Annotated in this window: 89 protein-coding genes and 2 tRNA genes (2 of these 91 cut by a window edge); 50 read left to right on the top strand and 41 right to left on the bottom strand. The window is 48.6% G+C overall.

Features of this window, described 5'->3' with window-relative positions; translation table 11 throughout:
• A protein-coding gene (locus B5M13_RS31530; RefSeq protein ID WP_080059442.1) for a citrate synthase crosses the window boundary here: on the top strand, positions 1 to 991 show its 3' portion. It extends 293 nt beyond the left edge of the window; only the last 991 of its 1,284 coding nucleotides appear in the window; the start codon falls outside the window, past its left edge; it ends in the stop codon at positions 989 to 991.
• Between the two features lie 177 nt (positions 992 to 1,168).
• Positions 1,169 to 1,747 (top strand): hypothetical protein, encoded by a 579-nt coding sequence (locus B5M13_RS31525; RefSeq protein ID WP_080059441.1) that lies wholly within the window; start codon positions 1,169 to 1,171, stop codon positions 1,745 to 1,747.
• A gap of 48 nt (positions 1,748 to 1,795) precedes the next feature.
• Here the strand turns inward: B5M13_RS31525 and recA are convergent, their stop codons facing one another.
• Together recA and B5M13_RS31515 are read right to left on the bottom strand one after the other, a co-directional pair.
• The gene (recA, locus tag B5M13_RS31520; RefSeq protein ID WP_080059440.1) at positions 1,796 to 2,890 is read right to left on the bottom strand and encodes a recombinase RecA; all 1,095 of its coding nucleotides are present in this window, start codon (positions 2,888 to 2,890) and stop codon (positions 1,796 to 1,798) included.
• Between the two features lie 174 nt (positions 2,891 to 3,064).
• Positions 3,065 to 3,562, bottom strand: a complete 498-nt coding sequence (locus B5M13_RS31515) for a hypothetical protein (RefSeq protein ID WP_080059439.1) — start codon at positions 3,560 to 3,562, stop codon at positions 3,065 to 3,067.
• A gap of 274 nt (positions 3,563 to 3,836) precedes the next feature.
• On the opposite strand from B5M13_RS31515, the gene eno reads away from it, so the two are divergent.
• From eno to B5M13_RS31470, 9 genes are all read left to right on the top strand, one after another.
• Positions 3,837 to 5,117, top strand: a complete 1,281-nt coding sequence (gene eno, locus B5M13_RS31510) for a phosphopyruvate hydratase (protein WP_080059438.1) — start codon at positions 3,837 to 3,839, stop codon at positions 5,115 to 5,117.
• 98 nt (positions 5,118 to 5,215) lie between these two features.
• Positions 5,216 to 5,527 (top strand): FtsB family cell division protein, encoded by a 312-nt coding sequence (locus tag B5M13_RS31505; protein ID WP_080059437.1) that lies wholly within the window; start codon positions 5,216 to 5,218, stop codon positions 5,525 to 5,527.
• Between the two features lie 78 nt (positions 5,528 to 5,605).
• Positions 5,606 to 6,100, top strand: a complete 495-nt coding sequence (locus B5M13_RS31500; protein WP_080059436.1) for a low molecular weight protein-tyrosine-phosphatase — start codon at positions 5,606 to 5,608, stop codon at positions 6,098 to 6,100.
• Between the two features lie 82 nt (positions 6,101 to 6,182).
• A complete protein-coding gene (gpmI, locus tag B5M13_RS31495; protein WP_080059435.1) occupies positions 6,183 to 7,760 on the top strand; it encodes a 2,3-bisphosphoglycerate-independent phosphoglycerate mutase in 1,578 nt (525 codons plus the stop codon).
• Positions 7,761 to 7,939: 179 nt separating this feature from the next.
• A complete protein-coding gene (locus B5M13_RS31490; RefSeq protein WP_080059434.1) occupies positions 7,940 to 9,319 on the top strand; it encodes a glycoside hydrolase family 88 protein in 1,380 nt (459 codons plus the stop codon).
• An 11-nt stretch (positions 9,320 to 9,330) separates the two neighbouring features.
• On the top strand, positions 9,331 to 10,776 hold the full coding sequence (locus tag B5M13_RS31485) for an oxidoreductase (RefSeq protein WP_080059433.1): 1,446 nt from the start codon (positions 9,331 to 9,333) through the stop codon (positions 10,774 to 10,776).
• Positions 10,777 to 10,781: 5 nt separating this feature from the next.
• A complete protein-coding gene (locus B5M13_RS31480; RefSeq protein ID WP_080059432.1) occupies positions 10,782 to 11,558 on the top strand; it encodes a 3-ketoacyl-ACP reductase in 777 nt (258 codons plus the stop codon).
• A gap of 185 nt (positions 11,559 to 11,743) precedes the next feature.
• A complete protein-coding gene (locus tag B5M13_RS31475; RefSeq protein ID WP_080059431.1) occupies positions 11,744 to 13,048 on the top strand; it encodes a Gfo/Idh/MocA family protein in 1,305 nt (434 codons plus the stop codon).
• Positions 13,049 to 13,153: 105 nt separating this feature from the next.
• Complete coding sequence (locus B5M13_RS31470; RefSeq protein WP_155297363.1) at positions 13,154 to 14,413, top strand: MFS transporter; 1,260 nt, start codon at positions 13,154 to 13,156, stop codon at positions 14,411 to 14,413.
• A gap of 3 nt (positions 14,414 to 14,416) precedes the next feature.
• Here B5M13_RS31470 and B5M13_RS31465 read toward each other — a convergent pair whose 3' ends face one another.
• The 5 genes from B5M13_RS31465 to B5M13_RS31445 form a co-directional block, all read right to left on the bottom strand.
• Positions 14,417 to 14,803, bottom strand: coding sequence for a Uma2 family endonuclease (locus B5M13_RS31465; protein WP_245860114.1), 387 nt, complete (start codon positions 14,801 to 14,803; stop codon positions 14,417 to 14,419).
• A 627-nt stretch (positions 14,804 to 15,430) separates the two neighbouring features.
• Positions 15,431 to 15,516 (bottom strand) — tRNA-Leu (locus tag B5M13_RS31460).
• 59 nt (positions 15,517 to 15,575) lie between these two features.
• Positions 15,576 to 15,651 (bottom strand) — tRNA-Gly (locus tag B5M13_RS31455).
• Between the two features lie 140 nt (positions 15,652 to 15,791).
• A complete protein-coding gene (locus tag B5M13_RS31450) occupies positions 15,792 to 17,420 on the bottom strand; it encodes a hypothetical protein (RefSeq protein ID WP_245860112.1) in 1,629 nt (542 codons plus the stop codon).
• A 96-nt stretch (positions 17,421 to 17,516) separates the two neighbouring features.
• Complete coding sequence (locus B5M13_RS31445) at positions 17,517 to 18,752, bottom strand: hypothetical protein (RefSeq protein ID WP_080059428.1); 1,236 nt, start codon at positions 18,750 to 18,752, stop codon at positions 17,517 to 17,519.
• A gap of 170 nt (positions 18,753 to 18,922) precedes the next feature.
• Here B5M13_RS31445 and B5M13_RS31440 point away from each other — a divergent pair, with 170 nt between their 5' ends.
• The 5 genes from B5M13_RS31440 to nfi all read left to right on the top strand — a co-directional run bounded on the left by B5M13_RS31440 (position 18,923) and on the right by nfi (position 24,566).
• Entirely contained in the window at positions 18,923 to 19,543 is a 621-nt protein-coding gene (locus B5M13_RS31440) for a hypothetical protein (RefSeq protein WP_080060157.1), read from the top strand.
• Between the two features lie 5 nt (positions 19,544 to 19,548).
• A complete protein-coding gene (locus tag B5M13_RS31435; RefSeq protein WP_080059427.1) occupies positions 19,549 to 20,706 on the top strand; it encodes a helix-turn-helix domain-containing protein in 1,158 nt (385 codons plus the stop codon).
• A gap of 49 nt (positions 20,707 to 20,755) precedes the next feature.
• A complete protein-coding gene (locus tag B5M13_RS31430) occupies positions 20,756 to 22,129 on the top strand; it encodes a serine hydrolase (RefSeq protein ID WP_080059426.1) in 1,374 nt (457 codons plus the stop codon).
• Between the two features lie 101 nt (positions 22,130 to 22,230).
• Complete coding sequence (locus B5M13_RS31425) at positions 22,231 to 23,751, top strand: S41 family peptidase (protein ID WP_245859599.1); 1,521 nt, start codon at positions 22,231 to 22,233, stop codon at positions 23,749 to 23,751.
• A 125-nt stretch (positions 23,752 to 23,876) separates the two neighbouring features.
• Complete coding sequence (gene nfi, locus B5M13_RS31420; RefSeq protein WP_080059424.1) at positions 23,877 to 24,566, top strand: deoxyribonuclease V; 690 nt, start codon at positions 23,877 to 23,879, stop codon at positions 24,564 to 24,566.
• A 1-nt stretch (position 24,567) separates the two neighbouring features.
• Here nfi and cydB read toward each other — a convergent pair whose 3' ends face one another.
• Positions 24,568 to 25,602, bottom strand: coding sequence for a cytochrome d ubiquinol oxidase subunit II (gene cydB, locus B5M13_RS31415; RefSeq protein ID WP_080059423.1), 1,035 nt, complete (start codon positions 25,600 to 25,602; stop codon positions 24,568 to 24,570).
• A gap of 76 nt (positions 25,603 to 25,678) precedes the next feature.
• On the bottom strand, positions 25,679 to 27,058 hold the full coding sequence (locus B5M13_RS31410; protein WP_080059422.1) for a cytochrome ubiquinol oxidase subunit I: 1,380 nt from the start codon (positions 27,056 to 27,058) through the stop codon (positions 25,679 to 25,681).
• A 170-nt stretch (positions 27,059 to 27,228) separates the two neighbouring features.
• On the opposite strand from B5M13_RS31410, the gene B5M13_RS31405 reads away from it, so the two are divergent.
• Complete coding sequence (locus tag B5M13_RS31405) at positions 27,229 to 29,274, top strand: hypothetical protein (protein WP_080059421.1); 2,046 nt, start codon at positions 27,229 to 27,231, stop codon at positions 29,272 to 29,274.
• 17 nt (positions 29,275 to 29,291) lie between these two features.
• Here B5M13_RS31405 and B5M13_RS31400 read toward each other — a convergent pair whose 3' ends face one another.
• Together B5M13_RS31400 and B5M13_RS31395 are read right to left on the bottom strand one after the other, a co-directional pair.
• Positions 29,292 to 29,522 (bottom strand): helix-turn-helix domain-containing protein, encoded by a 231-nt coding sequence (locus B5M13_RS31400; protein ID WP_080059420.1) that lies wholly within the window; start codon positions 29,520 to 29,522, stop codon positions 29,292 to 29,294.
• A 3-nt stretch (positions 29,523 to 29,525) separates the two neighbouring features.
• Positions 29,526 to 30,005: a DUF2975 domain-containing protein gene (locus B5M13_RS31395; RefSeq protein ID WP_080059419.1), complete on the bottom strand. Its 480-nt coding sequence runs from the start codon at positions 30,003 to 30,005 to the stop codon at positions 29,526 to 29,528.
• A gap of 251 nt (positions 30,006 to 30,256) precedes the next feature.
• Between B5M13_RS31395 and B5M13_RS31390 the strand changes: the two genes are divergently transcribed.
• Positions 30,257 to 30,604 (top strand): winged helix-turn-helix domain-containing protein, encoded by a 348-nt coding sequence (locus tag B5M13_RS31390; RefSeq protein WP_080059418.1) that lies wholly within the window; start codon positions 30,257 to 30,259, stop codon positions 30,602 to 30,604.
• Between the two features lie 21 nt (positions 30,605 to 30,625).
• On the opposite strand, the gene B5M13_RS31385 is transcribed toward B5M13_RS31390, so the two are convergent.
• Together B5M13_RS31385 and B5M13_RS31380 are read right to left on the bottom strand one after the other, a co-directional pair.
• Positions 30,626 to 31,825, bottom strand: coding sequence for a rhomboid family intramembrane serine protease (locus B5M13_RS31385; protein ID WP_080059417.1), 1,200 nt, complete (start codon positions 31,823 to 31,825; stop codon positions 30,626 to 30,628).
• A gap of 118 nt (positions 31,826 to 31,943) precedes the next feature.
• Positions 31,944 to 33,308 carry a PQQ-dependent sugar dehydrogenase gene (locus B5M13_RS31380; protein ID WP_080059416.1) on the bottom strand — a complete coding sequence of 455 codons (1,365 nt, stop codon included), beginning with the start codon at positions 33,306 to 33,308 and terminating at the stop codon, positions 31,944 to 31,946.
• 300 nt (positions 33,309 to 33,608) lie between these two features.
• Here B5M13_RS31380 and B5M13_RS31375 point away from each other — a divergent pair, with 300 nt between their 5' ends.
• Complete coding sequence (locus tag B5M13_RS31375) at positions 33,609 to 34,361, top strand: DUF3575 domain-containing protein (RefSeq protein ID WP_080059415.1); 753 nt, start codon at positions 33,609 to 33,611, stop codon at positions 34,359 to 34,361.
• Positions 34,362 to 34,383: 22 nt separating this feature from the next.
• Here B5M13_RS31375 and B5M13_RS31370 read toward each other — a convergent pair whose 3' ends face one another.
• Entirely contained in the window at positions 34,384 to 36,648 is a 2,265-nt protein-coding gene (locus B5M13_RS31370) for a sensor histidine kinase (RefSeq protein ID WP_080059414.1), read from the bottom strand.
• A gap of 160 nt (positions 36,649 to 36,808) precedes the next feature.
• Between B5M13_RS31370 and B5M13_RS31365 the strand changes: the two genes are divergently transcribed.
• The 11 genes from B5M13_RS31365 to B5M13_RS31315 all read left to right on the top strand — a co-directional run bounded on the left by B5M13_RS31365 (position 36,809) and on the right by B5M13_RS31315 (position 49,370).
• The gene (locus tag B5M13_RS31365; RefSeq protein WP_080059413.1) at positions 36,809 to 38,515 is read left to right on the top strand and encodes a PA14 domain-containing protein; all 1,707 of its coding nucleotides are present in this window, start codon (positions 36,809 to 36,811) and stop codon (positions 38,513 to 38,515) included.
• A 106-nt stretch (positions 38,516 to 38,621) separates the two neighbouring features.
• Positions 38,622 to 38,963: a tRNA-binding protein gene (locus B5M13_RS31360; RefSeq protein WP_080059412.1), complete on the top strand. Its 342-nt coding sequence runs from the start codon at positions 38,622 to 38,624 to the stop codon at positions 38,961 to 38,963.
• Between the two features lie 34 nt (positions 38,964 to 38,997).
• Positions 38,998 to 41,031, top strand: coding sequence for a plastocyanin/azurin family copper-binding protein (locus B5M13_RS31355; protein WP_080059411.1), 2,034 nt, complete (start codon positions 38,998 to 39,000; stop codon positions 41,029 to 41,031).
• A 128-nt stretch (positions 41,032 to 41,159) separates the two neighbouring features.
• Positions 41,160 to 42,167: a glycosyl hydrolase gene (locus tag B5M13_RS31350; RefSeq protein WP_080059410.1), complete on the top strand. Its 1,008-nt coding sequence runs from the start codon at positions 41,160 to 41,162 to the stop codon at positions 42,165 to 42,167.
• Positions 42,168 to 42,353: 186 nt separating this feature from the next.
• Complete coding sequence (locus tag B5M13_RS31345; protein ID WP_080059409.1) at positions 42,354 to 42,887, top strand: hypothetical protein; 534 nt, start codon at positions 42,354 to 42,356, stop codon at positions 42,885 to 42,887.
• 73 nt (positions 42,888 to 42,960) lie between these two features.
• Complete coding sequence (locus B5M13_RS31340; protein ID WP_080059408.1) at positions 42,961 to 44,349, top strand: M28 family metallopeptidase; 1,389 nt, start codon at positions 42,961 to 42,963, stop codon at positions 44,347 to 44,349.
• Between the two features lie 86 nt (positions 44,350 to 44,435).
• Positions 44,436 to 45,716, top strand: a complete 1,281-nt coding sequence (locus B5M13_RS31335) for an aminotransferase class V-fold PLP-dependent enzyme (RefSeq protein ID WP_080059407.1) — start codon at positions 44,436 to 44,438, stop codon at positions 45,714 to 45,716.
• A 36-nt stretch (positions 45,717 to 45,752) separates the two neighbouring features.
• A complete protein-coding gene (locus tag B5M13_RS31330) occupies positions 45,753 to 47,747 on the top strand; it encodes a S9 family peptidase (protein WP_080059406.1) in 1,995 nt (664 codons plus the stop codon).
• A 139-nt stretch (positions 47,748 to 47,886) separates the two neighbouring features.
• Entirely contained in the window at positions 47,887 to 48,339 is a 453-nt protein-coding gene (locus tag B5M13_RS31325; RefSeq protein ID WP_080059405.1) for a hypothetical protein, read from the top strand.
• A gap of 160 nt (positions 48,340 to 48,499) precedes the next feature.
• Positions 48,500 to 48,763 (top strand): hypothetical protein, encoded by a 264-nt coding sequence (locus B5M13_RS31320; RefSeq protein WP_080059404.1) that lies wholly within the window; start codon positions 48,500 to 48,502, stop codon positions 48,761 to 48,763.
• Between the two features lie 124 nt (positions 48,764 to 48,887).
• Complete coding sequence (locus B5M13_RS31315; RefSeq protein WP_080059403.1) at positions 48,888 to 49,370, top strand: response regulator; 483 nt, start codon at positions 48,888 to 48,890, stop codon at positions 49,368 to 49,370.
• A 13-nt stretch (positions 49,371 to 49,383) separates the two neighbouring features.
• Here B5M13_RS31315 and B5M13_RS31310 read toward each other — a convergent pair whose 3' ends face one another.
• Positions 49,384 to 50,205 (bottom strand): response regulator transcription factor, encoded by an 822-nt coding sequence (locus B5M13_RS31310; protein ID WP_080059402.1) that lies wholly within the window; start codon positions 50,203 to 50,205, stop codon positions 49,384 to 49,386.
• Between the two features lie 258 nt (positions 50,206 to 50,463).
• Between B5M13_RS31310 and B5M13_RS31305 the strand changes: the two genes are divergently transcribed.
• The 5 genes from B5M13_RS31305 (at position 50,464) to B5M13_RS31285 (ending at position 55,272) form a co-directional block, all read left to right on the top strand.
• Entirely contained in the window at positions 50,464 to 51,519 is a 1,056-nt protein-coding gene (locus tag B5M13_RS31305) for an alpha/beta hydrolase family protein (protein ID WP_080059401.1), read from the top strand.
• Between the two features lie 120 nt (positions 51,520 to 51,639).
• Entirely contained in the window at positions 51,640 to 52,020 is a 381-nt protein-coding gene (locus B5M13_RS31300) for a response regulator (protein WP_080059400.1), read from the top strand.
• Positions 52,017 to 53,063: an adenylate/guanylate cyclase domain-containing protein gene (locus B5M13_RS31295; RefSeq protein WP_080059399.1), complete on the top strand. Its 1,047-nt coding sequence runs from the start codon at positions 52,017 to 52,019 to the stop codon at positions 53,061 to 53,063. The genes B5M13_RS31300 and B5M13_RS31295 overlap by 4 nt, the downstream gene beginning before the upstream one ends.
• A gap of 608 nt (positions 53,064 to 53,671) precedes the next feature.
• Positions 53,672 to 54,643, top strand: a complete 972-nt coding sequence (locus B5M13_RS31290) for an Ig-like domain-containing protein (RefSeq protein ID WP_080059398.1) — start codon at positions 53,672 to 53,674, stop codon at positions 54,641 to 54,643.
• A gap of 53 nt (positions 54,644 to 54,696) precedes the next feature.
• Positions 54,697 to 55,272 (top strand): ribonuclease HII, encoded by a 576-nt coding sequence (locus B5M13_RS31285; protein WP_080059397.1) that lies wholly within the window; start codon positions 54,697 to 54,699, stop codon positions 55,270 to 55,272.
• Positions 55,273 to 55,329: 57 nt separating this feature from the next.
• On the opposite strand, the gene B5M13_RS31280 is transcribed toward B5M13_RS31285, so the two are convergent.
• Positions 55,330 to 55,818, bottom strand: coding sequence for a nuclear transport factor 2 family protein (locus B5M13_RS31280; RefSeq protein WP_245859597.1), 489 nt, complete (start codon positions 55,816 to 55,818; stop codon positions 55,330 to 55,332).
• 118 nt (positions 55,819 to 55,936) lie between these two features.
• Between B5M13_RS31280 and B5M13_RS31275 the strand changes: the two genes are divergently transcribed.
• Positions 55,937 to 56,956 (top strand): AraC family transcriptional regulator, encoded by a 1,020-nt coding sequence (locus B5M13_RS31275; protein WP_080059396.1) that lies wholly within the window; start codon positions 55,937 to 55,939, stop codon positions 56,954 to 56,956.
• A gap of 31 nt (positions 56,957 to 56,987) precedes the next feature.
• Here the strand turns inward: B5M13_RS31275 and B5M13_RS31270 are convergent, their stop codons facing one another.
• The 5 genes from B5M13_RS31270 to B5M13_RS31250 form a co-directional block, all read right to left on the bottom strand.
• Entirely contained in the window at positions 56,988 to 59,156 is a 2,169-nt protein-coding gene (locus B5M13_RS31270) for a 3-hydroxyacyl-CoA dehydrogenase NAD-binding domain-containing protein (protein ID WP_080059395.1), read from the bottom strand.
• 78 nt (positions 59,157 to 59,234) lie between these two features.
• The gene (locus B5M13_RS31265) at positions 59,235 to 60,443 is read right to left on the bottom strand and encodes an acetyl-CoA C-acetyltransferase (RefSeq protein WP_080059394.1); all 1,209 of its coding nucleotides are present in this window, start codon (positions 60,441 to 60,443) and stop codon (positions 59,235 to 59,237) included.
• A gap of 217 nt (positions 60,444 to 60,660) precedes the next feature.
• Positions 60,661 to 61,662: a Hint domain-containing protein gene (locus B5M13_RS31260; RefSeq protein ID WP_080059393.1), complete on the bottom strand. Its 1,002-nt coding sequence runs from the start codon at positions 61,660 to 61,662 to the stop codon at positions 60,661 to 60,663.
• 59 nt (positions 61,663 to 61,721) lie between these two features.
• Positions 61,722 to 63,296, bottom strand: a complete 1,575-nt coding sequence (locus B5M13_RS31255) for a flavin monoamine oxidase family protein (RefSeq protein ID WP_080059392.1) — start codon at positions 63,294 to 63,296, stop codon at positions 61,722 to 61,724.
• Between the two features lie 107 nt (positions 63,297 to 63,403).
• Positions 63,404 to 64,576 carry a pyridoxal phosphate-dependent aminotransferase gene (locus B5M13_RS31250; protein ID WP_080059391.1) on the bottom strand — a complete coding sequence of 391 codons (1,173 nt, stop codon included), beginning with the start codon at positions 64,574 to 64,576 and terminating at the stop codon, positions 63,404 to 63,406.
• A 441-nt stretch (positions 64,577 to 65,017) separates the two neighbouring features.
• On the opposite strand from B5M13_RS31250, the gene B5M13_RS31245 reads away from it, so the two are divergent.
• From B5M13_RS31245 to B5M13_RS31220, 6 genes are all read left to right on the top strand, one after another.
• Positions 65,018 to 65,950, top strand: coding sequence for a metallophosphoesterase family protein (locus B5M13_RS31245; protein WP_170061221.1), 933 nt, complete (start codon positions 65,018 to 65,020; stop codon positions 65,948 to 65,950).
• A 176-nt stretch (positions 65,951 to 66,126) separates the two neighbouring features.
• Positions 66,127 to 67,437: an esterase-like activity of phytase family protein gene (locus tag B5M13_RS31240; protein ID WP_080059389.1), complete on the top strand. Its 1,311-nt coding sequence runs from the start codon at positions 66,127 to 66,129 to the stop codon at positions 67,435 to 67,437.
• 138 nt (positions 67,438 to 67,575) lie between these two features.
• On the top strand, positions 67,576 to 69,261 hold the full coding sequence (locus B5M13_RS31235; protein ID WP_245859596.1) for a tetratricopeptide repeat protein: 1,686 nt from the start codon (positions 67,576 to 67,578) through the stop codon (positions 69,259 to 69,261).
• Positions 69,262 to 69,538: 277 nt separating this feature from the next.
• Entirely contained in the window at positions 69,539 to 72,343 is a 2,805-nt protein-coding gene (locus tag B5M13_RS31230) for a TonB-dependent receptor (protein ID WP_080059388.1), read from the top strand.
• 59 nt (positions 72,344 to 72,402) lie between these two features.
• A complete protein-coding gene (locus B5M13_RS31225) occupies positions 72,403 to 73,668 on the top strand; it encodes a hypothetical protein (RefSeq protein WP_080059387.1) in 1,266 nt (421 codons plus the stop codon).
• 112 nt (positions 73,669 to 73,780) lie between these two features.
• A complete protein-coding gene (locus B5M13_RS31220; protein ID WP_080059386.1) occupies positions 73,781 to 74,818 on the top strand; it encodes a phytase in 1,038 nt (345 codons plus the stop codon).
• A 158-nt stretch (positions 74,819 to 74,976) separates the two neighbouring features.
• Here B5M13_RS31220 and B5M13_RS31215 read toward each other — a convergent pair whose 3' ends face one another.
• Positions 74,977 to 75,210, bottom strand: a complete 234-nt coding sequence (locus B5M13_RS31215; protein ID WP_080059385.1) for a hypothetical protein — start codon at positions 75,208 to 75,210, stop codon at positions 74,977 to 74,979.
• 313 nt (positions 75,211 to 75,523) lie between these two features.
• On the opposite strand from B5M13_RS31215, the gene B5M13_RS31210 reads away from it, so the two are divergent.
• Positions 75,524 to 76,681, top strand: a complete 1,158-nt coding sequence (locus tag B5M13_RS31210) for a zinc-dependent alcohol dehydrogenase (protein WP_080059384.1) — start codon at positions 75,524 to 75,526, stop codon at positions 76,679 to 76,681.
• 74 nt (positions 76,682 to 76,755) lie between these two features.
• Here B5M13_RS31210 and B5M13_RS31205 read toward each other — a convergent pair whose 3' ends face one another.
• Complete coding sequence (locus B5M13_RS31205; RefSeq protein ID WP_080059383.1) at positions 76,756 to 78,126, bottom strand: sensor histidine kinase; 1,371 nt, start codon at positions 78,124 to 78,126, stop codon at positions 76,756 to 76,758.
• 100 nt (positions 78,127 to 78,226) lie between these two features.
• Positions 78,227 to 81,382, bottom strand: a complete 3,156-nt coding sequence (locus B5M13_RS31200; protein ID WP_080059382.1) for a cyclic nucleotide-binding domain-containing protein — start codon at positions 81,380 to 81,382, stop codon at positions 78,227 to 78,229.
• Positions 81,383 to 81,940: 558 nt separating this feature from the next.
• On the opposite strand from B5M13_RS31200, the gene B5M13_RS31195 reads away from it, so the two are divergent.
• From B5M13_RS31195 to B5M13_RS31165, 6 genes are all read left to right on the top strand, one after another.
• Positions 81,941 to 84,721: a 2-oxoglutarate dehydrogenase E1 component gene (locus B5M13_RS31195; protein WP_080059381.1), complete on the top strand. Its 2,781-nt coding sequence runs from the start codon at positions 81,941 to 81,943 to the stop codon at positions 84,719 to 84,721.
• 97 nt (positions 84,722 to 84,818) lie between these two features.
• The gene (odhB, locus tag B5M13_RS31190) at positions 84,819 to 86,438 is read left to right on the top strand and encodes a 2-oxoglutarate dehydrogenase complex dihydrolipoyllysine-residue succinyltransferase (protein ID WP_080059380.1); all 1,620 of its coding nucleotides are present in this window, start codon (positions 84,819 to 84,821) and stop codon (positions 86,436 to 86,438) included.
• A 430-nt stretch (positions 86,439 to 86,868) separates the two neighbouring features.
• Positions 86,869 to 88,113 carry a sensor histidine kinase gene (locus B5M13_RS31185; RefSeq protein WP_080059379.1) on the top strand — a complete coding sequence of 415 codons (1,245 nt, stop codon included), beginning with the start codon at positions 86,869 to 86,871 and terminating at the stop codon, positions 88,111 to 88,113.
• Between the two features lie 293 nt (positions 88,114 to 88,406).
• Complete coding sequence (locus B5M13_RS31180; protein WP_080059378.1) at positions 88,407 to 89,201, top strand: helix-turn-helix transcriptional regulator; 795 nt, start codon at positions 88,407 to 88,409, stop codon at positions 89,199 to 89,201.
• A gap of 117 nt (positions 89,202 to 89,318) precedes the next feature.
• Positions 89,319 to 90,806: a serine hydrolase domain-containing protein gene (locus B5M13_RS31175; protein WP_080059377.1), complete on the top strand. Its 1,488-nt coding sequence runs from the start codon at positions 89,319 to 89,321 to the stop codon at positions 90,804 to 90,806.
• A gap of 531 nt (positions 90,807 to 91,337) precedes the next feature.
• Positions 91,338 to 93,077 carry a serine hydrolase domain-containing protein gene (locus B5M13_RS31165; RefSeq protein ID WP_080059375.1) on the top strand — a complete coding sequence of 580 codons (1,740 nt, stop codon included), beginning with the start codon at positions 91,338 to 91,340 and terminating at the stop codon, positions 93,075 to 93,077.
• An 871-nt stretch (positions 93,078 to 93,948) separates the two neighbouring features.
• Here the strand turns inward: B5M13_RS31165 and B5M13_RS31160 are convergent.
• Positions 93,949 to 94,497: an RNA polymerase sigma factor gene (locus B5M13_RS31160; protein ID WP_080059374.1), complete on the bottom strand. Its 549-nt coding sequence runs from the start codon at positions 94,495 to 94,497 to the stop codon at positions 93,949 to 93,951.
• 328 nt (positions 94,498 to 94,825) lie between these two features.
• Here B5M13_RS31160 and B5M13_RS31155 point away from each other — a divergent pair, with 328 nt between their 5' ends.
• The gene (locus B5M13_RS31155; protein ID WP_179950470.1) at positions 94,826 to 95,383 is read left to right on the top strand and encodes a DoxX family membrane protein; all 558 of its coding nucleotides are present in this window, start codon (positions 94,826 to 94,828) and stop codon (positions 95,381 to 95,383) included.
• A gap of 347 nt (positions 95,384 to 95,730) precedes the next feature.
• Here B5M13_RS31155 and B5M13_RS31150 read toward each other — a convergent pair whose 3' ends face one another.
• The 16 genes from B5M13_RS31150 to B5M13_RS31080 form a co-directional block, all read right to left on the bottom strand.
• On the bottom strand, positions 95,731 to 96,228 hold the full coding sequence (locus B5M13_RS31150) for a hypothetical protein (protein WP_080059373.1): 498 nt from the start codon (positions 96,226 to 96,228) through the stop codon (positions 95,731 to 95,733).
• 160 nt (positions 96,229 to 96,388) lie between these two features.
• On the bottom strand, positions 96,389 to 96,856 hold the full coding sequence (locus B5M13_RS31145; protein ID WP_080059372.1) for a hypothetical protein: 468 nt from the start codon (positions 96,854 to 96,856) through the stop codon (positions 96,389 to 96,391).
• A gap of 266 nt (positions 96,857 to 97,122) precedes the next feature.
• Positions 97,123 to 97,965, bottom strand: coding sequence for an alpha/beta hydrolase (locus B5M13_RS31140; RefSeq protein ID WP_080059371.1), 843 nt, complete (start codon positions 97,963 to 97,965; stop codon positions 97,123 to 97,125).
• Positions 97,966 to 98,131: 166 nt separating this feature from the next.
• Entirely contained in the window at positions 98,132 to 98,824 is a 693-nt protein-coding gene (locus tag B5M13_RS31135; protein ID WP_245859595.1) for an alpha/beta fold hydrolase, read from the bottom strand.
• Positions 98,825 to 98,997: 173 nt separating this feature from the next.
• A complete protein-coding gene (locus tag B5M13_RS31130) occupies positions 98,998 to 99,318 on the bottom strand; it encodes a putative quinol monooxygenase (RefSeq protein ID WP_080059368.1) in 321 nt (106 codons plus the stop codon).
• A gap of 86 nt (positions 99,319 to 99,404) precedes the next feature.
• Positions 99,405 to 100,100 carry a type 1 glutamine amidotransferase domain-containing protein gene (locus B5M13_RS31125; protein ID WP_080059367.1) on the bottom strand — a complete coding sequence of 232 codons (696 nt, stop codon included), beginning with the start codon at positions 100,098 to 100,100 and terminating at the stop codon, positions 99,405 to 99,407.
• A 346-nt stretch (positions 100,101 to 100,446) separates the two neighbouring features.
• The gene (locus B5M13_RS31120; protein WP_080059366.1) at positions 100,447 to 101,286 is read right to left on the bottom strand and encodes an alpha/beta hydrolase; all 840 of its coding nucleotides are present in this window, start codon (positions 101,284 to 101,286) and stop codon (positions 100,447 to 100,449) included.
• A gap of 255 nt (positions 101,287 to 101,541) precedes the next feature.
• Positions 101,542 to 103,512: a sigma 54-interacting response regulator gene (locus B5M13_RS31115; RefSeq protein ID WP_080059364.1), complete on the bottom strand. Its 1,971-nt coding sequence runs from the start codon at positions 103,510 to 103,512 to the stop codon at positions 101,542 to 101,544.
• 9 nt (positions 103,513 to 103,521) lie between these two features.
• Positions 103,522 to 106,023, bottom strand: a complete 2,502-nt coding sequence (locus tag B5M13_RS31110; RefSeq protein ID WP_080059362.1) for a histidine kinase dimerization/phosphoacceptor domain -containing protein — start codon at positions 106,021 to 106,023, stop codon at positions 103,522 to 103,524.
• Positions 106,024 to 106,758: 735 nt separating this feature from the next.
• Positions 106,759 to 109,881 carry an RICIN domain-containing protein gene (locus tag B5M13_RS31105; RefSeq protein ID WP_170061220.1) on the bottom strand — a complete coding sequence of 1,041 codons (3,123 nt, stop codon included), beginning with the start codon at positions 109,879 to 109,881 and terminating at the stop codon, positions 106,759 to 106,761.
• Positions 109,882 to 109,997: 116 nt separating this feature from the next.
• Complete coding sequence (locus tag B5M13_RS34700) at positions 109,998 to 110,138, bottom strand: hypothetical protein (RefSeq protein WP_155297362.1); 141 nt, start codon at positions 110,136 to 110,138, stop codon at positions 109,998 to 110,000.
• Complete coding sequence (locus tag B5M13_RS34695) at positions 110,122 to 110,277, bottom strand: IPT/TIG domain-containing protein (protein ID WP_218919470.1); 156 nt, start codon at positions 110,275 to 110,277, stop codon at positions 110,122 to 110,124. Before B5M13_RS34695 ends, B5M13_RS34700 begins: the two co-directional genes overlap by 17 nt.
• Before the next feature lie 696 nt (positions 110,278 to 110,973).
• Complete coding sequence (locus B5M13_RS31095) at positions 110,974 to 111,399, bottom strand: sensor histidine kinase (protein WP_080059359.1); 426 nt, start codon at positions 111,397 to 111,399, stop codon at positions 110,974 to 110,976.
• Between the two features lie 323 nt (positions 111,400 to 111,722).
• Complete coding sequence (locus B5M13_RS31090) at positions 111,723 to 112,745, bottom strand: NAD-dependent epimerase/dehydratase family protein (protein ID WP_080059357.1); 1,023 nt, start codon at positions 112,743 to 112,745, stop codon at positions 111,723 to 111,725.
• A 50-nt stretch (positions 112,746 to 112,795) separates the two neighbouring features.
• The gene (locus tag B5M13_RS31085; protein ID WP_080059356.1) at positions 112,796 to 114,979 is read right to left on the bottom strand and encodes a xanthine dehydrogenase family protein molybdopterin-binding subunit; all 2,184 of its coding nucleotides are present in this window, start codon (positions 114,977 to 114,979) and stop codon (positions 112,796 to 112,798) included.
• A gap of 11 nt (positions 114,980 to 114,990) precedes the next feature.
• Positions 114,991 to 115,343, bottom strand: the 3' portion of a protein-coding gene (locus B5M13_RS31080) for a (2Fe-2S)-binding protein (protein WP_080059355.1). 166 nt of this gene lie beyond the right edge of the window; the window shows 353 of its 519 coding nt (coding positions 167-519); the start codon falls outside the window, past its right edge; it ends in the stop codon at positions 114,991 to 114,993.

Below are 115,343 nucleotides of genomic sequence, written 5' to 3'. Positions count from 1 at the left end.
CCAGTACTCCCAGTTCGAAAACTCCATTCGTCGGCATACGCTGGTTAATGAAGACATGCGGAAAATTTTTGATGGTTTTCCCGTGAAGGCTCACCCAATGGGTGTACTGGCGTCGCTGGTGAGTGCCATGAGCGCGTTTTATTCTGATCTGGAAGGGTCGGGCGACGATAAAACAGACCTGCACATTATCCGGTTACTGGCCAAACTGCCAACTATTGCTACCTGGTCGTACAAGCGTTCGCAGGGGCATCCGATCAACTACCCCAAAAATAGCCTCGACTATATTCCGAACTTCCTGAACATGATGTTCTCGTTGCCGGTTGAGGACTATAAAATTGATCCGGTCGTGGTTGAAGCCCTGAACGTATTGCTGATCCTCCATGCCGATCATGAGCAAAACTGTTCTACCTCAACGGTTCGGCTGGTAGGTTCGTCGCAGGCGAATATCTATTCGTCCATTTCGGCAGGCATTAGTGCTTTGTGGGGACCGCTACACGGTGGTGCCAACCAGGAAGTGATCGAGATGCTCGAAGATATTAAAGCCGATGGGGGCGATGTTGCCAAATATGTCGACATGGCGAAAAATGCGAAAACGACGGGCTTCCGCCTATTCGGCTTTGGGCACCGGGTTTACAAAAACTTCGACCCCCGCGCTAAAATCATCAAAAAAGCGGCCGATGACGTTTTATCCAAATTGGGTATTAACGATCCGGTACTCGAAATTGCGAAAGGACTGGAAGAGGCTGCTCTGCACGATGACTATTTTGTATCGCGTAAGCTATATCCGAATGTAGACTTCTATTCGGGCATTATTTACCGCGCTTTGGGTATTCCGACCAATATGTTTACGGTTATGTTTGCCATAGGCCGTCTGCCCGGCTGGATTGCCCAATGGAAAGAAATGCGGGAGCAAAAAGAGCCTATCGGTCGGCCCCGGCAGATTTATACAGGGCCTACGCTGCGCGAGTTTGTTTCACTGGAAAATCGATAAGTAGTATTCTGTTTATACTTTTTTGAAAGCTACCCCTTTGTGGTAGCTTTTTTTGTACGGATTAAGTTTTTTTGAGAAATCTTAAAGATACTATACAATAGAAAATGTATAGTATGTGGCTCGCTTTTTGATAAGAAATCATTAACGACACGTATGATATTGCTGTGAACGAGTCAGATGGGTATTGTGCCAAAAGTTATTTTATTCGTAGCCTTAGTCCCGCTAAGTTGTGCTACTGAATTGCCCTCTGTTCCTATTCCCAACCTTTATTCAACAAATTATTGGGGAGTGGTTACGGGAGCTCGACAGGGAAACGAGTTAAGCAATGCACGAATTGCTGCGGCATCGAGAGTGCCTTGTACTGCCTATGCGTTCGATATTACCATTACGGAATTCGCTGATAATGGCGAAAAACTAGCGACACTGACGCTATTTAATATTCCGAAAAAGCCGGGTTCGCTAACAAAATTTAAAGTAGACTACCGAACCTTGTATTGCGGAACCGACAGTATTGGCTGTACATTCACAACCTTAAGCAATAAACTTCCCTGGGGTACCTATAAGCCTGTGATTGGTTCCGGAACCCAATTAATGATTCAGTCCTTCGATGAGGTTTCCGGTGAAATCAAAGGTACTGCTAATATTAGAATGATACCCGATCAGGTGCAGGATGCAGCAGCGCCGAATCCGCTCTCATTTAAAAATATTAAGTTTCTGACGAAGTTGAAATATAGTAACGGTACCTATGTAAAATAAAAAAGGGCTGGAAACAAATCCTGCCCTTTTTTGTAAAGCATATATGCCTTAATCGTCAAGCAAACCTTCATCGTCGGCATCGGTGCCTTCAAGAACGGGGTCAAGCAAAGCATCCTGGTCTTCAGCGATTTTTGCCCGGATTTTACCTTCCAGTTCAGCCATCAGTTCAGGATTATCGAGCAACAGTTCTTTGACAGCATCACGGCCTTGTGCCAGACGGTTGGCACCGTATGAGAACCAGGAACCTGATTTCTTCACGATTTCCATTTCAACCGCCAGGTCGAGTACTTCACCAACTTTTGAAATACCCTGGCCATACATAATGTCGAACTCCACCACTTTGAACGGTGCAGCCAGTTTGTTCTTGACCACCTTCACTTTGGTGCGGTTCCCTACTACATTATCGGCGCCTTCTTTGATCTGACCAATCCGACGGATGTCCAGACGAACCGACGAATAGAATTTCAGGGCGTTACCACCCGTGGTTGTTTCGGGGTTACCGAACATTACGCCAATTTTTTCGCGCAACTGGTTAATGAATATGCAGCAGCAGCCGGTCTTATTAATAGTACCCGTCAGTTTCCGCAACGCCTGCGACATCAGACGAGCCTGGAGACCCATTTTGCTTTCGCCCATTTCGCCTTCGATTTCGGCTTTAGGAACCAGCGCAGCAACAGAGTCAATCACGCAGATATCAATAGCGCCTGAGCTAATCAGGTGTTCGGCAATTTCGAGGGCCTGTTCGCCATTATCGGGTTGTGAGATCAGCAGATTCTTTGTATCAATACCCAGTTTTTCCGCATATACACGGTCGAATGCGTGTTCAGCGTCGATGAAAGCAGCGAGGCCGCCGGTTTTTTGGGCTTCGGCGATGCAGTGCATCGTCAGCGTGGTTTTACCAGAAGATTCTGGCCCATAAATTTCAACGATACGGCCACGTGGCATACCCCCGATACCGAGAGCTAGATCGAGACCTAAGGAGCCGGTTGAAATAACTGGAACATCAACCACTTTGCTTTCGCTCAGGCGCATTACGGTACCTTTGCCGAAGGCTTTGTCCAGTTTTTCAATGGTGGTTTGAAGGGCTTTTAGTTTACTGTCATTAGCAGATGCTGTGGCTTGCGCCATGTCTGATTTTGCCATGTTAAGCTGGTTGTTTAAACAGATAAAATTACCCAAAAATGGCCGGATTACCAAACGGTTTTCGAAAATAGTTGGGGCTTTTTATCCGAGGGTTTTTAAGGGAATAGTAATAATGTAACAGCCAGCTAATTGCAACATAATTAAGCAATTAACTGGCTGTTGTTAGGAGTTGCACTAGCGAATAGAGTCTGATGTGACCGGGGCCTGCGAGGCAGCTGGCTGCTGAGCTTGCGGTTGGCCTGATTGCGGTTGCGTCTGACCCGGCTGATAACCCGGATACGCAGACGCATCGCCGTAAGGACGCAGGGGCGGCCCTACTATTTCTACCCCTGTAATGTAATATTTGGTTTCGCCATTCCAGGGGAATTTCAGGATCTTTTCTTCGTAATGTAGCGTCACGCGCTGACCTGTTTTTACAGCGTCGGTAATCTGCTTGGCTACGTCTTCGTCTTTCACCGAAAAATCGAAATATTGCGGTGTCAATGAGCCGGTTTCGCCGGAAAAACCGCCTACGTTCAGAACACCTTCATAGGTTTTAAAGATGAAGCCTCGCCGACTGAATTTCGAGACGGTTCCGGCCCGTTCGCCGTCGCTATAACTCCATCCGGTCAGGGCGTAGAGCACGCCAAACACAACTAATAAAAACAGGAGAAAATACAATAACCCGCGCATAGGATCTGGTTCGTTTGGTGGTATTTGTGAGGGCACAAATAGACAAAAATTTCTGATAACTTCTGTTTCAGGACTATAAAGACCATCAATTATTCATTAAGTAACAAACCAATCCGATTCTGGTTCTGAAGTTTTGCCCTGTATTTCGTTACTTTGTGCTCGATTTGTGCATAAGCCTAAGCGCCTGTGCGTCAAATCAGATAAACCGGCCTGCCGGATCACCGAATCGCCGGACCGATAGCTATTTTGTTGTTAACCCCTTTTATTCTCTCCAATGAGTACCATCCAAAGCATTCATGCCCGACAAATTCTGGATTCACGCGGTAACCCAACTGTTGAAGTTGACGTTCGTACCGAAAACGGTTTTCTGGGTCGGGCCGCTGTACCCTCGGGCGCATCGACAGGTACCCACGAAGCGGTCGAACTCCGCGACGACGACAAAAAGGTATATATGGGCAAAGGTGTCCTGAAAGCCGTCTCGAATGTTAATGAACTGATTTTTCCTGAACTGGTTGGCATATCGATCTTTGAACAAAGCATGATCGACCGAATCATGCTCGAACTGGATGGTACGCCCAACAAAGGCCGTTTAGGAGCCAATGCCATCCTTGGCGTGTCGCTGGCAGCGGCCAAAGCAGCCGCTCAGGAAGCGGGTTTGCCGCTGTACCGCTATATCGGTGGTGTAAACGCCAACACGCTGCCTGTGCCGATGATGAATATCCTGAATGGTGGTTCGCATGCTGACAATTCTATTGATTTCCAGGAGTTTATGGTTATGCCTGCCAACGCACCAAGCTTCTCGGAAGCACTGCGGATGGGTACAGAAATTTTCCATACCCTGAAAGGCGTTCTGAAAAAGATGGGCCTGGCAACCAACGTCGGTGATGAAGGTGGTTTTGCGCCCAATATCAAATCGAACGAAGAAGCCATTCAGACGATCATTCAGGCTATTGAAAAAGCAGGCTACCGTCCCGGCGAAGACGTTTGGATTGCTATGGACGCTGCTTCGTCGGAATTCTACGATGCCGAAGCGGGTGTTTATCACTTCAAAAAATCGACGGGCGATAAGCTGACTTCGTCGGAAATGGCTGGGTTCTGGAAAGATTGGGTGAGCAAATACCCGATTCTGTCGATTGAAGACGGTATGGCCGAAGACGATTGGGATGGCTGGAAAGCACAAACCGATCTGTTGAAAGATAATAAAACCCAGCTTGTTGGTGACGACCTGTTCGTAACCAACGTGACCCGCTTACAAGAGGGTATCGATAAAGGTATTGCCAATGCTATTCTGGTAAAAGTAAACCAGATTGGTTCGTTGACCGAAACCATCGATACGGTGAATCTGGCGAAGCGGAATTCGTACAAAAACATCATGTCGCACCGTTCGGGCGAAACCGAAGACGCTACCATCGCTGATCTGGCTGTTGCCCTGAATACGGGTCAAATCAAAACAGGTTCGGCTTCGCGCTCAGACCGGATGGCAAAATACAACCAGTTGCTCCGAATCGAAGAGGAACTGGGCGAAACCGCTTATTTCCCAGGACTTAAGTTTTAAGTAAGGAGCGAGGAGCAGGGTGCATGGAGTTGGGCGCAGAGTGACTGTAGCTGCTATTTCTCCGTGCCCCCTGCACCACGCTCCACGCATTTTGTCTCATGCTACAAAAACTCCTTCGCTCTCTTCGGAATTTCTACGTTGCCACAGGCGTAGGGCTTTTGGCATGGATGGTATTTTTCGACGCCAACGATTTGCCTACGCAAATTCGAAACTGGTGGGAACTCCATGTGCTGGAAGAGGATGTCCGGTTTTATCAGGAGAAAATCGAAACGGTTCGAACCGAACGGCGGGAATTGCTGGGGAATGATCAGCTTCGGGAAAAATTTGCCCGGGAGAAATACCTGATGAAGAAACCTGGCGAGGATGTGTTCGTCATTGTGGACGAGAACAATGAACCCCTTGAAAAGTAGCGAGGAGCATGGCGCGTGGAGCAAGGTGAACTAACTATCACCTTGCTCCACGCGCCATGCTCCTCGCTTCCTGTAGCTATGATCTCCGTTCTGTTTGTTTGTTTAGGCAACATCTGCCGGTCGCCGGTGGCGGAGGGTATTTTTAGGCAGCTCCTCTCCGAAGAAGGGCTTGAAAAATACATCAGTTGCGATTCGGCCGGTACGTCATCTTATCATATTGGCCAGTTGCCCGACCTGCGAACACGTGAGAATGCTCTCGAACATGGGCTTACGCTTACGCACCGCGCCCGACGTCTGACAGGCGACGACCTGGCGCAGTTCAACTACTTTGTAGCGATGGATGAGAAAAACCTCGAAACCATCGAAAAGCTGAATTACCGGAGCACCGGCCTATATACAACTGACACGATCTTTCTGCTGCGCGAATTCGATCCGGATGTCAGCGACGATCCTGATGTACCAGACCCCTATTACGAAGGCCCTGAGGTTTTCGAAGAGGTGTATCAGATTTGTCTGCGCTGCTGCCGACAATTGCTTACGTATTTAATTCAACAGCATAATCTTAATGGGTGAAAGAGCGAAAGAGTGAAAATAGCCTATACCTGCATTTCACGCTTTCACGCTTTCACTCTTTCGCTCTTTCAATCATTAAAAAATGGAAAAAAAAGTCATTCTCATCATTCTCGATGGATGGGGTATTCCGCTGAAGCGCGAAGTGTCGGCTATCGAAGCCGCCCATACACCGTTTATCAACTCACTATATCCTAAATATCCGCATAGCACCCTCGAAGCCTCGGGGCTGGCAGTTGGATTGCCTGCCGGTCAGATGGGTAATTCGGAGGTGGGTCACATGAACCTCGGTGCAGGTCGGGTAGTATATCAGGATCTGGTAAAAGTCAATAAAGCGGTTGATGAACATACGCTTGATACTGAGCCGGTTCTGGTCGATGCGCTGACGTATGCCAAAGCCAACAATAAGCAGGTTCATTTCATCGGGCTTGTTTCGGATGGGGGCGTTCACGCGCACGTCGATCACCTCAAAGGTTTATTATCTATCGCCCACGCCCACGATCTAACGAAAGTGTTTGTTCATGCCTTTACCGACGGACGCGATACCGACCCGAAAGGTGGGATTGGGTATATCTCCGATGTACAGGCTCATATGGCGGCAACGACGGGCCAGATTGCCAGTGTTGTCGGGCGGTATTACGCGATGGACCGCGATAACCGCTGGGAGCGGGTCAAAGTGGCTTACGATGCGATGGTACACGGCGTTGGAACCAAAGTGGCCGCTTCGGACGTAACCAAAGCCTTGCAGGAGTCGTATGATGCCGACGTCACTGATGAGTTTATCAAACCGATTATTGTATCTCAACCAGATGGTTCGCCGATAGCCGTTATCGAAGAGGGAGATGTGGTCCTTTGTTTCAATTTCCGTACCGATCGTGGCCGGGAAATTACGCAGGCGCTCACACAGAAAGACTTCCCGGAGCAGGGGATGCAGAAATTGCCGCTGTACTACATCACCATGACCAATTACGACAGTGAGTTTATGGGTGTCAAGGTAATTTTTGATAAAGATAACCTGTCAAAAACGCTGGGTGAAGTAGTTGCTGATGCGGGTCGGAAGCAGATTCGTATTGCCGAAACCGAGAAGTATCCGCACGTAACGTTCTTCTTCTCGGGTGGCCGCGAAGAGCCTTTTGCGGGCGAGAAACGGCTCCTGTGCCCGTCGCCTAAGGAAATGACGGTTCTGGACGATCGGGGTGTACAGATTACCATTCCGGTAAAAACCTACGATCAGATCCCGGAAATGGCCGCTTACGACATTCGGAATGCCATCATTCCAGAACTGGAGAAAGAAGAAGCGGATTTTATCTGCCTCAACTTTGCCAATACCGACATGGTTGGGCATACGGGTGTATTCTCCGCCGTTGTGAAGGCTGCCGAAACGGCCGATGCCTGTGCCCAGGCAGTTACGGAAGCGGCTCTTGCCCATGGCTATACTACGATCATCATTGCCGACCACGGGAATGCCGAGTACATGGTCAACGACGACGGTACGCCTAATACTGCGCATACAACGAACCTGGTTCCCTGCATTCTGGTCGATAAGGATTATCATCCTGAGCTGAAAGATGGTAAACTGGCCGACATTGCCCCCACCATTCTTCAGTTGATGGGCATTCCCCAGCCTACCGAAATGGGTGGCGTGAGTTTGATCAAAGAGTAAAAGTCGGCGGGCTTTTAGTCTGCCAAGTATAGACAGACCCCGGATTTTTATGATGCCGGGCCGACACTTCGGTTAGACATCATAAAAATCCGGGGTCTATGGCTAATTATAAAGTAGTAGTCTTATCAACTGCTCTTTAAGTAAGGAGAAACCGGAAATCACGTCGTTTCCCTTACTATATGCAGATTAATTATTCCTTACAACCCACCGACCTCACAGCAAAACTTGACCGATTCTGGGAACTGTCTGGCCAGAAAATCCGCCTGATCGAAGCGGAATACGACGTTTCAAAAGGCTCTCCGGTGTTTACCTGGGCGGGTAAATATACAACACGCGGCTGGACCGAGTGGACTCAGGGCTTTCAGTTTGGTTCGGCCATTCTACAGTTCGACGCGACCAGTGACACTGATTTCCTGGAAATAGGCCGTCAGAAAACGCTTAGCGTGATGGCTCCGCACATTAGCCATATTGGTGTGCACGACCATGGGTTCAATAACGTCAGTACCTACGGTAACTTACTGCGACTCATGCAGGAAGGCCGGACTCCACACCACGAGTGGGAAAAGAATTTTTACGAACTCGCCCTAAAAATCTCCGGTGCTGTTCAGGCCAGTCGATGGACTACCGTTAAGAACGGCGGTTTTATCAGTTCGTTCAACGGGCCCCATTCGCTATTTGTCGATACCATTCGTTCTTGCCGGGCGCTGGTCCTGAGTCATGCGCTTGGTCATGTGTTTCAGGGGGAGGGCGATGTGAAAATCAACTTGCTGGAACGGGCCTTGCAGCACATCAAAGCCACCGCCGATTATTCGGTATTTTACGGTGAAGGGCGCGACTCATACGATGTATGGGGGCGCACGGCTCACGAAAGCGTGTTCAATGTAAAGGATGGAAATTTCCGCTGCCCCAACTCCCAGCAGGGATATTCGGGCTTTACGACCTGGACGCGTGGATTGGCCTGGGCTATGTGTGGCTTTGCCGAAGAACTGGAATGGCTCGCCACTCGCAACGACGCTGAATTAGAGCCTTTTGGTGGCCGAGCGACGATCGAAGCCTATATGCTGAAAGCGGCAGCGGCTACCTGCGATTTTTATATTGAAAACACGTCTACCGATGGCATTCCTTATTGGGATACGGGAGCACCTAACCTGCATCGGCTGGGCGATTACCTGAACCACCCGGCAGATCCTTACAATGACTACGAGCCGGTCGATAGCACGGCAGCCGCCATTGGAGCCCAGGGCTTACTGCGCTTAGGAAGATATCTGGCACAAAAAGGCAACGAAGAGGCCGGTAAACGCTACTATCAGGCTGGCTTGACAACGCTCAATACACTACTTGACGAGCCGTATTTAAGCACCCATCCATCCCATCAGGGCTTGTTGCGTCATTCGATCTATCACCAGCCCAATGGATGGGACTATGTGCCGCCCGGCAGTAAAATTGCCAATGGCGAATCGAGCATGTGGGGCGATTATCACATCCGAGAAGTCGCCCTATATGTACAACGTATTATCCGTAACGAACCGTACTATACCTTCTTTAACTGCATCGCCTGATTGCTCTGCCCATGAGTGAGAAATATAAACCTGCCTATCCGCGGATGGCTCAGCTAAAAACGGCTGCTGACCTGCATAACTACCTGGATAAGAATCATATTGCGTTACCATTCGACGATACGCTTTTACCGTCTGCCGAAAGCCCATTCAATCGGCCGATTCACTTAAAGTCGGGTCAAACGATTGGCAATAGCCTTTGTATTTTGCCAATGGAAGGCTGGGATGGAACTACGGACGGGCGACCTACCGATTTTACCCGAAATCGCTGGAAGAAATTTGCCATCAGTGGAGCCAAACTGCTGTTTGGTTGTGAAGCCGTAGCGGTCTGTCATGCCGGAAAAGCCAATCCGAATCAACTGGTGCTGAACACCGAAACGTTTTCGGATTTTTTCGATTTGCGTCAACAGCTTCTTAAGGACCATACTGAAGCCTTTGGCACGACCGATGATCTGCTGATCGGCTTGCAACTGACGCATTCCGGGCGATTTTGTAAACCGAAAAGCCACAAAGCCTTTGAGTCGCAGATTCTGTACAGCCATCCATTTTTGAACAGTAAGTTCGGGATGGCAGCCGATTATCCAGTACTAACCGACGAAGCTATTGACCAGATCATCGAACAATACATTGCAGCGGCTGTACTGGCCCAAAAAGCGGGATTCGACTTTGTCGATATTAAGCACTGTCATGGCTATCTGGGGCATGAATTCCTGAGTGCGGTCAGTCGCGAGGGGCGGTATGGTGGTTCTTTTGACAATCGAACGCGCTATTTGCGAAACATCGTGGCAGGTATTCGGCAGGCGGCACCGGGTCTGGAAATCGGTATCCGATTGAGTGCTTTCGATATGCTGCCGTTCAAAAAAGGGCCAACGGGTACAGGTATTCCCGAATCGGCCGAACCGTATCCGTTTGCGTTTGGTAGTACAGCCGATGGCTTGGGCCCTGACCTGACCGAAACCAAGGCTTTTCTGGCGCTTGCCGAATTGCTCGGTGTGCAACTGGTGTGCATTACCGGAGGAAGCCCCTATTACAATCCGCATCTGATGCGCCCTGCTTTGTTCCCGCCTTCTGATGGTTATTTGCCGCCCGAAGACCCTCTACTGGGTGTAAAACGACAAATTGACGTAACCCATGAACTGAAACAGGCTTTCCCAGAATTAGTAATTATCGGCTCCGGTTATTCCTATTTGCAGGAATGGTTGCCCAACGTGGCGCAGTACGTATTGCGGCATACCATGGCCGATAGTATTGGATTCGGGCGAATGGTGTTGTCTTATCCGACCATGCCAGCCGACATGTTGGCGGGTCGGGCGTTGGTCCGAAATCATATTTGCCGCACGTTCTCCGACTGTACCACAGCCCCGCGTAACGGCCTGATTTCGGGCTGCTATCCGCTGGATACGCTCTACAAAAAAAGCCCTGAAGCCGACCAGCTTAAAGCCATTAAAGACAGCCTGTGACGACCATGAAGCGTAAGCCGACAGCCTTCATTACAGGTGGGAGCCGGGGCATTGGGTATGGTATTGCCGAACACCTGGCAAGGACAGGCTTCGACCTGGCAATCAACGGGGTTCGGCCCGAAATGCTGGTAACCGATGTGCTGGATAACCTGCGGGCGCTGGGCGCCGACGTGATGTATTGCCCTGGCGATATTGCATCGCGCGACGATCGACTGTCCATGCTGGAGAAGATAAAGGCGCATTTCGGTCGCTTGAACGTGCTGGTGAACAATGCCGGTGTTGCGCCCAAAGAGCGTCGGGATATTTTGGAAGCCACGGAAGAAAGTTTTGAGTACGTGGTATCGACCAACTTACAAGGGGCGTATTTCCTGATCCAGGCGGCTGCCAACTGGATGATCGAGCAAAAAAGAGATAATCCTGACTTTGTGGCCCGAATCATTACCATTTCGTCCGTTTCGGCTACCGTCGCTTCGGTCAATAGGGGAGAGTATTGTGTTGCGAAAGCCGGATTGAGCATGGCGACTCAACTCTTTGCCGCCCGGCTTGGTGAGTTCGATATTCCGGTCTATGAGGTTCGGCCGGGGATTATTCAAACCGATATGACGGCGGGCGTTACGGCCAAATATGATAAATTGATTGCCGATGGGTTGTGCGTGCAGAAGCGATGGGGCCTTCCCGACGACGTTGGGCGTGCCGTTGCTTCGCTGGCCCGTGGCGACTTTCCGTATTCGACTGGTCAGGTCATTATGGTGGATGGTGGTATGACGTTACCACGTTTGTAAGATTTTGATAATCAGTTGCTGGTTTTTCGATTAGTTTACCATGCCGTGTCTCTTTATATCCTGAAAACTCATCGCAGATTCGCCGGATCGCTATAGTCGTATTTAGCCCCGTTCACGTATTACGATAGACAAAAGGAATTGAACGGTATGCAAACGTTCGGAACGTCTAAATCCTAAAATTATACATGGAGAGTCAAAACGAATCTCGTAGAAAATTTATTAAATCGGCTGCCGTAGGTTCCATAGCTGCCTTCGGCTTACCTACTTACATTCCGGCCCACGCGTTTGGGGCTAACGACCGGGTTCGGGTAGCCGTTATCGGGGTCAATGGTCGTGGGAAGGATCACATTCAGGGGTTTTCGCGGCTGAAAGATGTTGAAGTGGTCACCCTTTGTGATGTAGACAGCAATGTTCTCCGGGAGCGGGCTGCGGATTTTGAAAAGAAATACAACCGGAAAGTGCAGACCATCGGTGATTTGCGGCAGGTTTACGACGATAAAAATATCGATGCCGTAAGCATTGCTACTCCTAATCACTGGCATGCACTGGCTGCTATCTGGGCGTGTCAGGCTGGCAAGGATGTGTACGTCGAAAAGCCCGGAGCCCATAACATTCATGAAGGTCGTAAACTGGTCGAAGCAGCTACCCGTTATAACCGAATCGTGCAGCATGGCGTCCAACTGCGAAGCTCGGAAGCTATTCAGGAAGCCATCAAGCACCTGCGGGATGGGCTGATCGGTAAGGTCTATATGGCCAGAGGATTAGTGTTTAAATGGCGGCCCGATATTGGTAATCAGGGTAAATCGCCGGTTCCAGCCGAACTGAACTGGAATCTGTGGCAAGGGCCTGCTCAGGAAAAAGAGTTCAGCAAAAACTATGTTCACTACAATTGGCACTGGTTCTGGGATTACGGTAACGGCGACATCGGCAACCAGGGCATTCACGAAACGGATCTTTGCATGTGGGGTCTGGATGTAGGATTCCCTGAAGAGATTACGTCGGCCGGAGGGAAATTCCTCTGGAACGACTGCAAGGAAACGCCCGAAACCCTTACCTCCGTCTATAAATATCCGTCACAGGGCAAAGTGATTCAGTTTGAAGTACGTCCCTGGATGACCAACAAAGAAGACGGCGTGGAAATTGGTAACCTGTTCTACGGCGACAAAGGGTACATGGTCATTAATGGCTACGACGATTACAAAACCTTCTTAGGCAAGGAACGCACGCCCGGCCCCGCCCGAAAAGCAGGTGGCGATCACTACGCCAATTTTATTGACTGTGTACGCTCGCGGGATAAGTCGAAGCAGAATGGCCCGGTCGAAACGGCACACCTCGCTTCGGGTATCGCACATCTTGGTAACATCTCTTACCGCTTAGGCCGAACCCTGCATTTTGACCCGAAAAATGAAGTATTCGTTGGCGATAAAGAAGCCAATCAGATGCTTACCCGTAAGTACCGCGCTCCGTTTGTGGTGCCCGAAAAAGTGTAATTCTCTTCTGTCTTCCCAGCGAAGGAAGTGTCTTAAATCGTCCTAATTCATAGGTAAGGACAGTTTAAGACACTTCCTTCGCTGGGAAGACAAAACTCTTTCCGTATGAAGCCTCTCATTATGCCTGAACCCGTTAAAACCAGTCGCTCGGTACTACGTCAACTTTTGCAAATTCCGGTACTGGTGGCTGCGCTAGGTTATCTGGTGGATATGTATGACCTGTTCCTGTTCAGTGTTGTACGGGTTCCCAGCCTGAAAGCACTTGGTGTCGATGGCGACCGGCTATTAGGGGATGGGTTGTTACTTTTAAACACACAGACGGCAGGCTTGCTGGTTGGAGGAATCTTTTGGGGCATTCTGGGTGACCGGAGAGGTCGGCTTTCGGTGCTGTTTGGCTCCATCCTTCTGTATTCACTTGCCAATATTGCCAATGGATTTGTAACCTCACTAGACCAGTATGTGCTGCTTCGGTTTATTGCCGGTATCGGCCTGGCCGGGGAGTTAGGGGCTGGTATAACGCTGGTGACGGAGATTTTACCGAAAGAAATTCGGGGGTACGGCACTACGCTTGTGGCGACGATGGGCGTTCTGGGGGCTATTCTAGCCTATTTCATGGCCGATCTGTTCGACTGGCGCATTTCCTATTTCATCGGTGGAGGATTGGGGCTTCTACTGCTTGTGTTGCGGTTCAACGTGCTGGAGTCTGGTTTATTCGTAAAAACCAGCCAGCGGGCCATCGCCCGAGGGAGTGTGCAAACCTTGTTTGGCGATAAGGTCCGCCGGAATAAGTACCTTCAATGCATTCTGGTTGGGTTACCCATCTGGTTTGTAGTTGGTATCCTGATTACATTCTCCCCTGAGTTAGGCAAAGCAATCGGACTCACCGAACCCGTTATTGCTGGTAAGGCTGTGATGCTGAGTTTTTCGGGGCAGGTGTTGGGCGATCTGGTCAGTGGTTTTCTGAGCCAGTCGTTGCGGAGCCGCAAAAAAGTGATTAGGCTGTTTATGCTGGTTTCCTTCGTCTTTATCCTGGTGTATCTGCTGGCCCCCATCAGCCGTCTGACGCTATTTTATGCGGTCTGTGTTTGCCTGGGCTTTGCGAATGGTTACTGGACCTTATTCGTGACGATTGCGGCCGAACTATTCGGAACCAATCTTCGGGCTACGGTAGCCACTACGATTCCGAATTTTGTACGGGCGGCTACCATTCCGTTGAGTGCTATTTTTGTTCAGTTGAAGCCGACGTTAGGAACTGTCTACAGTGCTTTAACCGTCGGTGTTTTAACCATTATTATTGCCTTGATCGCTCTCTCGTTCCTTGATGAGACGTTCACGAAAGATATGGACTATGTGGAGGAAGGGTAGCGATTAGCGCAACAATTGTAGGTTGAATGAAAAGCCGGGCAATACCTCCTCGCCGGACAGCTTAGTATCAAAACCGCGTGCAACGATGACCGACTCGTCGGCTCGATAAATACGCACTTCCTCTGTTTTAGGGTCAATCATCCAGGCTAATCGGCATCCATTGTCCCTGTATTCCCGCATCTTGTCGGCGGTTCCTTTGAGAGTATCCGACTCGTTTAGCAATTTAACGACAAAGTCGGGGCAAAGCGGTGGAAATTTCTTTCGCTCATCGGTCGAAATTCGGTTCCATTGATCATAGCTCTTCCAGGCAACATCAGGACTACGCGTAACCCCATTGAACCCGGTCGATGAATCGGAGACAAGTCCAAGGTGAGCTGATCGATTCCAGATCGTTAAATCGGTTAGTATACTAATTTGAATCTACTATGGCTTATATTGGTAGTGACTTAACTGCGTTGATTAGAGGATAGTTGTGAATGGTCTTAGAAGCTGTCTCTTGCAAGCATTGTGGGCAAGCCAAATATGGCAAACGCGCTGGTACTACCCGCGTTGGCACTCAGCGCCAATGATGCTAGGACTGCGTCTTAGGCGTTAATCGGAATATCGTCAGCGCTCAGTTCAAAAAAGTAGGGCCGCCTGTGCGGTAATGAAATTGTTCCTGTGAACTCTTGTACGTTGATGGAGTCTTAAACGGAGTCTTAAAGTCGACGTGATGTGGGCATACGTAGGGAACAAGAAACAACTGAAGCGACTGGCCCGCTGAAGCATCTGCTTTTCCCAGCCGATTGCGGTTCACGATACTACGATCAGCCTATTTATCAATCAGTTTTCTTGGCGGATAAACGCAGTTAGGCTACTACCCAAGCTTAGATTATTATTTGACGGTAACTGTTGATTTTTTTTGTTGATATGCTGTAGAGTTAAAGTATTTCAAACAATTGGTACTGTAATATTACACCAACAATGGCAAAAGGCCTCATAAAGAACTGATTTCGAGTTCTTTATGAGGCCTTTTAGTACCAGGAGCGGGAATCGAACCCGCACGGGCCGTAAGGCCCACAGGATTTTAAGTCCGGCGCGTCTACCTGTTCCGCCATCCCGGCATTCTTTTCCACTAAAAGTGGCACTTTACAAAAAAAGCACCGGGTCCGGTGCCTCTTTGTGGAGCGAAAGACGGGGTTCGAACCCGCGACCTCGACCTTGGCAAGGTCGCGCTCTACCAGCTGAGCTACTTTCGCATAATTGCCTTTCGGCGAATTGTGGATGCAAATTTAGGTGATTTTCTCCGTTTGTCAAGCCTTGATCCCAAAAAAATTTCAGAAAAAGATCGCTGAAGCGGATCGAAATCTGATTTTGAACAGGTTACAGTACCTATTTTTTACAACAATGGTTCATTCACCTGCGTATCAAATACGCCAGTTAAGACCTGGTCGTTTCGTTTTACCTGTACCCAAATACGATAATGACCAGCCCGAGGAAACGAATAAGGGAACTCGACCATGTTCGATGTTTTCATGACATGTCCCATAGCAGGCATACCAGCCGCTAATAGTTTATTTTTTTCGGCTTCAGGCATCGTTTTCAGCCGGGCTACATACGTATCGATACTATCGCGGAATTGGACAGCATCTGGATAATGAAATGTACGGGACGTATCGGCAATGCGGGTTACCATCGAATTTTCGGCGGCCATCGAATACGTACCAACCGGATGCAAATGAATATAAACAGTGCCGTCGGACCGTAAGATTACAGCATGGCCACCCATACCAAGATAGGGCTCCAGAGCAGCCGCTTTTCCCTGGGCATCCGCCACCGCAAATTTCAGAGTATACAGTTTTCCGGCTTCCAGTATCTTATCGGGTTTATCCATCCATAGCATCGAGGAGCCATCCGACAACTTACAGGTAGCACTGGGCTTACCACATACAACCATATCGTTGTCTAGATGAGGTAAGTTTACGGCATTGGCTTTCACACCCATCGGCTCTGTGACCACCCAACTATCATCCGGATCGGTTAGCTTAGCAGCTGCGGCTGCTTCAGCACTGATTTTCAACGAGGGTACGTCAATCGTATCGGTCAGTGTTTCCGTAAAACCGCTTCGAAAAACAACATCCGAATAAAGTAAGTACTTACCACCTGGCAATGGTGGCAGAGCCGTCTCATAACGCAGGGTATCCTGACGAGCGGGATGCAAATGGGCGAAAGCATCCAGACCAGGGATTCGAACCAGAAAGGTATGCATTAGTTTACCATGATCGGGTAGCATGTAACTGAATAGCCGACGTACGCGACGATTCGAACCATCACTCACTGTATCGAACTGAATGGTTAACTGCGGTTGCGCATTCGCTACCCGAACGCTGGTTTTAATAGGCATTGGCCGATACAACTGCACATCGCGGTAGTTTTCAGCCGTACTTGTCCACCAGGCTCTCCATCCAGTTAATATCAACCCCATCACTACTAAACCCGCTATCATGCCAATCCAGCGCCGACGGCCTAACTGAGTAGGTGCGGGCTGGCCGGGTACCACAATACCATCTGCATTACTGGCACCTACTATGGTAATCAGCATGACCACCAGTAGCAGCCCCATGAGCGCTAATCCGTAACCTGTTCCCGGAGGCATGTCACGCAAAGCGGTTGCAATGGCCATTACGGGCACAATGACCTGTTGCTTGCCATCGGGGCCATCAATACTTAACTCAATACTCGATGACCCAGAATCCATCAGCCATAAATCGCCTTCGTATCGGTTTTGACCAACCTGTTTTAATACGTCATGTGTAGGGGCCCCTTTATCGCCCGACCGAAAGTAGATGGGACGGGCACCAATCGTACTGATGCGCCCCTGCTCGACATAGACTGTAACAATGGCGGTACCGGGTACGACATCGGGCGGGTTAATCTGAATCAGTAACTGGTATTTGCCGACCTGCTTTTGCACAATTACTCCCGAACTCCCTACATGAGCCGAGGCCGACAGTGATAGCAAAGAAATCAGAAAGAGTACCCAAGTTGTTATTAGCCTTTTCACCTTATATCTATTTTGCCCATTATGAACTATGTCAACTCATTCGCCCCGCCAATCTTTACCCTATCGAGCTACCCGCTTCATCCAGTTCCCCCACACTAAGCCAATCCGGGCCGACAGAAATGCGTAGATCAACGCTTTCCCAAAACCTATAGCAAAATCAGTTAGCGTCTGTCTATTCCAGGGGGCATAATCGTACCGATACTCCCAATCGGGTGGGCTATCATACGTCCAGGAATACGACAGAAAAAAGCCATTCCGTGCCCAGGCGGACTTGGTCAGAAACTCGCCAAACGGCCACTGAACAATCAGCAGGACGACCATGAAGGCCACCGCATAGATGGCTGCTAGTAGCCAGTCGTTCATCTTTCGACGATCACTTTTAGGGCCATCAAACCGATGCATTAACCAGTCCAGAACAAAGCCCGGCACAAGTAGCAACATGGGAAAATGAAACGGCTGATAACGCGTAATCGGATTCAGAACCGGGCCAAGTCGGGGAGTCGCCGGAAAAAACTGAATTACCCAGCTAGGCAGCACCAACGCAAGCATATAGATACCCGTAACGGCTGTAATTGGCCAGCGCAATAGCGAGGCTCGACCCATAGCCAGCAAAAAAAATGGGAAAACGATAGCCGCTGTGGCATAATACCCGGATTGATGCGTTTCGCGCATACCCATCGACTCCGACGCAAGGGTAAAGATCATGCAGAGGAGTAAGGCAGCCGCCCCGGCAAACAACCACTGCAACCGAGTGCTCTGCCGACTGGCCTTATTTCCTTCCTGAAGCGTATGTATTGATTTTCGGTATTGATTTTGTAGTGCCAATACACCGATCATAGCCCCTAGCTGCATGGTCATAATGCCAATGGCCAGGATCGTATGTGGAGGGGTTAATATCTGTACATCAAGACCATACGTATTATGCCACCAATCATCGAAAGGGGCCGATGTCAACATGGCCAAAGCGCCCCATACGCAAAACATAGCCCCCAGAGGCCCGTAGAAAACACCCCAAAAAGGTACGGCCTCCGATCGTCCGGGGTGGTTGCGGGTCAGGGTAAGATTCAGGATTTTGTAGGCGGAAAACAAGCCTCCTACTACGGCGCCCAGATAGATTACCAGGTGCGGAGGGGCAAATAGGCCGTCGCGGCCAATACTCATGTGCCACATGATGTCCCAGAGAAGACCCATGATGACACAAAATGATGAGAACACAACGGCATAAATGTAGGTTGGTATGCCTAAGCGCCAGCTACCCGATTGTAGGTGTGAACGGGAAGGATAATCCGGTTGCATAAAGGTGTAATGAATTCAAAACTAAAGAGTCTTCCAAAGTCGAAAGGTTGCTTCTAACCTGTTGATAGAAAAAGATATGCACTCGTATATCTACTTGACTGTACGGCATACGCTTGCCAACAATTATAGCGTTATTTGCACAATAGGTCAATATGGTTAATCCAGCTAGTATGTTTTCTTTTGATTCATCGGTAACGTTTTCCGCAAAGGCTGCCAGGCTTCTACTGCCTTTGCTTAGCTTGTTAATGAGCGCCTGCGTTCCCGATTTCCTGTTGTCGGACCCGGACTGGGTCGTGATCGAAGCAGGTGAACACGAACCCAATCCAAAACGGAAAGTTGGTTTACTGATTAGTCCTGGTGAAGTATCGGCAACGGTTACCTTCGACAGCTCGTGTATTTACGACATTGGCAATGCGGATGCCGACGACTGGAACAAAGTGATTGGTCTGGGTTTTGTTGGCTCAAAAGATCAATCGCTGGACGGCGTTCCACCGCATCAGGTCGATGGCGCCCGCGTAGGCTGGCGCTGGAATAAGCAACGAAACTGTATTGATCTGGGGGCTTACATTTACGTGGAAGGGCAACGAATTGATTTTAAAGTAGCAGAAGCCAAGATTAACACACCTACTCGAATGGTCATTAAAATCGACTACGACCGCAAAGTCTATCAGGTACTCGGTGGAAAAACCGTTCCGTTTACACATAACAAGTCGTTTGCTTACAACACAGGGCTCTATTTTGGTGGTAACCAGCCCGCTCCCCATCGCATACGTGTGAAAATTGAGGATTAGACGCTATGACGATCTCTCCCTTCGACCTCATCTTACTGCTGGGCAGTGTTCAGGGAGCCATTTTAGCTACGTTATTATGGATTAATTCGAAAGGCAATCGATTATCGAATCGGCTGCTAGCTGCATTGATTGGGTCATTGACCCTCATGAGTTTTGCCGTAGGCGTCCCAATTACCAGTCAGTGGGTAAGCTTAGCGATTGATCTGCTGCCGTTTTTCCTGGCCATGTCCATTGGCCCGCTTATCTACTTCTATACCCGATCAGTGCTTGATTCTGGTTTTCGGCTCGGCAAGGAAGAAAAACGTCATTTTTACACGACGATCCTGGATATAGGCGCCCCACTCATCGGATGGACATTTGTCATCGGGTCGTTGCTCGGCTTCATTCCCAAAAATGAAGGACCACGCTGGGGCCATATAATGGACGAATACAATACCTATGTTGATATTCCACGCTGGCTTTCGGCTACCATCTATCTGGTTATAACCAAACGGTTTTTGAATCACTATCAGGCTTCTCACCAAAACCAACAGCAGCAGCAGAATGTACGCTGGCTTGGGCAGTTTGTCAGCGTATTTCTGATTTTTCAGGCCATTTGGTTCATTCATCTGGTTCCATACATTGTTCCGGCATGGCGAGGGCCACTGCTGGATCGTTTCGGCTGGTATCCGATTTACATTCCGATTGCTGTTCTCATTTACTGGCTGGGTTTCAAAGGCTACCTGCATACGCGATCAGAATCAATCCCCTCAGCTAATCTTCCTTCCAAAACAACGGGTTCAGACTTACCAGTTGAAACCGTCGAGCAGGTTGTGACCGCATTGGATAAAGCTATGGGGCAGGAAAAGCTGTATATGGACCCCGATTTAAGCGTCGATAAATTAGGGCAGCACCTGCAACTTCCGCCCAAACTGATTTCGGCGGTTCTGAACCAGCATATCCGCAAAAACTTCAACGGGTTTATTAACGAATATCGTGTAGAGGAAGTCAAACGTCGAGTGCTCGATCCGACTAATGAACACCTGACCTTAACCGGCATTGCCTTTGAGTCGGGATTTAACTCGCAGGCCACCTTTCAACGTACATTCAAACAACTAACGGGCAGTTCACCAGGTGAATACATGGCCCAGCAAAAGAAAAAGGCTTCTCAAATCGGGATTTGAGAAGATTTAGCTCCGCGTTTCGCGCTGTTTTGGGCGAAAACTACGTGCCATGCGCTTACTTCTGCTACTCGTTTCGCTAATAGCCCTCTTTGGATGTATCTCACCCAGCAAGGCTCAATCGGGCAGGACAACAACCGAAAAGCTGGATGAATACATAACCGCAGCAGCTCGTCATCATCGGTTCAACGGGACAGTGCTGCTGGCGAAACAAGGGCAGATTTTGCTTCAAAAAGGGTACGGCTGGCGGAATGAAGCCACACAAACGCCCAACGATTCCAACAGTATTTATCAACTGGGCTCCATTACGAAAACCTTTACGGCAGCAGCTATTCTGCAACTCCAGGAGGAGAAGAAGTTGTCGGTGAAGGATAAACTGAGTCAGTATCTGCCCGATTATCCCAACGCTGATCAGATTACCATTGAACAGCTTTTTGCGCATACATCCGGCATTTACGATTACAAAGGCGTTCTGTACTCGAACGATAGCCTTGAATTTACCCGGCCTGTTTCAAAAGAACGGGTGCTTTCAACATTTAAAGACAAGCCCTTACGCCATAAACCGGGAAAGGAAGTTGCGTATACGAATTCCGGTTATTTTTTGTTGGGACTGATTATCGAAAAGGTTACCCAGCAGCCGTTTGAATCCGTTATCAGAAAACGGTTTATCGAACCGCTTCAGCTTACCCGAACCGGCTTCGATTTTATCAACCTGAAACGCTCTGAAAAAACTACAGGGTATACCTACTGGAAAGATTCTGTTCTGGTGGCCGTTCGACCGCTGGATTCTACCGCAGCCTACTCCGCCGGAGGGATGTATAGCTCAGTAGGCGATTTATACCGCTGGGCGCAGGCTATGCTCACGAATCAATTGCTAAAACCCGCTTCCCAGAAATTGGCTTTTACGGCCATTAAACCGGGTAACTGGAGCTACGGCTGGGGAATTAACCTGTTTCAAAAAGGACAAAAACTGGTATTCCAGAATGGAAATCTACCCGGTTTTGCGACCTTCTTTGTCCTCCTGCCAGAAGACAACACGGTGCTGATCATGCTTGCTAACGTAGATGATACTTCCGACGCAACCACGCTCGAACCGTTGCTGAAAGACCTGCTTTTTATTACCTACGGAATGCCTTATCAGATGCCGGTTAGCTTCAGGACGGTTTCAGTAAATGATTCCATTTTGGAGACCTACGTTGGTAGCTATCAATTAGCCCCTAATCGGATTCTGTCCATCACCTTCGATAATCGAAAGCTTTTTCTGCAAGTCACTGGTCAGCAGCGGTTTGAATTATTTCCTTCCAGCGAAACCGATTTTTTTCTGAAAGCGGTAAATGCCCAACTAACCTTCCAGAAAGATGCAGCCGGTCGGGTTACACAGGTAGTGGTTCATCAAAACGGTGACCTTGTCGCTAAGCGGCTATAACCTTTTTTTAACCGCAAGGGCGCGAAGGCGCAACGAATAAATTATTGATACTAAATCTCTTGAGACTCCAAAGCGTTTCATCCCCCCTAAAATCTGACGCTGTGCGATCTCTTTACAGCTTTCTCTTCCTGTTGCTAACCTGTCCGCTTATGGCTCAATCCGTAACGGATACTCTCCAGAGCAAGATTCTTCAGCCTGCCGATATGCAGGCCGACTTCCGGTATTTCCGCCGTTTGCTCGAAGAAACACATCCGGGCTTGTATCGCTATACCCCCAAACCAATTATGCAGTCGAAGCTCGACAGTCTGGCCGGAACCTTAACCCAACCGATGCCTTTCTACAATTTCTTTCGAATGATTGAATCGCTCGTTGCCGATATCCGATGTGCTCATACCCACGCACTTCCAACGAAAGACTGGCAACGTCTGTTTAACAGCTCATGGAAAACAATGCCTTTCTTCATGCTACCAGTTCAGGGACGTTCCTACGTGTTATTCAACGGAACAGCCGACCAAACCATCAAACCTGGCTTTGAACTGATTCGAATCAATGGCCAATCGATAGAACGAATTCGAGAGCAGGTTTACCGCTATCATTGGACCGATGGCTATATTCAAACTGCGAAACAAGCCGCTTTTCAAGGGCAGCTGTTTTCTCTATTCTATTACTGGTTCATTGACCGTCCGGATACCTACCATCTGACCTTCCGCAACCTGACAGGCGATACGGTTCAGGTAGATGCGCCCGCTCAACCGTTTCGGGAAACCTTAAAAGGCTATAAAAAGAATCCGGTCAATAAGCAGATGCTGGCGTGGTATGACAAAAAGCGCCCTAAACATCCCTGGCGATTGTCGTTCCCGAAAGACTTACCCCAAACAGCCCTGTTACGCATCGATAGTTTTGGGGGCGAAGGGGCTAAAACCAGTGATGAAGCCATAGCAAAATTCAGGCAGTTCATGGACCAGTATATGGCGACAATGGAACAGAAGAAAACCCGGCATCTGATCGTTGATGTTCGGGCCAATCCTAGTGGCTGGGATAGTCAGGGTATTGAATTAGTTACTTACCTGATGAAATCCGATTCGGCCGTCGCGTATTATGACCGACAACATAGCGTGACTGACAGTTCGGAGTTCCTTCAATTTTCGGACCTATCGGAAGCTGATCGGAAAAATGTTAAAAACGAACTTATTCCGGAGTCTGACGGAACGTTCACCCTGAAACAAGGCGATGCAGGTCGTGGCCCAAGGCGATATACACCAAAGCCGAATAGGTTCCGGGGCAATGTCTATATCTTACTCGATGGCCGAAGTGCATCGACCACGTCCGAATTTCTGGCCGTTGCTCATGCCAACAAGATTGGTGTATTTGTTGGGGAAGAAGCTGGTGGTGCTTATGAAGGTGGCAATGGCGGCAGTTTTATCCATCTTGAATTACCCCATTCGAAAATTCAGGTTGGTACTCCTTTGTTGTATTACAATAATGCCGTCGGGAACGTCCACAACAAAGGGCGTGGCACCATACCCGACTACCCCGCTCCAATTACCCTTGCCGATGTATTAAACCATACCGATAGCCAGCTAGACTTCGTCAAAAAGCGAATTCAGGACCAAATTAACTAGCTTTTTTCTGACAGGATTTGCACGGTTAAAACATAAGGGCAGTTTTTTAAATCGCGTAAATCCGGCCAGAAAACATAACCCTTTGGCGTGTTTCAGCGTTATCTAGTTACACAAACTTACCCAGCATGGCTACCTACCAACCCCTTCATGACTGGAGTGTAACGCCTACCGAAGCCGTCGCCCTACAACAGCAACTGCGTTCGCAGATACGGATTGAACCGCTGTCTAGGCCACCCAAAACCATTGCCGGATGCGACATTTCGTTCAATAAGTTCGAAGAAACTGTTTATGCTGGCATCGTTGTGCTGCGGCTCGACACACTGGAAACCATCGACGAAGCGGGTGTTGTGGGGACGGCTCCCTTTCCCTACATTCCCGGTCTGCTCTCGTTCCGGGAAATACCTGCCCTCCTGAAAGCCTGGCAAACCTTACAAACCGAACCCGATGTGGTCATGTTCGACGGTCATGGAACGGCTCATCCCCGCCGAATTGGTATTGCCTCCCACGCTGGTCTTTTCCTGAATCGACCAACCTTTGGCTGTGGAAAATCGGTGCTGGTAGGCAAGTACGACGAGCCAGCCCTCGAACGTGGTGCCTGGTCTCCTATGAAACACTACAGCGAAGTGATCGGAGCCGCTCTGCGAACAAAAAACAAAGTTAACCCGGTCTATGTATCACCCGGCCATCTGATCGACCTCCCAACAGCCATTTCGCTAACCCTTCAGTGCGATGGTGGCTACCGCATCCCAGAACCCACCCGCCGGGCGCACAACCTGGTGAATGCCCTACGACGAGGGGAGCGGGCGGTGAGTTAGATCAATAACTATGTTCTTCCAGTTTCACTTTCCCCCGGAAAGTCCAGAACATAAATACGGTATAAGTAGCTACCAGCGGCATGCCAATGGCAGCAAACAACAGCATCGTTCGTAACGAGCTATCAGACGATGCTGCTTCGTAAATACTGATATTACCTTTCGGATCAATATTCGATAAGACCAGGTTCGGATATAATCCCATCGCAAACAGAATGAGCAGCAGGGCTGTCGTAATTGAAGAGGAAATAAACCCACGACGATATTGCCGTTTTTCGATGCTCCGACGAATGTTGAGCACAATCAGCACGGCAGCCATTGGCAACACAAATAGTTCAGGATGTGATTTGAAAATACTGGTCATATGCGGCACATAGATCAACGTCGCATTGGAGGTAGCGATGAAGCACAAAATGAAAAATTTGCTGGTGTTGTTGGCGATGATCGTCAGTCGGGCGTAGAGCCGATCTTCCGTTTTCATCAGCAGGTACATGGCCCCGTGCATCATAAACAGCGATACTACGGTAATGGCGATCAGTCCGGCGTAGGGGTTGAAAAAGTCGCGCAACCGTCCAACAAACTCATGCCTGGCATTTAACGGCAATCCCTGAATCAGGTTCCCCAGTACAAGCCCAAGCAGGAGCGAAATCATAATACTCGATATACAGTAGCTAACATCCCAGAGCTGATGCCACCATCTCATTGGCTCCTTACTTCGAAACTCGATGGAGATAGCCCGAAAAATCAGGGCTACCAAAAACAGAATAAACGGGAGATAAAACACCGATAGGATGGTGCCGTAGACCAGCGGAAAGGCGGCAAATAAGGCACCGGCTCCAATAACCAGCCAAACTTCATTGCCATCCCAGACTGGCCCAATCGCATTGAGCGCAATCCGCCGACTCTGCTCTTTCCGAAAAAACAGATGCAGGGCACCTGCGCCCAGGTCAAAGCCATCCAAAATTCCATACCCACTGATCAGGGCGCCAATCAGCAGAAACCACCAGGTAGGCAGGTCGATTCCAAGAACGGTATCCATAGGTTTAATTTTGAATGATTGACTTGTTGAATGATTGAATAGCTGCCGCACACTATTCAATCATTCAACAAGTCAATCATTCTATCATTGGTAAAAATGACGGATTCATACGCGACGAGGTTTCACCATTATTCGCTACGTCGAGACCGTGTTGTATTTTCTTATTGAGAAGGTACAGAAAAAGGCCTAACAGCAAGACGTAAACCAACGTAAACAAAATGAGTGACGCCAGTACATGTTCAGCTTTTACGGCCTGCGACAGAGCATCTGATGTTCGAAGCAGACCGTATACTACCCAGGGCTGCCTACCGACTTCAGCCGTATACCAACCTACTTGATTGGCTATTTGAGGGAGCAATACTGCCCATACAAAAAGCTGCATGAGCCAGCGCGTTTCAAACAGTTTCTTTCGATACAGCATATACAGGCCAAACCAGGTTAATCCAATCAACGTCATACCGATAGCGACCATCAGGTGATAGGTCTGAAAGACGAAATTGATCGCAGTCGGACGGTCTTCGGGTTTGAAGCTATTTAAGCCGTGAATAGGAGCTTTGAAATCCTGGTGTACCAGAAACGAAAGGCCACCCGGTATTTTTAGCCCGGTTGTTTTCTGTTCGTTGGCATTCACCCAACCGACCAAATACATATCGGCCGGAGCCGATTTTTCGAAGTGGCCCTCCATCGTAGCCAGTTTAGCCGGCTGGTATTTCGTGACTACCTCCGCTGATTTGTGCCCAGTAAATAATTGCCCTAAAGCCGCTATACCAGCTACCCATAGGGCAATGCGAAAAGCCGCCTGAGCGTGTGCCGTATAGTTCTTTTTGAGAATGTACCAGGCACTGACACTCAGCACCAGAAACGAACCAGACAGCAGCGCTCCGATCAGAACATGCGAATACCGCTCAAGCGACGACGGATTCAAGACCATATCCCAGAAGTTGGTCACGATAGCGCGGGCCTGCATACCTTCGCCCTCAATGCGATAACCCGACGGGGTCTGCTGCCAGGAGTTGGCCACCACAATCCAGAGCGCCGAAAAAATGGAGCCGAGCGCCACCAGCACTGTAGCCATAAAATGTACACGTGGACTTACCCGGTTCCAGCCAAACAGCAGAACGCCCAGAAAGGCCGATTCCAGGGCAAAGGCAAAAATGCCTTCGGCGGCCAGCGCCGAACCGAAAATGTCACCTACGTAGCGGGAATAGACGGCCCAGTTGGTGCCAAACTCAAATTCCATAACTATGCCGGTAGCCACACCAATACCAAAAATCAGCGCAAAAATGCGCACCCAGAATCGGGTTAGCTCTTCGTAAACTTTGTCTTTAGTTTTCAGGTAAAGCCCTTCCATTACTACCAGGCAAACGCCTAACCCAATGCTCAGGGGCGGGTAGATATAATGAAACGCAATGGTAAAGGCAAACTGAATTCGGGAGAGTAATTCCACATTGTCCATAGCCGTTACGATAGCGGGAACGGTCGCCGAGGTCGCAGACAGGCAGTGCGATATAAGGCGAACAGGGCGAGTGAACTATCGTCCGAAAGGTACGACCAGCTACGCAAAACAACCAGATATACAGGAGATTTTTCGCTAACTAGTTTTTACCTATACAGTATTAACCAGCCATGAAACCCCAACCGTACCAACGATCGCTCTGGCACCACGCCCGGAACTATATAGTGGCTTTCTATCAGACACAACGGAATGCGTTTGTGGTTCTGCTTACACTATTGCTGGCATTGTATATTCTGACAGGTCCCGACCAGGCCACCGATATGATCAATGCGGTAATTTATACCGGAATAGTGAGCCAACTTTTTCAATTCATTCTGTTTAGTGCATTTATCTGGAGTTGGGTGGTGTATGCCAGTACCCGATTAATTTTATACATTTCGCCGGTTGGTTTACAACTCACAGACGAATGCAGCTGGCTCCTCCGCTGGCTTCCCAAAATAGGCGGCATGATACCCACACTCATACTGGCCTATGCCTTTTATCAGTCTGACCAGGGCCACCCGTATCTACTTCTTCTGGAGAGCATTGTGCTGTTGTTCCTGTTTCTGACAGCCGAACGGACTATTCCGGTTTTTGCCTTACCCGATCATTGGGAAACGTCCGACGCCTATACATCACTAAAGCACGACATTCAGGTACTCTGGCAGCATCGCTTTAGCCGCTTTGTCCTGATCGCCAACGTTGGCCTGACGAGTTGCCTGCTTATTCTGTTTAGTTTACCCGTCGAACTCGGCATTGCCCGGCAACTTCGGCCTACAGCGGTCATTATTTTCGGTATTACCATCATCACGTTTTGGGGAAGTCTGCTGGTTTACCTGAACGATTACCGATATCGCCCGCTGGTTCTCCTGGCTGTCGCTTATTTAGTGGTGGCCAGTGTGTTCAACGACAATACGGCGGTTCGCCGGATGGGAGGTCGTTCGGTACTAGACACAACCCGACGACCAACGGTTGAGGCCCATTTTCGGCAATGGGTCGATGCGCGTAAACAGGAGGACCGGGATACAATTCCGTTGGTGCTGGTGGCTGCCGAAGGGGGTGGTATCCGAGCCCTGAACTGGACAGCCGAAACGCTGATCCGGCTAGACTCGATTATTCCAGGCTTTAGCCGCCATGTCTATGCGCTGAGTGGAGTCTCGGGCGGGGGCGTGGGAACGGTCTTCTATACAGCGTTTCTCCGCGACGTCATCGAAACCCAGCGCGTTGGCCGGTTTGAGCAATTTCGGAAGGTTATCCGTGATGATTATCTGTCGCCCCTGTCGGCGGCTCTTCTGTTTCCTGATGCGGTTCAACGGGTAATTCCATTTCCCATTTCGTCGCTGGAACGGGCCAAGTGGCTCGAAGATTCGTGGGCCTTTTCGTACCGAAATAATCTGGCAGTCAATACGCTGGATTCTTCCCTAACGGCACTCTACCAAGCCCAAACCGGATACCACTATAACCTACCGTCGTTACTGCTCAATGGAACGATGGCCGAATCGGGGCAGAAAATTATCACCTCAAATTTAAAACTCGATCCACACTACTTTACCGATGTGGTATCGACGCTGGATGTGCTGGGGGCGGATGTTCCATTAAAAACAGCGGCATCACTTTGTAGTCGTTTCCCGCTGGTCACCAATGGGGCTCTTATTCGGCGGGATTCAGTCGATAAGAACGGCCAGCGTCAACCCTATGGAGGTCATGTGGTCGATGGGGGCTATTTCGACAATTCGGGGGTTGAAACCTGCATCCAACTACTCAATAATCTGGTGCCGTCGATTCGAAAGCTGGATACGGTCGATCATGTTATTGTGATACCCTATATTCTGTTCATCAAAAACAGCAGTACAGATAGCCAGCTACCTCATAAGAAGTCCGTATTGCAGGAAGTACAGGTGCCTCTATTAGCCTTTTTCAACGCCTGGGATAACGGCTCCAACACCCGTGATCGGATGTTTGGCTCGTTTATGGACCGATTTGCTAACCCCAAAACCAGCTACTTAACTCTGCGTCTGGCCTACAACGATAAGTATCCGCTAGGCTGGTTCCTGTCCGACAGCATGGCCCGCAGCCTGAGCCGACAGGCCAAAGATTCCATTAGTCTGAAAAACAAAGAATTGGTTCGGTTAAAAAGTACCTTCCGGCGGCTGGGTGTGGTGCGTATGGCAAAATAAAAACGGTTTGCGGCTTGTCAGTCATTTTTTATACGATTAGCCGTGTCATTTACAAATTCCAGAATATCGCCCGGCTGACAGTCTAATGCTTTGCAAATGGCGTCTAAGGTGCTAAAACGAATGGCTTTCGCCTTGCCTGTCTTTAAGACAGACAGGTTAGATAATGTCAAATCAACTCGTTCAGACAGTTCATTCAGCGAAATTTTCCGCTTTGCCATCATCACGTCGAGGTTTACAATGATTGGCATAGCTTAAATGGTTAAGTCATTTTCAGATTTCATATCTACAGCATTCTGCAGAATTTTTTCAAATATGGCTGCAGCTGTTGCCATTACGATAGCGCCAAACGTAGCCACGATACACATGGCAAGAAAACCCGCCGGATCGTCGTCCTTATGATGATTTATCTTTACATATACGCCTGCCAGCACAATTAAACTACCCAATACGATGGCACAATGCTTTATGCTCTTTAAGGCGGCAACCGAATTTGACGAGAACACTTTATTCTGCCCGATGTAGCCAAGTAATTTGAACGCTTTATACAACGCAACAAAAAAAGCGATTGAGGCTGCGTAACCATACAGGATTAATGGGTCAGTGTAAATGCTGAACAGGTCTAAGTTCGTGGCTCGCCCCTCAGTTAAGGGAAACCGAATCAAAATGGCAATTGCCACAAGGCCAATCAGCACGATGACGGCCTGGAGAAATAGGGTTGACGCTCTTTTCATACTGGTTTTAGGATTTCAGCTTATAGCACAAACGTAATAAATATTTATTGATAATCAATAAATATTTATTATTAATTATGATAGGACACGAGTTTGAATGCCTCTGTAAAACCGATTTACAGATTCAGAACCAGAACGGCCAGCCTATTTGATTAGTTGGTTCGTCAGCTACAATGGCCGCTAATAGTCATAGATGCACTGACCGATTCAACTCTCACGTATTTTTGTGCATTCATTCGCCCCTGACGACTATGAACCTTCACATAAATGGCCGCATCTGGCTCGAAACAACATCGGCTGACTCGGTCGAGCGCTTTATGGGTATTGGTCGGTTCGAATTACTGGAGCACATCCAGCAAACCGGCTCCATCAATCAGGCAGCCAAAGCCATGAAAATGTCGTACAAACGCGCCTGGGACCTAGTTCACTCCATGAACACACAGGCCGAAACTCCTCTGGTTTCGACCCAAACGGGGGGCGAAAAAGGCGGGGGAGCCATCGTAACAGAGGCAGGTCAGAAATACCTTGCCTACTACCGGGGCCTGCACGAGCGGTTCCAGCAATTCATGGCGATTGAGCTGACTGAACTACCTGCCTAAGTGCAGAATGATTGGCGGGGCTTAGGGCTTCTTTTTCAATTCATTGAGAACCGTTTGTAGCCGTCGGTCGTAGTCTTCAATCTGCTTATCGTAGCGATGCGTTGTGTCGGTAAGCGAGCGCCCGAGAAGGGTAAAACTATTGATTCGTAGTGTGCTGTATTGACGCAGCAGTGCATTGCGCTGGTGATACTCGTCGGGTAGTTCGAGCTTATCAGCTTCATTGAGTACCGTTATTGCCTGTTTCCAGGCCGTAATTCCCCGCTCATTTATCGCTTTGGCTACACCCGATGCCGGTGTATTTCGGGGTAATTGAAAAACAGACATGGCTTCTTTTTCCAAGGCGCCGAATCGGTTCATGAGTCGTTCATAAGCGCCAAATGGATTCGCTGTGGTTTTGTAGACAACACCCGTTACAACAAGAATTATAGCTGTAGGAACAAGCAAAGGCCACCAGATCGGGCTACCTCGCCGACTTGGATGCAAGGCAGCAAAATAGTAAGCGTATCCAAACAATACCCCTGCCACCAGGCCTCCTATATGCGCTGCATTATCAATCCCAGACTGTAGGCCAAACAGGAGGTTATAGCCCATGAAAACCAGTACACTTCGCAACAGCGAACGACGGGTTTCAGCCTCAAGCCAATCAGTAGTCAACAGCGCAAAGAAGACCCCGTAAAGCCCAAAAATAGCCCCCGAAGCCCCGGCCCCCAAGACAACATCATGCCACCAGAGGCTCACGGCGCTACCCAGTAAGCCAGCCATCAAATACACGATGATGAACTTGCGACTACCCAGTATGCCTTCAATAACGAATCCAATCTGTGTCAGGGCATACATATTGAACAACAGGTGAATGATCCCAATATGCAGAAAGCAACTGCTCAATAATCGCCAGGGCTGGTCGTCGAGGGTTAAAGGCGTATAGTTAGCTCCCCACCGAATAAGAGCATCTCCGGCGGGTCGGAGTATGTTAACGCCCGTTACCGCCATTAGCAGAAAGATGCCCACATTCAGCCAGATCAGTATGGGCGTAACGGTATAACCCGGAGCTGGTTTGAGCAAATCCAATGGATTGGTCTTTTCATCGGCAGGAGGTTCCGACCCGAAAGTTTGCTCATGTGCATGCACAGGCTCAGGCAGATTGTTCTGGCTGGGCGATGGCGTTGTTGCTTTAGGCTTTAACTCTTCCGGCTTAGGCAATTCAGGAGATTCGTCACTCATATCGGCTGGTGGGATTAATGAAAACAATTAGGCTACCAATAGACTAACGCCAAACGACCCGACCAACGCACAATTTCGTTTAATTGTCGCTAATCAGGTCGTTTGGCGTATCACTTCGTTACTTCTTCGCCGAGTACATGACCCGCCAGACTTTTCCTTTCACCGAATCAGTAATGTAGAGTGAACCATCGGGCCCCTGCGCTAAGCCAACCGGACGAGCTACGGCATCGCCGGGGCTAGCCAGGTCAAGTTTACCAGCATTGACGTTGGTACCGGGTGTGCCCTGTTCAGCTACGCCCGCAAAATTCTCCGCGAATACTTCGTATTTACCCGAAGGGCGGCCATCGCTTCCGAACGGAATAAAGGCCACGAAATAACCACCCTGTTTCAACGGAGCACGGTTCCAGGAACCGTGGAAACAAACGAACGCACCGTTTTTGTAGCGGGCCGGAAACTGTGAGCCGGTATAAAATAGCAGATCGTTCGGAGCCCAGTGACCAGGGAACGCCATGATGGGTTTGTCTTTACCGGCGCAGCGATCCTGTTTCGTGCCATCGCCACCGTATTCGGGTGCCAGGAATTTTTTATTCTTATAATGATCGTAATAGCAGTAGGGCCAGCCAAAATCCGAGCCTTCTTTCACCATCAGAAACTCTTCGGAAGGTAGTTCGGCACTTATTTCGTCGGTAAATACACCACCCCAGTTGTTGAGGTTGTCGCGGCCATGCTGTAGGGCATAGAGGGTATTGGTCGCCTTATTCCAGTCGAGCGCAACAGCATTGCGAATTCCGGTGGCGTATCGCTTACCATCAGCCTTGTGCTGATTGAGTTTGTTGGCGTCGAACTGCCAGATACCACCATACTCTTCCAGAATAGGGCAGGGGTCCATGCCCATCGAGCCTTTCTGCCGGTCTTTCTCCTGACAGGCGTTCGAAGGAGCGCCGAAATTGACAAACAGCTTGCCATCGGGCGAAATGGTCAGGGATTTGCTGGCATGCTGGCGTTGCAAAGTTAGGCCTGTCACAATGGGTTCGGCCGGTGTGGTTTCCATAACCTTACCGTTTGTCAGTTTATAGCGGTACACCGACGTATCGGACGAGGCATACAGGTAGCCATTGTAGATGTCCATCCCAGTACCCGTATTTGTCCCGAACATAGCCGTCAGATCGGCTACGCCATCCCCATTTGAATCGTTAAGCTGAACAATACCCTTGCCGTTGTTCAGCTTTTCCAGCTTAACGAACACGGTTCCGGTATTGCTCACGATTACGTGACGCGCTTTACCCAGATTATCAGCAAAAAGCGTTGCCCGAAAGCCCCCACCCAGTTTAATACCGCCATTCTCTGGTGGCGTGACTGATCGCGTCGAAACGCTCTTCTTAACAGCATTCGGCTTGGTCGTTACAGGGTGGCCCGGTAGGGCAATCGCTGATCCGGCAAAGGTGACGACTATACTGGAGACCAGCACTAAGGTCGATTTCATGATGGTAGTTTTTGTTGACAGGATGTATTGATGGTTTCCACAGCTAAACGGCCTGCTAACACAGAAAGTTTAAGCCGTTTCTGGAAAAGAAAGGCCTTACAGAAGGCAGGCTACTCATCAGAATTTGGGTAAAAATAAAGAGGCTCTTTTCTCTATACAGCTTCCAAAGCCATTCATCTCATACAGTAATTTAGTTAGCCCTAACTATTTCCGAGGGCAATAAACTTCCTGAATTTTAACCACTGTATCCAGAACGGGATTCGGGCGCAACGCCCGCGTATTTTCTTTTACTCGAACGCCATGAAACATCCACAAATTTTCACCAGTCTGGTTAGTTTGCTGCTCATCAGCCGTATCGCTCAGGCGCAACTGGTCACGCCCACGGTTGTGAAGGTCAATCTATCGGGTGCTGTTTTTAAGAATTATCAGATTCAGTATGAGCGCGTTCTAACGCCCCGTAGTACCATTACCGTCACCGCTGGGGCGTCAATTGATGCACCACTACCGTTCAAACAGGCACTTATGGACCAGTACGGTGAAAATGACGATGCCGTACGGGCCATAAACCGAACATTGTTTAACAAATACACGGGTACCCTCGAATACCGATTCTACTTCAGCGGTCAGGCTCCCAGAGGCTGGTATATTGCTCCGTTTGCCCGTTACATCAATATGGACATCAGCCAGGACTATACCTACACGCCCAGCGATGGCATTCTTCACCATGCGCATATGAACGCTAAATTCAATGCATTTGGCGCGGGTATTCTGTTAGGGCATCAGTGGCTGATTGGCAATCGGGTCACGCTGGATTTATGGCTGTTGGGCCCCTTCTACGGTACCAACGTAACAGCCGATTTCGTCGGTGAAGACCCGCTCTGGAAAAATCTGAAACCGGCTGACATTACCAAGCTCCACAGCGACATTGAAAACACAACCCTTCCTGGGTATACTACTACTGCGACGATTGCGGTCCCGCTCATCGAAGCGAAACTGGTCGGGCCATATTATGGCGTAAGAGCTTTTGGAGTAGGACTGGGGTATCGGTTTTGAGAGACTAATCTAGTAGGCGACTCTAGTGAGGGGCTGTAGCAAGCTGGTTGAAGGGAATTTCGATTACGATCAGGGTACCGCTGTCCTGCTTTTGTTTGATTTCCATCTGGCCATTCAGGTAGGCGATTTTGGTTTTCATATCGGTCAATCCTTTTCCTTTACTAGCTTCGTTATCGACAAAACCAATGCCATCATCTTCGGCGATGATCGACACGGTTTTCTCATGGTCGATTACTTCGATGGTAGCCTGGGTGGCCTGTGCGTGTTTCAGAATGTTATGCAATAACTCCTGAACAATCCGGTACAGTTCATTCAAAAACGATAGCGGGTAATCGGTTGGCTCGTCAAAACCGACAACGATCATATCGAGCTTCAGCTTTTCGGAGGTATTCACAGTTTCGCCAAGGTCGGTAATGGCTTTGGCGAAACCGTATTTTTCAATAGCCAGTGGTGTTAGTCGATGGCTTAGCTCCCGAATGGTGGTCGAAACCGACAGCAGCACTTCCTGAGTTTTATGGAGTTTCTTCTCGGATCGCTCGTCAGGGACTCCTTTTTCGAGCGTCGACGAAACGTTTAGTGTAGCCAGTGCTAGCATGGCACTCACTTCATCGTGCAATTGATCAGCGATTTTGCGTCGTTCGGTTTCTTCTGCGTCCATAATACCACGCATCAGTTCAATATGACGCTCTTTTTCGAGCTGTTCCATCCGACTTTGCTGTAAGGCTTCCTTCTGCCGACTACGGATTTGCCGATTGCGCAGATAAAGGATCAGGAACAGAATCGCCAGCCCCGCCAGGCTAATTAGTATGGTATAAAAAATCCGCTCCCGCCGAATCTCGCGGTCGCGGGCTTCACTGGCTTCGTTCAGGCGAATGATCTGTTGTTCCTTATCCCGGATACGAACCTTTGCCAGAATCTCCTGAACCGATCGGTATTGGTTCAGATTAGTCAGCGAATCTTTAATAGCATAAAACGTCTCCTGCGCCTGTGCATAAGCGGGATAATTGCCTTTCGCTTTCAGTAGGTCGGCGTAGTATTGGTAAAAATAAAGCCCAGAAGCCGTGTATTCCCGATTTTTCAGTTTGGGCCGGTATTGATTGAATACCTGGTCGGCCTGTCCAAACCGACCATTCAGGGTCAATACATGCGCGTAGGAGATAGAGAATGGAATGACACTTAGTCCCTCGCCCTCGCCTTCTTTCTCCTGTACCAGTTCATAATAATTCAGGGCTTTGGCATATTGCCCAGTATGTTCGGCCAATAACCCTGCCGCCAGAAAATAGCCACTGTAGGGTATCTCGGCTTCGGGCACGCCGAAAATAGCCTTGCTTTTTGCCAGGTACTTGCGGGCAGCCGCAAAATCGCGCTGGTAGATTTTGACAACAGCAACTTCGGCATTAAAATAACCCGCCTGAATACTGAGCGGATTCGGCTTGACTGTGGCATCATAAAATAGTTCGGCAAACTTCCAGGCATTGTCGTAATCGGCCAGTAGCAGGTTGATCTGCATAAGCTGGTAGTACACACTCGGCCCGGCATTGCGGAAGGTAAAAGCGGTGCGCTCGTATAATTTTCGGGGGTAACGATTCAGGCTCGAATCTTTTGCCAGTTCCAGCAACGATTCAAATTCAGTCACCTGCTTTTGCGGATTATACGGATAGTACCGAACGGCGTAATTGTACCGGGCGGTAAACAGCGCGTTTTTATCCCGCAGTCCAGAAGCTAGCCGAATAGCCTTCTCAAAGTAATCGCGCATAGCGGTCGTACCACCCGGAAAGGAATTGGCCCGAAAGGTATAAATAAAGGAAAGATTCTCTCTGTCATTGGCGCGTCGGCACTCCTGCTCGCCCAAATCAAGATACCGCTTAAACTCCGCTTCTTTGCCCCATTCTCCATACATAACAGCCGTGGCCACCAGTGCTTCCCGCATAAATCGGGTATGTGGGCCTGCATTTTCCCGAGCCTGCCGGTAGAGATCCTCTGCCTCCTTCGAAAAGATCATGGACGATTTGGCCCGCGCCCAACCCATGAGTAAGCTATGCACCCATGCCCGGTTGCCCGTTTTTTTTACCATGGGCACATACTCGGCCAGCATTTCGTAGCTACGATTAATATTGGTGCGGCCCGTTTTCTGCATCAGATCGCAGGCGGCCCGGAAGGTTTGTTCGGTGATGGGCTGGCGTTTCAGTCGATTCCATTCGGCCTGCCCTTCCTGATCGCTCGCAGGTTGCGCCTTCACGACCATGCCAACCAGTAGGCAGGCAATTAGTCCTAGAATCCGTAGCATGGCATTTAAAGAGGATATGGGTTGACTGTCAGGCAACTAATCAAATGTAACGAGAATTTTGACTCAAAAACAGTCGCATTCAGGTAACGTCATCAATAAACGGTCGACTTTGCGTAATTTTGATGGGTACAATCGATGCCTTACTGTCTTTTGCCCAAGTATGCATAAACTCTTTTTATTCGTCGTCCGTCAAACAGCTTTAGCATTTATCGGCTGTTTGCTGTCGAAAAATCTTCAGGCCCAGAGCGATCTGCCGCCCTTGTCGCTTGCTCAACTCGCCCGACCCAATAGCTGGCAACTCGTTGGGTCTGTATCGCCAACAGCCGATGCCTCGTCGATACGCACCCAATCCGGGAGCAATGTACTGGTAGGCTCAAACGAGCCGCTCACGCTACTGACACCCACCGATGATTTTCGGTTACGCTTCGAAGTCCTGCTCTCTGCTGGTGCGGATGCTGTTTTGACACTACCAACTGGTCAGCAAATCAGCTTTGCCGATTCACGCGAATACTCGCGACTCCTAAAAGCGCCCGGCCTGTGGCAAACGGTCGATGTATGGTACAAAACAAAGGGGCCGAAAGGCTTTTCATCGCTGGAGAAACTAGCCTTGAACGGCGTAACCCTCCGCGAAAGCCAAACGCTGGCCAATGGGAAATTAGGTCCGTTGACAGTGATGACCCGGAAAGGGACACTGGCGCTTCGCAAGGTGGGTTATCGGGTAATGTCGCCCCGCATAGTTGCCCAGTGGAGCGGTCCGCTGAGCTATACCATTGTCGAAGGCGGTTATATTCAGGACCCACAGGATGCCATGCGTCGGAAAGTGCTCAAACAGGACACCACCAGCCAACTGACGTATGAAGTGTCGTATGGTCAGTCGCGCCAGTACAGTATCTTTTTTACCGGTAAACTGAATGCGTTACAAACGGGCGATTATCAGTTCGATCTCAATCAGGGCGGTTTGGCCGCTCTCTGGATCGACGGCAAGGAAGTTATCCCCATCAATCACCTTGAACTAGGTATGCCTAATCCGGGTAAGGTTTCGCTGACGGCCGGACCACATGATGTTAAGATCTATTTCTCTCGTTCCTGGTTCCGGCCGGGTTTAGGATTGTACGTGTCGCAGGCGGGTACGCGGCCGCAACCCCTTCATGCGCAGTCGTCTCTACCTGAGCCCGATGCGATAGCTGTTATCAGCGTAAACCCCGATTATAGCGATCCAATGAATCAGGTGCAGCGAATTCGGTCGTTTGTCCAGATGCCGGGAGAGAAAACCAAACGCACGCACAGCATGTCGGTCGGTTCACCAACGGGTATCCATTACACCGTCGATCTGAACCAGATGGCGCTGTTGCAGGTCTGGAAGGGTGATTTTGCCAACACTACCGAAATGTGGTACGAACGGGGCGAACCTCAACTGCTGAGTCCGCTGGGAGCCGTTGTTCTTCTGCCGGGTCAAACACCCGTAATGGTATTAGACAACGAATCGGCTGCCTGGCCCGATAGCGTCAGCGAAAATACCTTACAGTATAAAGGGCTTACCATCGACAAGCAGGGCAAACCTACCCTCCAGTATAGGCTGGCCGGAGCCACCGTTACCGATGCGATTCGTTCGGAAGGTGATGCTCTGGTTCGGACGTTAACCCTGACGGGTTCACCAACCGGAACGCCTTATTGCCGGATTGCGGCTGCGTCATCGGTCGAAGAAGTTGGTAAAGGCCTGTACGCCGTCAACGACCGGAGCTATTACATTCGTATCGATCCAAAAGCCAAAGTCAAAACACGTCAGAGCAACGGAAAGCAAGAGCTGCTACTGCCTGTAGACATGAAAAACGGCGGAGGTTCAGTGCAGTATTCTATTGTATTCTAAAAATCTCTATCCATCTCCATGTTAACACTGTGTTTCTCTGTGGAATGACAAATTATAGCCTAGAGAAACACGAAGTTAAACGGAGATGCACGGAGATCATTAAACGATGAGTACTAAGGATTTAACCTGGCAGGACTTCGAGAAAGTGGAAATCCGGACGGCTACCGTCGTGGCTGTTGAAGCTTTCCCACAGGCCCGCAAACCTGCTTATAAATTAACGCTCGACTTTGGGGACTTCGGTGTAAAACGAACCTCAGCTCAATTAACGAAGCTCTATCAGGCCGACGAATTGATTGGAAAACAGGTAGTCGCGGTCGTCAATTTTCCACCCAAACAGATTGCCACGTTTATGAGCGAATGTCTGGTCTTAGGGGCCGTGGCCGAGGATGGCACCGTAACCCTGCTCCAGACCGAACGCCCAACCCAGAACGGATTACGAATTGCTTAAAAATTAATGTAAAATGAATAATGTACCATGTAGAATGAGGAAGTTGGCGAGCTTAGTTACGCTCTTATGCACTCTTTCACTCTTTCACTCTTTCACTTTTGCTCAACGTCCGGCGAGCGAAGAGGATTATTACCGGATTATCACTTTACCTATTCCTGAAGACATTAAGCTTGAAATCGGTGGACTGGCTCCGCTACCCGATGGGCGGCTGGCAGCCTGTACGCGTCGGGGCGATGTCTGGATCATCAGCAATCCCTATATGCAGGGTAGCCGTGTTCCAACCTACAAGAAGTTCGCGTCGGGACTGCACGAGCCACTGGGCCTGATGTGGCATCCTAAAGGGTATTTCCTCTGTACCCAACGGGGCGAAGTAACCAAGCTGGTCGACAAAGACGGCGACGACGTGGCGGATGAGTATAGCTCATTTTATAAATGGCCCCTTTCGGGCAACTACCACGAGTACAGCTACGGCCCGGTTCTACTGCCCGATGGCGACATGATCATCACCCTCAACCTCGACTGGATCGGCTACGGTGCCAGTCTGGCGAAATGGCGCGGCTGGATGCTGAAATTGCGCGAAACACCCTCCGGTCAGGTTGAAATGACTCCCTGGGCCACCGGTCTCCGTTCACCAGCCGGATTTGGTGTGTTGACTGATGGCAGCATTTTCTACACCGAAAACCAGGGCGACTGGGTTGGATCGGGCCGGATGACGCATCTGGAAAAAGGTTCATTTGCCGGTAACCCTGCCGGACTTCGGTGGAGCAGCGAACCGGGTTCTCCCCTGGCCTTAAAACCCGACGATGTACCCAGCACGGGTAAGCCTATGTTTGAAGTAGCAAAAACCGTTAAAAACCTGAAAGTACCGTCGGTCTGGTTTCCACATACGCTGATGGGCATTTCAACCTCCGATTTCCGGCAGGACACTACCAAAGGCGCGTTTGGTCCCTTCGAAGGTCAGTTGTTTGTGGGCGATCAGGGGCACAGTAAAATCATGCGGGTGGCGATGGAAAAAGTGGGGGACGAGTGGCAGGGAGCCTGTTTTCCGTTCCGGGAGGGCTTTTCGTCGGGCATTCTTCGCACAACCTGGGGGCAGGATGGTTCCCTGTTTGTGGGTATGACCAGCCGGGGATGGGCCGCTACCGGAAAAGAGCCTTATGGCGTTCAGCGTCTGGTCTGGACGGGTAAAGTTCCGTTTGAGATCAAAACCATTACGTCGAAACCCGATGGCTTCGAAGTAGCCTTCACATTACCTGTCGACCGTAAAACGGCTGAGAATCCCGAAAGTTATAGCCTCAATAGCTTCACCTACCGCTACCACCGCACTTATGGCAGTCCGATTGAGGATGCCCGACCTGTTCCTATTCGTGGCGTTGTCGTGGCTCCCGACGGACTCAGTGCCCGTATTGTAGCCGATACTGTGTTGCGCGAAGGGTATATCCACGAAGTGAAGGCCGAAGGTGTTCGTTCGGCATCGACCAATGCGCCCCTGCTGCATTCGGTTGGCTATTACACACTCAATGCTATTGCACCGGGCGAAAAGCTGAACTTGCCTGCTCGTGCGGTTGCTATGGCCAAACACGAACATGCCGAGATGATGGCAACGGAGAAAAAAGCCGCTACCACAGCTGCTAAAAACGTAAAAGCAGTAAACGCCAAACGTACCGTAGCCATGCCCGCCGACTGGACAAATGGCCCCGACCAGACCCTGACCATCGGCACCAAACCGGGCCTGAAATTCGATGTTGATAAGCTGGAAGTGAAAGCTGGTAGCCGCATCAAACTCGTGTTCAACAACAACGACGACATGCTGCACAACTGCGTGATTACCAAACCCGGTGCGGCCAACGCCGTAGGCGAAGCGGCCCTTCGACTCAACCTGAACGGCCCGAAAATGAACTACGTGCCGAACTCGCCCAACGTACTGTATCACACCAACATCCTCCAGCCCGAAACCTCCGAAACCATCTACTTCCTGGCTCCCTCCGAAGCGGGCGACTACCAGTTCGTTTGTTCGTTCCCTGGCCACTACTCCGTGATGCAGGGAACGCTGAAAGTAGTGAAGTAAAACACTGCCCTCATGAATTCGTTAATCTTTCTATAGAACCAATATTTTTCTTTAAAACGGTTCTATAGAAAGATTTTCTATGTCTAATCCTGCTCTGAATTAACTATAAACCAATACTATTTACGTACATGCTTAAGCTACTATTAGGAACAGGTCTAGTTTTAATTCATTTAGTTACTTCAGCGCAAGCGACCAGAGGAACTTTTAAATATGGGGTATGTGGACATCCATTAACTCAGGAAGCTTACTCAAATAATATAGATTTACAGTTAAAAATTTTAAAAAGTATAAACAGTAAATTTTACAGAATAGATCTTCCGGTCGACTCGTTGGGATATGTAGTGAATTCAGATCTCTTGAAAGAAATCATACAAAAAGCGAAAAAGGCTACTATAAAACTGTTACCCATATTAGTCTTCAATAAATCTGTATACAAAACTAATTCTTCAGACGCTGCCTATAAAAATGGCCTAGAATACGGTAAGAATTTTTCAAAGACTTATAAATTATATTTCGATTATTATGAAATCGGTAATGAGGAAGACAATAACTTAATTATACCCCAAAGGCATGGCATCACTGTTGCGGACTTCGACACAACCAAGGCTATTTATGTAATGGCCTACTTTAAAGGCGTTTGTGATGGAATAAAGCAGGAAGATAAATTCGCAAAATTAATCATTAACCATGCGTGGATTCACTGGGGTTTCCTTGATTTATTAAAAAAATACAAAGTCAATTATGATATAATCGGTTGCCATTGGTATTCAGACATGGCCGATCTTCAAAATGCTGGCGGATCTTTTGGGGATGTTACCAATCATTTATATCAGCGTTTTGCAAAACGGATATGGATTACAGAATTTAATATCAGGAACGGTTCAACTTACTCATTAAAATCAACGGATAATGCTTGGTTTCTTAGAAATCTCCGATTTATCCGTCGGAATAAATATGTTGATGCATTATTCATTTACGAACTCTTTGATGAGCCTGCTTTTGCTAATAAACAATCGGCTTACTATAATCCCGGAGAAGCTGTTTATGGATTAGGGGCCTGGAAAGAAAAATATTCGCTGGTTAATCAGAAACCTATTTTGGGCGTTTATAAAAAATTTATTCAACAGAATCCCTAGTTAGCACTAGCAAATCCTCCTTTCAACAGAATCCCTTGCTATAATTCAAATCGGTTTTAAATAAGAGTTAATCATGGATACTATCAACTAGGAATACACTTTACTATTCCATGACGCTCCTTATCAGGGCGTCATTGTTTTTTAGGCTTTTAACCCCTAAATCGTGTTGTTTTTCGTTCTATCCGTATGCGAAACGTTTTTTGGCTCATCTTGCTCAGTATTCTTTCCTTTTCGGCTCAAGCCCAAAGTCGACGCGACGACGATACCTCTCATTATCGTACAGTTCCCATTCCTGCCCACCTGCTCCCCATCGAACGAGCTTATGGCTCTTCCTCGCTGGGAAGTGTTTATTTTTATGGAGGTAAAAAGCTGTCGTCGCCTTATTCGCTGGAAATACCCTTCTACGAACTGAACGACCCGGAGGTGAGTCATCGGTTTAAGGCGTTTCGAACGTTAACGACATTGGGGCGTTTGACGGCATTGGTCCCGCTGGCGTATATCATTTTGAGCAGCAACAAAAGTAATGGTACGTACTGGACCGTTTATGGCGGCTCTATCGTTGCAACGCTCACCTTCACGATTGTGGGTAACGGGCAAATCAATAAAGCGGTGACCCGTTATAATGCGCTTCTTCGTCAGCCCCGGCTTGGCTTTTCGGCCACTCCGGTACCGCTGACAGGTATGCACGCTATGGGTGCAGGGGTGGCCTGGTCATTTTAAGCAGTAATCCCCTTTTATTTCCGAGGATGGCGCTTTTTTGTTAGTTTAGCTAGTCCAATCATCAAACAAACTCATGCGCACGACTACCTTAGCGTCCTTCCTCCTTCTCACGTTTTTTTTCTCCCCATTTGTCAATGCTCAAACTGCCATCATTAACCGTGATCAGCAAATCGCTGATCTGGTAGCCCAAATTTCGGCCGACAGTTTACGGGCACATATCAACGGTCTGGTCAGCTTTGGTACCCGTCATACACTCAGTGTACCGACCGATGCTTCCGCTCAGGTTAGCAAAAAAGGACTCGGTGCTGCCCGGCAATGGATTCTGGGCAAATTCAACCAATACGCCAAACAGTCGAACGGGCGCCTGACCGCCACCCTCGATACGTGGACGCTCCAGCCCGACGGTCGCCGGGTCGACAAACCCGCCAATATGGGGAATGTGATGGCAACCCTCAAAGGTACCGACCCCAACGACAACCGGATTTTTATTGTTCAGGGGCACATGGACAGCCGTGTTACCAACGTCATGAACCGTGAATCGGACGCACCGGGCGCCAATGACGATGGGTCTGGAACGGCTGCCGTTATTGAATTGTGCCGGGTTATGAGCAAATCATCCTTTCCGGCTACGGTCATCTTCGTCACCCTGACCGGCGAAGAACAGGGCTTGCTGGGCGCTGAACACCTCTCCGAACGTGCAGTTAAAGAAAACTGGAATGTAGAAGCTGTGCTAAACAACGATATTATGGGTAGCAATAACAGCAGCGATACCCGCATCATCGACAATACCCGATTGCGTGTGTTTAGCGAAGGGTTACCATCGAGTCTGCTGAAAGATACAACAGGCCGCATCGGACAAATTCAGCGGTTTGGCAACGAAAACGACGGAAAGGCGCGTACCCTGGCCCGTTACCTGAAAGAAATTGGCGAACGCTACGTCGAAAATCTGGAAGTGGTCATGGTTTACCGGAATGATCGGTACCTGCGTGGTGGCGACCATACGCCCTATGTTCAACGCGGTTTTGCGGCTGTTCGAATTACCGAAATGAACGAGAACTACGAGCATCAGCATCAGGATTTGCGCACCGAAAATGGGGTTGAATACGGTGATTATCAGAAATTTATGGATTTTGAGTACCTGCGTAAAAACACAGCGGTTAACCTGGCAACGCTGGCGAATCTGGCCAAAGCACCCGCTGTCCCCCAAAAGGTAACGGTTGATGTTCGCAACCTGACTAATGCTACCGTACTCTATTGGCAGGCTCCGCAAGCGGGCAAAGTAAAAGGGTATTATGTGCTGATGCGGGAAACGTACTGGCCGTTCTGGCAGAAGAAATTCTTCACCACCAAACTCGGCATGACGCTCCCCTTCTCGAAGGATAACTATTATTTCGCGGTGCAGGCCGTGAGCGAAGATGGTAACGAAAGTCTGCCTGTAATACCGGTCCCGAATCTGCGGTAAAAAGGTTAGACTACCTCTTTTAGTATGTCCCTGTTGGGGTCATACCGAATTACCGAAGTACTCCTTAATAAACCCGCCCTACCGTCATGCCTACTCTCTCCAAGCGTCAGTTTCTAAAATCCCTTGCCGGGGCTACAACCATACTAGCTGGCGAATGGGCAGCACTAGGCGAAACCTTGGCAAGCTCAGCTCACGTAGCTCCGGAAACACTGGCAATAGATGACAGTTTCTGGGCAACGATTCGAGCGGCTTATCCCGTTACGAAGGAGTTCATTCAGCTCGAAAACGGATACTATTCGCTGGCGGCTCAGCCCGTTCTCGACAGTTATCTAAAACATATTCAGCAGATTAATTCGGTTTCATCATATTATATGCGGACGCGCCAGTTCGACGATAAACGGGCGTCGCAAACGCAACTGGCCAATTTGTTAGGCTGCTCCCCTGACGAGTTGATTATTACGCGCAATACAACCGAATCGCTGGATACGGTGATTGCCGGATTGACCTGGAAAGCGGGTGACGAAGTGGTCATGGCCCAGCAGGATTATGGCGCAATGCTCGATATGTTCAAGCTTCAGGCACGTCGGCATGGCATCGTTAACCGGATGATCTTGGTTCCGGCCCACCCAAAATCGGATGACGAGATCGTCAGCGCCTACGAAAAAGCCATCACGCCCAAAACCCGGTTGTTGATGGTTTGCCATATGGTGAACATTACCGGACATATTCTGCCCATTCGAAAAATTACGGAAATGGCCCATCGACATGGTGTAGAGGTGATGGTCGATGGAGCCCATGCGTTCGCGCAATTGAGCTTTAAAATCGGCGATCTGGGCGGTTGCGACTATTATGCCAGTAGCCTGCATAAATGGCTGGGCACTCCACTCGGCGCCGGGATGCTGTACGTCCGTAAAGAAAAAATCAAAGGCATCTGGCCGCTCTTTGCCGATAGCAATTTTGCCGACGACGACATTCGAAAACTGAATCATACCGGAACCCACCCAGTAGCTACCGATCTAGCCATTCAGGACGCCATTCAGTTTCACCAAAGCATTGGTATTGAGCGGAAAGAAGCCCGGTTACGTTACCTGCAACGCTACTGGACCGATCAGATTCGCCATCATCCGGGAATTGTTTTGAACACCCCCGAAGACCCAGCCCGCTCCTGTGCCATTGCCAACGTCGGCCTGGAAAAAATTGCTCCTGCTGATCTGGCTAAAACCCTGTTCAGTAAATACAAAATTTTCACGGTTGCCATCGATAGTCCGGCAGCCAGCGTGCGCGGCATTCGGGTGACTCCCCATGTTTATACCACCACTGCCGAGTTGGATACCTTTGTAAAAGCTCTGAAAGAACTGGCGGCCTAACTTCCTTCTTCTTATTAACCGATTATCGTTTCGACTATGACAACCTATTCGCTTCTTATTGGCTCACTCTGTCTGCTAAGTTTGGCAGGCTCAGCGCAAACTCCGGGCAAAAAACGTCCGATTTCGCCCAAAGATATGTACCGACTACAAACCGTCAGCGATCCACAGGTGTCGCCCGATGGCAAGTGGATCAGCTATGGGCTATCTACCGTCGACACAACGAAAGACAAGCGCAACTCGGACTTGTGGATGGTTAGTTGGGATAGTAAAGAAACGGTTCAGCTTACCAACAGTCCCGACGGGGAATCAAGGGCCCGGTTCAGCCCCGACGGAAAATACCTTTCGTTTGTATCGGCCCGGCAGGGTGCTACCAAAGCGCAGATCTGGCTGATGGATCGGCGCGGTGGCGAAGCGAAAAAATTAACCGATCTGAAAACCGATCTGGAAGATTACGAGTGGTCGCCGGATGGTAAAAAGATCGCCTTTGTACTGCGCGACCCCGATTATGCTGACTCGGCCAAAACCAAAGTTCGGAAGCCTTATGTACTGGATCGTTACCACTTCAAGGCCGACATCAAAGGGTATCTGGAACGCAGCCCGGTTCATTTGTACGTATTCGATCTGGCCACCAAAAAGCTGGATACGCTGACTAAGGGCGCCTATGATGAAACCTCACCCGTATGGTCGCCGGATGGGCAATACTTGGCGTTCGTCAGCAATCGAACCGAAGACCCCGATCGGAACGAGAATACCGACATTTACGTCATAGCGGCTCAGAAAGGTGCCCAGATGAAACAACTGACGACCTGGACAGGCTCGGATAATAATCCCGCCTGGAGCCCCGATGGCAAACGCATCGCCTATTTGCGCTCTACTTCGTCGAGCAATTTCATCATGTACGATCAGCCGATTCTGTGCGTTATCGGCCGCGATGGTGGTGAACCTACCTTATTGTCCAAATCGCTGGACCGTCCGGTACGAACGCCCGTCTGGGCCAAGGATGGCCAAAGTATTGGTGTCATCGTGCAGGACGACCGCCAGGCCTATATTGGTCAGTACACACTCGATGGTAAATTCAGTAAAGTAACCAGTGGCAACCGCGTATTCAGCAACCTCAGTGCCAGCATCGCCGGAAACTGGGTAGCACTCGTCAACGAACCGCAAGTACCCGGTGAAGTATACGCCATCGAATCGGGCAATACCCGTCGGCTTACTCATGTACATGATGCTTTTCTGGAGCCGCTCGAACTGGCAACGGTAGAAGGGTTTACCTCGAAAAGCAAAGACGGTATGCAGGTATCGAACGTACTGTATCGACCCGCTAACACGCCTGCCGGAAAAAAGCTACCAACCATCTTCTACATTCACGGAGGCCCCGTATCGCAGGATGAATTTTCATTTGACCTGACCCGTCAGCTTCTGGCTGCCGGTGGCTATGCCGTGGTTGCCGTTAATTATCGGGGAAGTAACGGCCGTGGAATCGACTTCACCAAAGCCATCTATGCCGACTGGGGCAATAAAGAAGTGCAGGATATTCTGGGCGCGGCAGATTACCTGGTTGAAAAAGGCATTGCCGATCCCGACCGGTTAGGTATTGGCGGCTGGAGTTACGGTGGTATTCTAACCAACTATACAATTGCTACCGACACCCGGTTCAAAGCAGCCGCCAGCGGTGCCGGAAGTTCGCTGCAACTGAGCATGTACGGGATCGACCAATACACCAATCAATACGAAAACGAACTGGGCGCTCCCTGGAAAAACCCCGAAAAATGGCTGAAGCTGTCGTATCCATTCCTAAAAGCTGATCGGATCAAAACCCCAACGCTGTTTATGGCCGGAGAGAAGGATTTTAACGTACCCGCAGCTGGTAGTGAGCAAATGTTTCAGGCACTCCGCTCGCTGGGCATTCCAACGCAGCTCATTATTTATCCCGGCCAGTTTCACGGCATCACAGTTCCCAGTTATCAGAAAGATCGGGTTGATCGGTATTTACAGTGGTTCGATAAGTATTTAAAACCCAAAAACCTTTAATTTCCGTTAACCTATACAGAGAACCGTGCATCAAAAAGTCGGTAACTTGCGTACCATTTAGTGTTGCATTATTCGTTTTTTTTGTAGTTTACAGTTCCTTGTTCTGTTTTAACTCAGAATCCCTAAAAATCAACTGATTATGAAGCGTTACGTTTATCACCTGTATGTACTCCTCCTGGTGGTGTCCTTTGCGGGCCTTGTTTCCTGTAGTAAAAGCGACCCCGCACCTGCCTCACCTGTTGTAGGGCGCTGGGAATTAAACAGAGGGGTATTAAGTGGTTTTCCAACATCAGCAACATCAAATGTAAATGGAGCCGCTATCGATCTCTATTACTTTGAATCGTACGGGTCAACCATCGATATTTTTTCTGACAATACGTTCAATGAAAACTATCGTTCGGCAGTAGTTGATGATGCTACCGGAACCTGGGCTTTGGACAATAATACGCTTACGCTGACCTACGACGCAGGTGGACAGGATACGTACACCTATTCGAAGACTAAGAATATTGAAGAACTGACTGCTACCGCGCCTGTCAACTATACCCTCGGAACTGCTGTTGGCAAGGTACAGGTAATCTATCGGAAATAATCATTGCGTATTGAGTAACTAAAAAAGCCGGTGAATTTTCACCGGCTTTTTTAGTTACGCCCCATTTCCTCACTATTTCAGGAAATTCAGTTAGCCTTTCGGTTTGATACGTGTTGGGTTAGGGAGAACTATGTCTAATTTTCAATAAATCCAACTTCGTATGAAAAAGGCAGTAGTTATTGCATCCTTGCTGGTTGGATTAGCCAGTCTGGATAGTCAGGCGCAAACAACGCCCCAAAGTCAGAATAGTCGCCAAAACCGAGACTCAACGACGAGCGGCTCGATGAACAATACGAATAACCGTCGTCAGCCATCAACGATGCAATCTGATTCGGGTACGTCGTTACCAGGAAGCAGTGGCACGAATCGACGAAACCGCACAGCACCCAATCGGACGGGTACACCACGACGCGATACTACCTAGTTGCCCCAGTCGATAGTCATAAACCCGTTAGATTCAGTAGCCTGATTCCACTTTTCAGGTTCCTGAATCGTATTCTGAATTATACCAGACCCTCTCCTCTTTTATTTTGTATTGCTCAACGTCTATGTTGCCTACAACGTTTTACGAACAAATTCGCTCAAATTTTAAGGAGCCTAAGTTATTGATCATTGAAAACAGTGCTGATCAGGGTGGTGTGATTGCCAGAGCCATGCAGCAATGCCTACCCGAAGTTACGCTGGTTTATGTGAACCAGTCTGAGCAGGCGCTCCACTTGCTTCGGGAGTGGAGTACACAGGAATGGGAATTGCCTAAATTGATCTTACAGGATTTGTTTTTACCTACTCGCGAAGATGGCTGGAATTTACTCCGGCAGATAAAAACCTTACCGGCTGCCTGTAATCGTATACCTGTAGTGATTCTTAGTTCATCCAGTCAGCGTACAGACGTTGAAGAAGCATACCAGCGCGGCATAGCTTCCTACCTCGTCAAACCAGCCGATTCGCGGGGCTGGCTTCGGTACTTTATGGCTCTACGCTCATACTGGTGGGAAACCGTTACGCTACCGCCTGTTCAGTTTTCAGTCTGACAGGCGGCAGGCATTAATTGATCGCCATACTCGGCAGTGTAACAATACGTAGCCAATATTGCAATACTCGTTCAAAAATAGCGTCGATGAAACCCGTACCGGGTGGTATGGCCACCACTGAGTTTGCCTTATACTGGTAGCCGTTCACAATAGCCTGATCGGTTGCCGAGGTTAACAGTATCACCGGAATTCGCCCAAGCAATTTATTATTCTTCAACCGTTGAAGGGTATTCAACCGCTCCAGGGTAATGGTTCGGGCATCGAGCAGTAATAAGGCAGGATGCTCATTTACGGGCAGCTGGCCCAAGATATCGGGCAGTATAACACTGTTGGCACTGGTTTGGCATAAGTAACCGGGCCACTTCTTCTGAACAACGTGCTCTACCGACGTCACCATTTCCTTGTCCTGCGAAATCAGCAGAATAGATTGCACCCGCTGTGCTGGTGCCGAAGCAATCGTAGGCGACTCGGTCGTTGCCAGTGTAGGCTGCTGGATAAGTTCGGTAGTAGCCAACGCGGTTGTGCGGCTCTGTAACGCATCAACAACCTGTTGCCACCGACGACGGCTAACCGGAAATACATCGCCACTATTCAACTGTACTTTGCCCGACATTTTCCGGTGCGGAGGCTCCTGCAAACTCTGGACAAAAGCAGGGTTTATTAACGCTGTTTTGTGTACCCGTATAAAATTGGGCAGTTTATCTTCCAGGTAACTGATTGGTTTGGCAAGCAGCTTTTTCTCTCCATCCTGAAAACAAATCCAGCTATAATTATTAGCGCCAGCAAGGTAAATAATGCGCTCAGGATACAATAGGGCAGGTTTGATTACACTCATAATAAATCGTTACTGGCAAAGCCAAATAGTCAAATAGAAAGGAAGTCAAAAACATAACCTCGCTTACCAATGAAAGTTGTTTCGGCCTAACATGAAGAATCGTTTATATTCAAATAGTGAGGCAATGGTCCGACGACCAGTGATCTGGTCTGAAAAAGATCGAAAATTTAGCCTGATCCGGCTTCATGGACCAGTTGTTTTGTGAATGGTAATCAATAACTTACTAGCAAAATCAGCAGTCACTTGATCAACTTATTTATGTACAACCTCTTTACCGTAATCGTTTTATTTCTCATCCATTTTGCCGCGCTGGCACAGACATCCCCAACTAGTCTGACCAACTCATCCGCCACCGATTTGTCTGAGCGCGTTCGTATGCTCGAAGAAAATACCCGTTTTTCCGACCAGAGCCTCACGAAAAGCATTGACGATTTGCTCTGGTATCAGAAGCTCGGCGATATGGCAATCATTGATAAGATTCGATATACCAGCAAACCTCCCCATGTGGTACGTAATCCAACAGGTCAGGGAGCCAATAACCCGGTCATTATTCCGGCCTACACCTTTGCGCCCAAGAAGTTTGCTTCTGCCAAGAAACTACCGTTAGTGGTCTTTGTACATGACGGGGTTCATGGTGATTTTAGTACGCTTTATGTGCACATCGTACGCGAATTGCTCGATCAGGGCTATCTGATTATTGCACCCGAATATAGGGGTAGCATCGGGTATGGCGGTGCATTCTACAACCAGATTGATTACGGCGATTACGAAAATGACGATGTACTGGCGGGTAAACGCTGGGCTACCGAAAATATGCCCCAGGTAGATCCCGACCGTATCGGTATTATAGGCTGGAGTCACGGTGGCATGATCACCCTGATGAATATTTTTGACCATCCCGACGATTATAAAGTTGCCTATGCCGGGGTGCCTGTCACCGACATTATTGCGCGTTTGGGGTATAAGCCTGCCAACTACCGGGCTATTTTTTCGGCCGCGACCCATATCGGTAAAGACCCATCCGACAATGTAGCCGAGTACCGTCGTCGGTCGCCTGTCTGGAATGCACAAAAGCTAAAGACGCCCTTACTGATTCATACCAATACCAACGACGAAGACGTAAACGTACTGGAAGTAGAATCGTTGATTAATGCGCTAAAAGCGCATGAGAAAAAATTCGACTATAAAATTTATCAGGATGCACCCGGTGGTCACAGCTTCAATCGGCTCGACACGAAACTAGCCCGCGAATCGCGTGAGGAAATTTACCGTTTTCTGGCCCGTCACTTAACCCCACCAAGCCCTTCGAAATAAGGTGTTGGTCACAGATTGTGGATAAGTGTGTGGATATTGCCGAATAACCCGCCTTGCTGAAACTTAGTTTAAGTGGAGCCGTAAGCGGCAAAATGCGTATCTTTGGCTAACCCCTAGATAATGATGAAAATTTTAGTTGTTGATGACGAGGTTGATGTAAAAGATCTTTTTGAACAGCGATTCCGGCGCGAAATCCGTAATCACGAATTCGAACTGGATTTTGCAAACTCTGGCGAAGAAGCGTTAAGCTATCTGAATGGACACTCGTCGGAAGTTATACTGATCTTATCCGACATCAATATGCCGGGCATGAGTGGTTTCGAACTCTTACGGCATATTCGGCAAGATTTCAATACTCCTCCTCCCCCCGTTGTGATGATGATCACAGCCTATGGCGACCCCAATTCGCAAGAGGAAGCCCTTTCGCTGGGGGCCAATGACTTTCTCACAAAACCTCTTGATTTCGCACTTCTGAAACAAAAACTTCGTGAGTTGGCATGAAGGCTAAAATATTAGTAGTTGACGACGAAACTGATCTTGAGTTACTCATAAAACAGAAATTTCGACGGCAGATCCGGGAAAAACAATATGAGTTTATATTCGCCCACGACGGTGTAGAAGCCCTGCAAACGCTGGCTCAGGAACCCGATACAGATATGGTTCTGACCGACATCAACATGCCGGGTATGGATGGGCTCACACTACTCGTCAAGCTCCACGAAACCAATCCCATGCTGAAGGCCGTCATCGTGTCGGCTTATGGCGATATGGATAACATTCGAACGGCTATGAACCGGGGTGCCTTCGATTTTGTGACCAAGCCCGTCAATTTTGAAGACCTGGAAGTGACCATGCAGAAAACCATGGAGTATGTAGCCCAGATCCGGCAAACACTCCAGGCTATCAAGGAAAACAATATCCTACGAATGTATGTCGACGAATCGGTGCTGACGTTTATGAACCGCCCCGAATTCGAGACGGCGCTGTCGGCCAGTGAGACCGTGGTGGCGACCGTTTTATTTATCGATATCTGTGGTTTTACAGCTATTTCGGAACGCGAATCGCCCGACACCGTTGTGAAAATGGTGAATCGCTATTTCGACGTGATGGTCAAGGAAATTATCGCGCAGGGCGGTCTTGTCGATAAATTTATGGGCGATGCAATAATGGCTGTTTTCCGGGGCGAGTACCATCTCGACCGGGCTATTGAAGCGGCCCTGGCCGTACGGACCCAAATCGCCAAGATTGAAGAAAATTTATTAAGTCATCCGGGCTACCATCCTGAAGTATCGATCGGGATCAACAGTGGCGAAATGGTATCCGGTAACATTGGTTCGACCACTCTCCGCCGGTTAGATTATACAGTGATCGGTGATGCTGTCAACACGGCTCAGCGGCTCCAGTCAGTTGCCCGACCGGGGCAAATCGTCATTGTCGAGTCGGCCCAGCAGCAGATCGCTGAATCGTTTTCCTGCGAGCGAATTGGTGAAGTAAGTTTGAAAAATAAGGCAGAGCCAGTAGTTATTTACAATGTTTTGGGCTAATGTTACTATATCGCCCATAGAACTTCAATATACTAAACTAGACTATCAATACAGGAAACAAAAAGTATGCTAAATGTATAAAATCCTTCAAACGATCGGATTTAGCAAGTATATTTTTTAGTCCATGTAAATTGCTGACATGCAGATAATTATGTAGGATAAATCGTTATTTTAATACTTTTTTAGCCTTGCTAAATAATTTAAAAACCAGATGGCATAATAGTTGTAAATAAAGCTATTGACCAGCAAATAGGAGCCTTCAAAAGCGTTTCTTTAGCCACTGAGTCTCTACTGGTTTGTAGTCGATTTCATAGCTTTAGCCAACTCAGTTCCATATAGGTTATGTGCGCATGCTAGCCCAGCTTGCCTGGGTAAAAATTCGCGATAAAGACATATTCCATAAATGTAACTGGAGTTTTTTAAACTCACATCTGATTCGCAACGAGCCGTTGATTTCAGGCAGATATGAGCTTGGCGTCAACGGCTTTTGTGTCTATATACCTACTACAGTATCCCAGAACCTTTCGATTAGGTACAGGTTCTCTATATCCGCTCCATTAGCCCTATTCTGTCTGCTCACTAACTTGTAAAATGTATATCCATGCGGTATGGAACGGAATAAATTATTCTTTTTGCCTACTTACTCAGGTATGTTCAGTAAGGCTATTGCCTCAGCACTACTCTGTATATTAACCATGTGGATAGTTGGTCATGCTAAAGCATCCACAACACGGTTTCTTCAAGTACCAGCTTCTTCAACCGACAGCCTGGGTTTTACGCTTACTTCGTGTGTACAGAATTTCAGCGTATTATCGTCTTTCTCAGCGGTTGGCTCAGGGCAGATTGACCCAACGACGCTTGCAATTGTCAACCAGCCTACTACCGGAAAAGCGAGTATCAATGTCGATGGAACTCTTCGTTTTCAGCGAACAACCGCAGCTTCGGGGACGGCTACGTTTACGATCTCGGCGGCATCAACCCTTACCGATACAACGACACAGCGATTTTTAACGACTGCCGGGCTCACCGTCAGTAATAATCTGGCTTGTGAACCCATGCCGCTGGCTACCTTTTGCCCGATTGTAAACCGTAACAATATTACCTCAACCAACCTGTTCGATTTCGCTCACCTCGAGCAGACCGTACTTTTAGGCGAAACAACCCTGAAAGCCAACCTCAGCGGAATGGGAAAACCGGGCGATCTGGCCGGATTTATGATCAGCAACCCAACGCTAACATCGACCACCGCTTTCCCAACCTACACCATCAATACGTATTTGAGTACCGACCCTGCGCCTACCATTCGGGATACAAAAACATTTACGAACCTGTCGGATATCCAGCTCTTATCCAATGGGTTGCAGGAATTGAGCTTCCCGGTAACTCAGACGTTCGACCAGCTCGAACTGGTCATTACCTCTACCGATAGCCTGCTACTCGCCAACGACATTTACTATGGGTTCAGCAAGCCAGCCACAACAACGCTTCAAAAAGTCGTAACCATTCACTTCAATGCCGACTGTAGTTGTGCCGGATCAGGTTGCCTTCCGCTTCAGGTCATTGTTATTCGCTATCGATAAGCCGTATTCAGGGAATCGATTATTTTTACGATTGGTTATATTAACTGATACGCTTGTTACGCTCTTACTATAACGCCAATGCCCTTGAAGCAGGGTTAGATGAGGTGGGCCGAGGCTGTCTGGCCGGGCCGGTTGTGGCGGCTGCGGTTATTCTGCCCAAAGAATACACGCATCCCATCCTGAACGATTCGAAACAACTGTCTCGCTCCCAACGCGAAGCCCTGCGTTTGGATATTGAGCGGGATGCACTGGCCTGGGCCATTGCGGAAGTCTCGCCCCAAGATATTGACCAGATCAACATCCTGAAAGCGAGCTTTTTAGCCATGCACCGCGCTATTGATGCCCTGAAAATCCGTCCGGAACATCTCTTGGTCGACGGCAATCGATTTGTACCATATCCCCTGATCCCGCACACGTGCCTGATCAAAGGAGATGCCCATTTTCTGTCGATTGCGGCTGCTTCGGTTCTGGCAAAAACCTACCGGGACGATTTGATGGAAAAACTGGGTATCGAATTTCCTGCCTACGGATGGGCTAAAAATGTAGGCTATCCTACCCCTATGCACCGCGAAGCCATCCGGCAATTCGGCCCCACCAAACACCACCGAATGAGTTTTCGGCTAATATAATCACCAAGAGAAGCGTACCACAACGGTAATAATGACACGCTTCTCTTGGTGATTATATTACTTGAGCCAGAAATTATCTTCCTGGGCAATGTCGGCTGAGTACACGGTAGCCTGAACGATTTTTCCGTTTTCAACGGTGTACACGTCGATATTATCTACATCCAGAACACCGCCATTGGGCTGAACGGCTTTCCAGTGAATCAGACAGGCCACACTATTACCATTTGCAGTCAACGTTTTTATATCCGTTAGTGCCAGGCTATTATCCGTTGCCTGAAACATACCTCCGACCATCTGAAAGACTTCAGCACTTGATTTTTTTGTACCCGAAAAGCGGTTAGTACCTGGCTGGTTCCACTGAATATTGGGGTGAATAATAGCCGCTAGTTTCGCCTGGTTACCTTGTTGGACGGCCGTAAGAAATTCCTGAACAACCTGAATTGATTGCGTTTCCATAGTGTTTGCGTTAGGGTGTTTTGTGCTGACTGCCTGTTGGGTTTTGAACTGGCTCATGATGAGCATAAGGGTAATGACAAGTGCTTTCATGGCGTTTTTTGACAAAGGTACCGGGTGCCTAAACCTCAGGGTTTACCTTCATCCGCCAACCCATTACCACTTCGCGCCATTGAAAAATTGGCACTGAATCGTTCGCTACTTTTACAGCATGCAAGACTATCAGAAACAGCTCGTACTCAATTTGCTGGCCTACGCCGTTCAGAAAAACGTATCGCCCGAAGAACTCTGTGCCCGTTCTGGTTTAGAACTGGATCAGTTGACGCGAACCGAAAGCGACTCACTTCATCCAGAACAAGTAGCTTCACTTTGGCGCAACGCCACTCGCTTAAGCAACGATGCGCTGTTTGGGCTCCATTTTGGCGAATCCCTACAGATTGCAGCCTTAGGTGTTGTGGGTGAACTCATCCGACATAGCCAAACAGTGGGTGAAGGTCTTACCTATGCCATTGCATTTATCCATCTGATTACGGATGTTGTTGACATGGCCATAATCCATACAGATCGAACATTCGACATCCGACTGACGCCCAATGCGACCTACCTGGCCAATATGCCAGACGTGATTCACCAGATGATGGATTTTTTCATGGCGTTTACGCTCCATGAAGTGGATGGCCTAGTGCTTAAGAAAGTTCAACCGGTTTCGGTAAAGAGCAAGTTTACCGAAACCAATCAGGCCGAGTACGAACGTGTTTTCCGATGTCGGCATCTGGTCAATAGCGCTGACTATGCCTTATCATTCGAGCGTGGGTATTGGGATGAGCCAATCCTGACCGCCGACTATGAATTACAGACTGTATTTTTACGGAAAGCGACTACGCTGAATGATGCCTTTCAGCAGGCACGCGGCTTATCCGAACGGATTACCAACTTCCTGCTGGCGAATGCTTATTTGGGTATACCTACGCTCGAGGCCATTGCCGCGAACCTGAACGTCAGCAGCCGAAGTTTACAGCGTCGATTGCAGCAGGAAGGGGTAACGTATCAGCAGCTCACCGATTCCATCCGCAAGTCATTGGCCATCCACTATCTGACTTCTGGGCAGTACCCTACTAAAGAAATATCGTATATACTGGGCTACAATGAGTTGAGTGCATTTAATCGGGCCTTCCGTCGCTGGACCGGAACAACACCCGTAAACTATCAGAAAAGGAGTGTGAATGGATAATGTGCGTCCCAGCCATTCACACTCCTCGCACCTAACCCTTTCTTAAAGCTACCTGCTCACGCAATTGGGCCGTTGGTCGGAAGCGTTCTCCATACGTATCGGCCAGTCGGTCGAGGGTGTTGGCAAATGTTTCAAGCCCGATAAAATCGACAAACGACAGCGCTCCCCCTGTATAGGCCGGGAAACCCCAACCCAGAATAGAACCGAGATCGGCATCGAGTTTGGTTCGCACAACCCCTTCCTCAAAACAACGTACAGCTTCGATGGCCTGTCGATATAGCAGCCGGGTCTTTACTTCATCGAGCGATGGTTGCAAGTCGGCCAGTGGGAATAAGTCCTGTAAACCCGGCCATAGTTTCTTAGTCCGGTCGTCGGCATACTCGTAAAAACCGGCTTTGGCTTTCTTACCTAAGCGACCAAGGTTAACGAACTGTTTGGCGATCTGGTAACTCGTATCAGCTTCGGGAACAGCCCCATCCTGAATCCCCTGCCCCGAAATTTTGTACACCAACTCCAGCGATACTTCATCGGTTACGGCCAGTGGCCCTACCGGCATACCCGCATCTTTACCGCCATTTTCAATGAGTATAGGATTTACGCCTTCTTTGAGCAATTCCATCCCTTCGGCGGTGTAGGTACTGAAACACCGCGAGGTATAAAAACCTCTTGAGTCGTTAACGACGATGGGCGTTTTCCGAATTTTACGAACATAATCCATAGCTACGGCCAGCGCATAATCTGATGTCTGCCGACCCACAATGATTTCGACCAGCGCCATCTTATCGACGGGCGAAAAGAAGTGAATCCCAATAAAATTTGCTGGGTTCGCGGCTGCCTGCGCTAAGCCACTGATAGGTAACGTCGATGTATTGGACGCAAACACATTCAGCCCCTGATCGGCCAGCATCGGTTCGGCTTCCCGAGTTACCTGCGCCTTCAACTCCCGATTTTCGAAAACGGCTTCGATGATCAGATCACAGCCGCGCAGGTCTTCCGTTTTCGCCGTCGGTTTGATCAATTTAAGAACACGTTCGGCGGTTGCGGCATCAATTTTGCCGCGCTCCATACCTTTCTGAAGCAGCGTCTGCGAATAGGTTTTCCCTTTCTCAGCCGCTTCAATGGATACGTCTTTCAGAACGACTTCGATACCGGCCTGTGCCGATACATAGGCTATCCCGGCACCCATCATTCCCGCTCCCAGAATACCCAGTTTTTTTACGTCCGTTTTCGGAATATCCTTCGGGCGACTAATGCCTTTGTTCGCTTCGTTCAGTCCCAGAAACATCGTCTGGATCAGGCTTTTGGCCACGTTTGAGGTCGCTACTTCGGCAAAATAGCGGGATTCGATCACTAGCGCCCGGTCGATGTTCACCTGCAACCCTTCATACACGCATGACATGATGGCCAGCGGAGCAGGATAATTTCCCTTTGTTTTATCCATGAGCATTGCCGTTCCGGCACTAAACGTCTGAGCCCCCACGACACTCTGAACCGCGCCACCTGGTACTTTGGCGTTATCTTTTCCGACAATCTTGCCGGTTTTGCGATCAATCTCATCCCAGTGTTTTATGGGTTTGGGCCGGCCGGGCGTTCCGTTCGCTTCGATCCAGGTACGCGCCTGTGCCAGCATGTCGTCAGGCGTATCGGCAATGGCATCGACCATACCGAGACTCTTCGCTTCCTGAACACTTACTTTTTTGCCTTCCAAAAGCAGGGGTAAAGCCGCCTGCATGCCAAGCATACGGGGTAGTCGCTGCGTACCACCCGCCCCCGGCAATAGGCCAATCGTTACTTCAACCAGACCAATCAGGGTTTTAGGATTATTTAGTGCCACCCGGTGGTGACAGGCCAGGCAGATTTCGTAACCACCACCCAGAGCCGTTCCATTGATGGCGGCTACGGTCGGTTTGCCCGATGTTTCGATGCGACGAAAAACCCGGTTCAACTCCAGCGAAACCTTCTGCATTTCAGCGGGGTCTTTGTCGTTGTTGCGTAGGATCATCTTGAGGTCGGCACCAGCCACAAACTCAGGCTTATTCGAACTGATAATGACGCCCTTAACCGAATCGTCGGTATAGGCCCGTTGCAGAGCCGCTTCAAATTCAGGAATCGATTCATCATTAAGCACGTTCATCGGGCTGGTTGTCATTTCCCAGGTGATGAACGCTATGGTATCATTGACGGAATAGTGAATTGCCATTTTTTATAGTAGGGTATTATCGGTCATAGATGGAGCGCAGATTTTTACGATGGATGAAGATCTGCGTTCTATTGGTTTTCAGCTTACGCGCTCAAAAATGGTGGCGATTCCCATACCTCCGCCTATGCAGAGTGTAGTAAGGCCAACCTGTTTATCCACGCGTTCCAACTCGTCGATCAGTGTGGCCGACAAAATAGCACCCGTAGCTCCCAACGGGTGGCCCAAGGCGATTGCCCCTCCGTTGACATTCAGTTGATTATGCGACACACCAAGCTCATCCATAAATAATAACGGTACAGCGGCAAAGGCTTCGTTGACCTCAAACAGATCGATGTCGCTGATTTGCATACCAGTTCGTTTGAGCACTTTGCGCGTAGCCGGAATGGGGCCAGTCAGCATAATGGTAGGTTCAGAACCGACTACCGCAAACGATTTGATACGCGCCCGTGGTTTCAGGCCCGTTTTTTCGCCAAATTCCTTGCTGCCAATTAGTAGCCCAGCGGCCCCGTCTACAATCTGCGAGGAGTTACCGGCATGGTGAACGTGATTTATTTTGTCGTATTGAGCGTATTTGAGCAGTGCCAGCGCATCCAGTCCCATCTGGCCGATGCCTTCGAAAGCGGGTTTGAGTTTGCTTAAACTGTCGACCGTTGTGCCGGGTCTAACCCCTTCGTCGCGGTCGAGTAAGGTATTTCCGACAATATCGGTGATGGGGACCAGCGTTTTCTGAAACCGATGGGCCGCCTGTGCCTCAACAGCCCTCCGGTACGACTCGGCCGCGAAGGTATCTACATCCAGCCGGGAATACCCGTATTTCGTCGCAATCAAATCGGCCGAAATGCCCTGGGGAACAATGTTATGCCGGGCCACAATCTGCGGATTCATGAACAAAGCCCCACCATCGGAACCCATCGGCACCCGCGACATCGACTCTACGCCACCCGCCACAATGGCATCTACCTGCCCCGACATCACATAAGCTGCAGCCATGTTTATTGCTTCCAGGCCCGATGAACAAAACCGATTGAGTTGTACGCCCGCCACCGATTCGGCATAATCGGCCTCAATGGCGGCTGTTCGGGCAATATCGGCACCCTGTTCGCCAATAGGCGTTACACAGCCCATAATTACATCATCGACTAAGGAGGTATCGAGTTGGTTGCGATCCCGAAGTTCCCGCAGGACGGTTGTAAGAAGTTGAATGGGCTGCACGTCATGCAGCGAACCGTCGCTTTTACCACGCCCGCGCGGTGTGCGAACCGCATCATAAATGAAAGCTTCTGCCATGATTTTGTTGCCTGAATTAGTATGCTCGCATACGGTTTTATCAGACAAATGTACAGGCAAAAGCAGAATAGGGCAATGGAAATAGAGGAGTATTTAGAAAGTCGGCGTTATGTAAGGAAGCTCCTGATTCCCATTTTCATAATTATACCAGAACGGGTATAAATCTGGCTTTTCCTACCAAATTTATACCCGTTCTGGTATAAGTCAAAAGCTTATTTTATTTATCGAGCACTACTGTTTCACCAACCAGGTAAGCTCCTGATCCGGTAACCAGGTTATAAACTTTGCCAACGGAACGAACAGAAGCAGCGAGACGAAGCACTTTGTAGGCTACCACGCCCTGAGTTGTGGCATCATAGCGGTAAACGACTTCACCTGCTTTTATATCACCCAGCGCCTTTCGGCCCGTAGCTGTCAGCACAGGATGGTTGGCCGTCGCTTCGAGCAGTGTGGGTGCAGTTAGCGTTGTACGGGTATCGGCCGTTATTTCCTGAACGGGTGCTACCCATACACCAGCCAACGCGAATGAACCAGTATGCACGTCGATTCGGGTAACGTGTGTGGGGGCAAGCGTTTTGGTTTTAGCCTCATAGCCCATCACCACATCGTTTACAGCAATGTCCTGAATAGCTTTGGATGAACCGTCGGCCAGGGTTACCAGGGCATCGGCTGCAAAACAGAAATTGTACTCTTCTTTTTTCTTGCCGCTTCCTTCATCCGCTTTTCCGGCACCGCCCGACAGCAGGCCAGCCATTTCGCGGGAAAGTACAAAGGTTAACGTCGACATCAGGCCGGGCTCTTTTTCACCAACGTATTTCAGGTCGTCGATATACGCATCCCAGGCTTTTCGGTCGGCCGAGGCTCCGGGAATTACAAATGGCTTTACCGCTCCCGTTTTCTCGTTTTTATAAATAGCCAGCAGGCCCAGTTCTTTGGTATCTTCAGCGGAGAAGACTTTGTAGAGGTAAATTTTCCGGGTGATGCCATCGCTGTAGGCAAACACATAAGCCGGACGTTCTTCATAGCGATCCAGGATAAAACCGCCTGATTTGAAATAGGTATCTTTATCGAGATTCGCGATTTTAATGGCTTTGATCGCATTTAACTGCTCAACAGTCATGCTGGCAGAAGCCGTTTGCGCCCACACACGCTGACTAATCAATTGAGTAGCCATGGCGCAACAAATAAAAAGTAAAAGAGAGAGCAGGTTGTTTTTCATAGTTTATTCGTTCAAATCCCAACGATTTTAAGACCGCTTAGGCTCAGGTTAATGACAATTTACTTCTTGGTGTACTCACCCACACGAGCGTGAATGGCTTCGACCGTACGGCGGGCCGATGTGAATGCTCCGGCCATCCAGGCCGTCAGATACGTGGTATGCTCACCCGCAAAATAGATGTTTCCATCGGGTTCGAGCAGAGCAGGGTAGTACTTTTTGCGGGTAGCGTCGTCGTAAGTGGCCCAGCCGCCGTTGCTATATGGAATGCGGTGCCAGGCCAGCGAAAACGAATTTTCGAACTCAGCCGGATATTGAGGATGAATTTTCCCACCCTGCTCCAGGGCTAGTTTCTGGCGATCAGCTACCGATAGTGCGCCCACAGCTTCGGCGCGGCTATAGAAATTATAATAACCGATCAGCACTCCTTTTTTCTCCTGCAAACCAAACGACGGATACCAGATCTGGTTGATATCCATGTTAGTCCGTGAAATACCTCCATAAATACCATCGTCTTCTTCCCAGAATCGGCGCTTGAATTGCAGGCCAATCTTACCCGTTTTCATGTAAGGGATAAAGTCAGCCGCTCGCTGCACAGTACCCGACAAATCCGATTCCAGATTTTTGAGCATCGGCAATGGCAGCGTACAAACGCAGAATTCGCCCGTGAGTTCAACAGGTTTGCCATCTTTCTGATAAATAACCCGAACGCCGTTTTCCGTTTTGCGAAGTTCCTTAACGGGCGCGTTGAACAGGATTTTACCCGCCAGTTTCTTCTCAAACGACCTCGGAATCATATCCATGCCGCCAACAGGCTGCAACAAAGTAGCCTGTTGTTCATAGGCGTAATCGCCCACGTTGTAGAAAACCGGCTGCATAAATCCCGACCGAAGCAAATCGGTAAGTCCGTAAGGGTCGCTCAATGTGCCTGGGGTATTGCCAGCGCCCGGATCGCTCTTGTCTTTGTACCCCCGTCGATTGGTGCCCTTATAGAGATGAGCCGTGTTCAGATCGCCTTCATTTTTCAGAAAGTCGATGAGTTTTTCAACGTCTTCTTTGGTCAATTGCTGATCCAGCGACGACTGATCAAGGGCTTTGGCCAGCAGTTCAGACGTGTAGCCGCGCATATCGTGGTGATAGTCGCTGATGCGCATCCGTCGGTTGGCAAAATTGCCCGTTCCGCCATCATTGTAGAGGTAAGCCGACTCGTTCGAGCCATTAAAAATCTGCAGCGGAACCCCTAACTCCCGGCAATAGTGAAGTGTGATCTGGTGATGGTGCGGAATACGAGCCGCTCCACCATTAAAATATAAGCCATCTTCAAACGAGCAGGCTTGTGGCGTTCCACCACCCAGTTCGGTTTCTTTGGTGCCGCCCCGGATCGTCCAGACCCGCCCGCCTGAACGCGATCGGGCTTCCAGCACAGTACAATCGTAGCCGAGTTTACCGAGTTCATAAGCAGCCGTTAAGCCAGCCAGACCTGCTCCTAAAATGATTACTTTTCGTCCTTTGCCATCCTGCTTCTGTCCATTGGCGGGTAGATCGAATGCCGACGCTGGTGCCGGATGAATCATTCCCCAAGCCAACAAACTGGCATAGCTGGCGCTGGTTGCATTAATAAAATCGCGTCTTGTCATAGTTTACCAGGAGAGAGGAGCGAGGATCGAGTAGTGAGAATGCTGGCGCATACTTTTTATGTTGCGTCAGCATTCTCACTACTCGATCCTAACTCGCAATACTGCCTTTATCCAACCACTTTTTTAAACCCATCCATAAAAATGGCCATTTCGTCCATCGTACCGACGCTTACCCGGCAATACGGTTGTCCGTTAAAGTCGCGGGTTTGAATACCGATTCCCTGCGCAAACATCTGGTTGCTGAACGGCCCGGTTTTCATACGAATCGGGAATAGGATAAAGTTGGTCGACGATGGTATAACTTCATATCCCATGTCCATCAGCGCTTTAGTGGTATAGGCCCGTGCTTTCGCGTTTTCGGCCCGGCAATGGTTTTGCCAATCTTTGTCCTGATAGCTGGCAATACCAGCCATCAACGTAGTAATGCTAACGGCAAAATCGGCATTGGTATAATCACGCAGGGTTCGCAACATGGCAGGCTGGGCCATCGCATACCCTAAACGTAACCCCGCAAAGCCGTGAATTTTCGAAAACGTACGCGCCAGAATCACGTTTAGCCCTTCCGACACCAGTTTGCCTAGTTTCGGGCGGTCGGCAGGTTCGAAGAAATCAATATAGGCTTCGTCGATAAATACCGGAACTTTGGGCGCTACTTCCCGACAGAAGGCTTCCAGTTCAGCCGTTGGCACAATCGTCCCCGTTGGGTTGTTCGGATTAACGATGTAAACCATTTTCACATCGGGCGTAATGGCGGCCTTGATAGCGGGCAGGTCATACTTATAATCCTTTGTCATTGGAAGCGCTTTGATTTTTGCGCCCAGCTTTTCGGCCCGCTGAAGCAGGTCATCGTAGGTCATCACACTGGTCAGGATGGTACCGCCCCCTTTCGCGAAATTATCGGCAGCCGCCATCAGAATATCCGACGAGCCCGGCGACATTATAATGTGCTCGGACTTTACACCTTCATCGGCGGCAATCAATTTTTTCAACTGACCAAACTCCATAAAAGCGTACCGATTCCCGATTTCAGCCGCTTTTACCAGTGCTTCTTTCGCATTGGGCGATATACCCAGCGGGTTTTCATTGGCCAGGAGCCGCGCCCGAAGCTTCCCCATTTTTTCGAACGGATCGTCGGCAAACGCGAATTCATTTGTAAACGTCGATACAAGCGGAGCGGCAGGGTAAGCAGCTTCGGCGGGAGTAAATCTACTTAAGCTTATGCTGGCCGTCAGAAAGCCACTGGCCCGAAGCCAATCCCGGCGAGTTAGTTGTGATGACATGAGTTTTTGTATTTATCCCGGATAAAATTAGAGTAAAGTCAAATATAACTCCTTAGTAGATAGGGTGTTGTGAAAGTACGAATTAATACTTAGAAAAAAAGTATCTAAACCATGAAACTCCTGCAAAATAATTCTGTAGTGATACGAAATCCCCAAACTATTATAAAGTAACATTACTATTATCAAAATATAGTTTTTATAATTTTTCGAATGTAAGCAGGCCGCTAGTATTTAGGAATCGGTTTCCAGACGTATCGGACGGACAACCAAGTTTACATCAGTACGAATCGTTCGCTTATTAACAGATGCTCCTGATCTGAACAATACCCGGAAATTACGGAATCGTTAGTAATCAGTCTATTATCTAATACAAGCATAACTCAGCTTTAATCAAGGGTTCATAGTTGGGTTCTTACTTTGCATAAACCAACACGTGCTTGCATGAATCGTCGACAGCTAGTTAGACGAATGGGTATGGGCCTGGCGGCTCTTTCGGTCAATGAACTGGCTACGGCTCAGGTAGCTCCGATCCCCAAACAACGGGTCTTACGCATTGCCCATGTTACGGACGTACATATGCAACCGCTCGTCGGGGCAGCGAGGGGGTTTGAAAAATGCCTGCATCATATACAAAGCCTGCCCGACAAACCGGATTTGATAATCAATGGGGGCGATGCCATTATGGAAGCACATGGCCGTGGTCAGGATAGCGTTCGGCGGCAATGGAAGCTCTACCAGGACGTAATCGGAAGCGAAAATGCCCTGCCGATTCTGAGCTGCGTTGGCAATCACGACATCTGGTGCCGACAGGAAACCCAGGCATCGTTCTACGATGGCAAGAAATGGGCTATGGACGAGTTACAGCTGGCCAACCGCTACTACAGCCTGACCCGAAACGGCTGGCACATTATTGTCCTCGATAGTGTGCAACCCAAAGTCGACGGAAGCTGGTACACGGCCCATCTTGACGAGGAACAATTTGCCTGGCTCGAATCGGACCTGAAAGCAACACCCGCCGACGTACCTATCCTACTTATTTCACACGTACCTATTCTGGCTGCCTGCGTCTTTTTCGACGGGCCTCGTTTCGCTGGTGAAAACTGGACCATACCGGCCCGCTGGATGCACAGTGACACCGTCCGGCTCACTAACTTATTCACTCGGTATCCAAACGTAAAGGCAGCTCTTAGTGGGCATATTCACCTGGTTGATCGGGTCGACTATAGTAATGTAAGCTATTTCTGTAATGGAGCCGTGAGTGGCGCCTGGTGGTTTGGCAAGTACCATCATACGCCAGCGGGTTACGCCCTTGTCGATCTGTACAATGATAGCTCGGTCGTCAATACCTATGTAGCCTATGGCCAGTCGGTTTGAGTACTAATGGATGCGTGATAATTCTGGGGTTAAGTAACCCTTTTCTCAAAATCACAAATGCCTGCTTACCAGGTTGTTAAAAATTAAAACTGGCTTAATATATCTACCCCTTATATCACATTTGGATAATATGGGATGCTATAGTTTTGTGCATTTATCAAACACTATATGTCTCTATGCAAACACGTTCTATATCCTCTTTAGTAGCCACCGTTGTTGTTGGTAGCTTACTCGTAGCGGGTTGCGACGACCACCGCATTCCCTCCCTTGTCGCCTATCCAACCTTCTCCGAGGCTTCCAATCCTAAAACACTGGCTGTTTCGCCCAATGGGACAACCATTTATAATGGCGGTTTCGGCTCAGCCCTGGCTCCCGACCCAAAAGACCCAAACGTATTTTACTTATTGACCGACCGTGGCCCTAATGCAGCCGGCCAGGCCGCCAACTCCATCATCTTCGGCAAGTCAGATTTTACTCCACAAATTGGTCAGTTCCATGTAGTTGGAAATCAACTGGTTTTGGATAGGATCATTTTGCTGAAAAATGCCTCCGGCCAATTACTAACCGGCTTACCTAATCCATCGGGTCAGGGTAGTACGGGAGAAACGGCTCTCGACTTAAACGGCCAGCCAATCGCTCCAAATGCTGACGGACTTGATTCCGAAGGTATGGTCCTGGCTTCGGACGGTAGCTTCTGGGTGAGTGACGAGTACGGTCCCCACATTGTACACTTCGATGCCAGCGGCAAAACCATTGAACGGATCAACCCATTCGGGACGGGTGCGGGTGGCCGTACATTGCCCAAAGTGCTGGCTACTCGCCGACCTAACCGGGGCATGGAAGGTCTGACGATTACGCCCGATGGCAAGACATTGGTTGGTCTAATGCAGTCGCCGCTCTACAATCCCAGTTCAGGAGCCGTGTCGGGTTCGGTGGTCCTTCGCGTTATAACATTCGATATTGCTAGCGGTGCTACAAAGCAATATGCTTATTTGATGGAAAATGCCAGCCTGACGGGCTGTAGTGAAATTGCGGCCATCACCAACACGACCTTCCTGACGCTGGAGCGCGACGGCGATTACGGCGGCAACCCAACCAAACCCGCTACGTTCAAGCGAGTCTTTAAAATTGATCTGGCTGGAGCAACCGATATCTCGGACCCAGCCAATGGCACAAACGGCAAACTATTCGGCGGCCTGACGGTGGAGCAGTTGAAAGACAAAACGGGTTTACAGAATGCGGGAATCACCCCTGTTACTAAAACCCTCGTATTTGATATTCTGGCTGGATTCAACCCTGTTTATCCGCACGACAAAGCCGAAGGTATGGCCCTGATTGGCAATAATATACTGGCCATTTCGAACGACGACGATTTTGGCGTAGTTGATAACGGGCAGAATGGCTTCACTGCAAAAATTTTACCGGCAACAGGTAAGGTCGATGTCAACCGAATCTATTTTGTAACCTTACCGACGCCACTCCGATAACGACTTCTGTTAGTAGATTAAAAGCCGCTTCCGATTGGGAGTGGCTTTTTTGGCTGCGCTGAACTGGTCAGAAAAAGTTTATAGTAATTGGTCGATAAGCCTCTATTTTTATAGAGTTATTGCCTAGCCTAGTTGAGGATGTGTCTACGTATACGTTTCTGGTCGAAGCCTACGCTCCTGAAGCCTGATTGGCTAGTCCTGCTGGTTCTGTTAACCTATGCAGCAGCCAACTGCCTTGCCCAGAATCTTAGCACCACCGAACAATTGTCCCGGCAATACCCCGATTCAGTTTACCGGGCCATCAAAGCCCGGTTAGATCAGGCAATCAATCGACAGGATAAACGATCCGAAGGCGAATCACTTCAACAAATTGGTCTGCTTTTCTACCATCAAGGCAACTATGCGCAGGCCATCGATTTTCTGTTGCAGGCGCAAAAAATCTTTTTAGCCGAGAACGATGCCAACCGGCTGGCCCGAAATCGGAATGAGCTAGGCACGGTGTATTACTACAATGAGCAGGTCGATCAGGCTTTAGCCCAGTTTAATGAAGCGTTGTCCTTCTATCAGCAGCAACGTAACTCCGTTGGCTTGGCTCAAACCTACGCCAATATTGGCCACATCTACGAAAAACGACAGTCGCCTAACCTGGCCTATCGGTATCAGAGACTGGCTTTCACGCATAGTCTTGCTGCAGGGGATACAAGTAGTCTCACCAAGATTTACGAAAACCTGGGGAGTATTTTTGAGGATGAAGCCCGGTACGACTCAGCGCATTATTATTACCAAAAAGCCCTGGTCCTTGCTCAGAAAACCCATGACGAAATCAGCCAACTCGAAATTCTGAACAATCTGGGCGATGTGTTTCGAAAAACAGGTAAATACCAAGAAGGTTTGGCGTATTCCCGAAAGGCCCTGCGTATGTCGCAACAAAAGGGGGAGTTATACCAGCTTAGTGCTGCCCTCCGCGACATTGCCAAAACCTACCGGCTGATGAACCAACCCGATAGTGCCTATAATTACATTGAGCGCAGTCGGGATTTGACCGATGAGATCTACGGTATCGAAAACAATCACCAGATAACCTTACTCCAAACGCTGTATGAAGTAGAGCGAAAAGACAGTGAGATCGAGCAACTTAATGCCCGGAAGCGTACCGATCTCATTATCATTATTGCTACCGTAGTGGTGTTGCTGCTGATCGGCATTTTAGGGGCGGTAATTATCAGTCGGCAACGGCTAAAGCTCCGAAACCAGCAGGCGCTTCATCAGCAAAATCAGGAGATATTCCGCACCCAGCATGAACTCATTCAGGCCGAGTTAAAGAACAGACAACTGGAAGAAGTCAACCTGAAAAGCCAGCTAGAACTGAAAAGCAAAGAGTTAACGGCTCATACATTACAGATTATTCAGAAAAACCAGGTGCTGGAAGAACTAAAAAATGATCTGACGGCTATCCTTAAAGACGACAAACGCGATCAGAAAAAACTACTCCGGCAACTGGCCCAGAAAATCGATCTGAGTTTCAACCAGGATAAATACTGGGACGACTTCCGTACTATTTTCGACCAGGTACACCCCGATTTCTTCCATTCGTTAACCCAGCAGTTCTCCGACCTGACGGCCACTGACCTGCGGCTTATTGCGCTACTAAAGATGAATATCAACTCGACAGACGTAGCTACGCTGTTGGGTATTTCGCCCGATAGTCTACGCGTTGCCCGTTACCGATTACGCAAGAAAATAAGCCTCGCCGAGGGTGAATCACTCTCCGCCTTCATTCAGCGGTTTCCAGCGTCAGTACAATCCTCTCCTGAAAAACTATAACATTTAAAAGAACACTGTTCGGCTTCACAATTAGGAAACACATTGTTAATAATAAGATAATGGCGTTTCAATGTGCTATTAATCCGTTGAAATCCAGAATATTAAGTGTCGAATGGTAGCTGTGTTGCCTGGTTGTATACGGCCCTGACAGGCTTGTTGCCTTTTTGTTCACGGGTCAAATTTGTCTGGTTCTCTCTCCTGCCTTCACCTTTGCGGCATCCATCACAAATGGAATTGAGTGGTTGCAACATAGAGGATACCTTCTTCAGGAAACCAAATGAATCGACTTGTACTTATTGCTGGTTTTTATCTACTGACTGCTTCAAGCGTTTGGGCGGGCACAATCCGGGGAAGGGCCATTGATGCGGCTACGGGCCAGCCAGTAGTGGGAGCTACATTACTGATAGAAAACACTAAACGTTACAATGTATCAGGGCTGGATGGATCCTTTCTGATTAAGAATGTACCGATTGGCAAGCATACAATCAGAATCAGCTACGTATCCTACCGAACCATGAGTCGTGATGTCGTCCTTACGACTGACGACCAAACAGTTACGCTAGATTTGCTCCTCGAAACGGATACAGATCGCCAACTGACCGAAGTAACAGTGAAGGGCAAACGCGACGGAGCCAGCGACCGTACGGCCCGCGATCTCGAACGAAATGCGCTGCAGGTTACCAACATTGTCTCAGGCCGTACCATCGAACTGTCGCCCGATCTTACCGTTGCCAATGTCATACAGCGTGTCTCGGGCATTTCGATTGAACGGAACAGCAATGGCGACGGCCAGTATGCCATTCTGCGGGGGATGGACAAACGCTACAATTACACACTCGTCAACGGGGTGAAAATTCCCAGTCCTGACAACCGCTACCGCTACGTCCCGCTCGACATTTTCCCGGCCGAACTGCTCGATCGACTCGAAGTCTACAAAGCCCTGACACCAAGCATGGAGGGAGATGCCGTTGGTGGAGCCATCAATATGGTGATGAAAGATGCGCCCGACCACCCCACTATGCTGGCCAATCTTTCGACGGGCTATAGCGAACTGTTTGCCAATCGTCCATTCGTTAGTTTCGATACCAAACACATCAATGCGCAGTCGCCTTATGAGCAGTTTGGAAGCCAGTATAGCGCCAAATTTGCCGACTTCAACAAAGCCTCAACAACCTATACCCGGCAAGCGCCACCGCCCAATCTGCTCGGTAGTTTTGCCATTGGCAACCGATTTTTCAACCGCAAATTGGGAGTCATGCTGGCAGGTAGTCTCCAAAATACGTATCGAGGCAGCAACAGCCTGTTTTTCAATGGTGATGTGGTCGATACATTACGGGGTGTTACCCTCAACAAACAAAGTGAGCGCGAGTACTCCGAACGGCAAACCCGCTATGGAATCCATGCCAAGATGGACTTTCGGGTTAATGAACGAAATAAAATCCAGTGGTTCAACGCACTCATCAGCCTGGCCAATGAGCAAATCCGCGAAACCAAATCGACGGAACTGGGCATTGGCGGTTTCGATCCGGTTCTGGGCAATGCAACCCTGGGTTTTGAAACCCGCTCACGACTGACGAAGCAGAAAATTTACAACAGCACACTTCAGGGAACGCATCAGCTAACGCCCAATTTTGGCATCAACTGGTCAACCGTTTACTCGACGGCGACGAACGAAGTGCCCGATCAAACCTATGTACCCTTGCTGGGTATTCGCCAGAATTTTGTTGAAAAACGAACGACGGTTCAGGATGGGCAACGCCGATGGGAGCATAACTCGGATACGGATCTGGCGGGGTATCTGAACCTAACGCTGAAAACAAACCTGGCGGGTGTAGCCGTCGAATGGCTGGCCGGTGGCCTATACCGTGATAAGCAACGGACTAACTTTTACAATAATTACACACTTCGACCAAGCAACCCGTTTGCCCAATACGGTGTCGATTTCAGTGATTACAACCAGATTGTCTGGACCATTCAGAACCCCCTTGGCTCTGTTGCCTCGGCCCTGAATTACGACGCCAGCGAGAAAACGACATCCGGTTACCTTCAATTCCGCACCACCGATACACCCCTCGAAATTACGGGGGGGGTACGGGTTGAGCATACCGATCAGCACTACGCCATGAAATTCCCGATTGGTGAAGATAACCCAACCGGTAGCCAGGTTTACACCGATTTGTTACCCAGCCTGCACGTCCGCTATCGACCTACCGAGCAAACCAACTGGCGCCTGTCGTACTTCCGGTCCTTGAACCGACCTGGCTTTTTCGAGATTGTCCCCTACCGGATTGTCAACGAAGAGTATCAGGAGCGGGGCAATCCTAATCTGAAGCGGGCCATTGCCGACAATGTGGATTTACGCTACGAGTTTTTTCCACGTCCGCTGGAACAGTTTATGATCGGTCTTTTCTACAAGCACATTCAGGACCCGATCGAATACACGCTGCAAAAAGACGCCATTCGCGGTCAGGATTTGTATTACGGACCGGGCAATTTCGGTAATGCGACCAACTTCGGCCTGGAACTGGATGCCATCAAGTATTTCCGGCAATGGGGGATAAAGGCCAATTACACCTATACAAACTCCAGCATTACCACACCCAAATCGAAGCGTATCCGCAATACACAGGGCGATCTGGAAACGATCACGGTCAATCAAACGCGGGCGTTGTATGGCCAGTCGGCACACGTAGCTAACCTGTCGCTGCTCTACAAAGACACCGAACACGGCTTCGATGGCCAGCTTGCCGCCAGCTACACGGGTGGCCGTATCAATACCGTATCGCAGTTTGTAGATAACGATCTGTATCAGAAAGGCTTTGTCCAGATGGATGCTTCGCTCGAAAAGCGACTTGGCCGAGCCAGTTCAGGCCGAGCCAGTTCAGGCCGAGCCAGTTCAGGCGGGGGATTCCTACTATTTGCCAAAGCCAATAATCTACTGAATACACCCACGGAGATTTTCATCAAGAATGTCAACAGCAAAAATTCAGACATCCCCAACCAAGACATATCGGGCAAGACACTCATCCGCCGTGATTTCTACCAACGCTCGTATGTGCTAGGCATCCGCTACAAGTTATAACCTTTTCGCTGCCACGGCTGCACTCAACAAAAGAAAACAAATTCATAACCAAAACAACGATGAAAAAAGTATTTATCCTGGCTGCGCTATCAGCGGCTGTCTTGATCGGCTGTTCAAAGAGCGACGATTCGAATCAAACGGTAACGCCGACTCCTGTTGTGAAAGACGCCGTTTCGGGCGATGTATCAGGCACCTGGACCAAAGGAAGCACCTACAAAATCACGGGACACCTGCAGGTTCCAGCCAGCCAGTCGCTGGTTATTGAAGAAGGCGTTACTATCGTCTTCAGTGATTCGACCGTAAAGCCAGAATTTATCATCAAAGGGAACCTGTACGTAATGGGAACCTCGGCTAACCCGGTTAAGTTTACCGTTCCCGACGCCTGGAAAACCACCGCCAATCAGTGGGGTAGCCTGTGGGGCGGCCTCATTGCCGCGCCTACCTGCGCCGAACTGCTGCTCGACAATGCCATCCTCGAATATGGCGGTGCCGTAACAACAGAAAGTTCACCGTCGGTAAAAGCGGGTTTATACAAGGCGGCCGCTGGTAACCACGTTCCAGCCATCAACTATTCGAACGTCAATGGCAAGCTGGTGATCGTTAATAGCCGCCTGAACAATCAGAACGAAGATGGTTTCTACATTGAGGGTGGTAAAGTGATCATTGCCAACAACAAGATTTACACACAGGGTGTATCGGGTGGCGATGCCATCAACATCAAATCGGGCGTTCAGGCCGATGTAGCTTACAACCTGATTTATAGCCCAAACACAAACGCACTCAAACTTTCCAACACGGGCGACCGCACTCCGCAAGCGTATGTTGTTGCCTACAATAATACGATTGTGAATGCTGGCTGGCGTCGTCCGACCATCAAAGGAGGATCGATCTGGGTAGAAGTGGGCGTTCGGGCCGAACTATACAATAATTTGCTGGCCAATGACCGTTTCGGGGTAAAACGTGATCCTAAAAACCCAGAAGACAACCGGACTAAAGTGAGTAACAACCTGTATTACGGCTATACGCAGGATGGTGTAACGGGCTTCCAGCCTTCGACCGAAATTCTGACCGGAACCAATGATGTGATCAGCAAAACCGTTGGTGATAACGATCCGAAATTCGTAAACTACCCGCTCTCAACCGATTCTAAAAATGCCATTTTCAACACGGCCTGGGATTTCCGGCTACAAAGCGGTTCTCCAGCTATCGGAAAAGGCATCACAAGTTTTACGCGCCTGTATGCCGATGGTATTTCATTGGCCAATGGTACGCTGTATAAATCGCCTGCTCCTTCGACAACGATTGGCGCTTTCGGAACAAACTAGATTTAAATGCTTGTGACACAGCGATGCGCAGAGGAAAAAGGAGATACACTTTACATCTCGGTGAATCTCGTCATTTCTCGGTGCATCGCTGTGTAGTAACTTTTGCCTATTCATGAAGTTTTATCTAGTCATAACCTTGTCCCTGGTTGCCTGTCAGTCAACTCAGTCAACGGCGCAGCAGGTGGTCAAGCCAGTCATTATTACCGATACCGTTCGTCACGATACCGACGATCCGGCTATCTGGATCAATCCATCCGATCACGCTAAAAGCCTGATTATCGGCACCGATAAGGATCAGGATGGCGGTCTGTATGTTTTCGATCTGAACGGGAAAATCGTCAAGGAAGTCCATGATCTGAAGCGCCCGAACAACGTCGACATTGCCTACGGTTTGAAATTAGCCGGGAAACCTACCGATATTGCTGTAACTACCGAACGATTTACGCATAAGCTCCGAATCTTTTCGCTGCCCGACATGCAGCCTGTCGACAAGGGGGGGCTTGATATGTTTGTGGGCGACACGGCTAGTGGCTTTCGCGATCTGATGGGCATTGCGCTTTACAAGGCGCCATCCGGTATAGTGTATGCCATGGTAGGACGAAAAACGGGGCCTACGACGGGGTCCTATATCGGTCAGTATAAGCTGGAGGATGATGGGTCGGGCCACGTAAAAGCAACGCTGATTCGGAAGTTTGGCACCTATAGCGGTAAGAAGGAAATTGAATCGATAGCAGTCGATAACGAACTAGGCTACGTCTACTATTCCGACGAAGGCGTTGGCGTTCGTAAATACTATGCCGACCCAGAACGAGGAAATAATGAACTAGCTCTGTTTGCCAAAACCGGTTTTGCGGAAGATCATGAAGGCATTTCTATTTATAAAACAGGCCCTAAAACGGGGTATCTGCTTGTATCGGATCAGGGGGCAAATCAATTCCATATTTTCCGACGTGAGGGCGAACCCGGCCGGCCGAACGAACATAAGCTCCTGAAAGTGGTGAAAGTAGCCGCTCAGGTCAGCGACGGCTCCGATGTAACGAATATAGCGCTTGGTAAACAGTTTCCACACGGGTTATTTGTGGCCATGTCGGAAGGCAAAACGTTCCATTATTATCGCTGGGAAGACATTGCTGGGAAGGATCTTAAGTAAGAAACTATTTCAACCTAGCTTACGGATTACCCCAACCCCCTAAAGGGGGCCTAAATCGAATAGAGCGAGGCCGAACCCCCTTTAGGGGGTTGGGGTAATCCGTAAGCTAGGTTGAAATAGCTTCGTCAAAATGACGAAATCAATTCGTATAAATCGCTTTAAGCGGCTGTTGCAGGAGCTGGCTTCGCTTTTTTCGCCTTAGGTGTCGCCTTCGCTTTGGGCTTAGCAGCCTTATTGGCTTTCTTATACAGTTTCACCAGTTTTTTAGCCAGTTTATCGGCCGATTTTTCAATGGCTTTTTTGAATTTCTTCGATGCTGCAGCCGATCCACTTAATTTTGCTTCGATAGATGTAGCAATCGACTCGGCAAGCTCCTTTTTCTTAGCTTTCATTCCTGTGTTTTTGTAGTGTCAGAAGTTAACAAAAAATCTACAAAGAAATACGAAAAAAAAGGCACAAACAAAAGCCCAATATTAAGTTTTTGTTATCAATTTCGGTTCAGACATAACTCATTATCGACGGCCCATCTGCTCACAATGTGGGTATTCTGGGCATATTTCAGCTACCTTCTCCGATTCAGGTGTTAACAAACTCGCTCTATTTAGGTTGATAAAAACGTACTTGAATGGCTTAAACACCTGGTGATGCAGGCTACTGCTAATCCAGACATTCTCTCGACGTTTTCTTTTCAATCGAATTAACCAGATGAGAGCTGCCGTATTCCATAAAATTGGCGATATCCGCGTTGAAAATACCGCTGATCCACGCATTGAAGATGCTCGTGATGCACTGATTCGCGTAACCTCTACGGCCATCTGCGGCTCCGATCTACACATTTATGACGGGTTCATTCCCCAACTGGAAAATGAGGTGATCGGCCATGAGTTTATGGGTATTGTGGAAGAGGTAGGCACTGGTGTCACGAACCTGAAAAAAGGCGATCGGGTGGTCGTTCCCTTTACCATTGCCTGTGGCCATTGCTTTTTCTGTCAGCAGAACCTGCAAATGCAGTGTGAGAACTCAAACCACAAACATTATGGCCCTGATGGGGATCTGCTCAGTGAAAAAGGGGGTGGTTTGTTTGGGTATACCGATCTTTATGGTGGCTACAACGGTGGACAGGCCGAGTATGTCCGTGTACCCTATGCCGATTATGGGCTGCGACACGTCCCCGAATCGCTGAAGGATGAACAGGTGATTTTTTTGACCGATATTTTCCCAACCGGCTGGAGCGCTATCGAATGGGGCGAACTGAAAGGGGGCGAAACAGTGGCTATTTTCGGATCGGGCCCAGTGGGGCTTATGGCGCAAAAATCGGCCTGGATACAGGGCGCAGGCCGGGTAATTGCCATCGACCCACTCAACTATCGACTGGAACGGGCTCGTCGGGTTAATAAAGTTGAAACCCTCAATCCCGACGAGGTCGATGTGGTGGAAGCTATCCGATCCATGACTTCAGGCAGGGGAGCCGATGTCTGTGTCGATGCTGTAGGCATGGAAGCCAATCGCTCGCTGCTCGAAAAAGCCAAAGCCGTTATCAATCTGGAAAAAGGCACCACCAAAGTACTGGAGTTATGCTTTCGGGCGGTACGTCGTGGCGGTATTGTATCGGTCGTTGGCGTATACGGCAGCCCAACCGACAACTTCCCTATTGGGCGCGTGTTCGACAAAGGCATTACCATCCGCACAGGTCAGTCGTTTGTCCATAAAAATATCGACCATTTGCTGGATCTGGTTGTACAAGGCAAGGTGGTACTGGACGATATTATCTCACATATTCTGCCTCTATCCGAAGCCTCCCGTGCATATGAACTTTTCAAAAATAAAGAAGACGATTGCACCAAAGTGGTCTTAAAACCCTGAACATAAAAATGCAGAATGACTAATGAATAATGTTCTGTCCACTCATTAATCCATTAGTCATTCTGCATTATTCATTAAGCCGGCAAAGCGATGGTAAAGGTTGTCCCTTCGCCTTCCCTGCTTTCGACCGTCATGGTACCGTTATGCCCCTTCGTAACAATATCATACGCCAGCGAGAGGCCAAGGCCCGTGCCCTCGCCAGTAGGTTTGGTAGTAAAAAAAGGCTGGAAGATTTTTGACTGAAGTTCTTCAGGTATGCCTGTACCGTTATCGCTTACCGAAATAACCGCTTCTTTATCAATACATCGGGTACGCACCGTTACTGTAGGCTGGTAAGCGGGGCCTTCACCTTTTTTCTGACGCTGATGAACAGCATAGAAGGCATTGGTAAATAAGTTGAGCAGCACCCGACCTATATCCTGCGGAATGACACTAATGGTACCCAGCGAAGCATCCAGATCGGTTTTAAGCTGGGCGTTGAAGGTTTTGTCTTTGGCCCGTAAACCATGATACGCCAGACGCAGGTATTCGTCGGCCAGAGCGTTCAGATCAATTGCCTCCCGCTGCCCGGTGCTGGCCCGCGAATGCTGAAGCATACCTTTTACGATGGAGGCTGCCCGGTTGCCATGCTGGGTGATTTTCTGAAGATTTTGCTTCAGATCGGTCAGAATCTCAGCTTCCAGCTCCACATCCCGGTCGGCTTTAGCCTGTTCTTCACTTAACTCGTCGATCAACTCGATGCTGACTTCGGAGAAATTATTGACAAAATTGAGCGGGTTCTGAATTTCGTGGGCAATACCCGCCGTCAATTCCCCCAGGGAAGCCATTTTCTCACTATGAACCAGTTGGCTTTGAGTGGCTTTCAATTCGACCAGTGCCTGTTCAAGCTCTTCTTTCTGACGGGTAATTTCGGCGGTCCGTTCGGCTACCAGATACTCCAGCTCGTTCTTTTTAGCTTCAATAATTCGGCGTTGCTCCGCTTCTTTTTCGCGTTCAAGCTGCTCTTTCGCCAGGGCCTTTTTCTGGCTATTGGCGATGAACAGAAACGTAACCAGCCAAATAAAAGCAAAGGTCGATGCGGCTTCAAAATAATCGCCATTGGCTTTATAAAACGTCCGGGCCAGATGCCTAAGCAAATCCTTAAAGACAATAAGGAATGAATAGGGGGCAATGCCCAGAAGTAACATCTTTGCTGGGCGAAAAGCAGGTAGTTGCCAGACGGTATAGTAAACAGAACCAATAATGATGAGTTGATACCAGATGAGCCAGGGATCAGGGAACACCTCGCCCAGGGCCATCAGTACAAACCCGGAGAGCCATACATTTTTGAAATAAATATCCCATCTAGGCAGCCGCGTTTCCGTTTCCAGTAGTTTTCGAGTATACCGAATGACGGCTACAGCCATGCCGACTGCTATATAGGATTCACCATCTGACCAGTTCATATAGGTGCTTTTTAACGATCTGTACCGCTTACCAGATAGTTATGATTCGTAAGACGTACGTCTTAAACAGCTACCAAAGCTACCAAATCAATCAACGATTCTACTTAGCGGCCAATAATTCATTCTGACGCCGGATTCGCCCCGACAGGCTCCGAACAATACTCCGTAAGATTTCGCCCCGCTCTTCCATCAGGTCGTAGAAATCATCCTGATCGATCCGTAGCAGTCGAACATCGGTAACCGCTTCGACCGTAGCCGAACGCGCTTCGGTATCCAGCAGAGCCAATTCGCCAAAGAAATCGCCCCGGCCAAAACGAGCCAGTTCCGTTTCGCCATCTAATACGACCACCTCGCCCGTATAGATCACGTACATGCCTGTTCCAAGATCACCTTTATGAAAAACAGGTTCACCGGCCGAGTACTGTTCCTCTTTCATAATGGGTGTGATACTGGCCAGGACATTTTCGGGGGTATCGGCAAATAGCCGGGTTTGCGACAAAAGCAGCACCCGGTCATAGGCGGCAATCTGTTCGGCCGAATTCGTTGAATGACTCATGAGCAAAGGAGATAAGGCGGTAAATCGAGCCTGAAGGGATTCACGGGCTACCAGAGCCTCGTTTGCGGGTAAGTTGCGTAAAACCTCATTGATTGTCCAGGCCGAAAAGGTCGTTTCGCCTTTTCGGAGAATAAAAGCCCGAACCGACTCGGCACCTTCAAACGGTTCCAGTTCTTTATCCAGAATCTCTACCTTTTCAGACCGTGGCAGATCGTCGACCAGAACCTGCAATGTCTGATACGTAGCTCGGGGAATCAGGTTATCCAGCATTTCAAGGGCATTGGCACGACGTTCACGGGCTGGATGCCCGATACCCATACGCGCTCCGGCAATGGTTTCCGAATCGTAAAGCTGAGTCAGTATATCAAACAGCCGCTGAAGTAGTACCGACAGTTCGTAATCAAGCGTTTTAGCCAGATCCGGTTCGGTCATACTACCATGGAGTAATCGTTGGGCCAGCAAAACCTCTTCCTGTAACAGCGCTTTGAATACAGCATCGTCGGCCGGTTCGTTTGGAAAACGGCGTAACGCCCGCAAGGCCGCCCCCCGAATCAGCAGATCCGGTTCCTGCGCCAAACTGTTTAGCAACTGGCGACTTTCTGGCGTATTGATACTCCCACTAATAGCAGCTATCCGTTGGATAGTTAGCCGATCAGTACTTGATCGACGAACCCGTTTCAAAGCAGGAATCAGGTCCGGCCCCTGCGCTTTTAGCGATTGTACCACAATACGACCAATGGTTTCATCGGTCAGATGTTGCAGCAAATACTGCGTGAGTGCTTCGTTGGTCAAACGACCAGCGGTCAGAAGAGCCGTTTTGGCAATGACTGGATACGGACTCGCCAAACGCTCTCTGACGGTAGACGCAAACTCATTCAGTCGTAACGCACCAATCAGATTTAGAGCTATTTCCTGATGCGCCGGGTCCGTATCACTGGCAAGCCGTGCAAGGCTATGCTCAGCGGCTGTATCATGCGGATTCAGTTCCAGAACGCCTTTCACAGCCCCCTGCCGAATATTAATGTCGGTATGATTAACTAACGGAGCCAGCTCAGCCGCTTCAACATTGATCCGACGCCCCAGCAGATAAGCCGCCTGCTGACGGAGTGTTGGTTCGGGATCGGCCAGGGCAATGTGCATAAGCTGACGCGTAGGAACAGGCTGGCTGGAATGAGTTAGTGTAGCCAGCGTTCGCCGTCGTATGGCAGACTCGGCATGGGTTAACAATGCCGGAATATGCGTCATCAGTTCAGTAGGTTTATGCTGATCAAGCCAGCTTATAGCCGTTAGCACATCATCGGTACGGGGGCTTTTCAATTGATCGACCAGACTTTTCTGTGCTACTGTTGGCATCGCCAGTTGGTCACGCTCCAGAAAGCGACGGCCAATAGCATCGTTCAGTTCGAGCAGATACCGCGTATAGGTGTGGCGCAATAACCAGACCGCTCCCGCCAACAAAGCAATCCAGATCAGCGCACCTCTCGATTCGAGGGTTGTGTGCAACACAAAGAGGACCAGACCAGCAAACCCCAGGCCAATTGGCTCATAAAGTCCTTTCGCCAGCGTATGCCCTTTTAGGCGCTGGGGTGGTAGCAGCGGTTGAAACAATACCAGAAAAACAGGGTCGAACAAGGCCCGACGTGCTACCTCAAACAGCAAATACAGCGCACAGAAATATACCAGCAATACGGTTTCCGTAGCTGCCATCATCCGCAAAATGGTTAACCCAGCCAGTCCAGCCAAAGCAACCCAGGGCAATACCAGTAAGGACCGCTGAACCCCGAATCGATCAAGTACCTTTCGCGACATAATCAGTTTGACCAGCATGGCAATACCATAGGTTAGTGCCAATACGTAGCTCACATACCGAATCACATCGGTCTGATCGTGAAAGCGGTGCTTTACGTTGATGAAAAAGTTATACTCGATTTCGGTTGCTACCGAGGCCAGAATCGCCAGACTCAGGCACATATAAAAAATCAGTTCGCTCCCGCCAAAGCGTTTCCCAATCAATCGGGATGGCTCGCGCCCCAGAGCCCGGTCCGACTTGTGCGGAGCATGGACATCGTGCGACTGAATGGTTAGCCGTAATACGTATAATGAGGCCATAAACGCCCCAAAAGCAACCAGCAACAACCGCAATACATCGGCATGCGCATGTACCAGAGCGGCCAGAATGGCCCCCAGGGCTTTGGCAGGCATATCGCCCGAACTAATTACGCCAAATAGCCGCTTACTCTGCCGCGTATCGAACACCACCGCCGATACCCCCCAGAATTCAAGATTGGTCAGTAGATAAATGACCCGATAGCCCGTCATAATCGCTACTGCAGCCGCTACTGAATGCCCAACGACCACCAAAATACCGACAACTATGGTCATAACAACTGCTGACAACAGTACACGGGCAGCCAGCGTTTGCAGCGTCAGGTGATGCTCGTAGTAGGCATAGATCCGTCCCACTACGATCATAGCAGCCGCCGAAGCCAGGTAAGCAATCGGCAAACTCGTTTCGGGATGGTTTTCGAGCAGGATGGCATTGGCTGCTACATAGATTAGGATGGTGCCAATACCCAGCAGGAAGTTGTGTATAAAAAATAACCCTACCGTTCGTCCTTCCTCGGGCCGAATGCCCAGCATGCGCTGCCATCGTTGCGTTGAAGGAGGGAGTGGATACGTAGCGTCTGCACCAACAGTCATAAGCAAGCGAACTAGGCGATTTATGGCCAAATATACGCATCAGTCCACCACATGCTGCCAATAGGCTATCAGAATCAGCAAGCCAGAAAGCTTCTTGACGCTTTTTAACACCAATACATTAAGCCATTTTTAATACAGGATTAACAACAGGTTAATCTATTGTCACGATTCTTGTAGTGCATTCTTCATGAGTACAACAGCTTTCTATACCTGCCAACATAGTGTTTCACCTGATTGCAACAGATTAATGTTGGCCGGGTAGCGATTAGAATTAGTGAACAATGCCAGTTACCTTGTTGATTGGCCCGTTGCCTACCGACAATTGGCAAATCAGGTGTTTAGCTATTCAGTAAAAAAAGCCACTCCGCTGGGGTGGCTTTTTTACTGATACAATCTCCACAAAATGTGTTTATATTGATGTCAACTAAAATTCATTTACATCTGTTCTACGTACAAGCGCGTCTTTCTCAAAGTCATAGGATAAAAACCATAAAATTTGGGTCAAGTGTGTAACTGATACACTACCTTTGCAGGTCAAAACAACGACGCGTCCCCGTCATGGATCAGTATTCATATATTGCCAACTCTGATGCCGCTTACGTCGATCAACTCTATCAGTCTTATAAGCAAGACCCTCAATCAGTTGATGAAAGCTGGCAACAATTTTTCAAAGGATTTGAATTTTCATTAACCTACGGCGAAACAGCCGGAGCAAGTAAGTCAAACGGCACCTCATCGAACGGTATACCGGCTAATGGAAACGGACAGGCTACAGCCAGTAAACCTGTCGACGCATCGCATGCTGAAAAAGAGGTTTCTGTAGCTAGCCTGATTAAAGCGTACCGCTCACGCGGACACCTACTGGCAAAAACAAATCCGCTTAAAGACCGCAAAGACCGGCAACCCCGCGTCGATTTGCCCGACTACGCCCTTTCTGAAGCCGATCTGGATACTGTATTCGAATCAGGCAAACTCCTCGGTATCGGACCCGCTACGCTACGGGTCATTATGGATTCGCTGCGGAAAATTTACGCAGGTGAAATCGGTTTCGAGTACATGTATATCCGCGAACTGGATGTTAAAAACTGGCTGCGGAATAAAATCGAAAAGGAAGCGCTCGTTTTTGAACCCACACTCGACGAGAAAAAACGGATTCTTGAGAAACTCAACGAAGCCACTGTCTTTGAAAATTTCTTAGCCACTAAATATTTAGGTCAGAAACGCTTTTCGCTCGAAGGGGGCGAAGTAACGATTCCGGCGCTCGATACCATCATCAGCCAGGCCGCCGACATGGGCGTTGAGGAAGTGATGATTGGTATGGCACACCGGGGTCGTCTGAACGTACTGGCCAATATCCTGGGTAAATCCTACGAATCTATTTTCGATGGTTTTGAAGGCAACGTACCCGAGCAGGTTCATGGTGATGGCGACGTAAAATATCACCTCGGCTATTCAAGCCTGACCGAAACCAAATCAGGCAAGCAGATTAGTGTGAAACTGGCCCCGAACCCATCGCACCTCGAAGCAGTAAACCCCGTTGTCGAAGGGTTTGTCCGGGCACAAGCCGACGAAGAGTACAAGGGCGACTTTACCAAAATCCTGCCGATCCTGATCCATGGTGATGCGGCTGTGGCAGGTCAGGGTATTGTCTATGAGGTTACCCAGATGGCCAAACTGGCGGGTTATCAAACCGGTGGTACTGTCCATTTTGTGATCAACAACCAGATCGGATTTACCACCGATTTCGAAGATGCCCGTTCATCGATCTATTGCTCCGACGTGGCCAAGATCGTGGATGCGCCGATCTTCCACGTAAATGGCGATGACCCGGAAGCGGTAATTTTCTGCGCCAAACTGGCGGTTGAGTTCCGCGAGAAATTCAACCGGGACGTATTCATCGATATGGTTTGCTATCGTCGGTACGGGCATAACGAGTCCGATGAGCCGAAGTTTACGCAGCCAACGATGTACAATATCATTGACAAACACGCTAATCCACGCGAAATCTATAAAGAACTGCTCATCAAGCGGGGCGATGTAGATGCTGAACTGGCGCAGCGAATGGATACTGAATTTAAGAAGCAGTTGCAGGATCGGCTGGATCGCGTGAAGCAAAAAGCCGAAATTCCCTATAAACCCCTTCGTCTGGACCGTGACTGGGCCGAGTTACGTTTCAGCGAGCCTGCCGATTTCGAAAAATCGCCCGAAACCGGTGTTTCGACCGATGTGCTCGACACGATTGGGAAAGCACTGGTTAAACTACCCGAAGGCTTTAAGCCGCTGAAACAGATCGACAAGCTGCTAAAAGATCGGCAGGCTATGCTGAACGACACCAAAACCGTGAACTGGGGCACAGCCGAATTGCTGGCTTATGGATCGATTTTGCTCGACGGAAAGCCAGTCCGGTTAAGTGGACAGGATGTTCAGCGGGGTACGTTCTCGCACCGCCACGCAGTGTTGCACGATGCCGAAACCAATCAGACCTATTCGTCGCTCGACTTCATCAAAGAAGGGCAGCCGAAGTTTCAGATTTACAACTCGCTGTTGTCTGAATACGGTGTACTCGGCTTTGAGTATGGCTATGCAATGGCTACGCCGAATGCACTCGTCATCTGGGAAGCGCAGTTTGGGGATTTCTCAAACGGTGCCCAGTTGATCATCGACCAGTTCATTGCGGCTGGCGAATCGAAATGGGGTATTCAAAACGGGGTTGTGATGTTGTTACCTCACGGTTACGAAGGCCAGGGACCGGAGCACTCCAACGCCCGGCCAGAGCGCTATCTGCAATTGTATGCCGAATACAATATGACGGTGGCCAACATTACCACGCCAGCCAATCTGTTCCACGCAATGCGTCGACAGTTAGCCTGGTCGTTCCGTAAGCCACTGGCCATCATGTCGCCCAAGTCACTGCTTCGTCATCCGAAGTGCATTTCTCCGCTCGAAGACCTGACCAAAGGCTCATTCCAGGAGATCATTGACGATAGCTACGCGCAGGCCAAAAAGGTAAAACGCGTACTCTTCTGCACGGGTAAAGTGTATTATGACCTACTCGAAAAGCAACAGGCCGACCAGCGTGACGATGTAGCCATTGTTCGTCTGGAGCAACTGGCTCCGCTGCCTAAAACGCAACTGGATGCCATCCTGGAGAAGTATAAAAAGGCGGAGAAATTCTGGGTGCAGGAAGAACCCGAAAATATGGGTTACTGGACGTACTTATTGCGGGTAGGTGTACATTTGCCAATCATTTCGCGCAAGGCTGCGGCATCTCCCGCAACCGGTTATCCAAAAATTCATACTCAGGAACAAGCCGATATCGTTCGGAGAGCGTTTGAATAAACATCCGGGTTTCGGTTTACAGTTTACAGTTGTCAGTTATCATATTCGATACGACTAAGCTGTGAACCGAAAGCCGACAACTGAAAACTACAGAAAAATGGCCGTTGACATGAAAATCCCTCCCGTGGGGGAATCGATTACCGAAGTAACTGTTGGCACCTGGTACAAAAAAGAAGGTGACCATGTAAAGATGGACGAGGTACTTTGCGGCCTCGACTCTGATAAAGCCACATTTGAACTAACGGCCGAAGCCGATGGCATTCTGCACATACTGGCTCAGGAAGGGGATGTACTTCCGATTGGTGCCAGTATCTGTACCATCGACGATGGCGGTAGTGCCCCAGCGGCAACACCAGCGCCCGAAGCGAAAGCCGAAGCGCCAAAGCCAGCCGAACAACCTGCACCTGTTGCAGCATCGGCTCCGGTAGCTGTTGCCGAACCCGCTAAACCAGCGGCCACCAGCGCTCAGGTAATTGAGGTTAAAGTCCCGGCCGTTGGCGAATCAGTTACCGAAGTAACGATTGCATCCTGGAGCAAAAAAGACGGCGATTCGGTCGCGCTCGACGAAGTACTGTGCGAACTCGAATCTGACAAAGCGACGTTCGAACTTCCTGCCGAGGCTGCTGGAACACTACGTATTGTAGCGCAGGCCGGTGAAACGTTACCCATTGGAGCATTAATCGCTAAAATTGAAGTAGGTGCAGGAGCCTCAGCCTCAGCAGCACCCGCCAATACGCCTGCTCCGCAGCCAGCCGCTACCGAACCAGCGGCTTCAAACGGACAGAATGGCTATGCCGCTCATTACCCATCACCAGCAGCCGCTAAAATTCTGGACGAAAAAGGCGTTAATGCGCAAGCGGTACAGGGTACAGGCGTTGGCGGACGAATTACAAAAGAGGACGCTCAAAAGGCTACGCCAGCTCCGGCACAGCCAGCTGCGCCAACTCCGGCGCCAGCTCAGCCAGCCGCTTCAAAGCCAGCCACTTCAGCTCCGGCACCTTTAGCTACAGGTGGTAGCCGCAATCAACGTCGCGAAAAAATGACCTCGTTGCGTCGGACGATTGCCCGGCGACTGGTAGCGGTTAAGAATGAAACGGCTATGCTGACTACTTTCAACGAAGTAGACATGAAGCCGATCATGGACCTGCGGAACAAATACAAAGATAAATTCAAGGAGAAACAGGGCGTAGGGCTTGGCTTTATGTCGTTCTTCACGAAAGCAGTTTGTATTGCACTGAAAGACTTCCCAGCCGTTAACGCGCAGATTGACGGTGACCAGATCGTTTACAACGATTTTTGTGATATTTCGGTAGCTGTTTCGACCGAACGTGGACTGGTTGTACCGGTTATTCGGAATGCTGAGCAGCTAAGTTTTGCCGGTATCGAAAAAGAAATCGTTCGTCTGGCAGGCCTGGCCCGTGACAATAAGCTGACTATCGAGCAAATGACGGGTGGTACGTTTACCATCACCAATGGTGGTGTATTCGGTTCGATGCTGTCGACACCGATCATCAATGCCCCTCAGTCGGCCATTCTGGGTATGCACAACATTGTCGAACGTCCTGTGGTTGTCGACGGTCAGATTGTCATCCGGCCCATCATGTATCTGGCGCTGTCGTACGACCACCGGATCATTGACGGTAAAGAGTCGGTTAGCTTCCTGGTGCGCGTAAAACAAATTCTGGAAGACCCTTCCCGAATTCTGTTTGATATGTAATTCATACGTTGCTTGCTGAAAAGCGGCCTAAAATCGTTAACTCCCCGAAAGGCTGGGCACCCTGTCCAAAACTTTCGGGGAGTTTTATTTTCAGGGCACTTGCTTCGGCCTAAAGAGCGTTTTATGATCAGGTAAGTTTGTATAGTTGATCAGCCACTAACGTATTGTGATTCCGTTTCCTATAGAGCCGATATCGACCTAATTGAGCCGATGTGACACATGACAGCCGATGAGTTCTATTAGGTCTGTCAGGAAAATGCTGATTTTAAATTTAGCTCAAGATAATCCCGAATTCACGTTACCTGACAAATATGATCGTTTGACTGTGAAAAGACTAGCAACAATCGGCTTTTTTAGGCCTTTAAAGCCGTCGTTGTGTAGCATCATATATTGGCTCAAAATCAATACATTTGATCCTATATTGTAGCCGATGAATTATTCAGATAGTGAATTAGCCGCCGATATTGATCGCGTTAAGCGCATACCCATCGTGCCCACTTTGTTGGACGTGATCTGTGAAACAACAGCCATGGGCTTTGCGGCTGTTGCCCGAGTTACTCAGGACCGTTGGATTACCTGTACGGTGCGTGATGATATCCAGTTCGGCCTGGTGACTGGGAGTGAGCTAAAGGTGGAAACAACGATTTGTAATGAAATTCGGGATTCTCACCAACCGGTTATCATTGAGCATGTCGAAGCAAATAAACACTTTTTTAACCATCATACGCCTTTAATGTATGGTTTTCAGAGTTACATATCCTTTCCCATTATTCTAAAAACAGGCGAATTTTTCGGTACGCTGTGTGCGATTGACCCAAAACCAGCTCAGCTCGAAAATACTAAGATTATAGGCATGTTCGCGGCCTTTTCTGACTTGATTTCCTTTCATTTACAGCAACTCGAATTACTGGAGCAAAGTGATAACGCCGTTAAAAATTTAAGCCGCCAGCTTACCCACTCGGTGGATGAAAATCGGCAGTATCGGCATATTTCTAATCACAACCTGCAAGAACCCCTGCGAAAACTCAGGCTCTTTAGTGGTATGTTGGTGGATGTTGTCAGGAAAAAAGATATTGATAAAGCCGAGGAATTAGCCTTGAAAATCAGTGCCGGTGCGGAAAAATTTTCGATGATGATTAAGGACTTATCCGCCTTTTCGATCTTGGACGAAGAGGTTAGTAGGTTTGAGCGAACGGATGTGAATGAGATTGTTGCTCTGGTTCAAAACCAATTAAGTGCGCAACTGAAGGCCAAGAAGGCGACTATGGATGTAGGCGAGTTACCTTCCCTATCCGCTATACCGCAACAGTTGGAGCAACTTTTTTATCATATCCTGCATAATGCCATTAAGTTCTCAAAAAAAGATGTCCCCCTTTCTTTGTCCATTAGGGGGCAAGCCTTTTTGCAATCTGGCCTGAATGAACAGTTACCTTCGGGCAATGAAACTCACTATGTCGAAATACAGATAGCTGATAATGGCATCGGGATTGAAGCGTCTCAACTCGAAAAGATTTTTGATTTATTTTCTCAATTACCTCAGGAAAAAGCCCGGCAAGGAGAAGGCTTCGGCTTGGCTTATTGCCGCAAAATAATCCGAAATCACTTTGGCTTTATCCATCTTGACTCGGAAGTTGGCCAAGGCACTACCGTATCCATCATTTTGCCTGCTGGCTAACCCGTGTTTATTGTTCCATAAAATACCTCATTTGCGAACCGTGCGACTCCCATCGACTCAAGCGGGAGCTTTTTTAAGATTGGCATGTGCTAACTACTATCCTATACATTAAATACAGCTTGTCCAGGTACGTACTCATTTTGTCCGAAACAGGACAAGAGCCATTAAGATGCCTGCTGAGTAGTAACAACTTACCACAATGGCATAGCATTTGAAAGCAACCCCTAAATAAGCCAAGCATACCCAGTGTATTCCATTCGATTCTTATTTAGCGAACTACGAAGCTGACGTATATGCATCATTTGAGACAAGGGGAGTTCTTAGGCCATATCAGTCAACGCTTTGATACGCAACAGGGGCTTGCCCTGATTGAGACGGTATACCATACGCAGGTGTATCAGGGACCTCATGCCCACCACAACAGCCATCTTACGTTATTTTTGCAGGGGGGTACCTTCGAGAGACGAAAGCACTTTAATCAAGCGGTTACGCCCGGCCATTTACTCTTTTATTACAGCGGTGAACTTCACCAGAATCTGAACACCCAATTCCCCTCCAAAAATCTCAACCTGGATATAAGCGCCGACTTTTTTGCTCAACAAGAACTCTCGGAAGCCAGGCTGGAGCAGGCGATACACCAAAATCCGTACTGCCGGGCAATTCTGCTTAGGATGTACAAAGAAGCCCAGTGGATGGATCCTTCTTCGGCCGAAAGTATCACCTCATTGGCTCATCAACTGGTCGAGCCGTCCAGCGGTCGTTTCAGTCAGAAACGACCTGCCTGGGTGAATCAACTTCGAGACCTGCTACGGGATACCTGGAGCCAGACCCCTTGCCTTAGGGAGATAGGCAACGAGCTCAAGCTCAACCCCATTACCATCTCCAAGCAGTTTCCCCGGTATTTTGGCTGCACCTTGAGTGAATACAGCAGGCGACTGAAGGTAGGACGTGCTATAGCCCGAATACGCCAGCCAGCCGTTTCCTTGACGGCTCTTGCGTATGAATGCGGCTTTGCCGACCAAAGCCACTTCATCCGAGTGTTTAAAGAGCAGACGGGTTTCCTGCCCCAGGAATTTCAGAAATTTTAATGCGTTTCCCAAAAGGCAAATTTCATTCTATTCTCTAGGTTTTAGCCTCGATAGCTTTGTCTGCTAAGCCTACCCGCTGATTTGTACGGGCTGGGTTGACAAACGAACTAGCCCAAAATGAAATCTTTCCTAACCCTGTGTATCGGCTGTCTTTATCAATGGGTCTGTGCCCAAGCCCCTCAACAACAACTCGACAGCTTACTCAAGGATCTCAACCGTCGCCACTTGATCAATGGCAGTGTGCTAGCTGCTGAGCAGGGCAAGGTCATCTACCAGCAGGCCTTCGGCTGGCGCGATCAGGCACACGGACGACCCAATCAGACCACCACCAACTTCGAACTGGCTTCGGTTTCCAAAGTGTTTACCGCTGTGGCCATTATGCAACTGGAAGAGCAACACTTGCTGGCACTGGATGGGCCGGTGAAGCGCTACTTACCCGACTTTCCATATCCCGCCATCACTATCCGGCAGCTATTATCCCACACCTCGGGTTTGCCCGATTTCGACTTATTTGATGCCGACTATAGCGCTTCGCCTAGGCGCATCATGACCAATCGGGATATTATTCCGGCGTTGAAAAAATGGGGTAAACTGGAAAAATCCCCTGGTCAGCAGTGGCAGTATTCGAGTCCGGGAATGGGGCTGCTGGCATTGGTTGTCGAGACCCTTAGCCATCGCCCCTTTCAGCAATACCTCTCTGAGCAGATCTATAAAAAAGCAGGCATGACAGCCACGTATACGCTTGTACTGGGCAGCGTTAAAAACGACACGAATCGGGCTATCCCCTATGCGTATCCCTACTATTTTTCTACTGATTTTGCCTTAGCCGATACCATGGCCCGCCATCAGAAATTTTTGCATCAATCAGGTGGTGTGGAAGGCCCCGGACTTATCGTTAGTAATACCACCGATCTGTGGCGGTTTACTGAGTCGCTGTTCACTGGCAGGCTACTTAAACCGGTTACGTTGGCCAAGATGCTTACTCCCCAAAAGCTGGCCGACGGCCAACTGGCGACGGCCCGGCACTATCCGGGCAAGGTCTACTTTGGGCTGGGCTGGTTTATTCTCCCCGATAGTAGTGCTGGTAAACTTGTTTTTCATTCGGGCTTTAAGCCAGGCACCAGCACCATGCTGCTTCTAAATGTGACCAAACGCCAGACGGTGGTCTTACTGGATAACGGGTTGGGGGCTCCTGTGACGGCTATGAATGCGATGCGGCTGTTAAACCATCAACCCACCGATGAGATCAGAACGCCCGTGACAATTCCTTATGGCCGGGAGCTATTGCGTACGGGAGCGGATGCCGCCCTGATCCAACTCGAGGCCTTCAGGTCCGACACGCTCCACTATACCATGGCCGTACAAGATTGGATCGCCATGGGGTACGAGTTCTTTCGAACAGGCCACCAATCAGAAGCGCTAGCTACGTTCCGCACGGGTTTTGTGTTGTATCCCACGAGTGATTTTTTATGTATATTGTACGGGGATGTACTGGCCAAAGTGGGCCGACGAGTGGAGGCTGCCGCTTTATACCAGCGGGCGTTAAGGTTGAACCCCAAAAATACAGAGGCTAGTGGGCGGCTGGAAAAGCTGAAAAGCGAGTAATGGGACAACGGATGATCTTTGACGAATGGGGCTGTGCTATGCACCATCGATTGTAGCGGTCGAGTTCTTCTGATGCGTTCCAGGGTTCAATTCTTGACTGTGCACGGCCTCTTCTAGGCTAATGCCTGAAGATGTAGACGGAAATTTTATCATCTCTTTAAGGGGCGATTTCGTGAGGCTTTCGATCAAGGCCCACTTACGTATTTCAGCTATCAGACACTAATTGTTTAGGCCTTTTTCAAATCATTAACATTCTTTTACAAACCATTAACCGCATATCTCCTCAAAGACCGGTAGGTTTGTTGCCGGGCTTTAAAAGCAAATAAGAATTCGGTATAGTAAAGGGAAGAAGCGAGCCGGAACCCCATTGTGCCGTAGCCTAACTGTAAGGTACGCGGCTTTTAGCGGGTTCGCTGGCTCAGTCACGATGCAGTCCTGTTGCAGGGCTCTTCGGATTATTTTCCGGACATTTATCATAATAGTTTTCATCATACCAATCGTTGCACCATTCAAATACATTGCCCGATATCCATGAAAAACCAACGCCACTTACTGATTCTTTCCTTTCTATTAGGTGTATTTCCCCTTCACGCGGATGATCTAGACGATTTTATTCGTAGCCAAATGCAGAAGCGGGGTATTCCCGCTTTGTCCCTAGCTATCATTCAGGACGGAAAAATCTTGAAGGCTCAGTCCTATGGATTTATTGATAAACAGGGAAAGGTGCCTGTCACCACCAATACTTTGTTTCAGGCAGGCTCGGTTAGTAAATCGGTTGCGGCTATGGGCGCTCTGTATCTGGTTGAACAGAATCAACTTTTTCTGGATGAGAATGTGAATATAAAACTTAAAAGTTGGAAAGTTCCTGATAATGAATTTACTAAAGACAAGAAGGTTACTCTGCGGGGGATACTTAGTCATACTACCGGCCTTACAGTTCACGGATTCCCGGGATATACGGTGGGCGCCAAGATCCCTTCGGTTGTTCAGGTTCTGGATGGGACAGCCCCAGCCAATACACCACCGGTTCGCGTAGACTTTGTTCCGGGCTCTCGTTGGCGGTATTCGGGTGGCGGTTATACCGTCATGCAACAACTGATGGTGGATGTGACTGGCGTTGATTTCCCCGCGTTCATGAAAAATAAGGTGCTTTCACCACTAGGTATGAAAAATAGTACCTACCAACAACCTTTACCTCCAGAATTGGCAAAATTAACGGCAACTGGTCACTACAGCAATCGAAGTTTAGTGGAAGGTCGCTGGCACATTTATCCTGAGATGGCAGCAGCGGGATTATGGACTACACCGTCTGATCTGGCTCGATTCGCGATTAGTATTCAGAATGCTTATGCTGGAAAGCCAGGGAGTGTATTATCTCAGTCTATGACCCGCCAAATGTTGACTGATCAGAAAAACAGGGATGGACTTGGCGTTTTTTTGCAGGGTGACAGTACGATGCTCCGCTTCGGTCATAGTGGGCGCGACGAGGGTTTTGATGCGTTACTCACGGCTAGTGTGGATAAGGGACAAGGCGTTGTGATCATGATCAATGCGAATGATAACTCGCATATGATGGGCAGAATTGTTGATTTTATCGCTAGCTATTACCACTGGGATGGCTTTCCTGTAAAGACTAAACCAGCCGCGGTAGCTGTGGATTCTAAAACGTTAACGGCTTTCGAAGGTCGATATGAATTATTTAATAATCGAATTATTACTTTTGAGGCTGATAATCAGCGGCTTTTAACTATAGAAGATAGTTTTGTTGATGAAGAATTTGTGCCCGTCGGTACTAATAAGTTCACATCAACAGATCGTAATGTTTCGGTGATCTTCAATCCAGACGCTACTGGACATGTGACTAGCTTCCGGCTTCAGGACAATGATCAACGCTATGAGCGAACAGTACCACGTATTGGGCCGCTTGTCAATACACGTAGAACCAACGCCGATCCTGATCCATCCCGTACACCCAAAATCATGGCGGCTTTGCAGGCTATGGTAAAAGGTGGTAAACTAGTAGAAGAAGCCTCAGGCCTTACTGTGGGAGCCAAACGCGATTTTGTGGGCGGAATGCGAGAGCCGGAAACGTTAAAATCATTAACTTTTATTCATTCAGAAAACGTCGCAGGCCGGGGAATTCAACGCCATGGAAGTGAGGTAAGCGAAATAGTAACTTACCAATTAAAGTCCAATCAGCCGGACACCTATATACTCGTCCATCTGACCTCCGAGGGCTTGGTTACGGATTGCGATCTGGTTGAAAAATAATGGCTATTGAACCGAATTATGCGCGTACTTCGTTGCTGGCAATAACTTTTCCAGATGCTGTTTTCCCCATTTATGCATTGCACTAATCGCTTCTGATAGCGTATTGGTTTATAGCGTGAGGGTATATTCAACCGTTATCGGCTTCGTGTCTCAGACTGTTCTGGTTACCAATCTGCCAAAACGTTTTGACGTAACGGCAGAATTGAATCAACCGGATATACCTCACATATTTTGAATGGAGCATTAATATAAGACAGTTGTATAGACCACACTGCTCACGGACAAAATACCCAGGAGTCAGTAAACGCTGCTTTTGCCTTCCTTTGACACTCATTCACAAGCCCTTAACTAAAAGGCGATACAAAACCAATTAGGTCTGTTAAATCCATTGGGCCATTAAACAAAATACGGATGACGTACGTACCCAATAGGCCTTGGTCTTGCTGATTGCTGTTTATTCGTCCACTCATGCACTGGCCAAAACTGACCTGCCAAAAGACACAATTAAGGCCGAATCCAAACAGGTAAGTACAGCCTACGGACCTACCCCATTTAGCAAGATCGAAAGGGCAATATTTGGATAGCAACATTTGGTGGGGTGTATCGGTATGACGGGAAGACTATTACCGACTTTAAGAAGAAAGAGATAACTAAAAAATTATGGCTGTTTCCTAAAACGCCCTAATTACAGATACGCAAATCCCACTTCGTCTCAAGCAGGAGCCTTTATTGAGATTGAGACAAAGCCGTTTGTTTAATTAAAGGCTGCCAATTTTTCGTACTTTATTTCCCAAAGTACGAAACGCATGATTGAGTTTCCGTTATAAATCAAGGAGACTGGTTCTATAATGGCAGAAACAAACCCAATCTTTCAAACCATGTGATATTGACAGATGTCTTGAGCAAATACATCTTTTAACAGCCTAAGCCCTTTACGAAAGCGAGTTTTCACGGTGCCTAGCGGCAGATCAAAGTGATCGGCAATTGCCTCTTTGGTATAACCTTGATAGGTCAATTCAAGCACCTGACTGTATTTAGGGGATAAGATGGTGAAGATCGATTGATGGGGCATAGTGTCCGGCACCGATTGAGCAGACTCATCGGCTCGATCATGCGTATACGCTTCCGATATAATTTGCATTTTACGCGCTCTTAGCGCATCCATGCCTACATTCCGAGTGACAGTTAACAGCCAAGTGAAAAGTCGCCCCTGCTGAGCATCATAGCGATGGATATTAGTCCAGATTTTAATAAAGGCATCTTGAAGCAAATCTTCAGCTTGTGGATGATCTTTCACTAATCTCAATAATACACCAAACAAAGCTGGTGAATAGGCATCGTATAACGTGGTAAAGGCCGAAGCATTACCCGCCTGAAGATCAAAAATTAATTGAGCTTCGTTGAGTAGGTTTGGTTTCATGCAAAAAGGAAGGGAAACTGATGGTAGTCACCATCATAAGTGCTTGTTGACTAGATGGCTGTTAAAAATCGTGCCACACGATTAAACGTGTATAAATTCGCTCCAATAAGGTTGTTTAGTGATTAGCTGTTATAGCACAATGGGGCTTTTTTTGCCCACAATGGGGAATTCAAGTGGACTTAAACTCGTCTCAAAACGGTGTAATTCTGCTATATATGAGCGATTCTGTAACCGTGCGATGAAAGTTATTTATGAGCCTATTGAATCTATAGAGACTCATACGGCGTAGATGGCTACATTACATTCGGTGAACATAAACATAGTACTCATGAACCTATTAGCTAAGTTATTCGACCGCTTTGACCAGTTGGATACCCGAATGAACCGATGGTTGGTGGCCAACAGCATTGGTATTCTACGGGTTTGTATGGGTTTAGTTTTTGTAGGATTCGGCCTTCTTAAATTCTTTCCGGGTATTAGTCCCATTGAAGATTTAGCCACCCGAACCACCACTCTTCTGACGATGGGTATCTTCTCCGGCCACAGCGCCATGGATTTTGTAGCGGGTTTGGAATGTGTGATTGGGCTGTGTTTTCTAACGGGCCGCTTTTTGCGGGTAGGCGTGTGGCTGATGGCGGCTCAAATGATTGGCGCGATGTCTCCCCTACTTTTCTTTCCGAAAGAACTCTTTCCCGCTCCTCTATATGCACCCTCGTTGGCGGCTCAATATATTCTGAAAGACATTATCTTGGTAGCAGCCGGGATGGTCATTGCTTCGACTTGGACGGGCGCTCGCATCGTCGCTGAACCAACTCGGATGTTGACTAGTCTCCGAAAGCGAGTGGCTAAAGTACAGCGGCCCGCCCAACCCATTGCAACGGCTTAATGTAGCGTCATGACGAGGTTGAGCACCACAAAGCTTTTACTATAAATGAGGGTTTGAAGAGACGGCTAATCACAGGTTATTAGCCTGATTATTCGTACTTTAGCTAACATGTAACAGATTATATAACTTCTAAATCTCTGTCAATCATGAAAATTAACTCTTTAGCCTTCTTTGCACTTAGCCTCGGATGTGTGGCTATGATTGTTGTGACTGGTAATTACATTTTCTCTCTACCGGCTGACTTTTTCGTTTTACTATCGATTTGGCAACGCCGTAGAGTAAATCAATAAAGCCTGCATTTACACTATTAGGCTAACATAATGCCACTTAGGCAACAGAAGATTTCTTTATTGAGCCTTAGTTCTCTCAACCGCTCGTAAGCGTTCTTTGCGATCCACATTACCACCAATAACTTTAATTTCATCTAATAATATATAATTCGCTAAGCCGCCCATACTTATACTGTCTTTGGGTATGTATGGATTATCTAGATGGCGAGAATCTACATAAATAAAGGCTATAGGGAGAATGTATCGACCTTGGTAGTGGGGGTTGAGCGGAGGAAGTTTCTTCAGAGCAGCTATTGTGTTGGGCTCAAAGCCATACCGGGTGCCTCTGGACATGTGATTAAGTATGGAGATATTAAATAAATGCCCTTTCTCATCGACTTCAAATCCAGCATATACACGTGCATAAATTTCTTTATATAGTGCATCAAATGGATAGACGAGCCGAGCCGCCAGAACGGTTCTAAAAACGGGATCTTGACTAAGCGTGTTAGGCGTGATTTGAGCAGCCAGCTTCTGAGCGATGAACACTAAAAGAAGCACCCGTAAATAAGCCATACTAGTAACTTTCTAAGATCTCAAAATTACAGTCTGAATGTAAATTCTTATTTTAATCTCATAAAATACCCCTGGTTATAAAACTAATCTTTAGAAAGTACAAGCTAATTAGAAATCAGTATATTGTATTATTTTTAGGTATATACCTAAAAATAATACATCACAACTTAGTTGCAATTAATGTCGATTCCCAGGTAGAGGAATGAATAACTTTCTTTATCAGTATATTGCCAAAATACTTACCGAAAGTTTTCTGATTATCAGTAAAGTAAATGGTATCATTTTTCTGGGAAACAGTGAGAATATAATTTTGAGGATTAGGCATAGGGAATAACTTTAGCAGTTCATTATATTGGGTGTCATCAACAAGACTGCCATTCCATGTAAAAGCTACACTCGAACTAACGCCAATTTTAGTAGGCTCTGCCTTGGAACGTTCTATAATTATTTTTCCATACAGATAAGGTAATCTTGTTGTATCAACTTTAGAATTTAAAATGTCTACTGATTCTTTTACCTGATATGTACCTTCCAGCATACCAGCTAGATCAGGATCAGGATTTATTTCTTTCTTACATCCAAAAAAGGTAGTGAAAAGAATTAATGTTGAAAAATAATGAAATCGCATTGGTGGTATTCGAATCTGTTGTATAATCTGTTAGATGTTAGCTAAAGTACAAATAATCAGGATAATTACTGTTTTAAAAACGCCCCTTTTTGAATATCCCTTCGTCTCAGATTAGAGCGATTTCATGAGATTATTGAATTGTTTTACTAGCCTATTAGAATTCCAGGGTATCGAGTAATGTTGCGTCGAATAGGCTACTTCCGTCGGTAAGGACAAGACTGTACACGGTTAACTTTTTACCAACACCTGTTTGGTAGCTGTCTGTATTAGTTCTTTCTTTGGTTTAGCCAATTGAGAATATCGGTCATGACAACTTCCTTGTCTAAGTCATTCAATAAATCGTGATAATGTCCCTCATAAAATTTTAGCGTTTTGTCGACGGAAGACGCATTATCATAAAAAAATTGGCTTCCACTAGGTTTGGTTGCCTTATCCTCAGTACCGTGAAGGATCAGCAGAGGGAGTTGGATGGAAGCCATTTCGTTTTTTAGCCGTTCGTCAGCAAGCGATAATTGCTGTACGGTTTTCGTCGGCTGAACTTCATTGGCGATAAGCGGATCACTATTCATAAAATCAACCACGGCCTGATCGCGGGAAAAATCTTCGTTTTTCAACCGCAACACATGTGCGTGAGGAAATACGTGGCTTAGACCTCGTAAAACAGCCACGGCGAAATCGGGAGCAGGTACTTGAAACGCGAAACTTTCGCAAATAAAACCGCTGAGCTTATCCTGATGCTCCAGAGCATAAATGGCCGACAAAACACCGCCTGCACTGTGTCCTAATAAAAAGATAGGTAACCCTGGATGAGCCGCTTTCGCAATGTCTATTAACGTATCAAGCTCTTTTACAAACTCTTCATAGTCAGCCATGTAATATCGCTCTCCGTCTGACATTCCCCTTCCCGGAAAGTCGATCCCATAAACCTCATAATGCTGGGCTGTTAGTTGTTCGGCTGGCCATTGAAAATAGCCGCTGTGTGAATTAAAGCCGTGAGCAAATGCTACTATCCCTTTTGGGGTTTCGGCTGCTTTCCAATGTTTATAGGCGACATTCAATCCTTGTTCCGAAATGAACGTATTTGTCTGTACCGGGTTAAGTGCCTGCATACGCTTTGCGTGGTTTGGGTAGCTAAAAACTCATGACTCACTTTGTACATTATCCGTGTAAGTAACCATCGTGCGGAAACAAACCAATCCTTTTACACACCAAAAATAGTAACTGGGTGTCTTAGGGATTGGTTGATTCTACTAGGTTTAAGCTCACCTGCTTAGTTTAATTAACAGCCTGACTGGCCGCTTCCAAAATCACCTCCAGGACCTGGTTGGGCTTGGACAACATGGCTACGTGGCATGATTTCAGGGTAGTTGTTTTAGCCTTTGCCCGTTGAGCCATTAAGCGTTCCAGATCGGGGTTGATGGTTTTGTCTTCCGAAGCCACGATATACCAGGAGGGTTTCTGTTTCCAGGCCACTTTACTCGCTGCTCCTTTAAATACGTCTGGGGACGTTGGCTGTTGTACAGCAAAAACCAACTCCTGTTCCTGAGCCGAAAGATCATTGGCAAATACGTTCGTTATCCCCTCTCTGGTAAGACTAACGAACCCACCTTCTGCCTGAAAAAAGGAGGCAAGTTGGGTAGGGGCCGCTTTTTCACTCAGGGAGAGAACGGTTTCATCCTTTTCGGGGGCGTAGGCAGCCACATAGACCAATGCTTTGACCTTTGGATGATCGCCGGCTTCAGTGATCACAAAACCTCCCCAGGAATGACCAACCAAAACGACATCACCACCGGCAACAGCTATAGCCCGTTGGGTAGCAGCAATATCGTTCTCAAGGGTAGTAGTCGGATTCTGCACGGATATAACTTTATACCCTCGGGCAACTAGGAGCGGGATAACTTTGCTCCATGACGATCCATCGGCCCATAAGCCATGTACAAAAATAATAGTGGGTTTTGCTGTTTCCATTTTTTTTGTCTGAGCGTTTAAAGAAGAAATAGATAGGATTGCTCCCGATAGTAGAAATAATGCAAAGCTTTTCATAAGATTTGGGTTGTTAAGTGAAAAAATACATGAGGTAGACCAAAGTCAATTTGGCAATTGACGAACAAAAAAGGGAGTTTACGAAACGGGGCGGCCTCTTATTCTGCCTGATGGAGATCATTAAGGTTCAAGTCTCTTGCCTGAACGATCTCTCTTGCTGCGAGTAGGGGAATAATCTTTCCGACGACTAACTCTTGGTAGTGCGCTGAATTTCGATGGTTATCCAATGCCGATTCGTCTTTATACCGCTCAAGTAAAAATAGCGTATTTGGGTCTGCAATACTTTGGTAAACCGTATAGAAAAGATTCCCTTCTTCCTGCCTACTTTTCAGAGCCAACTCTGTCAACAGTTGGCGTACCGCTTCTAGCTGACCATCTATGGTTAACCATTTTGCAATTGTTGTAATCGCTTCATTCATAGTTTATCAGCGTATAGAAAAAAGTTTTCAGGATTTTCTTTGTTACCCCTTCGTCAATGGATGGAGAAGGGGTGTGTTTCGGTACATTAAACTTTAGCAGGTTCTACCACATCAGCAGATTCCAGAATAGCAATTACCCGTTCGGCTACCCCTTGAGCGGAAGCAGGATTTTGTCCGGTAACTAATCGCCCGTCGGTGATACTGTGGGGCTGCCAAGGTTCAACAGCGCTGTAATTGGCTCCACGCTCTTTTAATAAGTCTTCCAACTCAAACGAAACATCATCCTTGGCATAGCCCGCTTCCTCAACAGCGCTGAATCCCGTTACGTTTTTGCCCCGAACCAGATACGAACCGTCTTTCAACTTAACATTTCCCAGGGAAACAGGTCCGTGGCATACCGCACTCACCACCTTACCGCTATCATAAAACGAAGCCAGAATGTTCTGTACAGGTGGATTATCCGTCATATCCACAACCGGACCCAAACCACCTGGAACGAATACCGCATCATAGCCGTCAGTCGATAATTCATTTATGCTCTTGGTGTTTTTCATTTTAGTGATCCCTTCATCGTTCAGAAATGCCTGATTAACGGGATCATCTAATTCCACTAAATCGATGGGCGCTTCTCCTCCTTTGACACTGTAAATGTCAATCTCATACCCTTGCTTTTTAAACGCTTCATAGGGATGGGCTAATTCGGTAAGCAAGCTCCCGGTTTTACGATTTTTTGGACCAATGAGATTGGCGCTGGTTACCATAAAGAGAATTCGCCTTTTCATGATTGAAAAATTTAAGGTGTTATTGATTCTATATACGCTCATTACTACAAGCCTTTAACAGACTTTCTGCTCCCCTGTAACGCTTTTCACAGATGGTATCCTACCTTACTACTGATAATGAACGATAGTGTATATACGCAAAACTTAAAACCTTATAAAGGAGCCTGTCTTACTGTATCCATTATAGAGTGATGCTTACTTAGTGCCTTATTTAGAGGTTATATGTTTCCAGGAGACTAATTTCGAGCAATTCGGAGTATAATCCGAAAAGGCCCTATCCCTATGTAACCGAACGGAGGATGGAAAAAGATTTTTTGGAAGAAGGCTACGGTCATAGGCAGATAAGTCAAACTCTTTTGTTGAGCCAACGCATAATCTCTTTGTTGATGATTCCATTATACTTGTCGTTGAGCAAATCATGATAATAGCCTTCATATAATGTCAGTTGCTTGTCTACCGAAGTTGCATGATCCATAAAGTATTGGCTTCCAATGGGGTTAGTGATCCTATCCGCAGTACCATGAATTATAAGAAGCGGAAGTTTGATGTAGGGTATTTCTTTTTTTAAGTACGCTGCTGCCAGCAAAAGTTGCTGCATTGTCCGCGCTGGCTGCTTTTCGTTTTTTAGCAACGGGTCGTTGTTCATTGCGTGTACAATAGCCTTGTCCCGGGAAAAATCTTCATTTTTCAATCTGATTAGTCGCGTATGCGGAATGATATTACCCAGTACTTTTATGATGGCCAGGGCAAAGCCAGGCGCTTGAAGTTGAAAGGCGAAGCTTGCTGAAATCAGCCCACTTAGCTTGTCCTGGTTACCCACTGTGTAGACGGAAGCAAACACACCGCCTGCACTATGGCCTAACAAAAAAATACCGATGGTTGGGTACGTCGATCTTACAATATCTACCAGCAAATCAATATCGTCTACAATAGCATGATAGTCAGCGATGTAATACCGTTCTCCCTCCGACATTCCCCAGCCCTGAAGATCCATTGCGTAGACTTCATATCCGTTATCGGTAAGTTTGGCAACAAACTTTTCATAATAGCCGCTATGGGAATTCAAACCGTGAACGATCAAAACGATACCGTTCGGTTCGTTTCTTGTGGTCCAGTTTCTATAAAAAACAGCCTGGCCCTCCCTGTTGCGGAAAACGGATGTCGTTTGGGCTTTTCCTGAATTCATGAAACTTCCTGTCAACAGCTTGAATTACTTTACCCTTGTTAAAACGCCTGTAAACAATTTCGTGCCAGTCAGCCATCCAATCGAGTAAAAATGAAGAAATTATTGAAAACTTCTGATTATCAGTAGCCTATGAGATTGTATTTACGTAGTGAAATATAACACGGAACCTTACCTCTCCACTATTTTTGGAGGCCATACGATCCGACTCCTAAACTTTTGGAGGTGATCTTGTCACACAAAGCCTATACGGTCCTGTCAGGTGCCAAAATCTCCCCGCTGAATACCTAACTTCGCTAGTCTGGCTTCTAGGGTTGTCGGCTTTATTTTTAGTAATTCGGCGGCCCCATTGGCCCCCCGTATAAGGCCGTTCGTTTTTTTGAGAACGGAGATAAGGTATTCTCTTTCTGTTTCCTGTTGAATGCGCTTAACATCCCCGAGTGTATCAATCTCTACCTTGCCGGATGCTTTGTCAACTGCCCCCGAGAGACTTTGCTTTAATGCCAGTTCAGATCGTCCATCATTGAGTATCACCGACCGCTCCAGTACATTCTCGAGTTCACGAATATTGCCGGGCCAGGTATACCCCTGCAATGCGTCGATCATGGATGCCGATATACCGTTGAAATTCTTGTTGAACTCGTTGCAGAACCGGTTGGCAAAATAAACCGCCAGTGCCTGTATATCACTTTTTCGTTCGCGAAGGGGCGGTAAGGTTATCGGAAAAACATTAAGGCGATAATACAGATCAAGCCTGAACCTGCCTTCCGCAACTTCACGTTCCAGATTTCGGTTGGTAGCTGCCACAATACGCACATCGACTTTCCTGGGCGACTTGCCTCCTACGGGGTCAATTTCCTTTTCCTGTAAAACCCGCAATAACCGCACTTGCATGTCCAACGGCATTTCGCCGATCTCGTCTAAAAATAGGGTTCCTTCATGGGCTTGCTCAAATTTTCCTATCCTTTTTTCAATGGCTCCGGTAAACGCTCCTTTCTCATGGCCAAATAGCTCAGATTCGATCAGTGCCGTCGGAATAGCCGCACAATTTACTTTTATAAAGGGTCCGTTGCGCTGTCCAGAGAGTGCGTGAATGGCTTGGGCGATGCTTTCTTTTCCAGTACCACTTTCGCCAAGTATGAGCACTGACGTTTTGTAAGGCGCCACCTGCGTTATAAGATCTAAGGCAGCCAGTAAAAGCGGATGCTTTCCGATAATGCGTTTAAATTCCGGAACAGAGCCTTGCCTATCCTCGGTGCGATCAGGCTTTCTATCGGCAGATAGCCGTATGGTGGATGTGGAGGATACGTCAGCATGAACTAATTTTGCAGTAACGCTAGCCAAACTGCCTACGAAAAGGTTCAACACAGCCACATGGCTTTGCGTATACATGGCATGTCGACGGCTATAAAAAGAATAGTGAACCCAGGATCCATTGCTCAGAGCGACTGGAAAAATCAGGTATGATTCTAAACTAAACGTGTTTAACCAAATCTTCTGCAACGGGGTAACGGAGACCGGATCGGTCGTTGCTCCATTGTAATAAGTGGCCACATGGGTATCTGTATAACTGTTTTCTTGGATTTTAAATAAGGCGTCGCTTTTTAAACCTGAGATTGTTAGAAGCTCTTCCTTACCAATAAACTGATACTCATCAAATCCGACGCGTAAGTAGGAGTACTCATCAAACCGGGACGCCGAAAGTGGTCTGGTTTCGCATACGATGAGATCAAATGGAATAAACGTTCGGATAGCCTTGGCAATCTTTAAAAACGTCTGCTTACCGTCTGAGTCTTCATGGCTAATCTCCAGCAGTTGCTTTTCCAAAAGGGCTTCCTGCTGCAATTTTGATTCGAGCTTATTCTTGTGAAGATATACGGCAATATCCAGGGCCACCAGCAAGTCTTTCTCCCTGAACGGCTTGACGAGAAAGCCATAAGGTTCCGTTTTCTTCGCTTCTTCGAGTACCTTTTGGCTTGAATTGGCGGATAAGTAAACAAAGGCAATGTTTTCAGTCTTGAGTTTTCTGGCGAGATCAATGCCCGATACGCTTCCATTCAACCGGATGTCCAGCAGCACAAGGTCGTGTTTATCCCTTTGCAAGTGCTCATAGGCTTCCTCAGCTGAAGTGGCGATACCACTCACTGTGTATCCGGCCTGCCTTAGTAGTATTCGCAGCGAATTGGCTACCACAAATTCATCCTCAACAATCAGTATCTTAGTGCTCATAGCCGTTGGTTACGACATGTTTTCGGGCAGGTTTGTCGGCAAGTAATGCCTGCTTAGTGATATAAACCTGACGGTCACAAGCACACCATTACTGCTTTCAATCGTAAAAAAACCATTCAATTGTTTCGCAAGCCCCTGCATCAGCTCAAGACCCAGGGAGTTATACTCCTTTGTGTCAAGACCTGTAGGCAGGCCAATACCATTGTCCGCTATTTTTAGTACTAAAAAGTCAGGTCCGTCCTGTAGAAGCTCTATACGCACAACCCCTTTTTGCCCTCCCAAAAAAGCATGCTTCATGGTATTCACAATACTTTCGGTGATGATCAGTCCAAGGGGGATTGCCTGAGATACATCAAGGGATAATGGCTCAATAGTCTGTTTGAACGTAATCTGGCCACCCTCATCGAAGCTCTCCTGCAAGTAAGATATCAGGTCATTAATGTATTCGGGCATGGTAATGCTGGACGTATTTTCATCCTGGTAGAGCTTTTGATGAATCAAGGCCATAGCCTGCATCCGGCGAAGGCTATCCTTCACGGCCAGTTTGGCCGTTTCATCCTGCAAATACACCGATTGTGAATAGAGCAGGCTAGTTACCATCTGAAGGTTGTTTTTCACCCGATGATGAACTTCCTTCAACAACCATTCTTTTTCTTTGAGGAGTTTGTCCTGTTCGGTAGTAAGTGTTTCCAGAAAACTATTTTTCTGATCCAGTTCCCGCTGATTCGCTACAAGTTTTTGATTTGCCCTTTGTTTGATGATATACCGGTTGAATAAGAGCGCAATAATAATCAGCAGGAGTACCAAACCTGCCAGCATTATATTCCTGGTCCGGTGTGCCTGCTCCGTCCGTATACGCTCCAGTTGATTCTGGCTATTTAGTAATTGGATGTTTTTATCCTTTTTCTCAGCCTCATATTTTACCAGTAATTCTTCTGTTCGTTTTCGCTGGTCATAGCTAAACACCGAATCGGTGAACTCATAACTATGTTTAAGGTGGCGGATTGCATCCAGATGACGCCCCTCCATTGAATCAATTTTGAATAGATTATAGTAGTAATTGTCCTTTGCTACTATATCAAATGAAGATGTATAGTCTTTTCCCAGCTCGAGATAGTCACGCGCCTGCCTGGTTTTACCAATCGTTCGGTAAAAGGTAGAAATCTGAAAAAATGCCGCAGGAAATTCGTCATGAATATATTCCACCGGAAATTTTTCCGCCATAGTCAGAAAGACTTGGTAGTTGCTTTCCGCAAGACTGATCTTCTTTAAATTAGCATACGTCTTTCCCAGCAGAAAGGCAAAGTGCATCTTGTCAAAGTAGGAATTGGGTGGATAATTCCGTTTTACTTTTTTGAGGAGGGCTAGGGCTTCTTTTGCTCTACCAATCTCATTCAGCGTTATCACTTTGCCGATCACGGCTCTGTACCAAAACAACCTTGTTCCAGGTGTCCTATTTTCCAATCCTTTGTCATACCAAGTAAGAGATTCATTCAGTTTATGCAGTCGTTCATAGATGAGTCCCCTTCGCGTATAGAAGTAGCTGATAAATGTAGAATCAGCTTTGGAGGCCAGGCTTGCCAGACTTTTGTTCGAGTAGGCTAATGCATCGGTAAGGGCCCCTTTTCGATAAGCCAGCCAGGATAAAGCATCGTATGGGTACTGTTGATGTCGAAAGTTTATTTGGTGTTGAAGATTGACAATCGTGCGCAAATAATTTTCAGCTACATCATACTTTTTGGCAACAAAGTATTCAATATTTATCAGAGATAGGGTTTCAATTTCCTTCTCTTTCGCATTTGCTTTTCTAAAAATAGATAGGGCTTTTTCAAACTTTATAAGCCGATCAGGGTCTCCATAATGCAATAGTTCCCCAGCACGAAGCAATAGCCTAGCAGATGCCAGTGCGTTTCCCGTATGATTGCATAAGGCCACCAGTTCATCAAATACTTTCTGGCCCTCAGCGGCAAATCCGGATTGATCAAGCCAATGAGCCCGAAGCGCTTTACTCTCCACTTGCCATTGGAAGGGCGCTTTCCGACTTAGCCGTAAAGCTTCGTTGATGTATGTTGATGCCTGATCAAGATCTGCCTTTTCGGTGCCTGGTTTGAACACGAAATAACTGCCCAAGTCCAGCAATAATCGAAGTCGTGCTTCCTGATGTTGCTTGCTAAGTAATGCGCTGGCTTCTGCTACTTTTCCGGCATCCAGCAACCTGGTTCCCGCTGAGTGTTTTCCATCTTCGTCACTATATCCTTCATTGTAGGCAAGCAAAGGACTTAACTGATACACGTTGCAGGGAATACGGATGGCGCTGTCCATATCGATCTGTCCCTGGCTAATAGTATGGATGTATTGCGCCGTAATACGGATTAACAATCGCTGTGTGGCTACGTCGTTATACACCGCACGGCTAAATTGCGCCTTAGCGAAATAGCCAGAAATGGCAATGATGGCTACTGTACATACGATAAGTTGCCCAAGATTTATAAGGAGGGACTTACATTTCATCAGAAGCGGATAATTATGCCGACTCAATTAAAAGCATCTCAATATCAATTCCATAAGTTCAGTATCATCATAAAGTTAATGACTAAATAGATAAATAGTAATTACAGGATACTCAGTTTTTCAAAGCCCCTATACCTTCAACAGTAATAGACTTGGCTACGACTAACATTTTGTTTTAGTAAATTTTTCTTAATTACCGTTTCTTTTTAACCCCCGAATTACCGGTACACAAATCTGTCATCGTCTCAGGTGGGAGCCATTTTTGAGACGACGTATCAAAGGTCTACAACTTTTTATCCTTCACACCCCAGTTTGGTTGGTCACTTAAGGCTATGATGCTGTCGCTAATAACCTGACCCTAAAGCATAATCACAACCTATAACGGGCAGTTTTAAGGATGGCAGGAAAATACTTCTTTAGACAGTTATTCAGATCGTTAAAAACACGTTGGCTTTCTGGAGCATAAAAAAGTAAGGCATAATCTCCATGACTCATGCCGTCAATCACGACTAGATCTGCTTATGCACCGACAGCTTTTCGTTTTCGATGAGTTCGCACCGTGATGCTCCATAAAAGAATGGTCTTTGGCTCCACTGATAAGAAAGGTGGGAGGAAAGCCAGAAAGGTCTCCATAATTAGGACATAAATAAGCTGATTTACAGGGTAATATCCTAACACAAACTGCGCCAGGGTATTGCCCTGTAAATCACCCAGGAATCCATTTTAAGCCAAAATCTATTCCTGGATCAGCAGTCGTAAGGTAGTGGATGGCTGGCCAGCGGGTGTAATCTGAATCAGGTATACCCCACTGGATAGCTGACTTGTGTTGAATCGATAGGGCTCTGTTGGGGCAATGTCCAGGTGGATTTGTTGGAGCGGACGGCCCAGTAGATCGGCCAGTTGAAGGCTGACCGGTTGGCCAGTTACAGCCTTGAGGTCAATCAATACAAAGTCGTGGGCCGGATTGGGATATAAGCGAAACGTCTCCTTCAGTTCGACGGCACCCACGCGGGCACTGGCCGGACATGTTGTCTCAATAAGGCTCCATTGCTGATTCTGTCCCGAACCGGCTGCCTGCTGGATGATCGAGGCTCCTTCGGCCGTGCTGGCGCTTTGCACAGTCATTGCTTTGGTGGAGTTTCGATTGATGAAGGTATAGAAGCCATCAGCGCTACGCTGAGCCGACCATTGCTGATGCGAGCCGCCCCAATACGTCCACTGTTCTACCAAGGCATTATCGGTCGTCGACGAGCTATTCACCTGAATTCCTTTTTGGGTATGCAGCACCGAAATGCTGTAATAAGCACCGTCGACGGCTGTAAAGCGCCACTTCTGCCAGGATTGATCGGTGTTGGTGTTCTGTTTCAGGGCGGCCCCATCACTCGGTGACCCCGCGGGGACGGTAAGCGTTAGCCCACTGCTACGCGACTGGATGCGGTAACACTTGGCGGGGTCAATGCTGGCGGTCGAGGTAGTTGAGCTCGGTGGAGAAGTGGTCGTCGAGGAAGGCGGACTGGTAGTACAGGAGCGTTCTTCGATGCTCCACTGCTGGTTAGGCGTTCCGCTGGGCGTATTCTGAATGACCATTCCTCCTTCAATCATATTGCCGTTCTGCACCTCAAGGGCCTTGGCTGAATTCCGGTTGGTAATCTGGAAGTAGCCGCTGGCATTTCGCTGGAGAGCAAAGTGCTGGTTGTAACTCCAGTTGCCATTGAAGGTCCATTGCTGAATGCCCGCGCCATTATCCTGCGATCCATAGACCACATCCATGGCTTTGTTGCTATGCAAAGCGCCGATTTTGTAGAAGCCATTACCGACCGATTCAAATCGCCAGCCTTGAGCAAGCTGATTGGCATCGGTCCGCTGACGGATGGGGGCACCATCGTCCAGCGAACTGCCTTCCACGCCCATCACTTTACCACTGACGCGGGACACCAGCCGATAGCATTTGCTGGGATCAACTGCCGAAACAGAACCAGGTGGCGTGGTTTGATCCGTGTTCAGCGAGATCGTAAATAGTGGGCTGGAGCTTCGTTGCCCTTTCGTATCGATCACGGTAAGTTGGGCGGTATACCTACTAATAGTACCTGACCCGTGCTGACCTGTTTGGATGGAAAACGTTTTCACCTGATTAGCGCCGTACAAAACAGTGCCATCACTAAAGCCCCATTCATAGGCAAGCACGTCGCCGTCGGGGTCGTAGGATTGGCTGCCGGTGAAGGTCACGCTCAGTGGGGCTGAACCGGTCAGTGAGCTCGTTGTCGCCACCGCTACCGGTGGACGGTTGCCGGGCGCAGTGACTTCTACTCCCCCCGACCAGGTACGGTCTTTGCGGGCATAGACCCGGAAAAAGTACTGCACTCCTGGAGTCAGATCGGTTACGGTTACCGATGTGCCACTACCCTGATAGAGGACCTTACCCCCTAAAAAGTCTGACCCATTACCGGTAAAGCTAGGATTCGCTGTGTAATGTAAGTCCTGAGGGATACCGTTAGACCGGGAAGCCGCTTTACCCAGCACCAGTACGTCATCGAAGGGGAGGGTTGGATTGGTCCAGTTGAGCCGTACACTGGTGCTGCTCAGGGAGGTAGCCGTCAGGCCCGTAACGATCAGTTTAGACGAGTTGCAGTCCGGGTAAATTTTGACGGAATCCTGCGCTGAAAGACCAGCGATATCCGTCACTTTCAACGTGAGTACATAGTAGTAATCTTCACCATTGATGCAGCCCACAGGTTGTACCGTAAGGGCAGGAGTAGCACTTAAAGAGGTTGTCTGCAGCTGGTCCTGACCGTTTTGGCGCAGCTTCATTTGCCAAAAATACGTCAGGTTACCCGGTGATTCGTCTGTAACGGCAGCGGTTGCGGTGTAGGAAGCGGCTTTATCGAGAACGTACGTAGAGCGATCAGCCGGCGTTGTGATCCTGGCCGTCGGCGCTGTGTTGCCCAGCGACACATAAAATGTTTGGGCATTACTGATTGCTCCTTTGTTATCCGATACAACGAATTTAACCAGATAGCTTAGCACGGGAGAGCCCCCTCTACCCTGGGTTTGGGTAAACACTTTCACGGGGTTGGCCTGGGTGGACGTTGTACCATCGCCAAAGTCCCATTGGTAGGTAATTGGGTCGCCATCGGGATCAGAGGATTGACTGCCCGTAAACGTTACGCTTAGGGGCGCTGTACCCGTTAACGACGTCGCCGTAGCCACCGCTACCGGCGACTGATTGGTAGCTGTAGTGGTACAGCTACGTTCTTCGATGCTCCATTGCTGTTGCTGCCCCGTTCCCAGCGTCATCTGGCTGATCTGTGCCTCGTCGGCTGTACTGGAATTACGTACGGTAATGGCTTTACCGGAGTTGCGGTTGACAAAACTGAAGTAACCTTCCGAATTACGGACCAACCGCCATTGTTGATGAGCCCCGCCCCAATAGGTCCATTGCTCTACCAGGGCATCATTGGCCGTCGAGGAGTTAGCAACCTGCATACCTTTCTGGGTGGCTAAAACCGTGATGCTGTAATAGTCACCGTCGGCAGGTGTAAATCGCCAGCCCTGCGTAAGCTGATTGGTATTGGTTTGCTGGCGAAGCTGGTTTCCATCGCCCTGACCATTGCCATCAATCCCAATCACTTTGCCGCTGAGCCTAGACACCAGCCGATAGCACTTATTGGTTTCTACCGCCGAAACAGAGCCTGGTGCCGACAAATGTATGGTTGGTGTAGTGGGCGCAGGCGCTATAGAGGATAAGCTAGCGTTGGTTGAGCCGGTTGGCCTCGACAGACCGAACACGGCAATTTGACTTACCCAAAAACAAAGGAGGCTACTAAACAGAATGTGGCCAGCGGCATACCGCTTTGGCATACAGGTAAACATTGTGCACATATGGGTTAGATGAGTATAATAGAATTTTATAAAACAAAAATAACGAGTGGGGCCATCGATTCAGGCCCCTAAAGCGGTGGCCCCACTCTCATTGCTTACAAGCCCGAAATAATACGGGCATAGACATTGTTGAGCCGGTTCACATCATAACTGCCACTACTGTCATCGGCCACGTTCACCGTAATGTTGGACACACTTCCCGAATTGGCACTCGTCCGGCTAATGGTGAATCCCACACTCAGTAGAAGCCCCTCGCGGCACAATGGCCTTAATCTGGGTGCTGGAATTAACGGTGAATGAAGCTGATTTTTCACCGAATCGGGCACTCGTAGTACCCGTGAAACCGGTACCATTGATGATAACAGAAGTCCCCATCTACCCACTCGAAGGCGAGAGACTGATAATAACAGGGGATTGGGCCTGAGTAGCCTGCGTTCCTAATACAAAAAGTAAAAGACAAAGGACGTAGTGATTCTTCATAGAAAAAATGGGCGTTAGTTATATGGCAGACGGCATGATGAATGAGCCCGAATCAAGGCTACCTAAACTGACCAGCAAAGCATCTACTGAGTACATCGGTAGATTATGGCCTTTACAGACGATCGGAGCAATAAGCAGAGGTTTTCATGAATTGAGTTGGTAAAATGAACCTTGTGCATTAGCGGTACTAAGTACTTACCTGGTTCACTCAAGCGCTAACACGCTCGTTACATTCTTTACCACTCCTGTAACACCGGCCTAAAAAAGCAAAAAAGAAATATGTTTCATCCCTTCAGACCCTGCTGGCAGTGGGTAGCGGAGCGAAGAGCATCGTCGCCTGGCGACCTAACCGAATAGGTTTCATTAGGTCGCTACACGACGGAAGGGCTTGGGGTATCGCTGGTTTCTACAACCAGTAGGTCGCTACACGACCCTATCAAAACCACTACGCGATTAGCACTTAAACCAAGAAGGGAGTGAACCGCTCGCTGCTCTACCTACGAGATGAGGGGGTTGGACTAAGGGTTTGGGTAGTGCGAGGGCAGGACACCGTATCGTTCCTGGAAGAGCTTGGCGAAAGAGGAGAGGTTCTTAGGGGCGGTTGGTGTTTCCATCGACCTGATAAAAGCGCTCGAAAATGTGGGCCAGATGATCGGCAGCAATACTGATACCGGTGTCGGCCACCCTAAAGGTAAGTTGGTCAGGGGCGTAACCAAGCGTCATCGTCACGGTTTGGCCTGCGGGCGTGAGCTTGAAGGCATTGGCGAGCAAATTGGTTACCACCGTCTCCAGCTTATGGTGGTCGAAGGCAACCCAGCCTGGCGTTTGGGTTTGGGAAAAGGTAAACGGAATGTGGCGACTTTCGGCAAAGGAACTGAACGAACTGGCCAGCGTTCGGAAGAAGGCCGTTAGCTCACCCGGTTTGGATTCCGCCTGGAGTTGTCCGGCTTCCAGCTTGCTCAGGTCCAGCAACTGATTGATGAGTTTCAGTAGCCGCTGGGCGTTGCGCTGGATCATCGGGAAACAAACATCGTGGGCGTAGAGAGGGGACTAAACCGAACGATTGGTATTTCGTTTATAACAACTGGCTACTTGCGTGCAAAAAAACCTCCGCTTCCAATCAGGACAAGGTAGTTCGTCTGCTATTAACCGGAGTTGATAGATTCTAGATGATAATCGTCCTCAAAACGCCCGATGAACAGATCGTGAGACTCCACTCGTCTCAGGTGGGAGCGTTATTTTGAGAACCAGTGGTTGGAGACATTAACTGGGTTAACTTGTTCATTCTATAGGGATAGAAATCTTTCTCAGGTCATAGCGAATGACTTAACCCATCTTCCTCATTCGCTAATCAGTCCGACTCGAAACATACTATCTGCACAGGATAACACCGCTTCTCTACTGTTAATGGGTTGCCAATCCAGCAGTTGCTTTGCTTTGTTACTGTTGCCTTTGCGTTCTTTGTCCAGATCAACGACTACGGCCGCTAACGATGGATCAAACCAGCCCAAAACCTGCAGTAGCCAGCTGGGTATGGTGCCAGAAGGTATTTTTCGATCTGGGTAGTTTTCGTTTAGTAGCGCTGCGATTTGTCGAAACGATAAATAACCGGCTGTGCCCAAAAACCGTTGGCCAGCGGCCTGAGAGGCCTCCATGGCTCGTAGAAGCAAATCGGCTGCTGATCGCACATCGACCAAATCAAAGCCTACGTTGGGAACGGCAGGTACACGGCGGTTCAGCAAGTTCAAGATGATTTCAGGAGTATGGCCATAATCTTTCTCCAACACGGGTCCTAGCAGCGCGCCAGGTAACACCGTCGTTAGTTCCAACCCACTGGCATCCTGCTCCATAAACGCCCAGGCGGCTTTTTCCGCGATGGTTTTACTCCGGTAATACGCCGTCGTATCCGCCCGGTTCGTTTCATCGGTCCAGACAGTTTCATCATATACACCGCTCTGTTGGCCCTTTGGCTTACCGTAGAATGATGCACCAATAGCCGACGTCAGCACGACCCGTTTTAGCTGATGCTTCGAAGCGGCTTTGAGAATGGCTAGCGTACCTTCTTTGGCGGGCACGATGACATTCGCTTCATGAGTTGGTTCACCATGCGGGAAGGGGGAGGCAATATGCTGCACAAAGTCAACTCCCTCTACCAGCTTATCCCATATCGCCGTGTCGGCCAGATCTGCTTCCACAAACGCCAGCTGTTCAATTTTATCGGTGTGTTGGCCAATGATGGTGCGCATGTCGTTGGCGCGACCTATGTCTCGCAGCGTTCCTACTACCTGATACCCCTTTTCCAGCAGTTGAATAGCCGTATGCGCGCCCAGAAAACTGGAAACACCTGTTAATAATACACGCATATAGTTTCGGACGATTTTGAATAATGATAAGCAGGAAGCCCCCAGTGGGTTTATCGGATGCTAGCTAAATCAATGGGAAGTGTACGAAGCCGTTTGCCCGTCAAGGCAAATAGGGCATTGGCCAGGGCTGGAGCCAGCGGGGGTAAACCGGGTTCGCCAACGCCTTTCATGGGACCGCCATCCGCCAGAATATGCACCTCGATTTTTGGCGTCTCATTCATCCGTAAGACAGGGCTATCATGAAAATTGCTTTGCGTTACCTTCCCGCCTGCAAACGTAATTCCGGGTTTGGTGGCCGCCGTTAGGGCCATGACAATCGCACCTTCCACCTGATTTTTTACGTTATCAGGATGAACAACCGTACCCAGATCAATGACGGCCACCACCTTGTCAACCTTAATCTGGCCGTCCGGTTGACGAGATACCTCAACGACTTGTCCGCACAGACCCGCAAAAAATGCCCACTGAGCGATTCCTCGGGCTCTTCCGGCCGGAAGTGGTTTGTCCCAGCCCGATACGTCTTTCAGCTTGAGCAGCATCCGTTTGGTGTCCGAGGCTTTGGTCAGCATGGCCAGGCGAAACGCCAGCGGGTCTTGCCCCGCCTGATGGGCCAGCTCATCGATAAAGCACTCATGGGCAAAAGCCGTGGTCGACGAGGTCACCGATCGCCACGAACCCAGTGGAATATGCGTATCGGCCCGCACGTAGGTGTTCTTCATGGCCCCTATCTCGTAGGCCTGATCACTGACGCCCTCACTCATGCGGCCATCCAGTTTGGTTCCATCAAACGTCCCACTCAGGGATTCAGCAATCGAAGGGGCAATGATCTTGTGCTGAAAAGCCAGAACCTTTCCTTCGGATGATAGTCCCGCTTTCATCGCCGAAAACGTCATGGGTCGGAAGGGTCCCTGCTGGGTCGTGTCTTCTCTTGTCCAGACGGATTTGACGGGTTTACCCGTAAGCTTGGCTAGTTCAATGGCTTCCACGATAAAATCCAGGTATAACCGGCGGCCAAAGCCCCCGCCACAAAACTGGGTATGCAGGGTGATGTTTTCGGCCGGGATACCCAGGGTTTTGGGCAAATCGACCATAAACGAAGGACCACTGCCGGTCAGCGCACCCGGTACCTGAGTCGATACCCAAATCTCAACCTGCTCGCCCGACCAGAGGGCCACGCAGTTCATGGGCTCCATCGGCGAATGGGCCACCATAGGGGTTTCATAAAACGCTTCCAGGTGCCGGGGAGCCTGGGCGTAAGCTGTTTCAAAATCGCCTACGGGGTTGATCGCCAGGCCGGGTTGGGTATGTAGGGCGCGCAGGGTGTTCTCAAACTCCGCACTGGCAAAAGTATTCAGTCCCTCAACATCCCAGTCGATTATCAGGCCTTTGCGAGCCTGTAAGGCCGCCCAATACGAACGGGCAACAATGCCGACGCCCGTGTATTCATACCGGCCCAGGGTGCGTTTTACGGGAAAGACTCCGGCTACACCCGGCATCCTCAAGGCTTTGCTGGCATCAAATTTGACCAATTTACCGCCGATTACCGGACAACGTTCAATGGACGCGTAAAGCATCCCCGGTAAGTCGACATCGATGCCAAACACTGTCTCTCCCGTGGTTTTGGCCGGCACATCGGGTCTGGGCACTGATTTACCGATTAAGGTAAAATTAGCCGGCTCTTTTAGAGGTGGATGTTGAGGAACGGTCAGTTGTGCTGCTTCCCCGGCTAGTTCCCCATACGTAAATTGCCGACCCGTTGGCCGGTGAACGATCCTGCCTTGCTGAGCGTAGCAGGTTTCAATTGGAACGGCCCACCGCTGGCTGGCCGCCATTAGCAGCATCTGGCGGGCCGCAGCGCCTACCGTTCGCAAGGCGGTATAGAGGGATTTAACCGACATACTCCCCGCCGAAAACTGACTGTCCCCAAAGATTTTCTCGCCGTTGGTATGAACAATCGTCACCTGCTCCAAGGTCACCTCCAGCTCTTCGCAAATAAGGGCGGGTAGGGACTGAAATGTACCTTGCCCCAGTTCGGGTTTGGGATTATAAAGCGTAATGACGCCCAAGGGATCGATCTGAATATAAGGGCTGAAATTCTCGGGTGGACGGGCCAGTGGGTCCGTCTGCGCAACGAGGAATGACGGCCCTCCTGTCGATATACCAAGTAATAAGGCCGCTCCCGATACACTCGTACGACGAATAAACGCCCGTCGGGAAAGATTGTGGGAAGTCATATGGGGTGAGGTTATCGGACCGAAGGCTGTTTTTTGGCGGGGGATGACGGAGTGGCCTTCTTCGCCTGGCGCATGGCCGAAGCCGCCGAGTGAATAGCCTGCCGGATGCGGACGTAGGTACCACATCGGCAGATATTGCCCCCCATGGCCGCGTCAATGTCAGCATCCGTTGGTGACGGATTCGCTTTCAGCAAGGCAACTGCGGACATGATCTGCCCCGATTGACAATAGCCGCACTGCGGCACCTGGTGCTCCACCCAGGCTTTTTGCACGATATGATCACCCGCTTTCGAAAGGCCTTCAATCGTCATAATGGTTTGGTTCCTTTTGATGAGGTCGATGGGTATCTGGCAGGAACGGATGG

It is taken from the genome of Spirosoma aerolatum, from assembly GCF_002056795.1.
Taxonomy (GTDB): domain Bacteria; phylum Bacteroidota; class Bacteroidia; order Cytophagales; family Spirosomataceae; genus Spirosoma; species Spirosoma aerolatum.
The sequence above is the reverse complement of the archived record's forward strand: the minus strand, read 5'-3'. Positions and strand labels throughout refer to the sequence as shown.

Bases quoted from the DNA above. Each gene is read 5' to 3' on its own strand.
- B5M13_RS31525 (WP_080059441.1), top strand. From the start codon at position 1,169: ATGGGTATTGTGCCAAAAGTTATTTTATTCGTAGCCTTAGTCCCGCTA.
- recA (WP_080059440.1), bottom strand. From the start codon at position 2,890: ATGGCAAAATCAGACATGGCGCAAGCCACAGCATCTGCTAATGACAGT.
- B5M13_RS31515 (WP_080059439.1), bottom strand. From the start codon at position 3,562: ATGCGCGGGTTATTGTATTTTCTCCTGTTTTTATTAGTTGTGTTTGGC.
- eno (WP_080059438.1), top strand. From the start codon at position 3,837: ATGAGTACCATCCAAAGCATTCATGCCCGACAAATTCTGGATTCACGC.
- B5M13_RS31505 (WP_080059437.1), top strand. From the start codon at position 5,216: ATGCTACAAAAACTCCTTCGCTCTCTTCGGAATTTCTACGTTGCCACA.
- B5M13_RS31500 (WP_080059436.1), top strand. From the start codon at position 5,606: ATGATCTCCGTTCTGTTTGTTTGTTTAGGCAACATCTGCCGGTCGCCG.
- gpmI (WP_080059435.1), top strand. From the start codon at position 6,183: ATGGAAAAAAAAGTCATTCTCATCATTCTCGATGGATGGGGTATTCCG.
- B5M13_RS31490 (WP_080059434.1), top strand. From the start codon at position 7,940: ATGCAGATTAATTATTCCTTACAACCCACCGACCTCACAGCAAAACTT.
- B5M13_RS31485 (WP_080059433.1), top strand. From the start codon at position 9,331: ATGAGTGAGAAATATAAACCTGCCTATCCGCGGATGGCTCAGCTAAAA.
- B5M13_RS31480 (WP_080059432.1), top strand. From the start codon at position 10,782: ATGAAGCGTAAGCCGACAGCCTTCATTACAGGTGGGAGCCGGGGCATT.
- B5M13_RS31475 (WP_080059431.1), top strand. From the start codon at position 11,744: ATGGAGAGTCAAAACGAATCTCGTAGAAAATTTATTAAATCGGCTGCC.
- B5M13_RS31470 (WP_155297363.1), top strand. From the start codon at position 13,154: ATGAAGCCTCTCATTATGCCTGAACCCGTTAAAACCAGTCGCTCGGTA.
- B5M13_RS31445 (WP_080059428.1), bottom strand. From the start codon at position 18,752: ATGCAACCGGATTATCCTTCCCGTTCACACCTACAATCGGGTAGCTGG.
- B5M13_RS31440 (WP_080060157.1), top strand. From the start codon at position 18,923: ATGTTTTCTTTTGATTCATCGGTAACGTTTTCCGCAAAGGCTGCCAGG.
- B5M13_RS31435 (WP_080059427.1), top strand. From the start codon at position 19,549: ATGACGATCTCTCCCTTCGACCTCATCTTACTGCTGGGCAGTGTTCAG.
- B5M13_RS31430 (WP_080059426.1), top strand. From the start codon at position 20,756: ATGCGCTTACTTCTGCTACTCGTTTCGCTAATAGCCCTCTTTGGATGT.
- nfi (WP_080059424.1), top strand. From the start codon at position 23,877: ATGGCTACCTACCAACCCCTTCATGACTGGAGTGTAACGCCTACCGAA.
- cydB (WP_080059423.1), bottom strand. From the start codon at position 25,602: ATGGATACCGTTCTTGGAATCGACCTGCCTACCTGGTGGTTTCTGCTG.
- B5M13_RS31410 (WP_080059422.1), bottom strand. From the start codon at position 27,058: ATGGACAATGTGGAATTACTCTCCCGAATTCAGTTTGCCTTTACCATT.
- B5M13_RS31405 (WP_080059421.1), top strand. From the start codon at position 27,229: ATGAAACCCCAACCGTACCAACGATCGCTCTGGCACCACGCCCGGAAC.
- B5M13_RS31400 (WP_080059420.1), bottom strand. From the start codon at position 29,522: ATGCCAATCATTGTAAACCTCGACGTGATGATGGCAAAGCGGAAAATT.
- B5M13_RS31395 (WP_080059419.1), bottom strand. From the start codon at position 30,005: ATGAAAAGAGCGTCAACCCTATTTCTCCAGGCCGTCATCGTGCTGATT.
- B5M13_RS31390 (WP_080059418.1), top strand. From the start codon at position 30,257: ATGAACCTTCACATAAATGGCCGCATCTGGCTCGAAACAACATCGGCT.
- B5M13_RS31385 (WP_080059417.1), bottom strand. From the start codon at position 31,825: ATGAGTGACGAATCTCCTGAATTGCCTAAGCCGGAAGAGTTAAAGCCT.
- B5M13_RS31380 (WP_080059416.1), bottom strand. From the start codon at position 33,308: ATGAAATCGACCTTAGTGCTGGTCTCCAGTATAGTCGTCACCTTTGCC.
- B5M13_RS31375 (WP_080059415.1), top strand. From the start codon at position 33,609: ATGAAACATCCACAAATTTTCACCAGTCTGGTTAGTTTGCTGCTCATC.
- B5M13_RS31370 (WP_080059414.1), bottom strand. From the start codon at position 36,648: ATGCTACGGATTCTAGGACTAATTGCCTGCCTACTGGTTGGCATGGTC.
- B5M13_RS31365 (WP_080059413.1), top strand. From the start codon at position 36,809: ATGCATAAACTCTTTTTATTCGTCGTCCGTCAAACAGCTTTAGCATTT.
- B5M13_RS31360 (WP_080059412.1), top strand. From the start codon at position 38,622: ATGAGTACTAAGGATTTAACCTGGCAGGACTTCGAGAAAGTGGAAATC.
- B5M13_RS31355 (WP_080059411.1), top strand. From the start codon at position 38,998: ATGAGGAAGTTGGCGAGCTTAGTTACGCTCTTATGCACTCTTTCACTC.
- B5M13_RS31350 (WP_080059410.1), top strand. From the start codon at position 41,160: ATGCTTAAGCTACTATTAGGAACAGGTCTAGTTTTAATTCATTTAGTT.
- B5M13_RS31345 (WP_080059409.1), top strand. From the start codon at position 42,354: ATGCGAAACGTTTTTTGGCTCATCTTGCTCAGTATTCTTTCCTTTTCG.
- B5M13_RS31340 (WP_080059408.1), top strand. From the start codon at position 42,961: ATGCGCACGACTACCTTAGCGTCCTTCCTCCTTCTCACGTTTTTTTTC.
- B5M13_RS31335 (WP_080059407.1), top strand. From the start codon at position 44,436: ATGCCTACTCTCTCCAAGCGTCAGTTTCTAAAATCCCTTGCCGGGGCT.
- B5M13_RS31330 (WP_080059406.1), top strand. From the start codon at position 45,753: ATGACAACCTATTCGCTTCTTATTGGCTCACTCTGTCTGCTAAGTTTG.
- B5M13_RS31325 (WP_080059405.1), top strand. From the start codon at position 47,887: ATGAAGCGTTACGTTTATCACCTGTATGTACTCCTCCTGGTGGTGTCC.
- B5M13_RS31320 (WP_080059404.1), top strand. From the start codon at position 48,500: ATGAAAAAGGCAGTAGTTATTGCATCCTTGCTGGTTGGATTAGCCAGT.
- B5M13_RS31315 (WP_080059403.1), top strand. From the start codon at position 48,888: ATGTTGCCTACAACGTTTTACGAACAAATTCGCTCAAATTTTAAGGAG.
- B5M13_RS31310 (WP_080059402.1), bottom strand. From the start codon at position 50,205: ATGAGTGTAATCAAACCTGCCCTATTGTATCCTGAGCGCATTATTTAC.
- B5M13_RS31305 (WP_080059401.1), top strand. From the start codon at position 50,464: ATGTACAACCTCTTTACCGTAATCGTTTTATTTCTCATCCATTTTGCC.
- B5M13_RS31300 (WP_080059400.1), top strand. From the start codon at position 51,640: ATGATGAAAATTTTAGTTGTTGATGACGAGGTTGATGTAAAAGATCTT.
- B5M13_RS31295 (WP_080059399.1), top strand. From the start codon at position 52,017: ATGAAGGCTAAAATATTAGTAGTTGACGACGAAACTGATCTTGAGTTA.
- B5M13_RS31290 (WP_080059398.1), top strand. From the start codon at position 53,672: ATGGAACGGAATAAATTATTCTTTTTGCCTACTTACTCAGGTATGTTC.
- B5M13_RS31280 (WP_245859597.1), bottom strand. From the start codon at position 55,818: ATGAAAGCACTTGTCATTACCCTTATGCTCATCATGAGCCAGTTCAAA.
- B5M13_RS31275 (WP_080059396.1), top strand. From the start codon at position 55,937: ATGCAAGACTATCAGAAACAGCTCGTACTCAATTTGCTGGCCTACGCC.
- B5M13_RS31270 (WP_080059395.1), bottom strand. From the start codon at position 59,156: ATGGCAATTCACTATTCCGTCAATGATACCATAGCGTTCATCACCTGG.
- B5M13_RS31265 (WP_080059394.1), bottom strand. From the start codon at position 60,443: ATGGCAGAAGCTTTCATTTATGATGCGGTTCGCACACCGCGCGGGCGT.
- B5M13_RS31260 (WP_080059393.1), bottom strand. From the start codon at position 61,662: ATGAAAAACAACCTGCTCTCTCTTTTACTTTTTATTTGTTGCGCCATG.
- B5M13_RS31255 (WP_080059392.1), bottom strand. From the start codon at position 63,296: ATGACAAGACGCGATTTTATTAATGCAACCAGCGCCAGCTATGCCAGT.
- B5M13_RS31250 (WP_080059391.1), bottom strand. From the start codon at position 64,576: ATGTCATCACAACTAACTCGCCGGGATTGGCTTCGGGCCAGTGGCTTT.
- B5M13_RS31245 (WP_170061221.1), top strand. From the start codon at position 65,018: ATGAATCGTCGACAGCTAGTTAGACGAATGGGTATGGGCCTGGCGGCT.
- B5M13_RS31240 (WP_080059389.1), top strand. From the start codon at position 66,127: ATGCAAACACGTTCTATATCCTCTTTAGTAGCCACCGTTGTTGTTGGT.
- B5M13_RS31235 (WP_245859596.1), top strand. From the start codon at position 67,576: ATGTGTCTACGTATACGTTTCTGGTCGAAGCCTACGCTCCTGAAGCCT.
- B5M13_RS31230 (WP_080059388.1), top strand. From the start codon at position 69,539: ATGAATCGACTTGTACTTATTGCTGGTTTTTATCTACTGACTGCTTCA.
- B5M13_RS31225 (WP_080059387.1), top strand. From the start codon at position 72,403: ATGAAAAAAGTATTTATCCTGGCTGCGCTATCAGCGGCTGTCTTGATC.
- B5M13_RS31220 (WP_080059386.1), top strand. From the start codon at position 73,781: ATGAAGTTTTATCTAGTCATAACCTTGTCCCTGGTTGCCTGTCAGTCA.
- B5M13_RS31215 (WP_080059385.1), bottom strand. From the start codon at position 75,210: ATGAAAGCTAAGAAAAAGGAGCTTGCCGAGTCGATTGCTACATCTATC.
- B5M13_RS31210 (WP_080059384.1), top strand. From the start codon at position 75,524: ATGAGAGCTGCCGTATTCCATAAAATTGGCGATATCCGCGTTGAAAAT.
- B5M13_RS31205 (WP_080059383.1), bottom strand. From the start codon at position 78,126: ATGAACTGGTCAGATGGTGAATCCTATATAGCAGTCGGCATGGCTGTA.
- B5M13_RS31200 (WP_080059382.1), bottom strand. From the start codon at position 81,382: ATGACTGTTGGTGCAGACGCTACGTATCCACTCCCTCCTTCAACGCAA.
- B5M13_RS31195 (WP_080059381.1), top strand. From the start codon at position 81,941: ATGGATCAGTATTCATATATTGCCAACTCTGATGCCGCTTACGTCGAT.
- odhB (WP_080059380.1), top strand. From the start codon at position 84,819: ATGGCCGTTGACATGAAAATCCCTCCCGTGGGGGAATCGATTACCGAA.
- B5M13_RS31185 (WP_080059379.1), top strand. From the start codon at position 86,869: ATGAATTATTCAGATAGTGAATTAGCCGCCGATATTGATCGCGTTAAG.
- B5M13_RS31180 (WP_080059378.1), top strand. From the start codon at position 88,407: ATGCATCATTTGAGACAAGGGGAGTTCTTAGGCCATATCAGTCAACGC.
- B5M13_RS31175 (WP_080059377.1), top strand. From the start codon at position 89,319: ATGAAATCTTTCCTAACCCTGTGTATCGGCTGTCTTTATCAATGGGTC.
- B5M13_RS31165 (WP_080059375.1), top strand. From the start codon at position 91,338: ATGAAAAACCAACGCCACTTACTGATTCTTTCCTTTCTATTAGGTGTA.
- B5M13_RS31160 (WP_080059374.1), bottom strand. From the start codon at position 94,497: ATGAAACCAAACCTACTCAACGAAGCTCAATTAATTTTTGATCTTCAG.
- B5M13_RS31155 (WP_179950470.1), top strand. From the start codon at position 94,826: ATGAACCTATTAGCTAAGTTATTCGACCGCTTTGACCAGTTGGATACC.
- B5M13_RS31150 (WP_080059373.1), bottom strand. From the start codon at position 96,228: ATGGCTTATTTACGGGTGCTTCTTTTAGTGTTCATCGCTCAGAAGCTG.
- B5M13_RS31145 (WP_080059372.1), bottom strand. From the start codon at position 96,856: ATGCGATTTCATTATTTTTCAACATTAATTCTTTTCACTACCTTTTTT.
- B5M13_RS31140 (WP_080059371.1), bottom strand. From the start codon at position 97,965: ATGCAGGCACTTAACCCGGTACAGACAAATACGTTCATTTCGGAACAA.
- B5M13_RS31135 (WP_245859595.1), bottom strand. From the start codon at position 98,824: ATGGAAACAGCAAAACCCACTATTATTTTTGTACATGGCTTATGGGCC.
- B5M13_RS31130 (WP_080059368.1), bottom strand. From the start codon at position 99,318: ATGAATGAAGCGATTACAACAATTGCAAAATGGTTAACCATAGATGGT.
- B5M13_RS31125 (WP_080059367.1), bottom strand. From the start codon at position 100,100: ATGAAAAGGCGAATTCTCTTTATGGTAACCAGCGCCAATCTCATTGGT.
- B5M13_RS31120 (WP_080059366.1), bottom strand. From the start codon at position 101,286: ATGAATTCAGGAAAAGCCCAAACGACATCCGTTTTCCGCAACAGGGAG.
- B5M13_RS31115 (WP_080059364.1), bottom strand. From the start codon at position 103,512: ATGAGCACTAAGATACTGATTGTTGAGGATGAATTTGTGGTAGCCAAT.
- B5M13_RS31110 (WP_080059362.1), bottom strand. From the start codon at position 106,023: ATGAAATGTAAGTCCCTCCTTATAAATCTTGGGCAACTTATCGTATGT.
- B5M13_RS31105 (WP_170061220.1), bottom strand. From the start codon at position 109,881: ATGCCAAAGCGGTATGCCGCTGGCCACATTCTGTTTAGTAGCCTCCTT.
- B5M13_RS34695 (WP_218919470.1), bottom strand. From the start codon at position 110,277: ATGGGGACTTCTGTTATCATCAATGGTACCGGTTTCACGGGTACTACG.
- B5M13_RS31095 (WP_080059359.1), bottom strand. From the start codon at position 111,399: ATGATCCAGCGCAACGCCCAGCGGCTACTGAAACTCATCAATCAGTTG.
- B5M13_RS31090 (WP_080059357.1), bottom strand. From the start codon at position 112,745: ATGCGTGTATTATTAACAGGTGTTTCCAGTTTTCTGGGCGCGCATACG.
- B5M13_RS31085 (WP_080059356.1), bottom strand. From the start codon at position 114,979: ATGACTTCCCACAATCTTTCCCGACGGGCGTTTATTCGTCGTACGAGT.